Below are 115,343 nucleotides of genomic sequence, written 5' to 3'. Positions count from 1 at the left end.
GTAGAGGGCGAAGAACGAGTAGGTGTTCTGCAGCGTGCCGAAGAAACGGCGCTGCGTCTCCACCACCCCATCCGGGTTAAACTTCAGGTTATCCCAAGGCGGTGCGTTCGAGATCATGTACCAACGCACGGCATCCGGGCCGTACTGGCCGATCATCTCGAACGGGTCGATGGCGTTGCCCAGGCGCTTGCTCATCTTGTTGCCGTTCTTGTCGAGCACCAAGCCGTTGGCGATTACGTTCTTGTAGGCCACGCTGTCTTCCAGCATCACAGCCAGCGCGTGCAGGGTAAAGAACCACCCGCGTGTCTGGTCCACCCCCTCAGCAATGAAGTCTGCCGGGAAGTTCTGCTCGAAGATCTCCTTGTTCTCGATCGGGTAATGCCACTGTGCATAAGGCATGGCGCCGGAGTCGAACCACACGTCGATCAGGTCTGGCTCTCTGTACATTGGCTTACCGGAGTCACTTATCAAAATGATGTTGTCCACATATGGGCGGTGCAGCTCCTTCACGTCAAACGACTCATCCATCACACCGGCGCGCACGGCTTTCTCTATCTCCTCCGTCAGCTGGGCGATAGAGCCGATGCAGATTTCTTCCTCACCGCCCTCGGTTCTCCAGATGGGCAGCGGCGTGCCCCAGTAGCGGGAGCGCGACAGGTTCCAGTCCACCAGGTTCTCGAGCCAGTTGCCGAAACGGCCTGTACCCGTAGACTCCGGTTTCCAGTTGATGGTCTTGTTCAGCTCTATCAGCCTATCCTTAACAGCCGTGGTCTTGATGAACCAGCTATCCAGCGGGTAGTACAGCACCGGCATGTCAGTGCGCCAGCAGTGCGGATAGGTGTGCTCATACTTCTCTACCTTAAAGGCCTTGCCATCTTCCTTCAGCTTGATGGCGATCTTTACGTCGGTTGGCTTGTAATCGGCGGCAGACTCATCTTCCTTGGCGTAGTTCTTCACGTACATGCCGGCAAAGTCGGTTACCTCTTTCACGAAGCGGCCTTGCCTGTCCACGATCGGAGAGGGTTTGCCGTTCTCGTCCAGCACCAGCAGCGCCGGAATATCGTTCTGGGCGGCTACACGGGCGTCATCGGCACCAAAGGTTGGCGAGATATGCACCATACCGGTACCATCCTCTGTAGTCACATAGTCGCCGATGATCACGCGGAAGGCGGGCTTGTCCGGCTGCACGTACGGCATCAGCTGGTGGTACTCCACGCCGGCCAGGTCGGCGCCGGTGAACTCCTCTACCACTTTGTAGGGGATCAGCTTATCACCCGAGCTATAGTCTGTCAGGGCCAGGTCCGCGGCTTTCGGATTGAAGTAGCGGCTTACCAGGTCCTTGGCCAATATAACCGAGATCGGCTCGAACGTATACTGGTTATAGGTTTGTACTTTTACATATTTGATGTTCTTGCCCACGGCCAGCGCCGTATTGGCAGGGAGCGTCCAGGGCGTGGTGGTCCAGGCCAGGAAGTGTACACTCTCCTCCTCCCGCTCGAAGAGGAACATATTGCGGGTAATCTTCTTCACCTCGAACTGCGCCACAATGGTGGTGTCTTTTACCATTTTGTAGCAGCCCGGCTGGTTGAGCTCATGCGAGCTAAGGCCGGTGCCGGCAGCCGGGGAGAAGGGCTGTATCGTATAGCCTTTGTAGAGGTAGCCCTTGTCGTAGAGGCGCTTTAGCAAGGCCCAGCAAGACTCGATGTACTCATCCTCAAAGGTGATGTAAGGGTTGTTCAGGTCTACCCAGTAGCCCATCTGCTCGGTGAGCGTGTCCCACTGGTTCTTGAAGCGCATGACCGTTTCGCGGCAGCGCTGGTTATACTCCTCTACGGTTATTTTCTTGCCGATATCCTCTTTCGTGATACCCAGCTCTTTCTCTACCTGCAGCTCTACCGGAAGGCCGTGGGTGTCCCAGCCGCCTTTGCGGTTTACCTGAAAGCCTTTCAGGGTCTTGTAGCGACAGAAAATGTCTTTCACGGCACGGGCCATTACGTGGTGAATACCCGGCGTGCCATTGGCTGAGGGCGGTCCTTCGTAAAACACGAACGGGGTGTTGCCCTCACGGGTGGCTACCGACTTCTCAAAGATGTTGTGCTGCTTCCAGAAGGAGAGCACCTCCTCGCCTACTTTGGCGTAATTCAGATTTTTATACTCGTTGTACTTTACCATTTTCAGGTTTATTGTCTTCCTCAAGATTTACTTCTTCCTCTAATCTCAACTTTAGCTGGCTCAGGTCAAGCTCCTCGTCCTCGTGCTCCAGGTAGAACTCATCATAGTGCTCTATCAGGGCGTATGGATCACGCTTATACTTGCCGCTGTCGAAGCTCATCAGCAAAGTTGGCAATATAATCAGGTTTGTGAATAATGCAATCAGCAAACTCACCGACATCAGCACGCCCAGCGCCTTGGTGCCGCCGAACTCGGAGAAGGCAAAGATCACAAAGCCAAAGAACAGGATCACCGAGGTATAGATCATACTGGTGCCCGCTTCTGTTAAGCTGGTGGTAATGGCCCGGCTCACGTTAAACCCGTTCGACAGCAACTCACTCCTGTACTTGGCCAGGAAGTGGATGGAGTCGTCGATGGCGATGCCGAGGGCGATGCTGAAGATAAGGGCGGTACTCGGCTTCAGGGGGATGTTGAAAAACCCCATCAGGCCACCCGCGATCAGCAGCGGTATCATGTTCGGTATCAGCGAGCTTAACACTACCCTTACCGATTTAAACAACAGCGCGATCACAATAGTTACCAACACAAAGGCAAGTAGCAGGCTGGACTGCAGGTTGGCGATCAGGTACTCGTTTCCTTTGATGAAAAGCAGGGTGGTGCCGGTCAGGCTTACGGTTGTCTGGGCGCCGGAGTCATCGCGGGTAAAGGTCATGGTGTTGCCCTCCTCGGATACACTCACTCCTTCGCCACCGTAAATCTCGCGCAGCTCCGGTTTTATTTTCCTGATGATCAGCGTATCCAACTCCCGGGAGCCCGCATCCGCCACTTTCAGGGAGATACGCGCTTTCTGACCGGTGCTGTCTACAAAGGCGCGGAGCAGCTTCTGGTTGGCCCCGTCGTTCTGCCTGGCCAGGTAACTGAAGATGAAGTTGCGCTCCGTGTTGTCGGGCAGGCGATAGGAGTTCGGGTCGCCTTCATAAAAAGCCTGTGTAGCCGTTTTCACCAGTCCTACCACCGAGATAGGCGCGGAAAGGATAGGCTGCGTGCGCAGGAATCCCTCGAGCTGGTCCAGCTTCCTGAGGTTTGGCAGGCGCATCACGCCTTGCTTTATACCCGTGTCCACGATGATCTCCAGAGGCATCACCCCGCTGAAATGGTTCTCAAAAAAGGCCAGGTCGGCGTTCACACTGCTCTCCTCGGGCAGGTCATCCACCATGTAGGAAACCGTCTTCACCTTTGTGATGCCAAACAGCGATACCCCTACCGCCAGTATGGTAAAGAAGTAAACGAGGTGGCGCTTGCGGTGTACGATGTAATCGAAGAACTCGAGCAGCTTGTTCAGCGGACGCGCATCGAGGTGGCGCAGCTGCCGGCGGCTTGGCGGCGGCAGGTAAGAGAACACCACCGGTATCAGCACAATGCTGATAATGTAAGTTACAAAAATGTTGATGCCGGCCACCACACCGAACTCATAAAGTATGGCGACATGGGTAAAGGTAAACACGATGAAACCGATCGCTGTGGTCGTGTTCGTCACCAGGTTTACCACACCGATCTTGCTGATGACCCGGGCCAGGGCCATGATCTTATTGCCGTGCTTGCGGTAGTCGTAGTGGTAGCGCGTGAGCAGGTAGGTCGAGTTCGGGATGCCGATGACGACAAGTATAGCCGGGATCAGGCCTGTGAGCAACGAGATCTTAAAGCCCAGCAGCGAGAGCGTGCCCAGCACCCACACCACCACCATGCTGATCACCAGCAGCGGGAAGATAACGGCGTAGAAGGACCGGAAGAAGATGAACAGGGTAACGCCCGTTACCAGCAAGGCCAGGGCCAGGAACAGCTGCATCTCGGCGGCTACCTTGGTCGTCATCACGGCGCGCACAAAAGGTAGTCCGGCGTAATGCAGTTTTATACTTGTCTTTTTAGAAAAAGCTTCTGTGTGTGCTGTAATGTTATCCATCACCTCTACCCGGCGGGCCGAGTTGAGATACACCGGGTCTAAGGTAATAGCCAGCAATGTGGCGCCGGTTTTGTTGTTGATGATCTGCCCGTCGTAAAAGCCCTGGTTGCGCACCACCTGCAGCAGGCTATCCAGCTCTGGCTGCGTTTCGGGCGCGGCAGGGAAGATGGCAGCGGTGGTAAACCTGCGCTCGGCGGTGTCTTTTACCACCTGCACCAGGTTTGGCAGCGAGATCACGGCTTTTACGCCCTCCACCTGGCTCAGTTCGTCTGACAGCTTTTTCAGCTCCAGGAAGTTCTGCAGCCGGTATGCTTTGTTGTCCTGCATGCCGACAACCAATATGTTCCCGTCTTCGCCAAAGGTTTGCTTAAAGCGCTGGAAATACTGCATGTCCACGTCATCCTTGGAAACGACGTTGGCAAAATCGTACGACATTTCTGCGTTTCTGGCATGATAGGCCATAAAAGCAGTAAGCGCGGCTAAGACCACCATTAGTCTCAGCCTGTACTTGATAATAAAAATGGCAATCTTATTCCACATGGTCCGGCTACAATTCGGCAAAGGTAGGGATTTTTGCCTTTCCGCGCGGGCTGTTAGCTAGAAAGCTGCTGGAAAACAGCTACAACTAAGTGCCTTTATAGCAGCAGGCTATCCGCTCTGCTTCCTAAAGCTCTCCCTATACTCCACGTGGTGCCTTCCGCTGCTGTGGATAGTTTAGCAGTAAAAGCGCTTTTTTCTTCTTTAGGATCCTTTTTATACTTTCTTTCAACAGCTGAAGCGCCCTTATCCCTGCCTTTTATATGTATACTTCTATGCCGGCAACCCTTTGTTTATAACTCCCGCAGAAAATGCCCTTGGGCTTCAGGACCGGCTTTTTCTTCTAGGTATTGCACAGCCGGAGGAAGCACAATTATAATACCGATCTACAAGTATAGCCTTACACCTATTTTACATAAGTATTAAACTCAAAAACATTAAGCCTGCCCCTTTATACTTTCATAAAAGGTGAGAGAAGCTTTTTTACGTAGTGTCATGCAGCAAAAATGTAGCGCTCCCATAGAAAAGCCCCTTTCCTTAGGGAAAGGGGGCTTGAAAGGCAGGGTTTATACTACATGCGGTCTATCCACTCCTTTATCTCGTGCTTGGTCTTGCCTATTTTTTGCTGCATCCGGCCCAGCCACTCGTCCTGCCTGCCTTCTTCATACGTTAGGTCATCGTCGGTTAAGTCCCCATACTCCTGCTTCATTTTGCCCTTTAGCTCGTTCCAGTTGCCACGGGCTCTGTATTCTGTTTCTCTCATGGTTTTAATGCTTGATTTATACTTGCATAAACGAGATGCGGCATACAGGGGTTTATGTACGATACAGGCTGCATGAAAATAGAAAAGCCGAAGGCACTGCTGTACCTTCGGCTTCCTGAATGTTATACTTTATACTTATGCCAGCTTCTCGAAAATGCTCTTGTAGCTAACGGCTTTGCTAATGTAAGCCTGCAATTCGCTGATCGGCATACGCACCTGCTCGCGGCTGTCGCGGTCGCGCACGGTTACGGTGTCGTCCTCCAGGGTCTGGTGATCTACGGCGATACAGAACGGCGTTCCGATCAGGTCCTGCCGGGTGTAGCGTTTCCCGATGCTGTCGCGCTCCTCGTAGATCAGGTTGAAATCATACTTCAGGGCTTCGAAAATCTCCGTTGCCTTCTCCGGAAGACCGTCTTTTTTGGTCAGCGGAAGTATGGCGGCCTTCACCGGCGCCAGTGCCGGATGCAGCTTCAGGAAGGTGCGGTTCTTGGAGCTGTCGCCCTCGGTGATCTCCTCATCGGTATAAGCGCTGCACAGCACCATCAGGAACAGGCGGTCGGCGCCCACGGAGGTTTCGATCACGTAGGGCACGTAGTTGCCGTAGGGTTTGCCTTCCTCGTTCAGGTCGTTGTCGAAGTACTGCAGTTTTTTGCGGCTCAGCTCCTGGTGCTGCGTCAGGTCGAAGTCGGTGCGGGAGTGGATACCCTCCACCTCCTTGAAACCGAACGGGAACTCGAACTCGATGTCCAGAGCGGCATTGGCGTAGTGGGCCAGCTTCTCGTGGTTGTGGAAGCGCAGCTTGTCGGTTGGCACCCCGATGGCCTCGTGCCACTTGCGGCGGGTGTCTCTCCACTGCTCGTACCACTCCATCTCAGTGCCAGGGCGCACGAAGAACTGCATCTCCATCTGCTCAAACTCACGCATGCGGAAGATGAACTGACGCGCCACGATCTCGTTCCGGAAGGCCTTGCCGATCTGCGCAATACCGAAAGGCACCTTCATGCGGCCGGTCTTCTGCACGTTCAGGAAGTTCACAAAGATACCCTGGGCGGTTTCCGGGCGCAGGTAAATCGTCTGGGAATCCTCGGCGACAGATCCAACCTGGGTCGAGAACATCAGGTTAAACTGACGTACTTCCGTCCAGTTGGTGGTGCCGGAGACAGGGCATTTAATATCTTCTCGGATGATGAGCTCACGCACACCGTCCAGGTCCTCAGCACCCAGCAGCTTGCCCATTTCCACCAAAAGCTCGCTGGCTTTCTCGTAGTGGCCGTCTTTCTCGTACAGGGCAGCTTTCTCCTCTAGTAGCACATCGGCACGGTAGCGTTTCTTCGAGTCCTTGTTGTCGATCATCGGGTCGTTAAAGCTGTCTACGTGGCCGGAGGCCTTCCAGACCTGTGGGTGCATGAAGATGGCTGCGTCCAGACCTACCACGTTCTGGTTCAGCTGGGTCATGCTCTTCCACCACAGGTTCTTGATGTTATTCTTCAGCTCTACGCCCATCTGGCCGTAATCGTAAACGGCTTGCAGGCCATCATAAATCTCGCTGGACGGGAATATAAAGCCATACTCCTTCGCGTGCGAGATGATATCTTTTAACTGAGCGTTTTCTACAGGTGTTTTTTCTTGTGTCGCCATGCCGCAAATATAGCTTTTTAGTGTCTGATTATGTCCAAATGCTAAGTTATAGTTTTTCTTTGCTTCCAGCCCCATTTAAAGCTATACTCCTAGCTTACAATGTTTTTATGGCCTTTGGTTGGTTGGCTGCCGCTTCTTGCGTGTTAACAATTTCTTAACATCGGGCTACCAAGCGTAACATTTAATTAAAGTAACTTTGCGCCGAATTTATACTTCCGCTACAATTTAAACCAATGGCTAAAGTCAAAAAAGGAAAGAAACATGTTGTGGCTCCTGCAGCGCCCTATAAGTTCAGGAAGCGCTACAGTACCATCGACATCGTTATCCGCAAGGAGAAAAAATTCCTGTATTTCATTGCATTCGCCCTTATCCTGGCTGGTGTGGTTTACCCCTATGCTTCCATTGCCATGTGGGTGGGCTTTGCCTTTGCCGGCTACTCCGCCATCGCCAACGACAGTATCCAGACCATTGGTACGTTTATCGTTTCGAACGAGGATAAGAAGTGGTACTGGCAGTGGCTGTTTATGGGCTCTATCTTCCTGGCAACGGTGTTCTACAGCTGGTATGTGTTCGACGGCGACGTCACCTTCCAACGCCTTTCCTCCAAAGGTTTCGACCAGAACATCGATAGCTTTGTGTACTTGCAGTTGGCTGCTCCTATCATCCTGTTGCTGCTGACGCGCCTGCGCATCCCGGTGTCTACTACGTTCATGTTGCTGAGTGTGTTCACGGTTAGCTCCGGGGCCATCATCAGCATGGTCAGCAAAAGCCTGATGGGCTATGTGGCCGCCTTCGTAGCTGCTTTCATCATTTACCTGGTGCTCTCGAAGGTGATCAAGAGGCTCGTGAAAGGCGAGGCGCACGGAGCCTGGATCGTGGCACAGTGGATAATAAGCGGCTTTCTGTGGCATACCTGGCTGGCGCAGGATTTGGCTAACGTAGCTGTTTACCTGCCGCGCTCGCTGGGCTTTTGGGAGTTTGCAGCCTTTGCAGGCTTTATTTTCCTGGGCCTCGGCTTCCTCTTCTATAACAAAGGCGATAAGATTCAGGGCATCATCAATGAGAAGTCGGAGGTTCGGGATGTGCGCAGCGCCACGATCATCGACCTGGTTTATGCCATTATCCTGTACTTCTTTAAGGAGGTGAACAACATCCCGATGAGCACGACCTGGGTGTTTGTGGGCTTACTGGCCGGCCGCGAACTCGGGATGCGCCTGCGTGCCCATGACTCCCCGGTGAAGTTTGCCAAGACGTTCCGCCTCATCGGAAAAGATATCCTGTCAGTAGCCATTGGCCTAATCATCTCTATCATACTGGCAGTTGCCATTAACCCGGTAATCCAGCAAGAGTTGATGAACTTCTTCTTCGAATAACTTTCTTCGGTTTCTGACACCAAAAAAGCCCGGCAGCCATGTCGGGCTTTTTTGGTGGGTCGGGGGCTGTGGACAAACCGCTCTGGTAGAAAGTATAAAATCTGCCTTTCTGGCAAGTACAGCCATATTCAGCTACACTTTTCCACTTGGCGCGGCAGCTGTTTTATACTTCGTATCAGGCACAAAAAGGCCCCGGCTAACGTATAGCCGGGGCCTTTCATTTTTAATGTATCAACTGTTCAGCTTATTTTTCAGGCCAAACCACTTCCAGGTCGTCGTTAATGAATACCCCGAAGTTTACAGCGATCAGCTGGTCCTCGTCGAAGTACAGGTCGATCATCTCTTTCTCGAAGGAGATGCGTGTCTCGCCAGTCTCGGCCTCCTCTTCCTCCGGGTTGGTGATCTCTTGGTCGGCAAAAAGCTGCAGGATCTGCTCGCGGCTCATCTCGAAAACGCGCTCCCCGAAGATCTGTACCTCGCGGTTGGCTGTCTCGATGCAGCTCAGGCGGTAGTCGTCCTCTTTGTCGAAGTAGAGTGAGTAGCCCTCTTCCCAGTAGTTCCAGGCCTGATGCTCGAACTCATCTTCCTCATCAGACTCCTCTACCTCTTCAGGCTCCCCCAACAATTCTTCTACTTCGTCCATTGTCAGGCCAAACTTGATCTTACCAAGCCCTTTGCCCAACCTGATGTCTTTATTGATCATGTTCAATAGTGATTTTTTATATGTGCAAAGATACGTTTTTTACCTTTCGTTGGGTTTTCTTTTTATTCTGACCAGGCTATTCGTGCAGGCTTTTGAACTCTAGCATCAGCTGCCTATACTTCCCGTTCCCCTTCGCCAAATCCCACTTCTCCTTAAATATGGCCGCAGATTCGGCTTTCACCGGGTCTGGCTCCAGGGGGAGTTGCGGCCGGCCGTGGGCGCCGCTCTGCCCTTTTTTATCGTCCGGCACCGGGCCTTTATACTTCTGGCCGCTGCGGTGGTTGGCGTAGCGCCTGCTGCGGGTATAGCCCATCTGCAGGAACTTGCGGGCCATGTCTGCGCCTACGAAATCATTTTGCTGCAGGTACTCCAGAAACAACGTATATATCTTCTCCGACGACTCCCGCGCCACTTCCGGATTTTTAAAACGCCAGTGCGGCAGAATCTCGGACTTGTAGGGCTCCACCAGCAATACGCCCTGCTCTCCCTTTCCTACCCGGTATAGCTCCGGATGCTTCCTGAAATCTGTTTTATCGAAATCCAGGCTGTAGTTAAACGCTTTTCCCGTCTGGTTCTTCATAAGCCTGCGTCGTCTGCTTAACAGGTACAGTTTGGTGCTCTGAGTACTGCTCAGGGTATATCACGATAAAGCTGTTGTCTTTATAGTCTCTCGACAGCACGCGCGGAACGTAATCCATATTGCTGTTGTAGGAGATGGTTTTTTTTCTGGCTGAGATCACGACCACCATGTCGTCCTTCTGCAGCTCCGACTTCATACCGGCAATGTCTTTCATACTCGTGTACTCCTGGTAGCTTGCTTCCACGGCCGGCTTACTGCTGCTTACTGCTTTTTTAAGCTTGTTCAGCGTTCTTCTTCGGGACCGGAAGACGATGGGGGCTCCCAGTTGCGTCGACAGCAGTTTCACTGCTCTGATCCATCGTAGGAACCCTCTCTCCAATTCCGCATTTGTTGGCACGATCACCATCAGCCTTCCTGTAGTGTTCAGAGGCTGTATGATCTTGCAAACCAGGATCATCTCGTCTGTGTTCTCGAGGAGGTTATCCAGCACCGATCCAAAGATCCTATCGCGGGTTGTTATTTTGGCGTTCCATCCCAGCACCACCTCCGTTATCATGAGCTCCTTAATGGCCCGGAGTATACCGCTTGATACGTTTACATCTATCTTGGATACCAGCTGCACATCATTGTCTGTGGCCGAGGCATGTGTGATGGCCTCCTGCAGCATCTTGTTCTTCTTGAATATCTCTTCCTCGGCATGCTCGTTGTCTATCACCACAGCCAGCGGAAATATTGGGGCCTTATGCGCCGGATTCTTCAACATGATCGATAGGTCAATCAATTGCTCTATCGTTTTCGGATTTCCGATCGGCACCAGAATCCTATCGGGCTTCTGGCTGATGTCCGGCTTTCTTCTGCTCTCGAAAATGGCCAACTTCTTACCTACCTTTTCGGTCGTCAGGGAGCTCACCATACTTGACGTCAGGATCAAAACAACCGCGCCGTTCAGGGCACTCTCCCCAATCAAGCCTATCTCATAGCCTGCCAGTACTACGGCCAGTGTTGCTGCTGCGTGTGCACTGCTCAGGCCAAATATCAGGTTACGCTGTAGCACGCTGAACCCAAATATTTTTTGTGTCAAGAATGCAGCGGCATACTTGGTGAGCGGTGAGAGCACTACGATTGTCGCCGCTATCAGCATGGCGTTGGTATCCGTGAAGAGTACCTTCAGGTCTACCAGCATGCCGGTGCTGATCAGGAAGAACGGTACAAAGATGTTATTTCCTACAAACTCTACCCTGTTCATCAGGGGCGAGGTATGCGGTATAAGTGGATTGAGCGCCAGGCCTGCCAGGAACGCCCCAATGATGGCTTCCATACCTGCCAGTTCTGATAAGAAAGCCGCGGCGAAGATAACGGTAAGTACAAAGATGTACTGTGCTCCCTTTTCGCTCTCCAACTGCTTGAACATCCACTTGGCTATTTTGGGGAACACCCACAGCACCACAGCCACAAAGACCATCATTTTGATGACCATCCAAACCCAGAAGCCTACGTTGGTTTCGCCATGCGTTGAATTGATGATGATGGCCAGCACAAAGAGTACAGCTGTGTCTGTGATCAGTGTTCCGCCTATGGTGATCGTTACCGCCTCGTTTTTGCTAAGGCCCAGCCGGCTGATGATCGGGTATGCCAGCAGGGTGTGCGGTGCAAACATACTTGCCAGTAGTATGGCCGGTTTCATATCGTAATCGTGCAGGTATAGGAAAACGGCCGTACCGACAGAAATGGGTATCAGGAAGGTGAAGGTACCAAACACGATACTCCGTATTTTATACCTTTTGAAATCTATCATGTCTATTTCCAGGCCTGCCTGGAACATGATGTACAGTAAGCCTACCGTTCCGAATAAAACGATGCTTGCATCCCTCTCCAGTATATGAAATCCGTTTGGCCCCAGGATTACCCCTGCCAATATCAGTCCGACGATGCCTGGTATACTAAACTTCTTCAGCAGTATCGGCACCACCAATATGATCAGAAGCACCAGCGTGAATATGAGTATTGGCTCGTGGAACGGGAGTGAGAGGTCTACATTTAAAAGCATAGTGTATCTTGTTGCGTGTATTTTTCTGCTCTTCGAGTTTTAAATATACAGATTTTCTCTTTGTGTATTTCTCCTGTGTAAGCCGCCGGGTCTGTTTCACAGCCCCTTTTCCCGACCTTTCCACACTTTACGTTCCTTAATAATTTTTATAAGATGAATTTTTAAAAAGAATCTTCTTTCATTGTTAGGTCTGTTTATAAGTGGACAACTTTACCCAGCTTTGTGTACGTCCTATAACTTGTGTACAGCCTTGTAGTTTTTCACCAGAGCTCTTTCCGGGTTGTGAATTTTAGTTGCTTTTGTGCCAGCTGGTTAAGCCTGTTTTCCACTTTTTGCCCTTTTATGTGTATTTCTTTATAAACAGGAAACAGAAAGGTGGAAAAGGCGAATGTGTAAGGGAAATTATACACCTCTATCCACTTTTTACCCGCTGTGTAATCTGTTTTTGGGTGTGTAAGTTATGTGCGTGTAAGTTATCCCGTTTGTTACCCACGCTTTTCCACATGGTTTACCACAACTTTGTGGATTAGTGAAAAAAGTTTCCAGCCCCTCAGTTTTCCGTTCCATTTCTGTCTCTTTTCTCGTCCCCTCTCCCCTGCTCTTTATACTAGAGCGGTACCTGTTACCATGTCGGAAGCGCTTACACAAGTGTAGGTGCTTTTGGTTTTTACGCACAATGCGCTTTTGGGATTGGCAGAAGAAATAGGAATGCTTTCGTCTGAGAAGCAGCTGCAAAAGGAAAGAGGTATGGATGTGGGCCCGGAGGATCGTAATCTCAGGAGTTTACTTTCTAGGTAGTCCTGGTTCAAATGAACAGATGAGGCCTCAGCTGCGGAGAGTTTTTAGAGGGATCTATACTTGCTGTCCTCGGAGTTGGCTTATACTTTGTTAGCGATGTGAACTGCGAATCTGCGTATACTATAGTGCTTGGCAGGGGGAAGGGTGGTTGTCGAGCTTTTTCTTTCTCTTCTAACGTTTCCTTAATTCATACTTTCGTTTTCACTCCGTCGCATGTTTTTTTAGTGCTTCTGGTTCATCTATTCTGGTGTCCTGCCTTTCTCCTTTGTACAGCAGTAGCTTAGGCACAAGTTTTCATGTATGCTTTCTATATGAAACATCGAACAGTAGCAAAGACCTGTTACAGGCATAAAAAAAGGAGAGGCTTTCGCTTCTCCTTTTCCATTCTTACCCGTCTGTTTTAGAACTCCAGGTCCAGGTCTTCCACTTCCCAGTTTGCCCTTACCTCTATGGTGGCAGGGTGCATGTATACCGGTTCCGGCTGTACTTTAAATTCCGGGTCCGCCTTCTCCCACTTGCCGTTGTTGTTCTCGTCAATTAGCACGCGTATATAATAGGTGCCCGGTGCGATGTTCCTAAACCGGAAGGTCTTGCCTGCGCTGCGTTCCTCCACTACTTTATACTCCTTGTTTAGCAACTGCAGGGTATAGGAAGTATAATCCGTGTCGATGTTTCCGCTTAGGCTTCCCGTGGATCCTTTCCCTTCTGCTATGGCCAGTTGCAATGGTGGGAACGAGAGCGCCGTGCCCTCCAGCGGCTGTATGGCTGTGCTGTCAAGTACTACTGTCAGCTGCCTGATGTTGCTGCTGATGCTTGGCAGCGCGAAGCGCAGTTCTGTGTTTGTCCTGTCCAGGCTTACCTGCTCCGGATGTTGCAATTCCTCTACCACCACGCTATCGGCCATCAATTTTACCGGTGTTTTACCGGCAATGCGAACCGGCGTCTGCAGCTCTATTACTACCTGCTGCCCTACCCTGTAGCCGTTACTCCCGTTGTTCATAACTTTCAGCGCAGCCCCTTTTATGCGTGTGGATGGTTTCCCCTCAAACGCTATTTCCAGTGTGTCTGTGGCGATATTGCCCGCGGAATCAACAGCGGCAAGTATGGCTTTTCCACCCCCAAAACCTGTCGATTTAAACAACTCTATTGTCTTTCCATCCGGTAGCGCCTTGCTCACCAGCGTATCTTTACCTCCCACGGGTGTAGCGGTGAACTGCTGTATCCCCTCATTATAGCCTGCCACGAATCTATCGTTAAAGCGACCACGGCTCAGGAGTATAGGTTTTTTCGTATCGATTCGAACCGTCTGCAGTTTTACGGTATCCGTGTTGGGTGTGATGGTGATAGGCTGGGCCAGGTAGGCTATCCGCTCCTCTTCCGAGTCATAGTAGCTGTTGCTGTTCTTATCTATCAGTGCATACATACGGTAGCTGCCCTCCTTCACATTTTCCATTATGAAGTTGCCTTGGGCATCTGCCGATGTGAGGTAATAAGGCCTGTTCTTGCGCACGCTCATGGTATCTCCTGCCTGGTAGAGCAGCACGAGTGCCTCCTTCTCCGGCGTTTGCTTCATCAGGTCTACCACCGTTCCGCTCACGCGGCTGGAGTCTATGTATGAGCCGGTGCTGAAGGAGAGCCGCAGCCCCTGGGCCTTGTTCTTTTCCGTAATGTCCGTTATGCCCTCCCTGAAGTTAAAGGTATAGGTCGTGCTGTCCTCCAGCGGCTTCTCGAACTCCAGCGTCAACACGTTTCTGTTCGGGATCACCTTGTAGGGGTTGTTGACATTGGGGGTGATGAGGAGTTCCTTATTTAATGTATTTTGCTGAACCTCTTCGTCAAACTCCAGCGTGATGGTGCGGGTATCAACATTGAGTTGCTGGTCCTTCGGGTTGCTGCTTACTAGTTTCGGCGGTGTCTGGTCCCGTGGCCCCCCTTCCGGCGGGCTCTGTGTGGCGCAGGCGGCCATGCCTGTTGCCATGGCTGCTGCGATAAATGCTCTTAATAGCTTCATGGGCTGTGTGGTCATCAAATCAAAATAGGCAAACTTTCGCTTGCCTATCTTTCTTCCTGCGCAATTTGGCGCTCTTATTTTCTTTTTGCTATAAAAATCAGACTTGAGTAATCGTTGCCGTTTTTCTCGGCATAGCTGTTGGAGCGGTACCCATTCATCACGCTTGTCAGCATCTTCGTTTTGCCTTGCTTTTGCTTTTCACTTAGCATGCTCACGTAATAGGCGTCGAACTTCATGGGTAGCACCTCCTCCAGCTTCATTCTATGCTTTTTCAGGAAGCGCTTCATGGTGGGCTGCGTAAAGTGGTAGAGGTGGCGCGGCACGTCGTAGGCAGCCCAGTTCTCTTTGTACTCCTGCGCGTCATGTGAGTCCGCGTTCGGTACGGCTATGATCAGGGTTCCATCTTCCTGCAGGTGCTCCAGCAACTGCTCCATTGTCTCGTTCAGCGCATGGATATGCTCCAGCACATGCCACAGCGTGATCACCTCATATTTTTCCCCTTCTATATCTTCCAGAGTTTCGGCTATGATCTCCCCGGTTTGATCGGAGGCCTTCTTGCGCGCTTTGGCATTTGGCTCTATACCTCTGATCTCCCAGCCATCCTTTTTGCAGGCGCTCAGAAACACCCCGGTGCCGCAGCCATAGTCCAGTATGCTTCCTTTTACCGGAGCAAACCTGTTGATAAGCTCTACCTTCTGCTTGGTCGTAATAGAGCGCACTACATGATATGCCGTGTTGATAATCCCGGATGTGGTGTCAGAGTGCGAGATGTAATCATCTGACTCATAGTACTGGCCTATGCTCTGCGCGTCGGGCCTCGGGTTTGTGAATTTGAACGAGCAGTTCTCGCACTCCACAATCACAAAGCTTTCTTTCGATACAGCGTTGTCGTTTACTACTAAAAAGTTTTTAAAGGCTTCCTTGCCGCAGATCGGGCATTGCTCCAGTCTTTCGTAGCTCATTTATTTTCCCAGGTATACCATTAACACCGATATGTCAGCCGGCGACACGCCACTGATCCGGGAGGCCTGGCCTATGGTTTCCGGCTCCACTTTCAGTAGTTTCTCCTTTGCTTCTTTAGATAACGCAGGTATGTCGCGGTAGTTTATTTTGCCTTTGATATTATAGTTTTCAAGCTCTCCCATTTTGGCGGCCATCGCGTATTCTTTCTCGATGTAGGTTTCATACTTCACCTGAATGCCTGCCTGCTCCACGCTGTCGGGCTTAAACTTGCTCAGGTATTCGGCTACGGCGGGAACTGCTCTGGCGATGTCCTCTATCTCCACATTCGGGCGCTTGATGAGCTGGCCGGCGCGCTGCTTCTCTGCTATCGGCGCAGAGCCCAGTTCCTCCAGCAGCCTGTTGATATCTCCGGGCTCAATTGGCTTGTTATTCAAATAGGCGATGATTTCGGCTGTTTCCGTGATCTTCTTTTCCACAGCGTTCATGCGGCTTTCGTCTGCCAGTCCCAGCTCATATCCCATCTTCGTCAGGCGGATATCGGCATTGTCCTGGCGCAGCAGGATGCGGTGCTCGGCACGCGAGGTGAACATGCGGTACGGTTCGTCTGTGCCTTTGTTCACCAGGTCATCTATTAGCACGCCAATATAAGCCTCGGATCTCTTCAGTATAAACGGTTCTTTTTCGTTTATCTTGTTGTGCGCATTTATGGCAGCCATCAATCCCTGGCAGGCGGCTTCTTCATAACCTGTCGTACCGTTTATCTGGCCGGCAAAGTAAAGGTTCTGCACCAGCTTTGTCTCCAGTGTCAGGTTCAGTTGTGTGGGCGGGAAGAAGTCGTACTCGATGGCGTAGCCCGGGCGGAACATCTTTGCGTTTTCAAACCCTTCTATCTTGCGCAATGCCTCATACTGCACGTGCTCCGGCAAGGAGCTGGAGAATCCGTTCACGTAAACTTCCACGGTGTTCCACCCTTCCGGCTCTACAAAGATTTGATGGCGGTTACGGTCGGCAAAGCGGTTGATCTTGTCTTCTATACTGGGGCAGTAGCGCGGGCCCAGACCCTGGATGCGTCCCTGGAACATCGGCGATTTCTCAAAGCCGGTCTTCAGGATCTCGTGCACCTCCGGGTTAGTATAGGTGATGTAGCAGCTGCGTTGCTTGGACAGTGGCTGCGTATCGGTGTAAGAGAACTTGCTTGGGTTTTCGTCTCCGAACTGCTCCTCCATTTTGCTGTAGTCGAGCGAGCGCCCATCTACCCGTGGCGGTGTTCCGGTCTTCATGCGGCCAGCCTCAAAGCCTAATTCTTTCAGCTGCTCCGTGATACCCTTTGCTGCTTTTTCTGCTGAGCGGCCTCCCCCCATTTGCTTTTCGCCAATGTGGATAATGCCATTTAAAAACGTGCCGTTCGTTAAGACAACGGCCTTTCCGCGTATGGTTATCCCCAGACTAGTACGCACGCCTACCGCCCGTCCATCCTCTACTTCGATCCCTGTCACCATCTCCTGCCAGAAGTCTACGTTCTCTGTCTGTTCCAGGCTTAGGCGCCAAGCCTCAGCGAAACGCATACGGTCGCTTTGTGCACGTGGGCTCCACATGGCCGGTCCTTTCGACTTGTTGAGCATGCGGAACTGGATCATGGTCTGGTCGGTGATGATGCCGCTCATGCCGCCGAGCGCATCCACTTCCCGCACGATCTGCCCTTTGGCCACGCCACCCATAGCCGGGTTGCACGACATCTGCGCGATCGTGTTCATGTTCATGGTTGCCAGCAGCACCTTCGAACCCATCTTCGCTGCAGCCGCCGCGGCTTCACAGCCTGCGTGCCCAGCGCCAACAACTATAATATCGTATTCTGGAAACATGTATTCTGGTTTAAGAGATGTTTCACGTGAAACATCAGCAGGGGGTTGGTAATTCCGTTTGAGCTTAAAATTTCCGCAAAGATAACGAAGAATCTTCTTCTTTGCGCATAAGTACCTCTTGCTCTTCAGTCTTATCTTTAAAACCAAGTAGGTGCAGCACCCCGTGTATGATCACACGGTGCAGTTCGTCTTCAAAAGCAGTGCCGTGGTCCTGAGCATTGTCGTGCACACGGTCTATGCTAATAAAAACATCACCTTCAATAGTGCCTTCCTCGTCGGCATTATTGAAGGTGATGATGTCTGTTAGCGTATCGTGGTCGAGATAGGCTACGTTGATCTCGTGGAGGTACTCATCAGAGCAGAAGATGTAGGTGAGGTTGGTGAGCTCTCGTTCGTGGCGTTCAATGATGTCGGCAATCCACTCTGCTACCTGCTCTGGGTTGTTTAGCTCAAACTCTACATCCTCGCTAAAAAACTCAATTGGATGATCCATTCTCGGGAATAGGGATATTAAAGATTAGTTGTACTTTTTTTCCTTCGTCCAGAAAGTTAACCTCGTCGCACAGGTTACGCATCAGGAAGATGCCGCGGCCACCGGGGTTCTCCAGGTTCTCAGGGGCGGTGGGGTCCGGCAGGTGCTCGTAATCAAAGCCCGGGCCTTCATCGGCCACCTCAAAAAGTAGTTTGTTCTCCTCTACCTGTAACGTCAAGTATACATTCTTGTCTTTATCAAACTTATTGCCGTGGCGAATAGCGTTGTTTACAGATTCCGTTACAGCAACCATGATGTTGCCATAGATGTCATCTTCAAACTCAAACTCATCTTTAGAGTTATCGATAAAGCTTTCTATTACTCTGATGTTTTCGATTAGGGAAGGAATCTGAATTTTAACCTGATTCATATTAATCGTTAAGTGTAAAATAGGTGCTGGTTATTTGCTTATGTTTTTGAAGTACTCGTTTACCTTCTGCTTATAATACGGTGAAAGCGCAGGAGGTATGGTCTTGAGCAATTCTGTATGCTTCTCTTTTGCCTTTATATATCTCTCGAATGAAGGAGGAACATTGCGCGCGACTTCCTGAGCTGTCTTTGCTTCGCGTTTATTGTCCAATTCCCGTTCTCTCGCAGACTTCTCTGCCTCCAGCAAACGAGTCAGGATTTCGCGCTGCCGCTGAATGGTTTGCTCAGTCAAACGTTTATTAACGAGATCAGTTTCGCTTTGTTCCATCATCTTGCTAATATTTCCCAGCTTGCCATTTTGGCCCTTTTCACCCGGTTTTGCCCCCTGTTTCTCCAGTTCTTTCAAGGCATTTCGGAGAGCCTCCTGCTCCGCAGCCAATTTAGCTAATTCTTCAGAAAGTGCCTTGCCTGATTTGCCTCCTTTTTTCAGATCTTCGATTTTTTTGTTCAATTGTTGCTGCAATTCACCCATGTTGCCGGGCATCGGCTTATTGCTCTTCTGTTTTCCGGCCATGCCGCCCTGCATTTGCTGCATCGCCTGCTGCATCTGCTTCAGGGCGTCGTTGAGCATCAGGGCCAAGTTGTTCATGCTCGTCATAGCCAATTGCTGCTGTCCGGTGGCTTTGCCCAGGTTACGGTCGCGGAGCTCCTGCACGCTGTTGTCCATGCTCTGGTTCATGGCGGCTACCTCCCGTGTCACGAACGACTCGATCTGGAATACTTTTTTGGCTAGCGCAAACAGGCTATCCTCTATCACCTGGGCATTGTCGCGGATGTTTAGCTGCCGCTGCGACAGCTCCACCATGCGTGGATCGCTCTGGTTCACGCTGCGGAACTGCTTCATCAAGTCCTCCTGGTCGAAGGAGAGCGTGATCAGGTTCTCGAGGATGTCGCGGAGGTTGTCGAGGTTCTGCTGCATGCCGGCCATGCTCATGCTGCTCTTCATCTCCTCCATCTGCTGGGCCATCTGCTTCATTTGCTGCCCCGCCTTCTGCTGCGACTCGCTGGCCTTTTTGTTTTCGTTCTTCTGAAGCTGCTCCTGGCTTTGCTCCATCTGCTGCTCTATGCTTTGCTGGTCCTGCTGCTGTTGCTGCTCGTTTAGTTGGTTCGGGTTGTCCAGTTGCTTGTTCAGGTCCTTGAGTTCCTCCATCTGCTCTTTCACATTCTCAAAATCCTGCTGCAGCTCTTTCTGCTGCTCCTGTAAGGCTTGGTTGCTCTCTTGCTTCTGCTCGGTTTTCTGGGCCAACTGCTGCTCCTTCTCCCCCATCTCTTCCAGCTTGTTGGCGATGTTGTCGAGTTTTTGCTCAAACTGCAGCTGCTTGAACAGCTCCAGGGCCCGCTCCAGTTCACGCTCCAGGTTCTTCTCCCGGTTATCGAGTTTGCTCAGAAGCTGCTGCAGGTCCTGGTCGTTGGGCTGCTGTTGCTGCAGTAGCTTCTCCAGCTCTTCGTACAGCTTCTTTGTCTCGGGGTCCAGCAGGTCGTTCATGAGTTTCTGCAGTTCCTGCGCCTTCTCGGCCAGCTGCCTGCTTGGCTCGTTGAGCATGTTCTGCTTCTTGTTGAGTTCCTCAAAGAGCTCCTTCATGGAACGGATGTCCTGCTCCAGCTGCCGCTTTTTCGCTGCCAGGTCCTCCAGCTGCTTGCGGTCCTGCCAGTTCAGGTCGCGCTTGGTCTTCATCTTCTCCTCCGACTTAGATAGCTCTTGCTCCAGCTGATTTGCCCGCTCCAGCGTCTTGCTCATCTGGCTGGCCACCGACTGTGAGTTGCTGTCCAGCTCCTGCTGCAACTGGCGCTTGTCCGGAATCTTGAGCTCGAAGGTGCGGGTGCGGGTGCTTTTGGGGCCGCGGATGCCATCGTTGTCCCATACCTGCACAAAGTACTCCAGCTTATCGCCGGGCTGCAGGTTAAGGGCGGCCGTGTTCCACTGGTAGTAATAGGTCTGGCTGAGCTGCTGCTTGTTTAGCGGCAGGGCCTGGCTTTTGTATGTTGCCTGAGGGTTTTTGCCGTTGCTGATGCGGTAGGTCAGGGCCAGCCGCGTCAGCCCGTAGTCATCCGACACATCACCCCCCAACACCATAAAGGAGTACAGCGCCGTATCCTGGTACTGCTCCAGGCTGATCTGCGGGTTGCGGTCCGGAATGGTGGTGATCTGGTAGTTGATCTGCTCTTTGTTTGTCGTGTGCGCGTTGCGCAGGTTGATGCTGTAGTTCTGGCTCTGGCTAAAGGCCTTGCTGGCAGCAAACGTGCCGCCGTCTTTTTGGGCATTTATACTTTGGGCCGGCTCCTCAAAAGAGAGCTTTACGCTATCGGTCTCGGAGGTGGAGAAGTTCCAGGTGATGGTGCTGCCCTCGGGCACGGTGGCATTGCCGGTGTTCTGTATCTCCTCGGCTTTCCGGTTGAGGTATTTTGGGTATTGCACCAGCATCCGGAAGTCCTTCAGGTTCGGGCGAGAGAGCAGGTTTAACGTGTAATTGTTGGAGAAGAAACCGGAGCCCTCCAGCTGAAAATCCACAGGGCGCTGCAGCTGCTTGAACGTATAACTATAGCTGCCGTTGGCATTTTGGCTTAACCTTTGGCGGCGCCCGTTGTAGTTAATGTATACTTCGCTGGGCACGGTCTTGCCCTCCACTCCCACGTGAAGTATAAAATCCTCGCCGCGGAATGTCTGCAGCCCCTCGTTCTGCACCACAAAATTGAAAGGCGCCTGCGGCGTGTAATGCGTTTTGTAGTTGATGATGCGTTCGGTACCCTGCACGAAGATAGCCGGGTACACCAGCATGATCAGGAAAGCTACCAGGGCGGGTAGAGCGATGTACTTCAGCAGCGGCTTGTTCTCACGGTACGAAACGGCTTCCTTAAACTTGAAGGAAAGCAACTGCTGGCTGCGCTGGGCGATACTTGCCCGGATCAGCTCGTTGCTGCGGTCCTGCTGCTGCAGCTGGATGGCGTTAAGCAGCTTGTCGCGGACCTCGGGGAAGTAGGCGCCTACCTGCTGCGCCGCCTGCTCGTCGGAGAGCACCCGCCGCAGCTTTATTAGCGCAGCTGCTGGCAAGGCTATCCAGCGCACAAACACATAGATAACCGCCGCCACAAACGAGAAGAGCAGGAACGCCCGCACATACTCCGGGAAGTAGAACATGTACTCCAGCAGGCTGTACACGATGTAAACGGAAAGCAGGAGCCCAACCGCGAAAATCCCGCCCCGCAACAGCATGTTGAGGTAGAATTTCTGCTTGAACTCCTGCAATTGATGCAGCAACTGATCGAGTGCATCGGTATGTTTCATGTCTCGCTATTATAATGTTAAGGCATGGCGGCTATAGTTGTAAGTTAAGCATAAGTATCTAAAGCATTATGCAACAGGCGATAAAAAAGTAGGAATACCTATCATATAACTGTTTGCCGGCGCATTTTAGTATGCCTCCCCTACTCCAGTTCCAGTAGCACCGGGCAATGGTCCGAGTGCCTGGCTTCGGTAAGTATGGCGGAGCGCTTCAAACGGCTGCGCAGGTTTTCGGTGGCCATGTTATAATCAATACGCCAGCCCAGATTTTTGTTGCGTGCGCCGGCACGGTAACTCCACCAGGTATAGTTATGCGGCTCCTGGTTAAAGTGGCGGAACGTGTCGATGAAGCCGCTATCTACTATTTTGCACATCCATTCGCGCTCCTCCGGCAGAAAGCCCGAGCTCTTTGCGTTGGATTTCGGGTTATGGATGTCGATGGGCTTATGGCAGATGTTGTAGTCGCCGCTCACCACCAGCCCCGGCAGCGTCTGCTTCAGGTCGCCCATGTAACCATGGAAATCATCCATCCACTGGAACTTAAACTTCTGGCGCTCCTCACCACTGGAGCCCGAAGGCATGTATACGCTCATCACTGACACGTCGCCGTAATCGGCGCGCAGCACACGGCCTTCCATATCATAGCAGTCTATGCCACAGCCCACTTCTACGTGCTGCGGTTTATCCCTGGAAAGGATGGCTACGCCGCTGTAGCCCTTCTTTACGGCCGGATGCAGGTACACATGGTAGCCCATATCCTCAAACAGCGCCTTATCAAATTTAGATTCATCGGCCTTAATTTCCTGCAGGCACAGCACATCGGGGTTGGCGGCCTTCAGCCAGGTATCGAAGCCTTTGGTAAGAGCGGCACGAATGCCGTTTACGTTATAGGTTATAATTTTCATGGGTGAAATTTTTGCGACACACGTACTTCGTATCAGGTAGCACGATTTTTTTTCTTAGCGGTATCGCTGGTAAGCAGTAACAGCGATGAGACAAGTATAAGTTTCAGGATTTTATACTTCTTCATGGGCTTATACTTTGATTTTATACTTTGCCGGCTGTCGTACTACATGATACGAAATACGTGCTACGGATTAGGTTTACGGATTTCGTCGGCACGGTTGAAATACTCGATCACGTGCCATTTGAGCATTTTCTCCTGCTCTTTCAGGTTGGCAAAAGGGATGGACTTCACTGCCTTAAAGTGGGGCCAGCCCTCCTCGTCGCGACCGGTAAACTCGTAGTAGCCCGACTCGGCGAAGACGCGGCAGGTGGCGATGTGCATCAGGTCCTGCTTTTCTTCTTTGGTAAACTCCCGGATGCCCATGCCCAGTTCCTGAATCCCGATCAGGAACAGGATGGCGTTCATGTCCGGCTTTTTGCCGAAACGCTTCATCAGGTCAGCCCGCAGCTGCGTCCAGTTATGTTCCAGGTTATCGCTATCGTACATAGGTTGATTGTTAGTAGTTAACTGTTGATTGCTATACTTGAAAACAATCAGCAATTAACAATCAGCAATAATTTATTCGGCAGATCCCCGCTCCTTCAGTTCCTCCCAGTACTCCACGGCGCGGCGGAAGTGCGGGATCACGATAGAGCCGCCCACCAGGTTGGCGATGGAAGCTACTTCCATAAACTGCTCGTCTGTCACGCCTTCTTCGTAGCACTTGCCCACGTGATATTTAATGCAGTCGTCGCAGCGCAGCACCATGGAGGCTACCAGGCCCAGCATCTCCTTCGTTTTTACGTCCAGGGCACCGGCCATGTAGGTGTTGGTGTCGAGGTTAAAGAAACGCTTGATCACCTTATTGTCGTATGACATGATGCGCTCGTTCATGCGCGTGCGGTAGTCGTTGAATTCTTCTACTAAGCTCATTGTTAGGTTGTTCTTGATTAGGATGACTTTGTAATTAGTCCAAGTATAAAGTTACGGCAAAATCATCAGAATACCTTAAACCATACTTGCTAGCCCATGTTCGAAGACCTGCTGAGTCTGCTGTTCCCGCAAACCTGCTACGCCTGCAGGGGCGCCCTGGCGCGTGGCGAGGAGTACATCTGCACCGACTGCAGCGTGAAATTGACTTACACAGATTTCCATGTGCACGGGGCCACCGAGCTGAACCCACTGCAGCGCAGGTTCTGGGGCAAGGTGCCGGTGCGGTTTGCTTTCTCCTATTTATACTTTATGCCGAAGGGACGGGTACAGCGGTTGTTGCATCAGTTAAAGTATAAAGGCGCCAAAGAACTGGGCGAGCACCTGGGGCAGCGCTACGGTTCCCTCCTCTCCGATTACCACTACAGCAGCCATTTCGATGTGATCGTGCCCGTGCCGCTGCACACGTATAAACTGCGCCGCCGGGGCTACAACCAGGCCGAAAGCTTCGCCAGGGGGCTTTCCCAAAGTATGAAGCTGCCCTACAGCGGAAAGGCCATACGCCGTAACACCCCCACCAGCACCCAAACCCGCAAGAGCCGCCTCGACCGCTGGCAGAACGTGGAGCAGGTGTTTGAGGTGGCAAGGCCGGAAGAGGTGCAGGGCAGACACATCCTGCTGGTAGACGATGTGCTGACCACGGGTGCCACCTTGGAGGCCTGTGCCCGCGCTTTGCTGGCAGCCGGAGCCGCAGAGGTAAGTATAGCCACCATTGCGGCGGCATAGGTAAGGTTGATACTTTATGACGGCACGGCCCTGCCCCTCCTGCAGAAGATTTTCGCCATGCCCCTGCTTTTTTCCGTAGTCAGATTAACTGCTCTTGCGGCCGGTTTGGCGGCAGGCAGAAAATTTAAGGAGCAGAGAAACTAAGAAGATAAGCTATGAAGAATAATAACGAGGCAAAGGATATCAAAGGACCGGATGTTGTGCTGATCGGGGCAGGGATCATGAGTGCCACGCTGGGCATGCTGCTGAAGGAGCTGAACCCGGATCTGAAGATAGAGGTGCTGGAAAGGCTGGACGTGGCTGCCGCCGAAAGCTCGGATGCCTGGAACAACGCCGGTACCGGCCACTCCGCCTTCTGCGAACTTAACTACACTCCCGAAAGACCCGACGGCTCCATCGATACCTCCAAGGCCGTTCGCATTGCCGAGTCGTTCGAGATATCGAAGCAGTTCTGGGCCTACCTCATCAAGAACAGAATCATTGAGCTGCCTACCTCCTTTATCCGCAACATACCGCACATCAGCTTTGTGTGGGGCAGGGATAATGTGAATTTCCTGCGGAAGCGTTACGAGGCGATGGTGCAGTGCCACCTGTTCAAGGACATGGTTTATTCTGAAGACCACCGCGACCTGAAGGAATGGATACCCCTGGTGATGGAAGGCCGAGACAGCCAAGAGCCTGTGGCAGCCACACGTATGGATTTGGGAACGGACGTGAACTTCGGTGCCCTCACGCAGAGTATGTTCAAGCACTTGCAGGAGGAGAACAATGTGATCATGCACTTTACCCACGAAGTGCGGAAGCTGCGGCAGGTGGAGGACGGTCGCTGGCGCATCACGGTGAAGAACCTAAAGAACGGCGAGAAACGCAAGATTTACTCCCGCTACGTGTTTATCGGTGCCGGCGGTGGGGCGTTGCCGCTGCTGGAAAAATCGGACATACCCGAGGGCAAGGGCTACGGCGGTTTCCCGGTAAGCGGACAGTGGCTCAGGTGCACGAATCGCGACGTCATAGAGCGGCACGAGGCCAAAGTATACGGCAAGGCTGCCGTTGGCTCGCCGCCCATGTCAGTACCGCACCTGGACACGCGCTATATCAACGGCAAACGCGAGTTGCTGTTCGGCCCTTACGCGGGCTTCTCTACCAAATTCCTGAAGAAAGGTTCCTTTATGGATCTGCCCAAATCGATCAAGGCCGGTAACCTGCGGCCCATGCTGTCGGCCGGTTTGCGGAACATGGCGTTGACCCGCTACCTGATTGACCAGGTACGGCAAACGCCGGATGAGCGGGTGGAGGCCCTGAAGGACTACTTTCCGAATGCCAGGCCAGAGGACTGGGAACTGGCCGTGGCCGGCCAGCGGGTGCAGATCATAAAGAAAGACCCCGACAAGGGAGGCGTGCTGGAGTTTGGTACCGAGGTGGTGAGTGGTGCCAACTGTACGTTGGCTGCATTGCTTGGGGCCTCGCCCGGTGCCTCCACGGCGGTATCTATTATGCTGGGGCTACTGGAGCGCTGCTTTATGCACCGCATTAACACCGAGGAGTGGCAGGAAAAACTGAAAGAGATGATTCCTTCCTACGGACAATCCCTGAGTAGCGACCCGGCCTTGCTGGACCAGGTGAGAAACTATACCAGCGAGGTGCTGGGGCTGGTGCCGGCGGTGGAGAAGAAATAGAAAGAACAAACTGTATACATAGCATCGCGGCAGGAGATTCTGGAATGGATGCCCCTGCCGCGATGTTTTGTGTTGAGGTATACTTAACTGCTCGTCTGCTCGCGGTGCACGTCTGAGAGAGACGGCTCGGCATACTCTATTTCCCCATCGGCCTCCAAATCGTCCAGCAGCTCTTTTACTACGGCGTAGTTGATGGTCAGGGGCACCTCCAGCACAAAGAAATCCGCGTTTACCTCCACCGACACACAGCCAAGTTGCGCAAACTTTTTCCGGATATCGAGCAGCGGCGTGTCTTCGTTCTGGCGGATAACCTGTATGGTGGAGTTGCCCGAAGGCGTTACCGTTTCCTGGAAGAGGAGCCCCTCCTCCATCGAGTCATACTTGGCGCGCACGATATCATCGGTGGCGATAAGCGGCACATAGTAGGGGATGCTGTCGATTTTATAAAGGCCCTGATCGGCGTCCACCTCCTGTGCCCAGAGCGTCTCTACCATCTCGCGGTCAAAAACTTCGCTGTAGAAACGGAAAATGATCTTGTGGGCTTGCTTGTTCTCGCTCATGAAAAAAGTATAAAAGTAAAAAGCCCGAAGCGTGAGCCCGGGCTTTTCATATGAAAGTGATGTCTGTCTTACTTGTTAGAGCCAGCGTTGATCATGGCGCAACGGAAGCCGATAGTGGCTGTGGATGAATCCTGCGCCATGAAGCGGCGGGTACCCGGAGACAGCCAGTAAGCTACGTCTTTCCAGGAACCTCCTTTGTAAACACGTACCTCGTCGCTTACCAGGGAATGAAAACCTTCGCTGGAGTCGTAGTTAGTAGACTCGTCCAGGAAGCCATCACGACGGAACGGGTTCAGGTCTTCCACATCCTGGAAGGAAAGCGGACGATACACATCCTGCACCCACTCGTTCACATTACCGGCCATGTTGTAGAGGCCGAAATCGTTTGGAGGGTAAGCATAAATGTAGTCGGTGATCATGGCGCCGTCGTTCAGTGAGCCAGCGATACCAGCATAGTCACCACGGCCACGCTTAAAGTTAGCCAGGAACTTACCCATCTGCTTGCCATACGGGTTACGCACCTGGTGGCCGTCCCATGGGTACATGCGGCGGTTGTTCTGGTTTTCGTCTTCGGTATATTGCGTACCGATCATTGCCTGGGCAGCGTACTCCCACTCGGCCTCTGTTGGGAGGCGGTAGTTCGGCAGCACATAGCCCGACTCGATCGATGGTCTCTCGCCTTCTGCCGACTCGTCGCCACCACGACGACCAAATAAGCCTCTTCTGCCGCCGCCGTTAGCCTGCTGGGCAAGAATGTTATTTACCTTGTTGGTGCGCCAAACAGTAAAGTCGTTGGCCTGCAGCCAGCTTACGCCTACCACCGGGAAGAAGCGGAAGCCTGGGTAGCGCAGGTAATACGTTACGTAAGGGTCGTTGAAAGACAGTTGCTGAGACCACACGGTGGTATCAGGCAGGGCCGCCGCGTAAACTTCCGGCAGCGAATCGCGCTTCAAATCGTGCAGGTACTCCAGCCAGTGGATGTTGGCCACCTCTGTTTCGTCCATATAAAAAGAGGCCACAGTCACGGTACGCTCCACGTTGTCGCGGGTCATGGCGATGTCCTCTTCCATAGAGCCAAGCACGGTACGGCCACCCTCAATAAAGATCAGGCCCGGGCCCTGCGGGAACTCAGCGTAGTCGGCAACATCAAAAGCATCTTCATCTTCGCCGTACTCAGCACCAGTGGCAGAGCTGTAAGCACCTGGGTTTGTGCTGGTTGGCTGGCCGCCCTTAGAGCAGGCCGTCAACAGGAACCCTCCCAAAACCGCAGCCGATAAATACTTGATTAACTTCATAAAATAGTACCTAATTAAGATAAGGTTCTTGTAACGTAGATTAATGTGCAATTATAAATAATATTAGAATGCCGGACAAACAATGCTTCTGTTAATTTTACTCTTTAAGCGGCTTCTAAACAAATTGTTAATGTCGGCACGTTCAAAAACAAGCGAAACTTCGTTGGTGCCGCCCACTTCCCTGCTCATTCCCCGCAGGCCCACATCGTGGCTAAAGCCAACTCTGAACTGCTTCAGTTGGAGCCCTGCAATTACGGACAAGGATTGGTCCTGGTTAGTTCCACCAACAACGGGTACTCCTTTATATATTATCCCTAACGAAACAGGAGTGTATTTAGTGTACAGGCCTACATCTAATCTTTTAGAACTTTGCTGATGTATAAACGTGGCCGCCGGCGTAAAGCTCAGTTCGAACAGTTGCCCCTGGTCCTCGTAAGAGCGGGCGTAGAATTTGTACCCGGCCACGGCCGTGAAGCGCAGCGGCAACTCAGTTTCCCGTCCCAGCTCATAAGTTGGCTGGTTGAGGTGGGCCACCGTTAGCCCCACCCATGCCTGCTCAGCATATAGCAGCCCCCCTACTGTAAAGTCAATGTAAGTGTTTGGGTTGAATTCGATTACCTCCGCCGATCTTACCGCCACCATGCCGTTGTCAGAGAGTTGATCCCCGAAAACCAGGTTGTCGTAATCCAGGCTGAGGCGGGCTATACTTGCCTGCAGCCCCGCCGACATGGCCCAGCTGTCACTGATGTTGGTGTGGTAGGCATAGCCCAGCCCGGCCTGCAGTTTCTTAAGGCCGCCCACGCCGGCACGGTCCTGTTGCAGAAAAAGGCCGATTGCACTTTTCGAATCGGGGATGCGCAGGTCGGCGGCAAGCGAGTTGGTGATAAAGGAGCCGTTGAGTGAAGGCCATTGCTTGCGGTGCGAGAGCCCTACGCTCCAACTGTGGCCGAGGCCGGCAAAGGCGGGGTTCAGGTACAGGCGGTTGGCATACTGCTGCGTGTGCTGCACATCCTGGGCCACGGCAAGAGTGGCGCACAGGCAGGCCATGCACAGCAGCAATATCTTTTTTAAACCTGAACCCATACTTCGCAATTTAATCTGAAAGCTACTGTTTAATTGGTGGTGTGCGCGCCTGCCGCAAATCCAAAGTATAAAGTAGCACGATTTTAGCTATAATTTCTATAGCTTAGCTTTTACATCCGTAATACACCAAAACTACTATAACTCATGAAAAAAGTAGCCATTGGCTTTTTTATCTTTCTGGCCCTGCTGCTTGTTGCTGCGGTGCTGGTGCCTGTTATTTTCAAGGATAAGATTAAACTCGCCCTCGACCAGCAAATCTCCGAAAGTATAAATGCACAAGTCCTTTACGAGACCGATGACGTGAGCCTGTCGCTGCTGCGCGATTTCCCGAATCTCTCGCTGGGCGTGGAGAACCTCACCGTGGTAGGCGTAGACTCCTTCGCCACCGATACCCTGGCCCGCATCCCCTCCTTCCAGATGGGCCTGAACCTGCTGAGCGCCTTTGGTGATGAACTGAAGGTGAACTCCATTACCCTGGAAGAGCCCGTGATACGCCTGCTGGTGCTCAAGAGCGGCAAAGCCAACTGGGACATCATGAAGGAAGATACGACGGCTGCCGCAGAAACAGATACCACTGCCTCGGACTTTAACATGGCCATAAAAGGCTGGCAAGTGAACAACGGCACCATCTACTACGACGACCTGAGCATTCCGTTTGGCTTTGCGGCCTACAACGTGCAGCACAGCGGCAGCGGTGATTTCGAGAAAGACGTGTTCGATATGAAGTCAAACACCACGGCAGAGCGCTTTGTGATGACCTATGACGGCACCAACTACCTGGAGAACGCCCGCCTGGACGCCGACGTGACCATGGCCATGGACCTGAACCAGTCGCTGTATACGTTCAAGGACAACAACATCCGCATAAACGAGTTTCCGTTCAAGTTCGATGGCACTATTCTGATGCCTGACGAGGCCATAGACTTTGACCTGACCTTCAGCGCGACCGGAACTGACTTCCGCAACGTGCTGTCGGTGGTGCCGGGCATGTATACGGAGGAGTTTGAGAACATCAAAACAGAGGGCAAGCTGAGCTTCGACGGTTACTTCAAGGGCCGCATGATCGATACGCTGATGCCGGGTTATGGCGTGGACCTGAAGGTGATGGAAGGCTTCTTTAAGTACCCGGACCTGCCGGAGGCCGCCCGCAACATTAACGTGGACATGAGCGTGGCCAGCGAGGATGGCACGCCGCAGAACACCAACATCAACATACGCCAGTTTCACATGGACCTGGGTAAAAACCCGATTGACGCCCGCGTAGTGATAAACGGCCTGGAGACGATGCAGGTGGACGGCAACGTGAAGGCGAACGTAGACCTGGCTGAGCTGACCAAAGTATATCCGGTGGAGGGTATGACGCTGCGCGGCCTGCTGAAAGTGGATGCTGATGCCAAGGGTACCTACTCCGAAACTAGCATGCCGGTGATAGACGCCGATCTGAACCTGACCAATGGCTATATCAAATCCAAAGACTTCCCGGCGCCGATCCAGAACCTGAACATGGTGACCAACGTGCGCAACACCACCGGCAATACTGACGACACCCGCATCAACATAGAGCGCTTTAACATGAGCCTGGACGGGGAGCCGCTGGAGGGTCGTATGTTGATTACAGGCATAGACAAACCCGCTTTTGACGGTCGCATCAAGGGTATACTGGATCTGACGAAACTAACGAAGATCTTCCCGCAGGAAGGTATGACGGTGGCAGGTCGCATCAACGCGGATGTAACGGCCAAAGGAAAGCTGAGCGATATCGAGGCCGAGAAGTATAACAACGTGACGGCAAACGGAACCATGGCCATCCATAACCTGAGCTATGTGAGTACCGATATGCCGCAGGGCATCAAGATCGCCAAGGCCAATGCTACCTTTAACAACGAGCGTGTGAACCTGCAGAACATGAGCGGGCACCTGGGCAAGAGCGATTTCCAGGCAAGTGGCACGGTGTCGAACTACATCGGCTATGCCCTGGCCGATGATCAGCCGCTGCGCGGAAGCTTTAACCTGAACTCTAACGTCTTTGATGTGAATGAGTGGATGGTGGATGATGAGGGTGCGCCTGCAGATGAGTCTACTGAGGGCGTGGTGGAAGTGCCGGCCAACCTGGACCTGGCGCTGAACATAGACGCCAAGCAGGTGCTGTATTCTAACCTGAAACTGAGTAACGTGAATGGACAGGTGCAGGTGAAAGACCAGGTAGCGAAGCTGAATAAAGTGACTTTTAACACCTTGGGCGGCACCTTTGCCACCAGCGGAAGCTACAGCACGCAGAACCTGCAGAAGCCCCTGTTCGACATGAAACTCGATATCCAGAACCTGGGCTTTAAGGAAGCTTTCAACTCCTTTAACACAGTACAAGCCTTTGCGCCGATCGCAGCACTGCTGGATGGGAAGTTTAGCACCAACTTTGCTTTTGCCGGAGAACTTGGCCAGGATATGGTGCCGGTTTTCCAGACGCTGGATGGCAAAGGCGTGATAAAGGTGCTGCGTGCCGCCGTGCGTGATGTGCCGGTAGTGGAGAAGATCAGCAACCTGACAAACCTGCAGGAGCTGCAAAGCTTTGTGATTGAGAACAAGATGATTGATGCGCAGATTGTGGATGGCAAGCTGGTCGTGAAGCCTTTTAACCTCAGCATCGGCGACATCAACATGTCGGTGGGGGGCAGCACAGCCGCAAGCGGCAACATGGACTTCACCACCGCCCTGAACGTGCCAACCGGGAAAGTGGGGCAGCAACTCGGCTCCAGGCTTGCGGGCATACTAGGCGAGAATCAGAACCTGGTGAACACGGAGCGCGTGACGCTGAACCTGAGCGTGGGCGGCACCTTTAAGGACCCTAAAGTAGCGCTGGCCGGTGGTTCTGTAAAAGAGAAAGCCGCCGATGTGGTAGAGAGTGTAGTGCAGGAGAAGCTGAACGTGGTGAAGCAACAGGCCGATGCGCGCAAGCAGCAACTGCAGGATAGCGTAAACGCCGAGGTAGACCGCAGAAAGCAGGAACTGGAGCGCAAAGCGCAGGAGGAACTACAGAAGAAGCGGCAGGAGGCGGAGCAGCAGATACAGAAGCAGGCTACCGATAAGGTAGGTGGTTTCCTGAAGCAGATCACCAAGCCGAAGACGACCACACCGCCCGATACAACGAAGAATCAGCAGTAATTTTTTAAAGTATAGAATCGCTGGAGAACCAGCGGATTAGCATAAATCCAGCAGAAGAAGATGCTTCTGCTGGATTTTATTTTTTAAGCACTATATATTAGAGTGCAACTTTCCGCCGTTATGGTGTGTAAAAGGAGCTTTCCGGAAAGCATAATGCTTAAACCAATGCAATTCTAAACGATGAAAAAAAGATTTTTTCTCCCTTTACTGCTGAGCGGGCTGATAGGATTCAGCTCATGCGATAGCGACAATGATGGAAACGGCACAGGCCGCATGGAAGTACGCATGACCGATGCGCCTGGCGATTATGACGAGGTGAATGTCGAGATCAAGTCGGTGCAGATACACAGGGAAGACGGTGATGGCGAGGATGGCTGGATAACGTTGGATAAGATCCATCCGGGCGTTTACAACCTGCTGGACTTTGCGAATGGCAAGGATACGCTGCTGGCCAGCGCAGAACTGCCGGTGGGGCATATCTCTCAGCTCAGGCTTGTGCTGGGCGATAATAACTCGGTGAAGCTGAAGAACGGGGATGTGATCGACCTGAAAACCCCAAGCGGCCAGACATCCGGCGTTAAACTGAAGATCGATGCTCATCTGGAGGACGACGTGACCTACATGGTGCTGCTCGACTTCGACGCAGCCCGGTCGGTAGTGCCAAAGGGCAACGGCGGCTATAACCTGAAGCCAGTGATTCGCACCATTACCCAGGCGATTGCCGGCGGTATTAAAGGTTCGGTTACGCCAGCAGAGTATAAGCCGGGTATTTACGTTATCTCAGCAGAGAATGACACGATCGGTGGTTTTGCCAGCGACAATGGCGATTTCCTGATCAAAGGCGTTCCGGCAGGTACTTACCGCGTTGAGTTCATCACGGAGTATGGCCAGCACAATAAAACCATAGAAAACGTAAGCGTATCGCAGAACCAGATCAAAGACCTGGGCGTGGTAATGCTGCCGCAGGAGTAATCTTTTTGACACAAAGGATTCTTTGACAAAAGACAAAGGACTTTGATCCTTTAGAACTTTAAATCTGCCACAAAAACAAAAGAGGGCGCTTCTCCATGAAGCGCCCTCTTTTGTTTTTGGTCTTTTGTCCTTTGTCAAAAGCCTAATACACTTGGCCCATCAGCTCGCGCACGTAGGTTACGTAGTCGGTGTTGGGCGGGGTGTGGCCGTTTTTGCGCAGGTCGGTGGCCACCTGGGCGCGGTGGTAGGTGGCGTGGTTAAAGGCGTGCGTCAGGATGTCAAGGACGCGGGTGCTATACTTTTGGCCCAGGCTGTTGGTATAGTCGATCAGGCGGTTAAACTCGGCTTCATCTGAACTAGCTACCAACTCAGCAATTTTATAAGAAGCATACTCGTGCAGCTTCTTCAGCTCCTCCAGCGTGTGCTCCTGCCATACTTTAACAGGGCTCTCGGTGCCGGTGATGCGGGCGATCCAGATAGCCTGTGCGTTGAGGGCGTGGCTGAACAGGCGGGCTGCATTGGCTGGTACTTCGGGCAGGCTGCTGAATACATCGAGCATGGTTTTGTTTGCCCAGATATTATACTCCGATAGGTTTTTTAGTACGTCGTTTCCGGTCATGGTTATTAGCTTTCTCGTTTATCTTCCCAAATTATAGTTTCATCCTGGCGCTGATCAAAAAAATGAGCAGCGGCCTGTAAGCAGGCATACTTCCTGCCCCAGGCAAGTATAACGGCACATGCTGGCAGGCGCTCCTCGCCTATTACCCTTTCAGCTATTAGGTTGCCAGCAACCCAATAGCCGTGCCTTACAAGTGCTCTGCGCCGACTTGGCCTGGTTAAGCAGGCAATTTAAGCAATTTTTTGAATGTCGCGACATTGAAAGAAGGCGCAAAGCGGCGGTTTATACGTACGGATGCATCACTAAAAGTATACTTTGGCAAAAGCCAGCAGGTAGGGCAGGAAGATGATGGTGCCGATAAGGGCTGCTGTGAAGGCTGCCACCAGCACGGCACCAGCGGCCAGATCCTTTGCCCGGCCTGCCAACTGGTTAAAATCCGGCGACACGAGGTTCACCACCGTCTCAATGGCGGTGTTGATGATCTCCGCCGTTACCACCAGCCCTATACTTCCCACCAGCAGGCACCATTCCGTTTTAGACACACCAAAGGCAAAGCCCAGGGCCAGCACCGCGAAGGCCGACAGCACGTGCAGGCGCATGTGTGGCTCCGATCTTACGGCAGCGTTAATCCCCCTGAAGGCGAACCGGAAGCTGTTGTAGCGTTTTTTGAGATAGGCGCGCAAGTATGAAAGGGTTTATGGCGAAGTATAAATTCAGAAGCTTGTACGGTTTATACTTTAGAGAGTATGCAGTAGTCCGCTTTCACGGCTGCCGTTGCTCCGGACCAAAGGTAATAGAATTGGCGTTAACGCAATAGCGCACCTTAGTTGGCGTGCGGGCATCCTCGAACAGGTGGCCCAGGTGCTGCCCGCACCGCTGGCAGAGCAACTGTATGCGTTGCCGGCCATAGGTATCGAGGGGGCGATGCCGCACATGCTCCCCTACCTGCGCCCAAAAACTAGGGAAACCGGAACCGACTTCGAACTTCTTACTGGCCTCAAAAAGTATGAGCCCGCAGGCAGCGCAAGTATACACTCCGCTGTCCTGGGCATGTGGGCTCGGGTCTATTTTCTGATTGCGAACAAATTTCATTTCAGGACCGGGCAGGCAAATTTGTCATCCCCCATCCTCTGGAAGGTGGTAGGGGATGATCTATTAAGAGGAAAGTCTAGCAATTACTTTTCCAGGTCCTCCACCGGCACAAACTTCATGGAGAGGGAGTTTACGCAGTGGCGGATGTTCTTTGGAGTCAGGTACTCCCCCTCGAACACGTGGCCCAGGTGCGCATCGCAGTTGGCGCATACAATCTCAGTGCGGTGGCCATCGGCATCCGGCACACGCTTTACGGCCCCGGTTATCTCGTCATCAAAGCTCGGCCAGCCACAGCTCGACTCAAACTTATACTCCGAGGTATAAAGCGGCGCGTTGCAACGGCGACACAAGTACACGCCTTCTGCCTTATGGGTATAGTACTCGCCGGTTCCCGGGTACTCGGTTCCTTTGTTCACGATAATGCGTGCTTCTTCCGGGGTAAGCTTGTTATACTCTGATGGGTCTTTCGCTATCTTCATAGGGTTATACTTTGTGATAAGGTAATTTATACTTGTGTAAACAAACAACGCGCCGCAAGGTTTGGGTCGGTCTTTGGGCTTGCTTATACTTTATACCTCAAGGTTGCGATTAACCCACCACTGAGAGCTGCGCTCGCTAGCTCAAAACTCGCGTTTTGGCTAGTCCAGAGGAGGGGAATTTTGCAAAAGAGTAGGTGATTCCCCTCCTCGGAGGGGTTAGGGGTGGGTTTACACCTGCACATCATGAGTAGATCGCAACTTGGGTTTTATACTTTGCCTACGCCCCCTGCCCCACATGCTGCGATAAACCGCCATCCATAAAGTAGCTCGAGCCGGTGACGTAGTCAGCGTCTGGGGAGGCCAGGAACAAAGCCACCTTGGCGATCTCTTCGGGCTTGCCGGCGCGCCTCATGGGGATGTTCTGCTCGCTCTCTTTACGGGCTTCTTTATCATCTATGGCCTTCTGGTTCATCGGTGTCAGGATCATGCCGGGGCAAATGTTGTTTACGTTGATACCGTCCTCGGCCAGTTCCAGCGCCAGGGTGCGGGTAAGGTTGCGCACAGCGGCCTTGGAGGCGCAGTAGTCTGCCGTGCCCGCCGAGACAATCTCCTCATGCACCGAGGATACGTTGATGATCTTGCCCTTGCCGCCCTCCTGTTTGCGGTGCCGGATAAAGGCACGGGAGCAGAAGAAGGTGCCGTAGAGGTTGGTGCGGATGGTGCGGTCGAAAACCTCGGTGTCCATGTCGGCCACGTGGATGCCGGAGCCATTCACGGCAGCGTTGTTTACGAGTATGTCTATACTCCCGAACTCCTGCAGGGCTTGCCTAAACAGCTGCTCCACGCGCTGCTCATCGCTGATATCGACCTGAAGAACAAGGCCTTTCCTGTTCTGCTTTTCAACTTCCTGTAGTGTTTCCTCAGCGCCTTTTTTATCGGAGTGGTAGCAGATAACTACGTCTGCGCCTTCTCTGGCGAACTCTATGGCTGTTGCCCTGCCTATGCCTGAGTCCGAGCCTGTGATCAAGGCAACCTTGCTTTTAAGTCTGTCCATAAGCCTTTGTTGGGTAGAGTGGTCACCTCCTGTAAAAACCAGAAGGCTTTAGGTACACATACTGCCTGTACGGCTTATTGGTTTGAAACAGGAGGCAAGAGCAGGGTGCTTTTCTGAAATTATAATTACCAAATAATATTTTGGTGTTTAAGAAGAACAAGAGTAGGGGGAGCCTCGTTTTATAGTACAAGCAATAAATCAATATAGATAAGTTGATGGATGAGACGGGCAGTCGGGCGACTGCCTGAGAGGGATGAACCTTTATATTATTTATTCATATCTAAAGTTAAATGCTATGAGTTCTTACACTTCCTTTTTTAACAATTTATTTGGCTTCAAGGATCAACCTTCAGGAGCCAAAGAACCACGACAGGTAGTAGTTACCTCTTCTTCACAGCCAGAGGTTCTGCAGAAAGTGATGCGGGAAGAACACTTATCTCATGGGGAGACAGTGATGGCAAACTTATCCCCTGTGCGCCTCGAGAAAAGCCGGGGTAAAATGGTGCTGTATTTCTGCCCGATGAAGTCTATGGAGGTGCTCGATAAACTCTCTGCCGGTGACGGAGGAGGCATCCCCGGCCAGGTTACGGTAGAAGGCCTGTCTATACCCAGGGAGCTGAAGGAAGGGCTGTATACGCTTAAGAACGTGACAGTGACCTCCAATGGTACCATGCAGGTAAGAGCGACAGATAAAACTGAATGGAAGGCAACCTATTCCGACCTTTACAGCTGGTAAGTCTATCAGATTGAGGACCAGAAAGTAGTATATAACACAGGAAGAGCCTGCTTAGAACGATTTAAAAATAACTAACTAAATAAAAAAGCAGCCCCGAGCGGGGCTGCTTTTCCTGCTATGCGGTGAAATGGCTCTAACTACCACTCAAGCTGTAAAGGGTAATCGCTGCATCTGGCCTCCACTACCCTAAAGCTGCCATATTGTTTTTTCAGAGAAGCTGTACGGTCCGGGTTAACGGGGATGGTTTGCTTCTCTTTTCGGTTCGTTTCAATTTCCAGCGCCTCGCCCAGCGGTATCATTCTGTCTGCGGAGGCAAGCTTAAACATGGTGCCGGGTTTCATGCCTTTTGCTGAGAAAATCTGTTTGCCCGACGCACCTTCTTTGGCGGTAATGGTCACGTTGGCTGGTTGGCTGCCTGTGTACTCCAGCCACAGCGTATGGACACCGTTGTAACGCGCCTCATCGTAGCGCCCCTGGCCTTCCACACAAAGCTGCAGACGCGCAATAGCGCCTGAGCCAACATTTTGGCGCTCGGCACCGAACGTCACCACTGCTTTCACTACACCGGGAATGTTGTCAAAGGAAACAAAGATGGATTCATTCTTGCCCACTACCGGTATCTCCTTCTGTTCCAGCAGTTGCCCGGAAGCGCTGTAGAGCTCCACCTTAGAGCCCGCGTCTTCTTCCGCGATATCGGTAAACAGCATGGTTTTCATCGTAACGGAGCCTACCGGCGAGAAATCCAGCGTCACGCGCCCGCCTGCCCGGTTGGCCTTGGTGCCCGTTTCGTCCGGCACGGTCAGGATTCCGCCAAACATGCCCAGCATCTGCCTGTCAAATGGGTTGGTGAGGTCTGTAGCCGGGTCGTACGGGTCGAGCAGTAACCCCTCGGTCTCCTCCAGGTACTTGCCGTTGTGCCCTCTTCGCTGGGCCTTTACGGTCATCATGGCACGATCCTCTTCTATCATGTTCACGTGGCGCGGAAGCTCTCCGGAGCCGAACGTCTGCACCAGGTTACAGGTGGTAGGGTTGTAGCCCACGAGCTCAGCTTCCTGCGATACCTTCATGGGCTCTACTAACTCCTGCTCATCGTCGCGGTCACAGGCAAATAGAAAAACAGATGCTATAGCAACTGCGATCATTTTTGTACTAATTGTTTTCATATAGTGTTTATTAAGAGGTAAAGTGAAATCTTTCTTCCGGCCAAACTATTGGTATATTACTTATAAGACAAGGTTGTTGTGTCCAAGCAATAATAGTATTGTGGCTCATAAAATGTGCTGCTATAATCAATTTAGCCGCTTATGGCAGTGTAATTGACAGGGAATTGTTTATAATCGGAATTATGAAATTAGATAGGTGGATGCTGTTGGTTTGTAGGTACGTAGGATACTTTTTATAAGTTTAAAATTTGCACTAAAAATAAATATATTTCAAAATTCGAGTGAAATGGCCCTGGAAGCGCACTTCCAGAGTCGGGCAGGAAAGAGTAGAAAACAAGAAAGCAGCCCCTGCCGGAGCTGCTTTCTTGTTTTCTCTCCAAGTATAAAGGCTCCCTCGTTGCTTAAAGGACTAAGCTTTATACTTTGCAGGCCTTACGATGAAGAGCCGGGGTAGGCTTTGGCTCTACCTGGTAGCAGGCGCCAAGGCCTGCACTGATGGCAGTTAAGGATTCCCATACATATTTGACTCGCCCCCGTCGATGGCGATGGTTTGGCCATTCACATAGGAAGCAGCCTCACTCAACAGGAAGGCCACCACCCTGGCCACCTCTTCCGGCAGGCCCAGGCGCCTTGTGGGGTTTCGTTGGGCGTATTCGCTTTCTGCAGCTTTGGGGTCATCCGGGTTAACTTCTCTAAAGGCCTCGGCCACCATGGGGGTAAGTATGGCTCCCGGCGCAATGGCATTGGTTATGATGCCATCCTTGCCGTATTCCAGGGCGGCGTTTTTTGTCATGCCGGAAACGGCGTGTTTGCTTGCCACGTAGGCCACCTGGTTCAGCACACCCCGTATGCCGCCCACAGAGGCCACATTCACAATGCGTCCATACTTCTGCTTTTGCATGACCGGAATCACATAGCGCATGCCGTAGTAAACACCCATCAGGTTAATGTCGATCACCTTTCTAAAAACCTTGATGTCATACTCGGTCATAGGTGCCTGGCGGCCCTCGATCCCGGCGTTGTTATACAGCCCGTCGATGCGGCCAAATGCCTTTTCCGTTTCAGAAACATACCTTTTGACGTCTTCCTCGCTTGATGCGTCGCCCACAACAGTGATGATCTTTGCAGCCGGAAACGCTTGGGTTAGGTCTTTGGCTGCATCAGAAAGCTCGGCTTCATTGAAATCCATCAATGTAAGATTTGCCCCCTGACCTGCCAACTCTTTCGCCGCCGCCAGCCCCAGGCCCATGGCAGCCCCCGTGATAATGATGGATTTTTGATCAAATGCGCTCATAATATATTATTTAGGGTAGAACTCAAGATTACAGGAGGCTCGTAACATGGTATAACCTGCCTTTCAAAGGCTCGGTGTGGAAGCCCCGGCAAAAGTTAGGAGGGTGATGGGGAGAGGGTGAGCCCGGAGGTATAAAAACTACTTGGTTATACGAGGGAGGCCGAATTTGCGGTAAAGCCAACAGCAGTTGTGCCTTAAGGGAGTAGCGGAATGCAAGTATAAAATGAGCGCCGGGATGACTGTAAACTACTATAAAACAGAAAAGGGAGTACGAGCTACAAGCTCGCACCGGCTGGTTACTACAAGTATAGCTTTTGGCTTCTTCTCCTTACTTCCACCTCGTTGCTACCCAGTTTTTCTGCTGTTCAGGAGTAAGGAACGTCCAGGCAACGATGCGGCTTATTTTGTTGCCTTGGCCCATCGGAATGGTTTTTATCTCTGACGCACCGGCTGCTTTTATAGCATACAGCACACTTTTCAGGTTCGATTCTTTAGAGAGCAGGGTTGTAAACCAAAAGCAGGAAGTGGCGAATTGCTTACTCTCTGAAACCATGTTTTCTACGAACTTCCGCTCCCCTCCTTGGCACCACAGTTCTGCATTTTGTCCGCCAAAGTTTAAGGTTGGTTTCGTAATGCGCTTTTGCTGCAGGTTTTTCAGCTTACGCATGGTGCCTGCCTGGGCTTCTGCCAGGGAACTGTGGAAAGGCGGGTTGCAAATGGTCAGGTCAAAGCATTCGGCTTTCCGGATGATACCGTGGAAGATATGTTTGGAATCAGGCTGCAGCCGTAGCTCCACATTGCCCTGCAAAGATGGGTTTGCCTGAACGATGTTGTTTGAGGAATGGATGGAAACAGGGTCGATGTCTGCCCCAATAAACGACCAGCCATACTCCTTGTTCCCAATGATGGGGTAAATGCAGCTGGCGCCTACCCCAACGTCGAGGCACTTGATCTTCTTTCCTGTCGGGATTTTCCCTTGGTTGGTGGCGCCTAACAGATCAGCCACATGATGTATGTAATCTGCCCGTCCGGGTATGGGTGGGGTTAAGTAGTTGTTCGGAATGTCCCAGTGCTTAATACCATAAAAATGCGCCAGAAGGGCTTTGTTCAGCGCTTTTACCGCCTTCGGGTCGAAGAAATCCACAGACTCGTCCTGGTATTCGTTCAGCTTTACAAACGGCTTTAAATCGGGGCAACTCGCAACCAACTGTTCGAAATTGTAGCGCTCCCGGTGTTTACTGCGTGGGTGTAAAGCGGATTTTACTTTTGGATGTACTTTCTTTTTGGGAAGCATTATACTTCTTGTATTGAATTGGTAATACGTAAAATTTGAGAAGATTTTGATAAAGCCATAGTTAATTCAGCTATTTATCCCGCAAGTTTGAGCGCAGCGGTAATGTGTGGGGAAGTATGGCAGCGGGTTTGTAACTGGCGAAAGTATAGTTGCGATAATCGCCAGTTACAAACTGGCCTCAAAGTAAAACCACAAGTTGTGCTGTCGCTAAACTTGCGGGATGGGAGCAACATACTTAAATTGAGAATTGCACCTATAGGTACTCTCCTTGATGATCTGGTCTAGATATTTAATATATGCACGGTTAAATGGAAGTGAAGTTCGAGCCATATTTACTTTTTCTGCAAAATCAAGAATACTTAATAGCTTAGCTCTAAACTCTAAAGTGAACTTTGGATCTACTTGTAGTAGGGCTAAGTATGTCCAATCTTGGAACTCTTTAAATAAAGGAAAGTGAGACTCGATAATGTCAATTATATAAATTTTTGCATCCGATGAGCTAAGGAAATCTTTAGATAAACCAGACCACTTATCAGAATTGAGCAAATCCTCCTTCAATAAATATACTCTTCTCTCTACTTCATTAGCATGGCTTTTAGATTTAAGCTCAGTTGCTACTCTTAAATATGAATTATGGCTAGTGTAATTTCTTAAGCCTTGGATAAACTTGTGTTGTGGATTTTTATCGAAATAAGCTTCTGCACTTAATTTGAGATTATTAGCTACCTCTGGATTCAGAGCTATGTATTTTTTTAATTGACTTCTTGAATAGTCTACTGTTGCAAAAACACTAGTTAGGTAGTTAAAGAGTTGGCTTGTAATTATCCTTTGCTGCCTCCACCTATATTTAGAGTTTATCTCGTTCCAAACTTTCGATTGGTTCTCAGGTAAATTGTGGTAATTAACTGATTTGATAAGCTGATTGTAATTGTATTTAAGAATAGATACTACTTGCCGATTTGCTTTAAGGAACAGGTAGAATTTGTAGAATTCTCCATCCTTAAAGTTTTCTAGTTCCTTGAGATATGTGAAAGTGCCTTTACTTTTTACTTCCTTATAAAGGTCTATTATATTTTTATTTTCGTTTTCATCCATAGTACAATATAAACAAAAAAGCAGCCCCTGCCGGAGCTGCTTTTCCTTTGTCTATAACACAAGTACAAAATCGTGTGTCGAAGTACGAGATACGTGAAAGGCTACTTTTTCAAGCTGCCGATCATGTCCTCCGGCTTCACCCACTCGTCGTACTGCTCGTTGGTGAGCAGGCCAAGGGCGATGGCTGCCTGGCGAAGCGTGGTGCCTTCCTTGTGCGCCTTCTTTGCGATCTTGGCGGCGTTGTCGTAGCCGATGTGCGGGTTCAGGGCCGTTACCAGCATCAGTGAGTTCTCCAGGTTCTCTTTGATGCGGGCCGTGTTCGGCTCAATACCTACGGCGCAGTGCTTGTCGAACGAGTCGCAGGCGTCGCCGATCAGCTGGGCGCTCATCAGCAGGTTAAAGATCATCACCGGCTTAAACACGTTCAACTCAAAATGGCCGTTCATGCCACCCACCGAGATCGCCACGTCGTTTCCGATCACCTGCGCGCAAACCATCGTCATGGCCTCCGCCTGTGTTGGGTTTACTTTACCTGGCATGATAGAAGAACCGGGCTCGTTTTCCGGGATCAGGATCTCAGCAATACCTGAACGCGGGCCGGAAGCCAGCAGACGGATATCGTTGGCGATCTTCATCAGCGATACAGCCAGTTGCTTCAGTGCGCCGGAGGTTTCCACCATGGCATCGTGTGCGGCCAGCGCCTCGAATTTGTTAGGAGCCGTACGGAAGTCGTGGCCCGCGTACTTGGAGATCTTCTCAGCCACCAGTTCCGCGTAGCCAGCCGGTGTGTTCAGGCCGGTACCTACGGCAGAGCCGCCCAGCGCCAGGTCCTTCAGGTGGTCGAGCGTGTTTTCCAGTGCCTTCATGCCGTACTCCAGCTGCTTCACGTAGCCAGACAGTTCCTGGCCCAATGTCAGCGGCGTGGCATCCATCAGGTGCGTACGGCCAATCTTCACCACATTCATAAACTCCTCTGACTTGGCCTTCAGCGTGTCGTGCAGCTTCTTCACCATTGGTAGCGTGTGCTCCACCACTTTCTTGTAAGCAGCAATGTGCATGGCTGTCGGGAAAGTATCGTTTGAGGATTGCGACTTGTTCACATCGTCGTTCGGGTGGATCTTCTTTTTCTCGTCCAGCAGGTTGCCGCCCAGCAGCACGTGCGCACGGTTGGCCACCACCTCGTTCACGTTCATGTTCGACTGCGTGCCTGAGCCGGTCTGCCACACCACCAGCGGGAACTGGTCATTCAGCTTGCCCTCCAGTATCTCATCGCATACGGTAGAGATGATATCTGCTTTCTCCTGCGCCAGCACACCCAGCTCGGCGTTAGCCTGTGCCGCCGATTTCTTAAGTATAGCGAAGGCCTCGATCACCTCCTGCGGCATCTGCTGCCCGCCGATGGTAAAGTTTTGCTTAGAGCGCTGTGTCTGGGCGCCCCAGTATTTGTCTGCAGGCACCTCCACAGGGCCCATCGTGTCTTTCTCTACGCGAACTTGCATATCGTTTATACTTAGGTTTAAAGGATTATCTGTACGTAGCAAAACTACAAAAAAATACACTTGAGTGCAGGGATGTGCTTATTTTGTTGCGAGTGGAGGTGTTCAGGCAAAATCAGCAAAGTTTCCTTCAGTTACCGGGATAAGATGCCCCCGCTGCCCGGACAGGTCGCAACCTGTCCCTACAAAGTATAAATCCACTCCCGAGAGCAGCGACTTACTTATGGCGCAGGCGTCCGCTTGTGCCTTACCCACCCCTGGCCCCTCCGAGGAGGGGAATTCAGCCCTCCCCTAAGAACAGGGGAGGAATCTATCTGGAATTCTAAAGAGATCTCTCCCACAGGTCGAGATGACAAACTGCCGCAGCTATCGAATCTGATCCCAGTCTTTGGGTTGAGCGCCTATGCGAGTTTTTCCGGTGACGAACGTAAGTGAGGCAGCCCGAGGTACGAGGGCAGGAAAAGCTCCCAGCGCGATGCCCGAAGACGAGCCCTCTCGGGCTGGAGAGCACCACAATCGGAAATGAAACAATGCAGGTTGTAAGGCTGTGGATGAACGGCAGTTAGCAAGTATAGCTTGTATCAAGCTGAAGGAAGCAGCGGCTATGCAAGTATAAATAGGAACTGTTGTTCAGAAGGCAACCTGAAAGGAAACGCTTATAGCAGCTTGCCCACAAGATCCTTTCAGGATGACAAAAGAGGGACGGTGTTGTCGCTGTAATTGGCAAGTATAGCAGCAAGTATAAATAGAGTAGAAAGTATAAACAGAGTAGAAAGTATAGCCCAAGTATAAAGCACGGCTCTGCGAGCCAGCCAGGTTGCAAACCCAACGAATATAAAGACACGGGCTGCAAGCCCGCGCCAGCGAGAGAAGGCACAAGCGGACGCTTGCGCCAGAGAAAGTATAAGATATGGCCGAAGTATAAAATATGGCTTACACGGACGTGGAGATCCGCAGCAGATGGGGGTAGGGCCCCTCTTTAAGGTTCCGGACACGGTTGTACGGAACAGCAATGGAAGGGCAACGGCTAAGGAACTATAAGTATAGCTGAAGTTTAAATATGGCTGCCCCCTTACCTAATCACCCGGTGCCCCGATTCCTCGGCCAGCAGCGCGATCATCTCCAGCTGCACCGGCTTCAAGTAAGTCGTGTTGAAGTTGGTCTTGTCGGTAAAGGATACCAGGTACTCTCCCTCTGCGCCCAGGTAATGTATACTTTCGATCTCCTGCATGGTGTAAGAGCGGTGCTCCAGCAGCAGGTTCGTTATCTCGATCCTGTTCTCGTCTATGTCTACGTGCCAGCGCATGGCATGCCACGCAATCACCCCGGACACCAGCAGCATTACCGCTAGCAGCATGTTATACATACGGTTGGAGTTTCTGCCTTCCAGGCGGTTCATATACCTCCTGTACAGCTCCTGCTCCTGACCCAGCAGCGTGCCCTGCACCAGGCGCAGCGGTATAATGGCCAGCGTGAGGCCCAGCAGCAGGCCCGGCGCAAAAAGCGCCCTGAAGTTGGGCGTAAGCACATGCAGGTGCTCCTTGGAGGCATGGATGATGCTGGATAAGATGGCCAGCAGACCAGCACTGAACACGGACAGCACACAGGCGAAAAAGAAGTAGACGATGGTCAGCTTCAACTCTTTTTTCTGCATGTACTTCACCTCCTCCGCCGTCAAGGCGTCCTCCTCCCCCACCGGAGAAAGGCGGCGCAGCGCGTAACGTACAACCGGCAGCAGCACGGCTACGGCAAAAAAGGCAATCAACAGGCTTTTGAGTATCTCAAGCATAGGGTAAGCAATTAGGACCCAAAGTTAACACCCTATCCTCAAATTCCGATACATATTAACCTTGCAGCCATACCTGCCGCCGTAGCGCCATCCGTCTTCCTTATACGCCAATGAAGTATGGGCACCCAACCAGGTAGCAAAAGAATTGCGGCATAACCCTCGTTTCTAAAGTATGGCACAGCCAAAATGCAGCAGTGGCGAACAACAGGACAGGCTTATTGTTATCCCCCTTAGGCTGTTTGGAGCATGGTTTAAGGCCTCTTTATTACCTGAAGTATATCAAAATAATAATAAAAATACGGGTTAGGGAATGAGGTGGGATTATACTTATTCTTTGTACCTTCTGGCTGCCTTTTGCTATCTATTATTGAACTTTTTGTGTTGGCAGATGACTTTGTTTTTTATACATTTGAAGAAGATCATACGTTACCGGGCTTGTATGAATAGCGATGGCCTTGCCAGCCGTCTCCCGGTTTTAACTCACAACACATGAAACTTGCCAAGCTGGCTTCTTTTGTAAGGGATTACTTCATAGCGATTTTCTCTTTTCTGCTCATCTTCCTGCTTACGCTTTTCACTTACACAGAAACCAAGAAGAAGTCAGACGAGCGAAGCGCTAAACTGTTCTCTATGCGCACCGAGCAGGTGACAGAGGCCATCGACAAGCGCATGCGCGATTACATCCAGATTCTGCTTGGGGGCAAGGCCCTGTTCATCTCCTCCGATACCGTGACGCGTGAGAACTGGAAAAGCTACTACGAAACCCTGAGGCTGGACGAAAGCTACCCTGGCCTGCAGGGCTTTGGGTATACCCACGTGGTAAGGCCAGCGGAAGTGGAGCAGCACGTGAGCCAGATCCGCCGCGAAGGTTTCGAGAACTACCGCATCACGCCCGAGGGCAAGCGCGATCTTTACACCGCCATTGTTTTCCTGGAGCCCTTTACCGACCGTAACCTGCGTGCCTTCGGGTATGATATGTACAGTGAGCCGGTGCGCCAGTCGGCCATGCGCATTGCCCGCGACACAAGGCAGCCCACGCTGTCGGGGAAGGTGCGGCTGGTGCAGGAAACGGGCCAGGACGAGCAGGCCGGCTTCCTGATTTACCTGCCCGTGTACCAGAACAATGCGGAGCCGGAGTCTATTAAAGAGCGGCAGCGACTAATAAAGGGTTTCGTGTACAGCCCCTTCCGGGCCAAAGACCTGATGACCTCGGTACTTACCCACAGCTTTGATGACATCGATGTGGAAGTATACGACGGCAGCGAGCCCTCTAAGGCCAACCTGCTTTTTGCCACAGGCTCCCAGCTATACTATGGCAGCAACGATCGGGAGCACAGCAACCTGAGCACCATCACCATCGGCAACCATACCTGGCGGCTGTACGTCTCGGCAAAAGATAGTTTTGGGCGCACCGCGGAGTCGGATTTGCCCTACTTTATACTTTTGGGCGGCATCATCATCAGCTTGCTCATGTTCTTCATCATCTGGTCGCTTTCCAACACGCGCCGCTCCAACAGCCTGAAGCAGACTATTACCGACAACGCCACGGCGGCCCTGTTTATACTCGACTCGAAGGGGTACTGCACGTTCATGAACCCGGCCGCAGAGGAAATGACCGGCTATACGTTGGAGGATATGCGGAAGAAGACACTGCACGAGATGATGCACTACAAGCACCCGGACGGCTCGCCTTTCCCAGCGGAAGAGTGCCTGATGCACAGTTCCCTGATCAACGTAACGCCATTGAGGGGCTATGAGGATATGTTCATTCGCAAAGATGGCACTTTCTTTAACGTGTCGTGCTCAGTGCAGCCAATGGGAGAGAGCGGCAGCGAGAGCTTTGCCATTATTGAGGTGCGGGACATTACCGACGAGAAGCATGCCCAGCAGGCTATTGTCGAGAGTGAGGCCCGCTTCCGCACCATGGCCGACAACGCCCCGGTAATGATCAAGATCATGGACGATGCCACCAACTTCATGTACGTGAACAAGCAGTGGCTCGACTTTACGGGCTACAGCTTTGAGGACACGATCAACATGAGCTGGAAAGAGGTGGTTCATCCCGATGATGTGGAGCGGAAGGAAGCCGTGACCCTGCAGGCGATAAAAGACCACCGCCCTTTCAGGATAGAGTTCAGGATGCGCCGCTTTGACGGGGAGTACCGTTGGATGGTGGCAACGAATACCCCGCGTTTCGGCGCCAACGATGAGTTCCAGGGGTTCATTGGCTCTGTGATCGATATCACGGAGATAAAAGAGGCCGAGCGTAAGGTGAAGCAGAACGCAGAACTGCTGCAGAAGCTGTTCCTGGAGGTGCCGGCGGTGGTAGGCCTGGTGCGGGCCCAGGATTTCCAGTACGTGCTGGCCAACCCGGAGTACCGCAAATTGTACGGCAACCGTCCGTTGGTGGGCAAAACCATTTACGAGGCCCACTCCGAGGAGGAGGGGCGCGGCTTCTTCAACCGCCTGGAGCAGGTCTTCGAGACGGGTGTACCCTTTGTCGGAAACGAGGTGTCTACCGCCATCGACTTTAGGAACAACGGCGAGCTGGTGTACGGCTACTTTAACCTGGTGTACCAGCCGCTGGTGGACGAGAACGGCAAAATAGAGGCCGTGCTGCTGTTTGCCGTGGAGGTGACGGAGCTGGTGAATGCCCGGAAGGCACTCGTGCTCACCAACGATGAGCTGAGCGGTAAGAACAACGAGCTGCTGCGCATCAACAACGACCTTGACAACTTTGTCTACACTGCCTCCCACGACCTGAAGTCGCCGATCGCCAATATGGAGGGGCTGGTTACGCTGCTGCGCGACATCCTGCAAGGCAAGCTGCACGGCGAGGACATGCAGGTGCTGGACATGGTGCAGAGCTCGATCAACAAGCTGAAGGGCACTATCGCCGACCTGGCCGAGATCACCAAGGTGCAGAAGGAGCTGCAGTCTGCCATGGAGCCGCTCCTGTTCGAGCACATGCTGCAGGACATCACCTCCGACCTCGGCACAGTAATGGAAGAGCATGGGGCGGTGCTGCACACAGACCTGCAGGTGAAGAACATCCTCTACGCCCGCAAGAACCTGCGCAGTATCATCTACAACCTGGTCAGCAACGCCATTAAGTATAAATCCCCGGACCGCAAACCGGAGATCAACCTCAGAACGTATGAGCAGGGCGATTACGTGGTGCTGGAGGTGCAGGACAACGGCCTGGGCATTAAAAAGGAGCAGCAGCACAAGCTCTTTACCATGTTCAAGCGCCTGCACACGCACGTGGAGGGCACCGGCATCGGCCTCTACATCGTGAAGCGCATTATAGAGAACAACGGCGGCAAAATAGAAGTAGAAAGCGAGCATGGCAAGGGTACTACCTTCAGGGTATACTTCAGGCAGGTGCCCGTAGAGCAGGAAGTATAGGTTGATGATTTGAAGCTCTGGAAATTATCCCCCTGTTTACCTATTGGCTCATTCACTCATTCAGAATTAACTAAATGGCTAAGATAAAGACATCCTACTTCTGCCAGAACTGCGGCGCCCAGTCGGCCAAGTGGATCGGCAAGTGCCCGGCCTGCGGCGAGTGGAACACTTACGTGGAAGAGGTGGTGCAGCGCGAGGAGGTAACGCCCACCACCGCCTGGAAGGTGGGCAGCAGCACGGCGCAGGTATCCAACAAGCCCAAGCCCATTGCCGACATCAGCTACCAGGAGCAGCAGCGTGTCGTGACGCAGGACCAGGAGCTGAACCGGGTGCTGGGCGGCGGCATTGTGCCGGGCTCTATGGTGCTGATTGGCGGCGAGCCGGGCATCGGTAAAAGTACGCTGATGCTGCAGATCGCCCTGAGCCTGCAGGGGCTGAAGGTGCTCTACGTGAGCGGCGAGGAGAGCGAGCAGCAGATAAAAATGCGCGCCGAGCGCCTCATGGCCCAAACCTCCGACTGCTTTATCCTGACCGAGACCGGCACGCAGAACATCTTTAAGCAAGTGGAACTGGTGCGGCCGCAGGTGCTCATCATCGACTCTATCCAGACCCTCCACTCCTCTTTTATAGAGGCTGGCGCGGGCAGCGTGAGCCAGGTGCGCGAGTGTACCGCCGAGCTGCTGAAGTTCGCCAAAGAGAGCGGCACGCCCGTTTTCCTGATCGGCCACATCACCAAAGAGGGCAACCTGGCGGGGCCAAAGATACTGGAGCACATGGTAGACACGGTGCTGCAGTTCGAAGGCGACCGCCACATGACCTACCGCATCCTGCGCACTACAAAAAATCGCTTTGGCTCCACCTCGGAGCTGGGCATCTATGAGATGATGGGCTCCGGGCTGCGGGAGGTGAGCAACCCGTCAGAGATCCTGATCTCGCAGCGCGAGGACGCTTTTAGCGGCATCAGTATAGGCGCCACGCTGGAGGGCAACCGCCCGCTGCTGATAGAGGTGCAAAGCCTGGTGAGCCCTGCTACCTATGGCACGCCGCAGCGCACCAGCACCGGCTTCGATGCCAAGCGCCTGAACATGCTGCTGGCCGTGCTGGAGAAGCGCGGCGGCTACCGCCTCGGCGCCCAGGACGTGTTCCTGAACATTGCCGGCGGCCTGAAAGTGGAAGACCCCGCGCTGGATTTAGCCGTGTGCGCCTCCATCCTCTCCTCTTTCGAGGACATGCCGATCTCCAACACCGCCTGCTTTGCCGCAGAGGTAGGCTTGGGCGGCGAGGTGCGCGCCGTAAACCGCGTGGAGAACCGCATCACGGAGGCCGAAAAGCTGGGCTTTACCGATATCTACATCTCCAAGTATAACAAGAAAGGCGTGGACCTGAGTAAGTTCTCCATCAACGTGCATGCGTATGGGCGACTGGAGGAGGTGTTCGCAAGCTTGTTCGGCTAAGCGCTCCTGTAAAGTATGAATTTGACTATTTCTCAGCCACAGGTATGAAGGAACGCAGGTATAGCAGCCTGCGTTTTTTTTGTACTGTTCTTGGTTAGTGTCTGTTCTGCCGCCAAGTATAAAGCTTGATAGAGTACAAGTGTCTTTATGTAGAGGAGTGATTAACCTGTATACTTTAATTTGCCTTTACCTGTGCTTTGGTTTGTCCTTTGGCTATTATTAAAGTATAAGTTAGTAATCAAAGCAGTTGCTGGCCATATGTTTAACAAAGCTTTTCTTATTAACTTCCTGTAAAACTATAAATTTAACCTTGCATCGGAATTTTGTTGTTGGTTGATGTTGTTCAAAGTTATATTATTACTGCTGCGGATGCTCTGTGTAGTATAGTAATGGTATAATTCCTTTAGCCAAAGAAAAACAATATCTCCTGATGAAACAGATTTACATGCTGCTGTCAGCCTTTCTGCTGCTGGCTACCAACCAGCTCCTCGCCCAGAACACAGCCATCATCAGTGGCAAAATCTCCAGCCCCCTCTCCGATCAGGTAGAGCTCATCATCTATCCCAACCCGCTGCTGCCGGAGGAGGTGAAGACGGAGGTAAAGCTCGACAGGAATTCCTTTTGGCTGGAGGTGCCGGTGCAGAAGCCTCTGGTAGCCGAGCTGGTGCATGGCGATGAAGTGGCGCAGGTATACCTGGAGCCTGGCTACGAGCTACAACTGAGCTCCAACGGCAAGAGCTTCCTAAAGTCGCTGATCTATAGAGGCAAAGGTGCTAATGAGAATAACTACCTGGCAAAGTATACCTATCGTTTCGAGGAAGAGGAAGAGTACCAGGTGCTGCCGGATAACATCAAGCTACAGGAAAAGGAGTTCACGCAGTTCTTAAATTACCGCCGCGAGGACCAGCTGGGTAGTTTTGAGAAGTATAGCGGTAAAATGGAGGTCTCAGAGGAGTTCAGAGCGTTTCTGCTGGCCGAGATCGACTTTAGCTATGCCATAGACAAGCTGGGTTACCACCCGCTGCGCCAGCAGATAATGCAAGTATCGCTCACCAGGCCATCGGCGGCGTTTTATGATTACCTGCACCACCTGGACCTGCAGAAGCCTACTAACCTGCTAAGCCCGTCTTTCCAGAATTTCCTGCGCAGCTACACGGCATACTTTGCGAAGGAGGCTGGCTATACGGAGAAGGATCCGCTGTATTACAAAGCCCGTTATGATGTGGCGGAGCAGAAGCTGCAGGGGCAGGTAAAGCTGCTGGCGCAGGCGCAGGTGCTCAAGCAGTCGGTGCAACAGGGGCATTTGAAGTATACCGAACTGATGCTTCGGGACTTTAACGCCAAAAACCGGGAGGAAGCTGTGAGCGCTTACCTTGCCGGTCTGCTCAGCGAGAACAGCACGTTGGTCGCCGGCGGGCAAGCGCCTGATTTTAAGCTCAACGACATCAACGGCGACACCATTTCGCTCAGCGATTTTAAAGGAAGTTTGGTTTATCTGAACTTTTGGCGTAGCGATTGTGGTTTGTGCCACGTGGAACTGCCGCACCTGCAGCGCCTCACCGGTAAAATGGGTAACCACAAGATCGTTTTCCTGAATGTGGCCATAGGCGACAACGAGGAGCAGTGGCGGAAGCTGGTGGAGAAAAAGGAGCTGCAGGGCGAGCACGTGCTGGCAAAGGGTGCAGCTGCCGAACTGGCAAAACGCTATGGCCTGAAAGACGTGCCCGCCTACTTCCTGCTGGATGAGGAAGGCCGGTTTATCTCCCTGAAAGCCCGCCGCCCCAGCGACTATGAGGCGGCTAACGATATCTTGCGGCATCTGGAGGTGCGGCAGGCCTCACTTAAATAGACATTTCGTTCACAGTTTATACCCAGCCCGGCTTCCCGACAGGAGCCGGGCTTTTTTTTTGCTCGTCACTGTAGTGCCGGGTCCAACCACCTCTACCCATCATCACCTCACCCCAGCCCTCTCCTTTTCTCGAGAGCCCCTACTCCAAAACAGGAGAGGGAGTTTCTGATACCGGGTCCAACCACCCCTGCCCCTCCTTGTCCAAGGAGGGGAGCTTGTAATTGCTTTGTCTAAAGTATGAACTCCGATTCTGTTGGTATTGCGCGGACAGGTCGCGACCTGTCCCTACAAAGTATGGAACCCACCCCGGAAGGGAATCCTGCTCTTTCGGATTTGCAATCCGGAAATATAATAGCCGTGGATTTGTAATTTGCCATAGCAAAGGCAGTAGCTACGGACAGAAAAGCGGATTGCAAATCCGCAGGTAACAGCGTCCCGGATTGCAAATCCGGAACAGCAGGACAACAAAGTATAAACCCACCCCTAACCCCTCCGAGGAGGGGAATTCTGTAGCACCAAGCCCTGTCATCCCGAATAAAATGAGGGATTTACCGGGAATTCTAAAGAGATCTCTTATTTCATTCGAGATGACAGTAAGGCCGTAGCTATCGAAAACTGATCCCAGTCCTTGGGTTGAGCGCCTATGCGAGTTTTTCCGGTGCCGCAGGCAGCCCGAGGTACGAGGGCAGGAAAAGCTCCCAGTGCGATGCCAAAGGACGAGCCCTCTCGGGCTGGAGAGCACCAAAGCAGGAAATGCAACTGTAGGTTGGTAAGTCTGGAGGATGAACGGCAGCTAGCAAGGATAGCTTGTGTCAAAAAGAGGGAAGCAGCGGCTAGGAAAGTATAGCCCAAATATGAAGTATGGCTCTGCGACCTAGCCGGGTTGCAAACCTGACATCATAGCAGGACACGAGTTGCAAACGCGCGCCAGCGAAGAATGCAGCCCAGGTAAAGGCACAAGCAAACGCTTGCACCAGTAAAGCGGCTATGATAGTATAGCAGACACAAGAATAGAAGTATAGCCAAAGTATAAAGTATGGCTCTCCAAGCCAATCGAGTTGCAAACACAACACCACAGTAGGACACGGGTCTGAAGGATTGCGCCAGAGAGTTATAAAAGTATATAGCCTGCTTCAACCGCTGCGCCAGCAAATGCAAACTCCCTCAAAATAACCGTTGAATGTTTTGCTGCGTACTTAAACCCTACACCTCCGCATGGTTCGGGGTGCTATGAAAGCAAATTTGAAGTAATAAATACCCTACTTTTTAACCCCAAATAATATGGCATTAATCAATAAGAGTGACATTGAGAAGCTGCTGAATGTGCAGAACAACACACAGAATGCTTTGTGTATCTCTCTTTACATCCCCACGCATCGTGCCGGGCACGAAACCCTCAATGGTCAGGACCATATCTTATTCAAGAACAAACTTAGAGAGGCACGTGCCCTGCTGCAAAGGCACGATGTGCCCGAAGCCGAGATTGAGCAGTACCTGAAGCCAGCCGAAGAGCTCCTGAACGACAACAGTTTCTGGCGTCACCAGGCAGAGGGGCTCGCCGTTTTCCTTACCAAAGGCTTTTCGGCCCATTATACCCTCCCCTTCACTATGCCAGAGGTAGTGTATGTGCTCGACCAGTTTTACCTGACACCGATGTTGCCGATCCTGAGTCAGAACGGCCGCTTCTTCATACTTAGCCTGTATCGCGAGAAAGTAGCCTTCTTCGAGGCAACCATCGAGCGGATCAGGCAGATAGATATTAGCTCCTTTGTGCCGGAGACGATGAACAAGGCCCTGAAGTTCGACGTGAAAGGCAACGACCAGGACTTTACCCACTCCACCACTACCGTAAACGGCTCTAATATTGTGCACGGCCCGGGCAGCACGAAAGGCGATGAAGAACACGAGCGTGTGCGTGAGTTTGTGATAGAGATAGACAACAGCATGCAAAAGATACTGCATGATGCGCACGAGCCCCTCGTGCTGGCCGGTGTAGACCACTACTGCAGCCTCTACAAGCAACACAGCAAGTATAAGCATATCGTGCCTCAGAACATCAACGTGAACGAGGGCATTGATACCATGAACTCACTACATGAGAAAGCGCTGGCTATCATGAAGCCGATGATGCAGCAGGGCCACAACGACTCGCTGACCCGATACCAGAACGTAGCCGGAACAGGCGCCACCTCCGAGGATGTTGCCACAGTGGCGGCAGAGGCCGTGCATGGCCGCGTGGATACACTATTCATCACTCCGAGCCAACCTGTTTGGGGGAAGTATGACGCTAAAAGCGCTACTGCCGAGATACACAACGAGTATAAGCGCGGCGATGACGACCTGATAAACCTGGCAGCCATTAAAACACTGGCACAGGGCGGCAAAGTGTTCGTGAGCAGCTATAACGGGCTAACAGAGTCTGCCGATGGAAGTGCCAGCGTAAAGGCGCTTTTCAGGTACTAAATGGCCACTCTTTTGGCTGTTAGCGGCAAAAAGTATAATTTAGTGGGGCAGCCAGAGCGGCTGCCCCTTTATTTTGGCAGAAAGCAGTACCTCTAGCTGCTGCCATAGCACCTGTATACTTCTATGGCACTTCATTTAGCCGATGGGTTTAACTTTTTATCAAAACTGACGCCGCTGCGCGCGCTGAATGCGCTGCAGGTGGTAGGCAGTTACCTATACTCCAAGCTCACCGGCAAGGCAACGCACTGGGGCTACCCGCTCAGCATCTCGCTGGAGCCCACTACCTCCTGCAACCTGCGTTGCCCGGAGTGCCCCAGCGGCCTGCGCTCCTTCTCCCGCCCCACCGGCATGCTGCAGAACGAGCTCTTTAAAGACACCATAGACCAGCTGCACCGTCGGCTGATGTACCTGATCTTCTATTTCCAGGGCGAGCCCTACCTGCATAAGAGCTTTCTGGAGCTGGTAAAGTATGCCTCGGACCGTGGCATCTACACGGCCACCTCCACCAACGCGCACTTCCTCGACGACGCCACCGCCCGGAAAACCGTGGAGTCGGGGCTGGACAGGCTCATCGTGTCGATAGACGGCACCACGCAGGAAACGTACGCTGCCTACCGTGTGGGGGGCAAGCTGGAGAAAGTGCTTGAGGGCACGCGCAACGTGGTGAAGTGGAAGAAGGAGCTGAAGTCGAAGACGCCGCACATCATGTTCCAGTTTCTGGTGGTGCGCCCCAACGAGCATCAGCTGGAGGACGTGAAAGAGCTGGCAAAGGAGCTGGGTGTGGATGAGGTGGTGTTCAAGACGGCGCAGATATACGACTATGAGAACGGCTCTCCGCTTATCCCGACAATAGATTATTACTCCAGGTACAGCAACAACGGCAACGGCAGCTACAGCATCAAAAACAAGCTGCTCAACCACTGCTGGAAGATGTGGCACTCCTGCGTGATCACCTGGGACGGCTTGGTGGTGCCCTGCTGCTTTGACAAGGACGCCGAGTACCGCCAGGGCGACCTGCAGCGGCAGAGCTTTGCCCAGGTGTGGCGCGGCGAGAAGTATAATTCGTTCAGGCAGCAGGTGCTGCGCTCCCGCAGCGAGGTGGAGATGTGCCGCAACTGCACCGAGGGCACGAAGGTATGGGCTTAGACTTTTGGATCGATATCAACTTGAACACACTTTATGAAAGACATTAACGATGCCCTGGAGCTGCTGTTGAGTAAGCTGGAGGCCTGGGGCAAGCATGCCGTGCTGCTGCTGCCGAACATCCTCGTGGCCCTGCTGGTGCTGGTCCTGACCTTCTTTCTGGCCAGAGTCATCCGCAACTCGCTGGGAAAAATCATAGGACGCTTCTCACATAGTACAGCCCTGAACAATCTGGCCCTCACGATCATCTACATCATCATGCTTAGCATTGGGTTCTTCATGGCGCTCAATGTGGTGGGGTTGGATAAGCTGGTTGTCTCGCTGCTGGCAGGTGTGGGTATTATAGGACTGGCGCTGGGCTTTGCCTTCCAGGATATTGCCGCCAACTTTATAGCAGGGATTATTATTGCCATACGCAAGCCATTCAGGGTGGGCGACTTCATCGAAACCAACGACTACACCGGCACGATAGAGCGTATCACGCTGCGCACCATCGACATACGGCAGGTAACAGGCGAGATGGTTTGGCTGCCAAACAAAATGGTGTTCGAGAACCCGGTTACCAATTTCTCTGTGCGCGGCACCCGGCGGGTAGACCTGGAGGTGGGGGTGTCGTATGGGGAAGACCTGGAACGGGTGCAGCAGGTGGTGATAGAGGCGCTGCAGGAGGTGAAAAACCGTGTGAAGGGCAAGGAGATCCAGGTGATGTATGACGCCTTCGGCGACAGTTCCATCAACTTTAAGGCCCGTTTCTGGATTCACTACAAAAAGCAGCTGGACTACATAGCAGCCAAGAGCGATGCCATCATCAAGATCAAAAAGGCCTTTGATGAAAATGAGATCCTGATCCCGTTCCCGATCCGTACGCTGGATTTTGCTATAAAGGGAGGCGATAAGCTAAGTGAGGAGCTAAAGGCGGCCATGAGTGCCTCCGTTAAAAACGGGCAGCAACTTGGCGGAAGCAACCCCTAGGTGGCTTTGGCTTTATGCTTTAGCAGCAACAGGAAGGGCCGGTATTGCACCGGCCCTTCCTGTTTTACTTGTCATTCTTATCCAGGTTTTTGCCTAGATCCTCCACCTGCTTCAGGAACGTGTCCACATTCTCGTCGGCGTAAGGGCCGTACGAGTTGGAGATAGTTCCTTTCAGGCCGCTAGCAGTTTCCAGCGCGTAAAGTATAGACATGTCGTCCGGGTTGCTCTCGCCCTCAAAGCGATAGTGGTCCACGATACGCACCTGGTCTGGGGCAAAAGACTCCTTCTCTTCCATGGTACAGAGCTTTCCATCCCGCCCTACCTTAAAATCATACTTGTAGCCATCCTTGCGAAGGCGGTTCAGCACATTCACCAAAGATCTCTCTTCAACTTTATCTTGCATGGTATATCGTTTTAAGTGGTTCTACTCTTAAGTATAGAACTATACGCAAAAACAAAGTTTAGATACGGAGTTTGGTCACGAATAGTGCGTAGGGAGTGATGAATGGTGCTGCGTACCGGTGGCTGGCCAGGCCAAACCATTCATTGCTCATTGTTTATTGATCGCTGATTTCTCCAGGTCCTGCTGTATCTTCTTAAAGTCGATGGAGGAGCAGGCGCCGCAGCTCTTGGCGCAGCCGCTCTTGGCCGAGAACACCTGGTACACCATGCGCAGCATGTAGGCTACCGCCGCCAGAAAAATAAGCAGAATGAGGACTTGCTGGATCATACTTTAGAAACCTTTAAGAAGTATAAAAAGTTTAGGCCACGGGCTTTTTCCAGAACTCGCCGATGGTCTGCAGCATCTCCGGGTGCACGTTGCCGTTGCTGGCCACGATCTCCCGTCCAAAGACAACATCGCCATCCCCGGTAAATTTGCTGAGCCTTCCGCCGGCCTCCTGCACAATAATAACGCCTGCTGCCACGTCCCAGGCATTCAGGTTGTACTCGAAGAAGCCCTCGAAACGGCCGCAGGCCACGTATACCAGGTCCAGCGCAGCCGAGCCTATGCGCCGTATCCCATGCGACCGAGACATAAAAGCGCCCAGCACCTGCAGGTACTGCTGCGTCAGGCCAAAATCATAATAAGGAAAGCCGGTGGCGATAAGGCCATCCTGCAGGGCCGGGGCATCAGAAACCTTTATCGGTGTATCGTTGCAGAAGGCGCCGCCGCCTTTGTAGGCCCAGAAACACTCGTCGCGGTTCGGGTCGAACACGGTGCCCAGCACTACCTCCTCGCCGTCCATCAGGCCCACGCTCACGCAGTAGGCTGGCAGGCCGTGTATAAAGTTGGTGGTGCCGTCCAGGGGGTCGATTACCCAGTTAAGACGCTCGCCCCGGGTGGTGTCGGTGCCTTCCTCAGTAATGAAGCCGGCCTCGGGGAGCAGCTTGCGCAGGCCTTCCACCAGTTTCTGCTCCGCCTCCTTGTCCACATAAGAAACCAGGTCGTTAAAGCCCTTCTGCTCGATGCTGGAGCGCTCAAAGCCTTCTCCTTCCTTCTGTATAAAAGCGCCGACGCTGCGGCAAAGTATGTTCAGGTTGTTAGCCAGTTGGTTCAGGTTCATATCTTTTGTGCTATACTTTGTGGATGTGCCAGGGCTTGTGCCTTTTTAGAGAACCATACGGCGTAGGCGCCTCTAAGTACGGCGGCCACCATAATGGGCAGGAAAGCGGCATGGTACATTTGCGGCCACAGCGGCCAGCCGATAAGCGCCACGGTCGTGATGATGGCGGTAACCAGCATGTACTTGCGCACCCACTCCACAAGTATGATTTGGCCCAGGAAAAAGGCAACCACGGCATGTGTGGGGATGGCCCAGAGCAGGTTGAAGTTGTAGGCAGTGGCCTGGTGGTCGGTGGCAAACCAGAGCAGCAGCACCACAATGCCCAGCACGCCCAGCATAAAGAAGAACGCCATATCGAATACGCGGCTGCGGCGGCGTTTGATAAAATCCATCACCGTAAGGGCAACCACGATCAGCAGGAAAGTCCAGAACAACAGCTGTGGCGTAAACCAGCCGGCCTCTAGCGGCTGGGAAGGGTCGCGTTCAAAGATCACCTTCTGCTCCAGTGTCAGTGGCGCAGTCTTGCCATTCTGGGAGATGGTGGCGCTGCCTAAGCCTTTCGCCAAATAATCCGGCAGGAACATGTACTGGTAAGGCGTTGCCTCCTGATCGATGCGGGCACCCAGGGCTATGTCGATGCCGAAATCGCCCCACGGCTGCGGACCTAAGTATAAATCGATGAGGTTGCGGAAGCTGTAGCCTTTATCGAAGTGGCTGATGTTGAAGGCCAGTTGGTTGGGGAAGGTCGCTTCTATGCCGTCGCGGATGCGGGTGGCGCAGTTATCAAAGAAAAAATCGTAGAGGTAGAAGCGGTTCTCGGGCAGGTAGTTGTGCGTCAGGAAATTCCAGTACTGCTGCTTCTGCGCCTCGGTAAAATTGAACTCCTGCTCATACACCGAGCGGTTGTCCATGGTATAGCTGTACACGAAGTCGCGGAAGTGCGCTGCAGACAGCTTGTAGCGGAGCTTGCCCTGCGCGAACTTAAGGTAGAAGTTGGGCTCGTCGAAATCAAACGTGCCGTAGTTAAAGACCACGTCCATGCCGGTGGCCGGGTCGTTTACGCGCACGGCGCTGTGCCCGAAGATGGCGTACAGGTCAGGCCCCGGCGAGCAGGTGATGAGGCTGATCTTTGCCTCCGGCGAGAGCGCCATATCTTCAAACTGCGCCCAGGTTGGCAGGGTGAACATGCTGAGCAACAACGCCAGCGAGATCTTTTTCAGGTAATTCTTCATCTTATTCTTTATCGGCTTTGCCTCCTTTGGCGGCTCCGGACACCACTAGCACAAATTCCCCTTTGATGGCTTTGTTGGAGAAAGTATGAATCAGCTCCTCCAGGGTGCCGTTGATGGTCTCCTCAAACATTTTGGAGATTTCACGTGAAACAGAGGCTTCGCGCTCCCCTCCGAAATACTCCTTAAACTGCGCGAGCGTTTTGAGCAGGCGGTGCGGCGACTCATAGAAGATCATGGTGCGCTCCTCCTCGGCCAGGCTCTGCAGGCGCGTCTGGCGCCCTTTCTTTATGGGCAGGAATCCTTCAAAGGTAAAGCGGTCGGTGCTGAAGCCGGACTTTACCAGCGCCGGCACAAAGGCCGTGGCTCCCGGCAGGCATTCTACCTTGATGTCGTTTTTGAGGCACTCGCGCACCAGGTAGAAGCCGGGGTCCGAGATGCCGGGCGTGCCCGCGTCTGAGATCAGGGCCATCACCTCCCCTGCCTTCAGGCGGTCTACTAAATGGGCGGTGGCTTTGTGCTCGTTGTGCAGGTGGTGGCTGTGCATGCGCTTCTCAATGCCCAGGTGCTGCAGCAGCTTGCCGCTGGTGCGTGTGTCCTCGGCCAGTATAACGTCCACCTCCTTCAGTATCCTGATGGCCCGCAGCGTGATATCCTCCAGGTTGCCGATGGGTGTCGGCACCAGGTATAAACTTGTCTTTTCCGGTTCCTGCATGGCGTAAAGATACGACTTAATTGTTGGTTGATAATTGCTGGTTGTTTGGTTTATAGGGTAACGTATAGGAGCCGGATGCAACACAGCAAAAGCTTTTAAGCTGAGAACAACAGCAATTAACAATTACCAATCAGCAATTAGTTGCCAGCCATCATGCGGTCATAAATCTCGTCAATACGCCGGGCCAGCGCCAGGTCTTTCTCCGTGACGGTGTTGCCGGCATCGTGGGTGGTGAGCTCTATGGCTACCTTATTATACACATTGCTCCACCAGGGATGGTGGTTCATCTCCTCGGCCACCTCGCCTACCGCGTTCATAAAGGCTAGCGCCTGCTTAAAGTCTTTGAACGTGAGGCTGCGTTTCAGGCTGTTTTCTTCTTCTCTCCACATAAGGTATAATTTAAAGTATAAACGGCTGCTGCAAGTATAAGATTACGAGCCGGGATAACCAGCCTAAAAACGCAGGCGTATAGTATGGAACTGCCCTGAGTGGCAGCCTCACATAAAACTATGAAAACTATGGCAAACAAACCAACCAAGTTGCCTGCGCAGAAGCAGGAGCAGCAGCCTGGCAAAGAACATAAAATGACCCCGCAGCCCGAGTACATCCGGGACAGCTATAAAGGCAGCGACAAGCTGAAAGGCAAAAAAGCCCTGATAACCGGCGGCGACAGCGGCATTGGCCGCGCCGTGGCTGTGCACTTCGCCCGCGAGGGGGCCGATGTGGCCATTGTGTATTTAAACGAAGACAAAGACGCCAAAGACACCCTGCAACTGATTGAGCAGGAAGGACGCAAAGGCCTCATCATCTCCGGTGACATTGGCGATGAAAAATTCTGCAGAAATGCCGTGCAGCAGGTGGTAAAGGAGCTGGGGGGGCTGGATATACTTGTCAACAACGCCGCCGAGCAGCACGAGCAAAACGACCTGAGGGACATTTCGAAAGACCAGCTCCAGCGTACGTTCCAGACCAACATCTTCTCGATGTTTTATATGACCAAGGCCGCTCTGGAGCACATGAAGGAAGGCAGCGCCATTGTGAACTCTACCTCCGTTACCTCCTACCGCGGCAGCCATCACCTCATGGACTACGCCTCCACTAAGGGCGCCATTACCTCCTTTACCCGGTCGCTTTCCTCTAACCTGGCGGAGAAAAAAATTCGGGTTAATGCCGTGGCCCCCGGCCCTATCTGGACCCCGCTCATACCCGCCTCCTTTGATGAGAAAAAAGTGAAGGAGTTTGGGCAGGATGTGCCGCTTAAACGCCCCGGGCAGCCATCGGAGGTCGCGCCCGCCTACGTGTTCCTCGCCTCCGAGGACGGTTCTTTTATTACCGGTCAGGTCATCCACGTAAATGGCGGCGAATTGGTCGGTAGCTAAACCTAAGCGGCCTAAACAGAGTAAAACCAGGTAGAAGCGCCTTGGCAACAGGGCGCGATGTAAATTAAAAGAATACAATTATGGCTGAAGATAAAGAGGACAAGAACAAACTGCAGAACCAGCTGCCTAACAAGCGCGGCTTCCGCGAGTTAGAGGCAGACACAGGTGACGAGGAAATGCGTGCCGGCCACATTATTCCGGGCGCTGATCCGCCGAAGAACGAGCACCAGCGCGGTGGCTTCGGTAACCGCGACGGCAAAGAGGGCTACGGCAGCGACACCGCCTCCGAGGGGCCGAGTGCCACTGGCGTAAACGACTTTGCCGACGACGGCATTCCGCCGCCAGACAACATGCGCACCGAGGAGGAAGGCCGCGGCACCTAAGCATAAAGTATAAAATTGATTTAAAGTATGGCCGGCAAGTATAAATCTTGTCTGTCGTGAAGTTGAATTAAAAAAGGAGGATATCATGCCATCATATAAGCACACACAGCCCGGCGGTGAAAACAAAGGAAAGCCGACCGGACGAGGACAGGACAAGGCCGCAGGCGGAAAGCCTGTTGACCCGAACCAGACCCGCGCGGAGCACGAAGAGCTGAAGAAGAAGCACACTGACGGGCCTGACAAGGCGGCCGGGAAAAACACGCAGACGAACAACCCGAACCGTAACACCAACAAGCCTGAAATTGATAACAACAAGTATAATTAGAATACCTAACATTGCTTAACTGGAAATAGCACCTGTACCACGGGTGCTATTTCTGTGTTATCTTTACGGTGCTGCCCTGGCTGCGAAAATAGAGACATATGCCCCGTTACGCCCTCACAGACATACACGGCTGCGCCCGCACATTCAAAGCCATGGTGCACAACCAACTCCAGCTCTCCCGCAACGATGAATTGTACCTGCTTGGCGATTTCGTGAACAAGGGCCCCGACTCCAGGGGAGTGGTTGATTTTATACTTCATCTCCAGAAGCAGGGCTACCAGGTGCACTGCCTGCGTGGCAACCACGACCAAATGCTGCTGAAGTCGGTAGAGAAAGGCAAAAAAGCGCTCACCCTGACGCCAACAGAACAGGAGCTGGTGCTGCAGAGCTTCGGTATCAATGGGTTTGAGCACTTGCCAGAGAAATATGTCAATTTTCTCGATACCCTTCCCTACTACCTTGAGCTTCCCGATTACTTTCTGGTGCACGCGGGCTTCGACTTCAGGCAACCAGATATCTTCTCCGATAAAGAGGCCATGCTCAACATCCGGGGCTACACCCCCGACTGGAAACGCCTGGGCAACAAGAGGCTGCTACATGGCCACACCCCCACCTCGCTCCACGCCATCAAAAAAGCTGCCTCGCACAAAGACCAGCGGCTAAACCTGGACGCGGGCTGCGTGTACTATAAAAACGCTGCCTACGGAAACCTCGCTGCGCTTGATATGGACACGCAGGAGCTCTTCATACAGCCCAACATAGACCGGCCCTACCCGGTGGCACGCAAAGGGTAAGTACTATTTTGGTCCTGGCTCTCTTATCGATGTGTATTTGTTTAAACATTTGTGCTGCCAAGTTGTACTACTTTATATCTATTTTCTGCTATATACGTAAGATGTTGGACTTCAGTTTTTTGGATTCTGCCTGATGATGTTATAGATTGCCTTTTTAAGAGAATAGGACTACTTTAAGGAACGTCAGAGTACACTTAATTCTGCTTTATAGATAGTATTAGGATAAAAGCTGTATTTTATTTAGCCAGTAGGTGTAACCCTCCTGTCAAATGCCAGCTACATGTAAAAATCCTGTTATATCCTTTTATAAGTATTTTATTAGAATTATATAAAAAAATAGAACAGGATGTTGCTTAAATGATAGATAAATTATCTTATTTTGTGGCAATTATACTTTCTTTAAAATAGCACAGGAAATTTTTTTACATACTTATAGTTCAGCTATGGCACAACTCTACAATCTCCCTATTACACGACTCCTCAGATCACTGCTCCTGCAGTGCGTTTTCCTGCTCGGAATAGTCGCCGTTGGTGTGGCGCAAAGCACCGTTACATACCAAGGTCCATGGCGAACACCAACCTCTGACAATGTAAAGAGCAGTGGCTTGGTTGCGGATGGTGCTAATATTGCGCCAAGTACTACCGGTGGTTCAGCCCAGTTCAGAACCACCTCTGCTTATGTCGACATTAAACTCCAGAATGGTGAACTAACAGGCTATAAGCTGAGCTACAGTCTGGTGGCTACTACACCTGGGGGAGGCTCTGCTAGCATGACAGTGAGCTACAGCACCGACGGCGGTCAGAGCTTTGGAAATGGTGCTGTCACTAGTGCTGTGACAACAGAAGTTTCCCGCGAAGAGTTATACTTGCCAGCTACTGCAACAGATGTAAGGTTCCAGTTGGCGGATATATCAAATGCCTATGTGTTTCTGGATGCGGTAACAGTTTCGCAGCAACCTGAATTTGAAAGTTTCTCTCCTGCAGAGGGAGTGCCGGGTACACAGGTTACAATTACAGGAAAGCACTTAAATGAGACTTCTGCAGTATTTTTCGGTACAGTGCCAGTGCCAGTTGAAAATATAGCGGTGAATCCTGAAGGTACAGTACTTACCACAGCAGTGCCAACAGGTGCGTCAAGTAATTTTATTAGAGTAGTAACACCATACGGAGAGGTCATAAGTGCCACAAAGTTTGTAGTGCCAGACCCTGTGTTTGCTGCTGATGTTCAATTCAGCCCAAGCGCCGCAGGTGCAGGAGAGACAATAACACTGTATGGCCAGTATTTCACTGGTGTAAATGAAGTCTTATTTAACGGAGCGGCCGCAGCCCCTGCAACTATTGAAGTTAAAAGTGATACTGAAATTGAAGTAGTAGTGCCGAAAGGGGCTACTACCGGCTCTATAACGGCTACTAGCCCGGCGGGTAGCGGAGTAAGCAAGGACTTTACGGTGTACGGCCCGCAGATCATAGCCCAGGCAGAAGGGGAAACAAATGCAGGCTTGGAGTTCTCTCCAACAGAAGGCCCTGCGCTTACGACCGAGGTAACCATTTACGGCAAGTATTTTACAGCTGTAAATGAGGTGCTTTTTAACGGGGTGAAAGCTACATCATTTGCGGTATCGAACGATAGTGTGATAACAGCAACAGTGCCACTTGGTGCCGGTACAGGCCTGATCACGGTGAAGAGCCCGGCGGGCGAGGCGGTAAGTACAACTGTTTTCAATGTGCCGGCTCCTCAGTTTGCCGCGTATGACGGAGTTGATTCTCAGTTTAAGCCAACATCGGCAGGCCCTAACATGCAGATAACGCTGTATGGCGTGAACCTAGCCAGCGTGAGCAGCGTGGTGTTCCTGGGAGCAGACGGTGACGAAACAGATAATGTAGAGGCTACTTTTGCTGCCCCTATTAGTGATACTGAATTGGTGGTAACAGTGCCAGTTGACGCCAAGACAGGAAAAATACAGCTGCTCGCTCCTGGAGAAAAAGTAGCCACCAGCGAGCAGACCTTTACGTTTGTTCCTGCCCCAGTTATTGCCAGCGTAGCAAATACAACAGCAGGAGATGACAGAACTTACGGTATAGTAGGTGACCAAATCACCATTACTGGCCAGAATTTCGGAACAGCGTACGAAGTGACGCTCGGAAGTGCAATCCTAACTCCGACTACCGAAACCAACACAGCTGGCTTTGTAGTGAATGCGGAGGGTACAGCTATCACGTTCAACATTCCATACGGAGCGGAATCAGGTAGCGTAACTGTAAGTACGCAAGGTGGAGAAGCTACCTGGCAGGGCCCGTTTGACGTAGTTTATGCCCCAATCATTGCAAGCTTCAGCCCAACAAAAGGACCGATCGGTCAGGAAATCACTATCACAGGCCAATACCTAAAGTATGTTTCTGAGGTGGTGTTCCTGGGCGATGAGTCCGCTGTTGACGAAGTGTCTGTAACAGAGTTTGTAAGTGCAACAGATACGGAGCTGAAACTAACAGTGCCACAAGGTGCCGAGACGGGCTTGTTGAGTATTACCAACCCGGCAAACACAACTACTTCTACAGGTCAGTTCGAAGTAGTACGTACGCCGGTTATACTGTCTTTTACGCCCGCCCAAGGTGTAGTAGGTACAGTAGTAGCTATTGAAGGCTATAACTTCACCAAAGAGGGTGAGCTAACGGCTGTATCATTTGCTAGTGCAGACGGAACTGTAGCTGCTGAGTATACTATAACAAGCGACACGACCTTAACCGCAACAGTGCCAGCAGGCGCCATTACCGGCCGTATTACTGTTTCAAACGCAAACGGACCTGGTGAAAGCCCATCAAACTTCACCATCACTCAGAAACCAACCATTACAGGTATTTCGCCTCTTAAAGGTGTAGAAGGCTCAACTGTGGTGATTGAGGGTACTGAGTTTGTTGGCGATAACATTACAGTAACTTTCCTGGGAGAAGGTGCAGTAGTAGTCGCTACAAGTATAACTGTTGACTCTCCAACTAAAATCACTGCCACTGTACCTGCAGGTGCCGTAACAGGCAAGCTGATGGTAACAAATGCAGCCGGAGACAGTGAGCCAAGTGCAGGCACGTACACAGTTGTAACAAGCCCCGAGATTATCAGCTTTAACCCAATTGAAGGTAAAGCGGGTGATGAAGTAACTATTAAAGGATGGTTACTGGAGTCAGTAGCTGCAGTAGGATTTAACGGAGACGTACAGGCTACGCCTAATTATAATGCGGCTGATAGCACTATCACAGTAACAGTGCCAACAGGTGCTACGACTGGTTATCTTACCTTAATTGTGGGCGAGGAAGTAGTTTTCACAAGTGCAGATGTTTTCACGGTTTTCCCTGCCCCAACGATTGTTTCTTTTGACCCTATACAAGGCGAAGCAGGAACAGCGGTGACAATCAGAGGTACCAACTTCGAAGGTCTATCAGAGGTTGTGTTCAATGAGGCTAAAGTGGAGGATCTGACAGGAGTAACAATTTCCACAGTTGAAGATGGCGGTGTTACTTACCAGGAATTTACGGTTGCGGTACCAGATAGCGCAACTACTGGCCCTATAACAGTAACAGCAGATGGTGGTACAGCTAATAGCGGGGAGAACGTGTTTACAGTTCCAGTGCCAGCAAATATTGCCTTCACTCCAACTACTAGCTATGCTAACCAGCAAGTGGTTATTACTGGTGATTACTTTAAGAACATAACCAAAGTAACCTTCAATGGCGAAGAGGCAGAGGTAGTAAGCAAGGATGAAGAAGCAGGCACAATTACTGTAAAAGCTCCATTTGATGCGGGTACAGGCCCTGTTGCTGTTACTACACTGGCAGGTACTGGTACAAGCGCTGATAACTATACTGTAATTGAGCCAATTATAGAAAATCTTAGCGCGGAGGATGGCACAGCCAAAGGTTATGCCGACAGAACGCTTTTAACTATTACAGGCCAGAACTTCAGCGCTTACTACAACGAAGCGACAGGCGCTGTGGAGCACAAAGCTCCTGAGGTAGTATTTAATGGAGCTCGGGTTACAGCAACGACCTATACCAACGAATCTATTGAGGTCCTGGTGCCGACTAGCGCGCGCACAGGAAATGTGACGGTAATATCTGGAAGTGGTGAGAGTGAGCCTATGTACTTTGAGGTAATGGCTCCAATCATTTCAGCCGTAAATCCAACAGCAGTATACGCTGGTCAATCTGTAACTGTAACAGGCAGCAACTTCATAGATGTACAGTCGGTAAGTTACGGGGGTATCCAAATTCCTAAAAGCAATTATTTTGTTAGTTCTGAAACGGAACTAGTGTTCAGTGCTCCGGTAATGACTGCAAATTCAAGTAATACACTAAGTATTACTTCTAAAAGTGGTACAGGTACATCAACACTATTAACTGTACATAAGCCGATTATCACTAGTGTGTCTAGGACTAGAGTATATGCTGGGGTAAGTACGCTTAAAATCTCAGGTACTAGATTTGATGAATATTATAATACCATTACTAGGGATGTTCAACGGTCCGCACCGACAGTAAGCTTTGCGGGAGCAGCTGGCGCAAGAGTAAATGCTACAATACAATCAACTGCTTCTGTCTATAGTACAACAGAGGAGGGTATAGATGAGGTTGTAGTAACTGTTCCAAGCACGGCCACGACAGGAAGAATCAGAGTAGCAAGCGAAAGTGGTACGGGTGAATGGAGCCAGAATATAACCATCATTGGAGCGCCAACTATTACAAGCTTCTCTGCTAACTCAGGATTAGTGGGTTCTACATTCACAATCACTGGTACCAACTTTGATGAAGCAACTGAGGTAACTTTCTTGGGAACCGATGCAGCCGGCGACGAGGTAGCTTTGACAACAGGTTATACAATCAATGCAGCAGGTACACAGATCACCTTGACTGTTCCTGCAGGAGCTATAACTGGTAAGATTGCTGTAACAACACCTTACAATGGAGGAACAACAGTAACAAGCACAGATATCTTACGTGTAGTATACGCGCCGACAATTACAGAATTTACACCTACTTCAGGGGCGTCCGGTGAAACGATAAAGATTACCGGTACAAACCTTTGGGACCTATTCGGTACAGGCAGCGTGCCAGACGGTGCCATAGAAGTATACTTCAACAGACACGACGGCTTTGATATTCCTTCAGTAGGCGTGATAGACTTGAGAGCAGCTGTGACAGCCTACGATCAAGTAGGTGGGAACTGGGTAGAGGTGAAAATTCCTGATAATGCTATCTCGGGTAACATTACTGTAGTAAACAGAGCCGGCAACGCAACTTCAACAAGTGAGTTCGAAGTTACCAGCCCTGTTCTTGTAAGATTTGAACACAATAATGAAGAACAAAGCGTTATCAGCAGCACAAGCCCAGCTCGAATCAATGAGCGAATCCTGCTGAGAGGCTATAACCTCGAGGGAATCGGAACTGTTAAGATCGGAAGTGTGTACGCTACAAACTTCTACGAGCCTGGAGATGATACAAGGTTAGAAGTGGTAGTGCCAAGCGGAGCCAGAACAAGCGCAGTTTCGATAACGGCAGCCGGGGGCGATGATACGAGTGAGCCGCTAGAGTTACAAATTGCCGTTCCGACTATTACAGCAACGCCTGCACTTCTGAGCTTTAAAGTAGAAGCTGGACAGTCCTCGCAGCAGACTTATACGGTTAGTGCTCGAAGCCTGGCTGTTGGAGAGACCCTGAAGTTTACATTAACAACAACGGACAACTTCCTGATGTCGATGGACGGAAGCAACTGGAGCAGAACGCTGCCAAACCTTACAGCTGATGATTTTGGTAATATTGCAGAAACTACCATTCATGTGAAAAACGAGCCAGGTGAGGATGCTAATCCTGAGCAGACAGGGACCATCTCTCACTCATCTCTTGACGCAACAACTCGTGTGGTTACACTGGAATCGGAAATTCTTCCCCTCCCAGTAGAACTCATGGCCTTCAACGCGGCGCTGCAGAATAACAACGTGCTGCTGACGTGGGCAACTGCCTCTGAGCAGAACAACTCACACTTCGAGGTAGAGATGTCGAGAGAGCCGAAGAAGGGCTTTGAGAAGGTAGGCCGTGTGGACAGCAAGGGCTCTAACAGCTCGGTAAGGCTAGACTACCAGTACGCACACAAACTGGGCAACGAGACAGGAACAATCTACTTCCGCCTGAAGCAGGTTGACCTAGATGGTACCACAGACTACAGCAAAGTAGTAGCCGTAAACGTGAAGGCCCGCGAAGTGATGCAGCAACTGCTGGTGGCTCCGAACCCGATCAACTACAACTCTAAGCTGTACTTTACAGCTGAAGTAAGCGGCAAGGCCACACTGGTACTGCACAACATGACCGGTAAAAAAGTATACACTAAAGTGGTAGAGGTGCAGGACGGCCCGAACGAAGTGCAGCTGCCGGTATACGATAAACTGTCGAAAGGCATGTATGTGCTGCGTGTGGAGCTGAACGGCCAGGTAAGCCAGATAAAAGTGATGAAAGAATAGCAACAAAAGATTAAGCTATACCATAAAGGCCCGGTGCAAAAGCGCCGGGCCTTTATTTTTGCCTCCTGCAAATGGAGTTACGCATTTGATATCAGGGGGAACCACGTATATAAACTTCTGAAACATTGGTTTATTCGGGCGCATACTTTAATTTTGGGAGCTTAACATTACGAAGACTGATGCAAAGAGATACCGCTATATTCGACCTGATAAACAAGGAAAAAGCACGCCAGACGCATGGCATAGAACTGATCGCCTCTGAGAACTTTGTTTCGGAGCAGGTGATGCAGGCCATGGGCAGCGTGATGACGAACAAGTATGCCGAGGGCCTGCCAGGCAAGCGCTACTATGGCGGCTGCGAGATTGTTGACCAATCGGAGCAGTTAGCCATCGACCGTGCCAAGGAACTGTTTGGCGTGGAGTGGGTAAACGTGCAGCCGCACTCAGGCGCGCAGGCGAACTCGGCTGTCATGCTGGCGGTGCTACAGCCGGGAGACAAAATCCTGGGCTTCGACCTCTCCCACGGTGGCCACTTGACGCATGGCTCCCCTGTAAACTTCTCTGGAAAGCTATATAACCCGTCTTTCTACGGTGTAGAGAAGGAAACCGGACTTATCGACTTTGATAAAGTGGTAGAGACAGCCCGCCGTGAACAACCGAAGCTCATCATTTGCGGCGCCTCAGCCTACAGCCGCGACTGGGACTACAAGAAACTGCGCCAGGCAGCTGACGAGGTGGGCGCCCTGCTGCTGGCCGATATCTCCCACCCTTCCGGGCTCATCGCACGCGGCTTGCTGAACAATCCGTTTGAGCACTGCCACATCGTAACCACCACTACCCACAAGACATTGCGCGGCCCCCGTGGCGGCATGATCATGATGGGCAAAGACTTCGAGAACCCGTTCGGCCTGAAGACACCAAAGGGCGAGACACGCATGATGTCGTCTGTTTTGGACGGCGCGGTATTCCCAGGAACGCAGGGCGGGCCGCTGGAGCACGTGATCGCGGCGAAGGCAGTAGCATACTTTGAGGCGCTTTCGGATGATTACCTGAGCTATGTAAAGCAGGTGCAGCAAAACGCGCAGGCCATGGCCAAAGCGTTCGTGGCGCGCGGCTATGACATCATCTCGGGAGGCACGGAAAACCACATGATGCTGATCGACCTGCGCTCTAAAGGTATAACCGGTAAACTTGCCGAGAATACGCTGGTAAAGGCGGATATCACCATCAACAAGAACATGGTGCCGTTTGATGACAAGTCGCCGTTCGTTACCTCGGGTATGCGTGTGGGGACGGCCGCCATTACGACGCGTGGCCTGAAAGAGCAGGACATGGAGCGCATCGTGGAGTACATCGACCAGGTGCTGACCAACCACGACAACGAGAGCAGGCTCAGCAGCGTGCGCAGCGATATCAATAACTGGATGCAGGAGTATCCGCTTTTCGCGTATTAACAGTAACAGAAAGAATAGAAGGAGGACCCGCTTTTGATGGATCAACCATTTGTGGAGGAAGAAGAACCGCAGGAGATGTCCTTTGTGGACCATCTGGAGGAGTTAAGATGGCACATCATCAGGGCGCTGGGCTCTATCTTCGTGTTTGCGACCATTGCTTTTCTGGCGAAGGGCTTTGTGTTTCATGATATTATACTTGCCCCTTCGCGCACCGATTTCCTAAGCTACCGGGTCATGTGCCAGGTGGGGCAGTACTTCGGTTCAGGCGCGCTCTGCTTTGACGACATGGGCTTTACCATCCAGAGCAGGCAGATGAGCGGGCAGTTTACGATGCACCTGATGGTTTCAGCGGTGCTGGGGCTGGCCTGTGCCTTCCCGTACGCATTCTGGGAGATCTGGCGTTTCGTAAGCCCGGGGCTATATCCGCAGGAGCGTAAAAACTCCCAGGGAGCTGTATTCTTCGTGTCGGTGCTGTTTATGCTGGGCCTGCTGTTCGGGTACTATGTGGTATCGCCCATCTCGATCAACTTCCTGGCAGGGTATCAGGTAGACCCAAGCATCCTGAATGAGTTCGACCTGTCGTCCTACATTTCCACGCTCACCACGCTTTGCCTGGCCTGCGCCATCATGTTTGAGATGCCCGTGATCGTGTTCTTCCTGACGAAGGCGGGGCTGATAACGCCGGAAACGATGAAGCTTTACCGGCGCCATGCCCTGGTGGTTATACTGGTGGTAGGTGCCATTATTACGCCTCCGGATATCGTGAGCCAGATGCTGATCTCGTTGCCGCTGATGCTCCTCTACGAGGTAAGTATCCATATTTCGCATAACATTCGTAAAAAAGACCTGAAGCGACTTAACGAACAAAACACACAATCCTAATGGGACTTAATATTGCAATTGGCGGCGACCATGCCGGCTATACTTATAAAAGCATGCTGAAGGGGCTGCTAGCGGAGCTTGGCCACCAGGTGCAGGATTTCGGTCCTGACTCTGATGCCTCTGTAGATTACCCGGACCACGTGCACCCGCTAGCAAAGGCTGTGGCAAGCAAAGAGGCTGATTTCGGCATCCTGATCTGCGGAAGCGGCAATGGTGTGGCCATCACAGCAAACAAGTACCAGGAAATACGCGCGGCGCTCTGCTGGTTGCCTGAGCTGGCGAAGCTGGCGCGGGAGCACAACAACGCTAACGTCCTGTGCATACCGGCCCGGTTTGTGTCGGAGGAGGTGGCCAGGGAAATGGTAAAGACTTTCCTGAGCACTGCCTTTGAGGGCGGGCGCCACCTGAACAGGGTAAATAAGATTGCCGCCTGCTAAACCGAACAGGTTAAGATAAGATCAAGCTAAAATAAGAACAGCCACCCTGGAAAGAGTGGCTGTTCTTATTTTAGCTTGTAGACCCCGGCCTCACCTGTCGCCTCATACTTGCCGAAGGTGTCGGGCAATTTGTAAGAGAGCTCTGGCATCAGCCCGGTTTTATCCACCAGGTACTGCGGCATCTCATGCCTGAAGTTCTCGTGCAACTGGAACACGGCCTGGTATTCGTTTAATCTGCTGAAGTGGCGCTGCGCCAGGTTCCAGTTTAGGTATGGCGTCACCGGCTTGTTCTGCATATAGTAGCTGATGTCGCTGCCCAGCACAAGCACCGTGCTGCTTTGCATAGGCACCGGGCTCTGCTCCGGCAGCAGCAACGGCGATTCGTCCATCTGCATAAACTGGTTAATGCCCAGCACGAGCCGGTAGCGCAGCAGCAGCGCTACCGCCAGCATCACCAGGAACACGGTGTTCAGGATCCAGCCTTTGCGGTTGGAGGTGAAAAAGAACTGCCCGAAGTAGGCCACCGGCGGAAGTATAATCACGAAGGTGGCCACCGAGATCTCATCCCTTGTAAAAATGACCAACAGGCTCGTTAGCAGCCACACCCACATCAGTTGCTGAAACTTAACCTGGAACACGAGGCGCTGCGGCAAGGAAGCGGCGCTGAGTAAGGAGAGTATCAGTACAAACCCCGGGATCATCATGAGCTTGGCCACATCGGAAGGAGGACGTAGAAAGGCCACCTGCAGGTGCCAGGGACGCAGCAGATGCAGCTCCAGAAACTCCTGGGCAGTGTTGGTGTACATGTAGTAGGTCATCAGCACCGCATACGGGAAAAGGAAGCCGCATAGCATGAGCATGGTGCTACGGAAGGTGTTGGAGGCAAAGAAGATAACGGCAAAAACGCCCACCAGCAGGAACACCGCCAGCGGCAGGTAACTCATGGCCGCCAGGCCCAGCATAAAACCACCCACAAAAAGACGGTTGTTATCAAACCCCTCGCGGTTAAGCGTGATGATGTAGGGCAGCGAAAGTATAAGAAACGTGTTGCCGATGAGCAGTGGCGTGAGCATGTTAAACTCAAACGAGAGGCTACCCAGGACCAGGTACAGCAGCGCCGGCAGATAGTTTTTGGTGGCATACACGTTGTGGCGGTTCAGGGTGCTGTTTAGGAGTAGCGCCTGCAGGAGTATAAGCCCCATGGCCGTAAGCCGGTACGCCAGAAAAGAGCGCCCTGCCACCACATCCAGCAGCCAGAAAACTAGGGCCGAAAGGGGTGCTGTGTTATCGTAAATATCACGGTACATGTTGTAGCCGTCGGCCAGGCGCTCCCCCACCAGCATGTGCAGCAGCTCAGGAGCAGTTGGCCGGATGCCGAGCAGCACCAGCGGTAGCTGTATCCCTATAAACAGCAAAATCAACAGGAAAAGGCGTGAAGGCAGTATGCTACGGAAGTAACTTATCAAGGAAAGACAGAGTTAGAAAAACGGTATTAAAGTATAAAAAGCACGCGGGCAAGTATAAAAGCTGTCTTACGTTACCCCAGCAAGGGATAGTTAGGGATAAAACAGCAAAAGCCCTTGCCCCAGCTTGCCTAAGTATGGTGCCCTCCCCGAAATGAATAGGGCGCTTTTGGGGTAAAAATGCGAAATTAATATGATATTTGCATCTTCGTATGGAAAGTAAAAGACAACAGAAATTCTCGCGCCTGATTCAAAAAGAGCTGGCAGACATCTTTCAAAGAGAGGTGCCGCACCTGTTTGGAGGCGCTTATATATCGGTGAGTGTGGTACGCGTGTCGCCGGATCTGGGTGTGGCCAAAATATACCTGAGCATCATGATGGCCCAGAACAACGAGGCTGTGCTACAGGAGGTGCGTGTAAACGCCAAAACTATCCGCCACCAGCTGGCGCAGCGCATCAAGAACCAGGTGCGCATCATCCCGGAACTCATCTTCTACCTGGATGATACGGCTGAGTATGCCGCCAAAATCGACAAGCTGTTCGAGAACATAGACATCCCGCCACCCCGCGAGGAGGACGAGGACGACGAAACATACCCTAACAAGTAGGCCCAGGCCGCACACCACCCTTATGCAGTACGACCCTATAAAGCGCGTGCTTGGCGATGTGTTCAACAAGACACCGTTCCTGCGCCGTGTATTTTACAACCTGCTGGACCTGCTGTTGCTGCGCGCCTGGCACGTGCACAAAGAGCTGAACGAGTGGGCTGCTCATCGCCGCGGCAGCGAGCAGCACATCCTGGATGCCGGCTCCGGCTTCGGGCAGTATACCTACAAGCTCTCGGGCATGAGCAGCAAGTGGCGCATACTTGCCGTAGATGTGAAGGAGGAGCAGGTCTCGGACTGTAACCGCTTTATGCGCAACATCGGCCGCCATAACGTGCTGTTCAAAATTGCCGACCTGGTGAAGTTCCGCGAGCCTGAGAGCTACGACCTTATCCTTTCGGTGGATGTGATGGAGCACATTCTGGAGGATGTGGAGGTGTTCCGTAACTTCCAGGCCTCACTGCGTCCCGGGGGCATGCTGCTCATTTCCACACCCTCAGACCAGGGCGGCTCGGATGTGCACGGCGACGACGAGACTTCATTTATCGAGGAGCACGTGCGCGACGGCTACAACATCAGGGAGATAGAGGACAAGCTGAGGCTGGCCGGCTTTAGCAAAGTGCAGGCGCGCTACTCCTACGGCAAACCCGGGCAGGTGTCATGGCGTTTGTCCATGAAATACCCGCTACTGATGCTGAACGCCTCTAAAATTTTCTTCGTGCTGTTGCCGTTCTACTACCTGGTTACCTTCCCGGTGAGCCTGGTGCTGAACTGGCTGGACGTGAATGGCAGGCACCCTTCAGGCACCGGCCTGATCGTAAAGGCATGGAAATAGTTTAATTGCTGTTTGTTAAATTGTTAATTGTTTGTTCTCCAGAATGCTTAACGATATTACCTTTTAACAATCAGCAAGCAACAATAAACAATTAAGATGAACGTACCTTTTCTCATAGCGAAGCGATATTTTTTCTCTAGGAAGAAGAGGAACATCATCAGCATTATCTCCAATATTGCCATGATCGGGGTGGCCGTGGGCTCGGCGGCGCTCATCATCGTGCTGTCGGTGTTCAACGGCCTGGAAGACCTGATCCGTGAGATCTACTCCAGCTTCGACCCGGATCTGAAGATTACGGCCGCAGAGGGCAAGTCCTTTGAGACGGATACCGAGTTCATGAACCGCATCCGCAACACGCCGGGCGTGGCCGTGGTATCGGAGGTGATAGAGGATAATGCCCTGCTCCGTTACAACGAGCGCCAGATGGTGGTGAAGGTGAAGGGCGTGAGCGAAAACTTCTTTGAGCAGAACGAGATCGGTGCCTCGGTAGTGGAAGGCTCCAGCGACCTGTACTTTAACAAGACCTACCGGGCCCTGGTGGGGCGTGGTGTGCAGTACCAGCTCTCTATCCGGCCAGGCAACCAGTTTGTGCCGATGCAGTTCCTCTACCCGCGCAACGTAAAGTTCAACCCGCTTAACCCCGAGGGCTCCTTTAACAGCCTCAACATTCTGCCGGGCGGCATTTTTGCCATAGAACGCCAGTACGACGATGCCTACGTATTTGTGCCTCTCAACTTTGCCGAGGAGTTGCTGGAGTATGGCCGCCGCCGTACTGCCCTGGAGATAAAGGTGGACGAAAGTGCCCGTATAGACCAGGTGAAGCGCGAACTGCAGCAAATACTGGGCGAGGGCTTTAAAGTGCAGAACTCTGATGAGCAGCACACCAGCCTGCTGCGCGCCGTGAAGGTGGAGAAGCTGTTCGTGTTCATCACCTTCGCGTTTATACTTGGCATCGCCTCCCTTAACATCTTCTTTTCCCTCTCCATGCTCGTTATCGATAAGAAGAAGGACATTGCCATACTTGCCTCCATGGGCGCCACAGCCAAGACCATCCGCAACATCTTTCTGCTGGAGGGAGCGTTGGTGGCTTTCATCGGGGCTGCCTACGGCCTTTCCATCGGCATGCTGATCGGCAACCTGCAGCAAACATTCGGCCTGGTCAGCATGGGTATGGCCACCTCGGTGGTGGAGGCGTACCCGGTAAAGATGGAGGTGGCGGACTTTGTTTTTACAGGTCTGGCGATCATCGTCATCACGCTGCTGGTATCTATCCGGCCGGCCAATAAGGCCGCGGCCATGTCTGTTACCGAGAACATCTAGGTTCTTCCCTGCCACAGTACAATTTCTCGACTTTAGAAACATCTGAGGCGCGTGTCTGTTTCAGCATAAAAAGTTAGCTAGTCTTACAAAAGTGCAAGTCAAAGGGCATGTTTTAGATAGGAAATGAGCGGCTTTTTAAGTAAATTTGAAGTCCTAAAATGTCTTTGGCATGAATGTTTATACCACGCAGCCTTTTCAGGTAGTCTATTCGCTCTTCGAGCACGAATACCTGGGTTACCTGTTTGAGTCATATGTGGTACAGGTAAACACCAAAGGGCAACTTACCCTGCAACACCAGAACATCTCGGCGAAAAATGCCGATGAGTTTAAGGCGCGCCTTGACGCCGATGATTTTAAGCTTATCGCCCTGATGGACCAGATACAGCAGGACGCTGTGCTGAGAAAGTTCTCTCCCAAGAAGAAGCTCTCCGCAGCCGATTTCTTCCTGAAAGTATACGACTCCGAAAGAGGCGACAAGGCGCTGCAGGAGGCTATCAGCAAGCACATGCAGACCCAGATGGGTAAGATACTGGAGCTGCTGCGCAACGGCAAGATGACCTTTATCATGGGCAAGGACGGAGACCCAGCCTGGCGCCAGATCCATATTGCCCGGGAGCGGGCCACGGTGCTGTTTCATTTCAGGCGCAACGACGATAACACCCACTATTTCCCGACGGTGAAGTATGCCGGGCAGAAGCTCGAGTTCCAGTATAAGAACGCGGCCCTGATCTGCCACACCCCCGCCTGGCTGTTGCTGAACGACAAAGTATACAGCTTTGAGAAGAACGTGGACGGCAAAAAGCTGCAGCCCTTCCTGAACAAGAAGTTCATTGTGGTGCCCCGCTCGGTAGAAGAGAACTACTACAGCAAGTTTGTGGCGCCGCTGGTGGAGCAGTTTGACGTACATGCCAAAGGCTTCGACATCCGGGACGAGAAGTATGTGCCGAGCCCGTATCTTACTTTTTCGGAGATAGCTGCCACCGAGGCGCCCGTCGTGATGGCCGGCAGAGAGGAAACCGTTGATCAGGAAAAGAGCAGGATTCTCTTCGATCTTTCGTTCAAGTATGGCGATTACATGGTGGAGACACGGGAGGCCAAGCGCGTCAGCGTGAGCATGGAGAAAACCCCGGATTCCTATGTTTTCCACAAGCTGATACGGGACGTGAGCACCGAGAAGAAGTTTTTGAAGGAATTGAGCAAGCGCTCCCTGGAGGTAAAGGATGGCCATGCGGTGTTGGAGAAGAGCGCAGCTTTCTCGTGGCTTAACAGTAACCTGCAGGGGCTGGAGGAAATAGGCTTTACCGTGCAGCAGAGCCAGCGAAACGGGAAGAACTACTTTATCGGCGACATTACGCTGGATGTAGGCATCACGGAGAAAAACGATTGGTTTGATATCTACGGCACCGTGCGCTTCGGCGAGTTCGAGATTCCGTTTATCAGGCTCAGGAACAACATCCTTACCAAGAATAACGAGTTTATGCTTCCTAACGGGCAGGTGGCTATTATTCCGGAGGAGTGGTTTACGCAATATATAGAGCTGTTTGCCTTTGCCGAGGGGGAGGAGCACCTGACGCTGCGCAGGCACCACATGGCGCTGGTGAACGACCTGCAGAACGGCAACCTGGCCACAGTAACCATGAGCCGCAGGCTGGAAAAACTGCGCGAGTTCGAAACCATAGAAGACCAGCCCATGCCGGCCGGCTTTAGGGGAGAACTGCGCCCTTACCAGAAGGCAGGCTATAACTGGCTGCACTTTGTGCAGAACTATAAGTTCGGCGGCTGCCTGGCCGATGACATGGGCCTGGGTAAAACCGTGCAGACGCTGGCCATGCTGCAGCACCGCAAAGAAAACGGGGCAGAAAGCGCCACGCTGCTAGTGATGCCCACCTCGCTGGTTTACAACTGGATGAACGAGGCGCAGAAGTTCACGCCGAACCTGCGCATACTTAATTACACCGGCACTTACCGCGAGAAGAATGTGGAGCTGTTCTCGGAGTACGATGTGGTCCTGACCTCCTACGGCATTGTGCGTCTGGATGCGGAGCTGCTTAAAACTTACTACTTCGATTATATCATACTGGATGAGTCGCAGGCGATCAAAAACCCCGACTCCAACACCTCGCGCTCGGTCAGGGAACTGAAGTCGCGGCACCGGCTCATACTTACGGGCACGCCAGTGGAGAACAGCACCATGGATCTGTGGGCGCAGATGTCGTTCATTAACCCGGGCCTGCTGGGCTCACAGCACTTCTTCCGAAACGAATTCCTCAAACCGATCGAGAAGGAGAAGGACGAGCAGAAAACGCGCCGTTTGCACGCGCTCATCAAGCCGTTTATACTTCGCAGGCACAAGTCGCAGGTGGCCCGGGAGCTGCCCGAAAAGATAGAGAGTACCACCTTCTGCAAGATGACGGAGGAGCAGGAGCACGCCTATGAGGAAACGAAGTCCTTTTACCGCAACAAGATCCTGACGAACCTGGAGGAGAACGGCCCGGGGAACACCCAGTTCATGCTCTTGCAGGGCCTCACCAAACTGCGCCAGATCGCCAACCACCCCCTGATGACCGATCCGGGCTACGAAGGAAGCTCAGGCAAGCTGAAGGAAGTGGTCCATAAAACCATGGATGTGGTAAGTAAGGGGCATAAAGTTTTGATATTCAGTCAGTTCGTGAAGCACCTCGAGATCATTAAGAGGTCCTTGGATAAGCGGGAGATAACGTATACCTACCTGGACGGCAACACCAAGAACCGCCACGAGCAGGTAGAGCGTTTCCAGAAAGACGAAAGTATACAGGTGTTCCTGATCTCGCTGAAGGCCGGTGGCGTGGGCCTGAACCTGACTGCTGCCGACTATGTGTTTATACTTGACCCCTGGTGGAACCCGGCCGTAGAGGCGCAGGCCATAGACCGCGCGCACCGCATCGGGCAGCAGAACACGGTGTTCACCTATAAGTTCATCACCAAGGACACGGTGGAGGAAAAGATACTGGCGCTGCAAAACCGCAAGATACGGCTCGTTACCGACCTCATCAGCACTGACGAAACCGTGATCAAGAGCCTCACCAAAGAGGATATTGACAACCTGCTGAGTTAAGGCTTGATTGTTGGTTGTTGATTGATAATTGTTTTTCAGTAGAAAGTATAAAAACGCCGCCGCAAGTATACATGCAGCGGCGTTTCTTTTTTTATGGGAGTATAACTTTAAGGCCCGGAGGTGGTTGAAAGGAGTAAGTAAGAACTCCCCTCCTTGGTTAAGGAGGAGTAGGGGTGGTTTGACCCGGCACTGCAAAACCAGCAATCACACAATTCATCAATTACAAAATGCAGCTCCACCTCAGCACATACGTCAGCCAGGACTACCTCAGCGTATTCAACGCCTTTGATGAGCAGCTGTTCGGGAAGCTCTCCCCGCCCTACCCCAGGCTAAAGCTGCTGCGCTTCGATGGCTCCGGGCCCGGCGATGTGGTGGCGGTAGAGCTGCAGACCGGCATCAAATCCTTCCGCTGGACCAGCCTGATCACCGAGAGAAGTATAACCGGCACCGAGGCGTACTTTGTAGACCAGGGCCAGGAACTGCCGCCGCCGCTAAAAGTATGGCATCACAAGCACCTGGTTTCCAAAAATGGCAGCGGCGCCGTGATTCATGATATCATCACGTACAGCACCGGCTTTAAACCGCTGGATTTGCTGCTCTACCCGCTCATGAAGGTGCAGTTCGGCATGCGGAAGCCGGTTTACCAGCGGGAGTTCGGGAAAGTATAAAAACCTTTCCCCCACCCCATCAGTTTACTGCACAAAAAGTATAATGCCGTATAGGAAAGTATGAGGAAGGCAGCCATCATCGGGGCGGGTATAGGAGGCATTGCCACAGCCGTGCGCCTGGCCGTGAAAGGCTATGAGGTCACGGTGCTGGAGGCCAACCCTACTTTTGGCGGCAAGATGCAGGAGTTCTGGCTGGGCAAGTATAGATTCGATGCCGGCCCCTCGCTGTTCACGCTGCCGCACCTGGTGGATGAGCTGTTCACGCTGGCTGGCCGTACCCCCTCCGACTACTTCCGCTACACCCGCCTCGACCCGATCACGCACTACTTCTGGCCCGACGGCAGCCACGTAAAGGCCTGGGCCGACGCCGGAAAGTTTGCCGGGGAGGCCGAGCAGCAGCTGGGGGTGCCAGGGCAGGCGGTGCGGGAGGCGTTGCGGAAAAGCGCGCGGCTCTACCAGGGCACCGCCGGCACGTTCCTGCAGAAGTCGCTGCACCGGCTCGATACTTACCTGAGCCCCGACGTGCTGAAGGCATTGGGCTGCCTCTCCGATCTCGGCCTGACCACCACCATGCACCAGGCCAACGCCAGCCAGTTCTCCGATCCGCGTATGGTGCAGCTGCTCGACAGGTTTGCTACCTACAACGGCTCCGACCCGTACCAGGCGCCCGGCACGCTCAACATCATTCCGCACCTGGAGCACAACGTCGGCGCCTTCTATCCGGAGGGCGGCATGTATGCCATCGCGGCTAGCCTGGTACAACTGGCGGAGGAACTGGGCGTGGCATTTAAGTATAACGAACCCGTAAAGCAGATTTTAACCTCAGGTAAAAGTATAACCGGCGTAGAAACCAGCCACGCAACGTATACAGCCAATGTGGTGGTCAGCAATATGGATGTGGTGCCCACGTACCGCAAGCTCCTGCCCAACCAAAAAGCGCCGGAGCAAACGCTGCAGCAGCCGCGCTCCAGTTCGGCGCTTATCTTCTACTGGGGTATCAGGCACGAATTCCCACAGCTGCACGTGCACAACATCTTCTTCAGCCAGGACTATAAAGATGAGTTTGAGCACATCTTCAAGTATAAAACCGTCAGCCCCGACCCTACCGTGTACATCAACATCACTTCCAAAACTGACCCGCAGGACGCGCCTGCAGGCGGGGAGAACTGGTTTGTGATGGTAAACGTGCCGCACAACCAGGGGCAGGACTGGCAGCAGCTAACCACAGCCACCCGGCAGGCGGTGCTGCAGAAGCTGAGCAAAATGCTGGGCACCGATATTTCGCCGCTCATTGAGGAAGAGCAGTTGCTGGACCCGCTGCTGATCGAAAGCCGCACCTCTTCGTTTGGCGGGGCCCTGTACGGCAGCAGCTCCAACAACCGCATGGCCGCTTTTTTGCGCCACCCCAACTTCAGCTCCAGGTTAAAAGGCTTATACTTCTGCGGCGGCAGCGTACACCCCGGCGGGGGCATTCCGCTGTGCCTGCTCTCGGCCAAAATCGTGAGCGAGCTGGTGCCTGCCGTTGCCCCCTCACCCGCTAAATCCCCAAAACACCATGCCTGACACCACGACCGCACCTGCCCTAGCACCCGTTGCCGCCAAGTATAAAAAGTATGCGCTGCCGCTGGCCGTGGCTATACTTGTTATCTTCCATGCGGTTGGGTTTTGGGGCTTGATGTTCAGCGGCAGGCCGGAGTATTTCCAGAACCTCACCCCCATGAACCTGCTGCTCACCAACACGCTACTCTTTGCCTTCCACCGCTGCTGGAACGCGGCGTTTATACTTTTTGCGGTGGTGGTGTGGGCCGTGGGTTTTTTCTCGGAGGTGCTGGGCGTGCATACCGGCCTGCTGTTCGGGGAGTATGCCTACGGCGCGGCGCTGGGCGTGAAAGTATGGGAGGTGCCCCTGCTGATCGGCCTGAACTGGCTGATGCTGGTCTACAGCACCGGCCACATCAGCAACTATGCGCGCCTGCCCTGGTGGGCAAAAGCCATAGTTGGCACGCTGCTCATGCTGCTGCTCGATTTTTTCATAGAGCCGGTGGCCATGCGGTTCGACTTCTGGGACTGGCAGGGCGGGCAGATACCGCTTAGCAACTTTGCGGGCTGGTTTTTGGTGGCGCTGGGGCTGCAGGTGTACTTCCAGCGGGCATCCATCTATAAAAAAAACCGGTTGGCCCCTTTCGTTTACCTGGTGCAGCTGCTCTTTTTCGTGGGTATTTTCGGGCTGCTATAATTTTCTGTTTTCCATGATAGAAAAAAAAATATGTACCTTTGGAAAAAGGTAACCTGTGTTTAAGACCCCTTTACCAAAAGAAAAGGTCATCAGAAAGCAGGCTATGCTGTTGCTGCGGGATAAGGTATTTTTACATACATGGTTTTACCAGAAATAATTTTAGGTCAGCTACTTCAGGTATTCAAGAGTGAGGGGATAGAGCGCCATACGGAAGAGGAGCTAATGGAGCGGTTGGGAATACAGCAGAGCGACTACAACGCCTTGTTCTCCAGCAAAGCCGACATGGTGCGGCAGGTGGTGCAACACGATTTGTACCTGGGGGAGCAGCGCGACCAGGAGCTGCTGCAGAGTGCCAGAAACCCGGTGGAGGAGATTATCCTGCTGCTGCTGCACGGCATCAGGGAACTGCAGGCAATCAGCCCGGTCTATATCTATGACATGCAACAGTTTTATCCGCAGGTATGGCAGTTGTGCCTGGACCACCTCAACACCTATAACCACGACCTGAATTTCGGAGTGATAAACAAAGGAGTGGTGCAGGGCTATTTCCGGAAGGACATCAACCTGCAGCTGGTTACCAAGATCATCCTGGAGCAGTTTAACCTCATCATTAACCCGCACGTTTTCCCGCCAGACCGCTACGAGATGGGCGAGGTTTTCCGGAGCATCTACCTATACTATGTGCGCGGCCTCTGCACCGACAAAGGCAGCAAGCTGGCAGAAGACTACTTCTCGAAGAGCAACATTTAGGAAACCTTTACTTTACAAGGGATAGGCTCTACAACGTATAAAGCGCTGCGGCCAACGTATTTTACGTTGGCCGCAGCGCTTTATAGGATATTTCAGGTAGCTTTTAGCTGATGGAAACACGCACCTTCTGCGTATAGGAACGCAGGGCGGTTTTAAAGTCGGTACCATTGTCTTCCATGTCATTCAGTATCCAGACGGCGGCCAGCACGTGCGTCAGCTGCTCGCCCTCGTCGTCGCCCCCCACCTCAATGGCAGGCTGCTGTTCATCCACAATAGCGGCCTCTGCGGCCATTAACTCGTCCAGGTTATAATTCTCAACCAGTTTCTTTATAGCAGGTATCTTCATAGTATGCTTAGGCGTCTAGTTTATGGATCAGTTCACGAACGGCTTCCTCTTTGCTGGCAGCCACGGAATCTACCAGCTGGCCGTTTTTGAAGATGGCGAAAGTTGGCAGGTTCGTTACGTTAGCCAATTTGCGCGCCTCCGGGCTGGTCTCGGCGTTCACATCCACGAAAGCCACGTTGGCAAAAGCCTCGTCGTCGGACAAACGCTTGAACTTAGGCGAGAACAGGCGGCAGCTGCCACACCAGTCGGCATAGTATTTCACCACCACTTTCTGGTTTGCGTTCAGTACTTCGTTAAAATCGTTGTCAGTTGCTACTATAACAGCCATATTTCTTCTTTTTGTGATTTACGTAAATTCGTTCTATCCCTATATAACCAAAGTCAAAAGTAAATGTTTCAGTCGGAAGTAAGGCAATAGTTTAGATAGATTTAATTTATCCCTTTATAGATATGGTCTATATCGTAATTTCCGGCGCATCCTCCCCTCTCTCCTGAAACTATACCCGCAGCTTTAAAGTTATAGCTTAGAATAAATTAAGGCGACAAAATTATACTTAAAGCGGTTAAGGAGGATAATAAAACCTATAGCCCAATTTTGTATCTTTGCAGCCTAAAACCAGGAAAGCACGATGTTAGATAAGTTAGAAGCCATCAATCAGCGTTTTGAAGAGGTAAGCCAGTTGCTTATCCAGCCGGATGTGGCCAGCGACATGAAGAAATTTAAGGCGCTGAACAAAGAGTATAAAGACCTCGACAAGATCGTCGTTGAATATAAGAAGTACCTGAACATCCTGAGCAACATCGACAACGCCAAGCAGGTGATAGCTACGGAGAAGGACGAGGATTTCAGGGAGATGGCCAAGGAGGAACTGGACGAGCTGCTGCCGCAGCGCGAAGCCATGGAGGACACCCTGAAGGAGCTGCTGATCCCTAAAGACCCGAACGACAGCAAGGACATCATTATGGAGATCCGTGCCGGGGCGGGCGGCGACGAGGCCTCCATCTTTGCCGGCGACCTGTACCGCATGTACAGCCGCTTCGCGGAGAAGCATGGCTGGAAAATGGAGCTGATGGATGCTACCGAAGGCACCTCCGGAGGGTACAAAGAGATTATCGTAGGCATATCCGGGGAGGACGTGTACGGCAAGCTGAAGTTTGAGTCGGGAGTACACCGCGTGCAGCGCGTGCCGGCCACCGAAACGCAGGGCCGTATCCATACTTCCGTGGCGTCGGTAGTGGTGCTGCCGGAGGCCGAGGAGTTCGACGTGGAGATCGACATGAACGACATCCGCAAAGACCTTTTCTGTTCTTCCGGCCCGGGTGGTCAGTCGGTAAACACCACGTACTCTGCCGTGCGCCTGACGCACATCCCAACGGGTATCGTGGCCCAGTGCCAGGACCAGAAATCACAGCTCAAGAACTACGATAAGGCGCTGGCAGTACTCCGCTCGCGTATCTTTGAAGTGGAGCTGGCCAAGAAGAACGAGGCCGAGGGTGCCCAGCGCAAGAGCATGGTAGGCGGCGGCGACCGCTCCGACAAGATCCGTACCTACAACTACCCGCAGGGCCGCGTAACCGATCACCGCATCGGCTACACCGTGTATAACCTGCCCAACGTGATGGACGGCGGCATTGACGACTTTGTAGAGGAGCTTCGTATTGCCGAGAACGCAGAAAGACTGAAAGAAGGCGCCACAGCGGAATAAGCAACAGGCGCTAAAAAATAAATGAAAGGGATGTAGTGCAGCATTATGGCGGCGCTGCATCCTTTTTCTTTTTAATTGCTAAATTGTTGCAAGGTTAAATTGTTACGTAACCTACTTCATGCATATCCATACTTTCCAATAACGAACAACTAACAACGAATAACTATACTTGAAGTTCCTGCTCACGATACTGCCCCTGTTCCTGCTGCTGTCGGTGTTCGGCTGTGAGCCCAAGGAGGAGGTGATTACCACCGACCCTGGGGCGCTGCTGGCTTTCTCGGCAGACACCGTACTGTTTGATACCGTTTTCGTGAGCCGTGGCAGCATCACCAAGCGCCTGAAAGTGTACAACCGTAACGAGAAGGCCGTGCGCATCAGCGAGATCACATTGGCAGGTGCCGCTTCCTCTCCTTACCAGCTCACGATTAATGGTGTGCAGGCGCCGCTGGCAAACAACCTCGAGCTGCGCGGCGGCGACAGCCTGTACGTGCTCGTAAAGGCCAACATCAACCCCTCAGACCAGAACCAGCCTTTCCTGGCGGCAGACTCCATCCTTTTTACCACCAATGGGCAGCAGCAAAACGTGAAGCTGGTGGCCTACGGCCAAAACGCCTACTTTCACCGCAAAGGCAGCATTGGCACCACCACCTGGCCCGCCGATAAACCACACGTGCTGCTGGATTCGGTGCTGGTGCCTGAGGGGGGCATCCTCACCATCGAGAAAGGAGCCCGCATTTACGGCTACAACAAATCGGTACTGCTGGTGGCGGGGCAGTTGCAGGTGCAGGGTACGCCGCAGGAGCGGGTGAGCTTTAGCGGTTACCGCCGCGAAGAGGATTACCGCACAGCGCCTGGCCAGTGGGAAGGCATCCGGATTCTGGCAACCAGCGGGGGCAGTAGTATAAAGTATGCGGATGTGAAGAACACTGTCTACGGCGTGCGCATAGACAATCCGGGAAAGGCAGGCACGTTGATAGAGGGAAGCATCGTGGCGCATGCCATGCTCGGTGGCGTGGTGGCCTTTACCTCGGAGGTGCGGCTGGTGAATACGCTCATCTATAATTGCGGGCAGTATGGCTTCGGGGGCTTGGGCGGCGGCAAGTATGAGTTGCTCTATACTACCATTGCCAGCTACCAGAACCCGTTGCAGCGCGAAACGCCGCTGCTGGCCGTAGTCGATTTTATACCTGAAACGGAGATTGTGGACCAGCCTACTTCGCTGCGGCTGGTGAACTCGATTGTGTACTCGGATGGCTACAGCACCTCGGATGAGGTAGTGGTAGAGCCGGCCACCGCCGCCACGGAGGTAACCAGCAACCTGCTACGCACCGAAAGGCATAAAGCACAATTCTCCGAAAACAATATTCTGAACACCGAGCCAAAGTTTAAGGCGCCTCCCAAGTATGATTTCAGCCTCGATACCCTCTCCCCTGCCAGCGGCGCAGCCAAAGTACTGCCAGCCATACGTCAGGACATAAAAGGCGCCACCCGCAGCAGTACCCAACCCGACGCAGGCGCGTATGAACGTACGATAGATTAAAATCAATGCTGAATGAGTGGTTGAGTGAATGTGTGAATAAAAGTTGCTATAAATTCTGTGGCTATACTTATACTTGCGCATACAGGCTTTAACCAGATAAAGAGTCTGTCTTGATCCCTTAAAAAGATCATGCACTCATTCACACATCCACTCATTCAAAATTATACTTTATGTGGTTTCAGAAAGAGATAAGGCTTCCGGCCGTTAAGCGCGGATTTCATTTGATAACAGACTTGCTGGAGGCGCAGCTGCCTGAACTTGAAGGTATAAACGTTGGCTTGGCACACATCTTCATCAAGCACACCTCCGCCAGCCTGACCATAAACGAGAACGCTGACCCCACCGTGCGGCAGGATTTCGAGCGCCACTTTAACCATATGGTGCCCGAGAACCAGCCTTACTACCGCCATACGCTGGAGGGCTCCGATGACATGCCGGCTCACCTGAAGGCTGCCATGCTCGGTACATCCGTTACCATACCCATCCGCGACGGGCAGTTTAACCTGGGCACCTGGCAGGGCATCTACCTCTGCGAGCACCGCGACCACGCCTCCAAGCGTACGGTGGTGGTAACGCTGCAGGGAGATTAGTTATTGGTTGTTAGTTATCGGTTATTAGACTGTTGAACAAGTATAATGGTGCACTGGGATGCGCCTTTTATACTTTGAGGTATTCCCCAAACAACCAGTAAATAACAACTAAAAAACCAAGCTGCGATTACCAAACCCCTACCCGGGAAGGCTATCAGGGGTTTTGGACGAAAGATTATTTGCCAAATGACAAAGTATAAAACCACTTATACTTCTCATACTTATACTAGTGACATCGCTGAAGTTGCGGACAGGTCGTGCCTGTTCCTACAAGTATAAACCCACCCCTGGCCCCTCCGAGGAGGGGAATTATCAGCAGGCGATTGTCATCCCCCTGCCCCTTTCGAAGGGGACTACCCCATCCCTCCCCTAAAAACAGGGGAGGAAGCTCGGTTCAAGCTCTGTCAGCTGTGGCTATCGATTCTGTTCCCAGTCCTTGGGTTGAGCGCCTTCTATTGATGCAGTGCTGAGCTTGCTCAGCAGCCCGGAGCGGCAGCGAGGAGCAGCTTCAATAGACAGCGCGATGCCCGAGGACGAGCCCTCTCGGGCTGGAGAGCAGAAAGTGTACTATGAAACAAGTTGGTTGTATAGTCGTGGATCAGCAGCAGCTAACAAGAATAGCTTGTGTCAAGTTGCGGGAAGCGGAAGCTAGGAAAGTATAGCCCAAGTATAAGTATGGCTCTCCGAGCCAGTCGGGTTGCAAACCCGACGCCATTGTAGGATACAAGTCTGAAGACTTGCACCATGAAAGGGGTATTAGGTATTAGGAAAGCGAGCGAGATGTAGAGCCATACTTTAAATCTCTTTACCTGACATCTAATAACCAATAACGAACAGCTAATAACTAACTCCTACCTTACGATGCTGATCCGCCTGATCTCGGTGCCGTTGGTGCTGGTAAGGCGAAGGAAGTATACGCCGGATGGCAGGTGCTGCACATCCAGTTGCAGAGTGCGGTGGCGGGTCTCGGCGGTGAGCACGGTCTTGCCCAAGCTGTTGATAAGCTCCACGTGCCGCACACGTATGCGCGCGGGCTGCTCTATATATAGATAATCAGAAGTTGGGTTCGGGAATACCGTCAGGTCGCTTACGGTTACGTGCACGAAACCCTCCTTCACTTCCGTATCGCTGGTGCTGCCGTTGCGCACCGTCAGCTTCACGCTATACTTCCCGGGGCGAGGGTAAGTAACCACCGGATTTTCCTGCGTGGAGGTGGTCGGCACGCCCCCCTCAAACTCCCAAAGCCATTCTGTTGCCCGAACGCCTTCCGATGCCGCGGCAAACTGTATGCTTTCCCCGGCCACCACCAGGCTGTCGGCCTCCCGGACCATCCCGAAATCGGAGCGGATGGAGGCGGAGCAGGCCAGTGAGGACAGCAGGCCGCTGCGGCTGGTGCTGATGACGGCGTTCATGTAAGCGGCCTGGCCGTGGGTGAACAGATTCATGCAGGCATCAAAGCTATAATCCATGTAGTTCTGGTACATGTCACCATAGGGGCCGTTGTCGCAGGATATCCGAATACCGCCTTCGCAGTCAGTGGTGTAGTACTTCTGGTTAGGAGTGTCGCTGATGCCGTCGGAGTCGGAGCAACTGGCATCGTCGTCTCCCCAGATGTGGCTCAGCCCGAGCCAATGGCCCACCTCATGGGTGGCGGTACGGCCCAGGTTATACTCCGAGCCGAACTTGTTGGCAGGTGCGGCACCCACGGCTGTATAATGCAGCACCACCCCATCCAGGCGGGGCAAAGTGGTGCCAGGCATGGAGGCATAGCCCAATACTTTGTCTTTTACGTTCCCTACCCAGATATTCAGGTAGCGGTTGGTGTCCCAGGCGTTCGTGCCGCCATTCTCCGCTTTCTTGATGTAGTCATAGGCATAATCGAACTCGGTGCGGTAGGTTTGGGTGCGGGTGATGCCGGTGGTTGGGTCGCCGTTGGGGTCAATGATGGCCAGGCAAAACTCGATGCGGGTGTCGGCGGCGTAGGGCGCAAAGTGGGCGGGGGTGTTCCCGGCATCCGCGTTGCGCCTCCTGAAGTCAGCGTTCAGCACCTCCAGCTGCGAGAGAATCTGCTCGTCCGAAATGTTCTCGGCCTCATCGCTGTAAAGCACGTGAAACACCACCGGGATGGTGATGGTGGTGGCGACGCGCAGGTTTTGCCACTGCCGCTGCTGCTGTAGTTTCTGCTGCACGGCCTGCTGCACCCGCTGCTGCTCCTGCCCCAGCGACGGATGCTGTGCCTGCATGGCCTCCACGTATGTGTTGGTGGCGCAGCTGCGGTTGCCCATTAGCTGCTGGGCCAGGCCGGGAAAGGCCAGGCCAAGGCAAAGAACAGCCGAAAGGGCAAGCGTACGCATGAGGTAAAGGGTTAGCAGGTTTACGGGCATCCCATGTGCCTGTAGCTATGCAAGATAAGGAAATTCAGGAAAGGGAAAAGCTTTTATGAGCACCCGCTAGAGGTTCGCCTTTACCTCGTAGCGCAGCGTATCCCCGAAGATCATTTTCTGCACGCCCTCTACCTGGTAGCTGGAGATGTCGCCGGTTCTGGGATCGGTGCTGAGCTCTATGGCACGGTTCGAGAAAAAGATGATGTTCTTGTCCTGCAGGCGCGCGCTAAGTTGTTTTAGCTTTCCGTCGGGCGTCATAACCAGGCGCAGGTAGTGCACCAGGGTGGCGGCATCCTCTAGCTTTATGAACTCTATGGCCACAGCGCCATCCTCCAGCACCTGCTCCCGCCGGGTATAAAACTCCTGCAGCGAGGGGCGGCTCAGGTCAGCCTGCTCAAAAATGGCCAGCTCATCCTCCCAGTCAATCTCTGGCGTCTCCACCACCTCCGGCTCCCGGCCCTGCGCAGCCACGGATTTCAGCACCATGGGCTGTTTCGCCTCCAGCTTCTGCCGCTGCTCGTGCAGGTAGGTCGTCAGGTTAAAAGCGGCCTGCCCAGCCTCGTCAGTAGCAGGCGGGGCAGGCCGTTCACAGGCAACAGTGGCCAGTAAAAGGCCCATCCACAAGAGAGGTTTATACTTGGCCACAGCGGTAGGGTTAGTGGTTTATCAAAGATTCGCCGGTCATTTCCTCCGGCTGCTGCAGGTGCATTAGCTCCAGAATAGTGGGGGCGATATCACCCAGCTTGCCCGGGTGCAGCATGCCTTTAAAATCATCGCTCACCAGCACGCACGGCACCAGGTTGGTGGTGTGGGCCGTATTGGGCGTACCGTCCGGGTTAATCATCATATCCGCGTTGCCGTGGTCGGCGATCACGATGGTGTCGTAGCCATTTTCCAGGGCCGTGGTGATAACCTTGGCGGCGCACTCGTCCACTACCTCGCAGGCTTTTACGGCGGCCTCAAACACACCGGTGTGGCCTACCATGTCCGGGTTAGCGAAATTCAGGCAGATAAAGTCGGCGCTTTTCTTCTCCAGTTCCGGCACAATGGCGTCGCGTATATCATAGGCGCTCATCTCGGGCATCAGGTCATAGGTAGCTACCTTGGGCGAGGGGCACATCAGGCGGCTTTCGCCCTCAAACTGTGTCTCGCGCCCTCCCGAGAAGAAGAACGTTACGTGCGGGTACTTCTCTGTTTCCGCAATGCGGATTTGCTTTTTGCCGGCCTTGGCCAGCACCTCTCCCAGCGTGTTGTTCAGATTGTCCTTCTCGAAGATGGCCTCGGTGTTCAGGAAGCTGTCGTCGTAGTTGGTCATCATCACGTAGCGCAGGTCCAGTTTGTGCATGTCCTGCTCGGGGAAGTCTCGCTGCGTCAGGGCCTGGGTAATCTCGCGGCCGCGGTCGGTGCGGAAGTTGAAGCAGATTACCACGTCACCGTTCTTAATGGTGGCGATGGGTTCCTGGCGGTCGTTCACCTTCACGATCGGCTTGATGAACTCATCCGTTACGCCGGCATTATAGGAGTCGAGCATGGACTTAATCAGGTTCTGCGATGGCTCGCCCTCTCCTTTCACCATCAGGTCGTAGGCCAGCTTTACGCGCTCCCAGCGGTTGTCGCGGTCCATGGCGTAATAGCGGCCCACAATGGAAGCGATGGTGCCGGTGGTGTTCTCCAGGTGCTCCTCCAGCTCGTTGATATACTTTACACCGCCCTTCGGGTCGGTGTCGCGGCCGTCGGTAAAGGCATGGATGTATACATCGTGCAATTCCTGGTCGTAAGCCACCGTGCAGAGGGCCTTCAGGTGGTCTATGTGCGAGTGCACGCCGCCATCAGACACAAGCCCGATGAGGTGGACAGGCCGCTTGTTTTCTTTGGCATAGGAGAAAGCGTTGGCCAGTGCCGGCATGGCCGCCAGCTTCCGCTCGGCAATGGCTTTATTGATGCGCACCAGGTCCTGGTACACCACGCGGCCTGCGCCTATGTTCATGTGTCCTACCTCCGAATTGCCCATCTGCCCCTCCGGCAGGCCAACGGCCTCGCCCGAGGCCTGCAGCGTGGTGGTGGGGTATTTCTCGAAGATCGCATCGATGAAAGGAGTGTTGGCTTTATGAATGGCCGAAGCCGCCAGGTCGGTGGCAATGCCCCACCCGTCTAAAATCACTAAGAGTACCTTCTTATCCATGCCGCAAATATAACTATAATCTTTGAAGCTGCAGGCGCTAATTGGGCCGCCGCTGCGGCGCGCAGGGGGCTAGTGCTCAGCCTGGCAGCTATAAAAGTATACGTGCGGCCAGGTGTGGGTGCTTTCTTTATCAGTATAATCGTGTTATATTAGAGACGCGGAATCTCCTCCATTACTTGGCATAGTTTTGGCTCATGAGAGAGCAAGTATTACAAACAGCATTTATGAAAAACTTTAAACACTTTGCAGTTGCCTTCTCGATGTTACTAGTGGCCGTTTTACTGACGGCAGGTCCGGCTGTGGCGCAGGGCGATGCGATGAACAACGTGAAGCAGGCGATGAGGGCCGGTTCGGCCAAAGACCTTTCCAGGAATTTTGGCAGCATGGTGGAGATTACGCTGGACGGGGCTGAGGCGACCAGCTACAGCAGCACGCAGGCGGAGTTCGTGATGAAGAACTTCTTTTCCAAGAACGCCCCCGTGGACTTTAGCGTGAACCACAACGGCACCTCCGACAAGGGCCAGTTGTACGCCATCGGTACCTATGCTTCCAAGGGTGGTTCCTATACAGTGCTGATCCGGATGAAGTCCTCGGGAGGGAAATACCTCATCCATTCGATGAACTTTATAAAAGATTAAGACAATACTACTGAGATTTTTACAAAGGCCCGGGTTTATACCGGGCCTTTTTTTATTTTTGCACCGTGAAACCGACATACCTGACCGAAGAAAGTATAAAGGCGTTTATCGCCGCGGCGCTGGCCGAGGACGTAGGCGATGGAGACCACTCCTCGCTGGCGGCCATTCCTGCCGATGTGCAGAACCGGGCGCGCCTGCTGGTGAAGGGCGATGGTGTGCTGGCTGGCGTAGAGCTGGCCGGCTATATCTTCAACGCCGTGGACCCTGGCCTGCAGTTGGATGTGCTGATGCGCGACGGCGACCGGATGAAGCAGGGTGACGTGGCCTTTACCGTGCAGGGCAAGGCCCAGAGTATCCTCACCGCCGAGCGCCTGGTGCTAAACTGCATGCAGCGCATGAGCGGCATTGCCACGTATACCAACCATATGGCGAGCCTCATAGAGGGGACCGGCGCCAAGCTGCTGGACACCCGCAAAACCACGCCCAACTTCCGGATCATGGAGAAATGGGCCGTGGTGATAGGCGGGGGCCACAACCACCGCTTCGGACTGTACGACATGGTGATGCTGAAGGATAACCACGTGGATTATGCCGGCGGCGTGCGCGAGGCGATCACCGCCACCCAGCGATACCTGCAGGAGAAAGGCAGGCGCCTGAAGATAGAGGTAGAGACACGCAACCTGCAGGAAGTACAGGAGGCGCTGGAGACAGGCGGCATCCACCGCATCATGCTCGACAACATGAGCACCGATATGATGCGTGAGGCGGTGGCCATGATCGGGGGCAGGTATGAGGTAGAGGCGTCAGGCGGTATTACGGAGGAAACCATTCGTGCCGTGGCCGAGTGCGGCGTGGACTTTATCTCGGTAGGCGCGCTGACGCACTCCAACAGAAGCATAGACCTGAGCCTGAAGGCTTTTTAAAGACGCGTTGCCCTTTGTAACAGAGGGGTTTTATACTTGATACTCGCTCTGCAGGCCTGGCCGGAGGGGCTGGGAAAGAAGAAGACAGAGATTTTATACTTATACTATTTATGCAGCAACCAAACCAAAGAGGTCGCCGGATGGCGCAGGGGGCAAACCCGCTCGCTATCCGTACCAAGAAGTACCAGCTAGACAAGAACGATTATACCCGCATGGCCCTGGGCCAGGTGTGGAGCAAAAGCTGGTGGCAGGCGCTTATTCCGCTGGCGCTGTTCCTGCTGCCGGCTGTGTTCAGCTTTTCATGGTGGTGGGTGGCCGGGGCCATTATCGTAACGCTGCTGTTCGTGCTGCTGCGCTCCGCGCAGGTGATGAGCGTAACGCAGGTGGAGCAGGGAAGCCCGCTGTTCGAGAAACTGACCTATGAGGTAGACCAGCGGCAAATCCTGCTCAAGCGTAACGAGCGCGAGGGCATGGCCCTGACCTGGGACATGATCGGGCGCGCGCAGAAGAAAGAACAGGGCTACATGCTGTGGCTGCAGCCCCCGACAAAGGAGCAGCTGCCTGGCGGTTGGAAAGGCTGGCTGGCCCGCACCTTCCAGGTGCCGGTGTTCATCTTCATGCCGTTCCGCATCTTTAACAGCCCCAACGACCTGAAGCTGATGGAGAGCTACCTGCGCCGCAAAAGCCTGATAGCTTAGCAGTACCACAACCCGGTTTGGGTTTTTTATCGTAAAATTTTAACAATTAAGGCTTTGCTGGCCCCGTTGCTGGCAAATCCTTTAAAGGGAAAGTATAAAAACGTACAAAAATGAATAAGAACGTAACAGCACTCTTTGCCGCCGCATGCGGTTTGTTTATGGCTTCCTGCGGTACGCCATCAGATCTGAGGCCTAATGAGAAAGTATCTACAGACTTTGTAGAGCCGGGAACGCGCAAGACTTTCAATGTGTCTGATGCCGGCACTATGGAGGCTACAGCTGGCGCTGTGCAGGGCAATGAAGATCACGAACAGGTAATGCCCGACAGTGACCTTGGCGGTAACACCCTTCAGCCGGGCGATAGTGTTATCGAAGCGGTAAAGACCAATACTGAAGCGGGCGCTACAAAAGAGTAGTTCTGCCACAGAGCAAAGCCTGCCGCTGCTGATGTAACAGCAGCGGCAGGCTTTTTTTATCCCCATGGGATTTAGCTTGCCCTTCTACCGGGGTTAAGATTATTTCCTCTATATTTGCAACACTATTGCTTTTAGCCCCCTTCCATGGCAGCACAACAGGACGCAGCATCGTGGTTTAGTACCTGGTTCGACTCGCCGTACTACCACATCCTTTACCAGCACCGCGATATGCAGGAGGCGCAGCATTTTATGGACAGGCTGCTGGCTCACCTGCACCCCAAGCCGAACGACAGGATACTGGACCTGGCCTGCGGAAAGGGCCGCTACTCGCGCTACCTAAGCCAGAAAGGCTATGATGTAACTGGCATTGATCTCTCGGAGCGAAGCATAAGCTACGCCAAAAAATACGAGGGTGAGCAGCTGCACTTTGAGCGTCACGACATGCGCGAAGTGTACAGGCCCGGCTATTTCGACTTCATCCTGAACCTGTTCACCAGCTTCGGGTACTTCGACAACGAGACCGAGAACGTGGTAGCCCTCCGTGCCACTGCCGAGAGCCTGAAGCATGGCGGCAAGCTGGTGATCGACTTCATGAACACCGATAAGGTAATCGACGAGTTGGTGGCCGAGGAGGAGAAGCAGGTGCAGGGAATAAACTTTAAGATAACGCGTGGCGTAGAGAATGGCTTTATCGTGAAAAGCATCCGCTTCCGTAGCGATGGTAAGGAGCACAGCTTTGTGGAGCGGGTGCGGGCGCTACGGGAGGAGGATTTCCTGGAGTACTTCGGCATGACGCAACTGCGCCTGGTCGATACCTTCGGCGATTACGCGCTGAACCCGTACCATCAGGCCTCCAGCGACCGGATGATATTTGTGCTAAAAAAATAACGGCCCTGCATGATCATAGCTATACTTGCGCTTTTCTTTACGGTAGTGCTCTCTGGCTTTTTGGTGAAGGTTTTCCCGCCTAACAAAACCAAGTGGCTGAAAATGGCTTTGGCCTTTAGCGGGTCTTACCTGTTCACCATCACCATCATCCACCTGCTCCCCGATGTGCTGCTGAACAGCCATGCCAGCCCTTACCGTGTGGGTTACTGGGTGCTGACGGGCTTTTTCCTGCAGCTGGTGCTGGAGCTGTTTTCGCATGGCGTGGAGCATGGGCATATCCATCACCATCAGGGGCGTGTCGGTTCCATGCCGTTCCTGCTGCTGGGCTCTTTGTTTGTGCACTCTTTTCTGGAGGGGAGTATACTTGTGGAGCAGGGGCACGCGCATGGGCACGGCGGTGGCCACGCACACGGGTCTGATAACTTCTACGTGGTGCTGCTGGGCATTGCGCTGCACCACATACCGGCCGCTTTTGCGCTGATGTCGGTGCTGATGTCGCGGCTGGAGAACTTCAGGAAAGCTTTTCTGTGGTTGCTAATCTTCGCGGTGGGCTCACCGCTGGGCATTATTGTAAGCAACACGGTGCTGTCGGAGGCGGCCCCTGATGGGCTGCTCTTTACGGCGCTGACGGGGCTGGTGGCCGGCAACTTCCTGCACATCTCCACCACCATCCTCTTCGAGACAAGCCCCGACCATCATTTTAACCGAAACAAACTGGTTGCCACGCTGCTAGGGCTTGTGCTGGCCCTGCTGAGCGATTTTGTGTAGGCGGGAGTAGGCCATAAAAAGAATGGCCGGGGTAGAAACCCGGCCAAACTCACCTCAAAACACATGCAGCATCTCTGCTGCACAAAGTGTAATAGTCTTCTCAAGGAAATAGACTGTGGGCTAAGGCAAAGGTTTAAAGCAAAGTATAAATATTTTCCTTCTGCTCCCAAGTTAATGTATCCCTAGCCCCCTTTGAAGGCAGGGCCAGTTCTATGGCTTCTGTCATCCTGTAAGTTTGGGATCCTGGACTTGTTTCGGGGTGTCTTGTGGGCAGGCTGCAGAAGCTTTAACTTGCTTTATACTTTCCCGCTCTTTCGGACTTGCCATTCGTAGGTACGGCTTATTCGGACTCCCTCATCCTCGTATGCTGTACTTTATACTTGAGCTAGACTTTATACTTCTCTGGCGCAAGCGTCCGCTTGTGCCTCTCTTAGCCCTTGCTTCCCGCAACCTGACACAAGCTATCCTTGCTAGCCGCTGTTCATCCACGGCTGACGAAGCTTGAACAGAGCTCCCCTCCTTGGCTAAGGAGGGGTAGGGGTGGTTGGACCAGGTAGAGCAGAAACTCCCTCTCCTGTTTTGGAGTAGGGGACCTCGAGAAAAGGAGAGGGCTGGGATGAGGTGAAATTCCCCTCCTCGGAGGGGCCAGGGGTGGGTTTCATGCTTGTAGGGACAGGTCGCGACCTGTCCGCGCGATACCAGTAGCTATGAAACTTATACCTTAAAGCAATTTCAGGCTCCCCTCCTGGGGGTAGGGGCCCTCGAAAAAGCCAAGGAGGGGCAGGGGTGGTTGGGCCCGGTCCTGCAGAACGCGGATTAGTACTTTTGCAACAGCAGGAGCTGGAATAATTCCGCCTCGTAGAGGCTAGGGGTGAGTTGAGGAGAAGAAGCTACGTGGTTGCGTACAGCACACCCAATAATGGTATAAATCAGAGTATTCCGGAGCAAAGGGCAAGCAAACGCAGCGGTTTATACTTGCTGCGCCGAAGAGCTGTTGCTGGCAGTTGCCGCACCAAGCCGGAGCGGTGCTATAGGCTTACCCATCTCTTGTCCCGGGCGTTTCAATGGTAGGGATGATGCCTACGGGCCTAAAAACGGAGGAGCAGGAGCTGTTAGTAAGTATAGATGGATAAGTGAATCAGAGCCGCGCCAGTAGATAGCAAGGCCAAAGTATACAGCAAAGTAGCCCTAGCCTGTTATGAGCTAAGGCAGGTATAAGCTAGAAAAGTGGAGTTAAATAACCGTAGAAAGCAGGGTGGCAATAAGGGCCTTTAAGGTAACCACTACGGCGTTAGAGCCTGCGGCTGTGTCAGACTCTTCTCCTTCTGAGGAAAAAGCATCACGGAAGTAAGCTAACGGGCTCTCCAGAACCTCGGCATCCAGAACCGACCGCTCGCGGGGTTTAGTGGAGGCCACCTTCGGCTTTGCCTTATCGGGAGTGGTGTCGGTGTCCTTCGCAGTAACTGCCTGGCGGGCCGCCGCATCCTGCGAAACCTGCTGGGCAGGGGCGGAAGTATCGTTGTTGGCTTCTGCGTAGGCTTGGGTAGTGGGCATAAGAATCATGCACAGCAGCAGGATAGCTACCATCGGCAATACATCACGCATTTTTCCCCAAGTTTTAGTCATGCACAAATTTATACATAAAATAGATAAAAGCCAAGAACTGGTGCTGGTGATTTAGAGAAAATCCGATAATATAGGGTGAACGTATGTTGTTGAAGCCGTGGAATTTAAAATAAGCGAGGCAGGTCCTGTTTATTTGCCTTTGATTGGCCTTACAACCTCCAGCCGAACGGGCACCACGCCCCTCTTGACCATGCCCACGCGCTTTGCCGCAGCCTCCGACAAATCCACGATGCGACCACGGACAAAGGGGCCACGGTCGGTAATCTCCACCCTCACCGATTTGTTGTTTTGCAGGTTCGTTACCTCTACCTGGGTGCCGAAGGGAAGCTTTCTGTGCGCGGCAGTTAGCTTACTGCGTTTGTAGCGCTCGCCGTTCGCCATTTTACGGCCCTGAAACTTGCGGCCATAGTAGGAGGCTTTTCCTTCCTCGGTATAGCCTTTCTCCCCGAAGCTGGGGGCGGTGGTGGCGCAGGAGCTGAGGCAAATAGCCACTGCGGCGGCAGCCAGCGTACTCTTAGCGGCTCTGGAAAGTATGGAAATGGGTGATGCGGGTAAAAAAGGAAACATAAATTAAGCTGTAACTGATGGTTTAACGGCCAACCTGACCGATGAATTGCCTGATGCAGTGGCTTAAATCCTGCACCGGAAGCGTTTCGAGCGGATGGCGGGTGTTGGGCAGCACCTGCAGGCGCGCGTTTGGCAGCAGCCTGCAGGCCCACAGCGTCTCCTCCACCGTCACCATGTTGTCGCGGTCGCCGACGGCTACCTGAACGGGTAGCTGCAGCTGGGGCAGAGTGTCGGGGGTAAGGATGGGGCTTTGGCCGAGCCAGCGCATCATACCCGCCGTTTGGCGCATTACGTGCTTCCAGTCCTGCGGGGCGTGGCGCCGGGCAAGTGTGGCGGCAAAGGCCGGCACCTTCTCCTCCACCCTCTCCGGGTTCAGCAGCTTTGTCTCCTGCTCCGCCGCCTCCGCCGACCAGGCAAACTTGGTGGCCAGCGTGTAAATGCTGCGGATGCGCTGCGGGTGTTGGAGGGCAAGGCTCAGGGCCGCGTAGCCGCCCATGCTATATCCGAAGACATGTGTGCTGTCTAGCTGTTGCTGTTCCAGGAAATCAAGTATATCCTGCACAAACAGCTGCATCGTGAATGGCTCCTGCGGCAGCGGCTTGCCCCCGTGGCCCGAAAAATCCAGCGTGTGGACCCGGTAAGAATCCTGCAGCGCCTGCTTTAGCGGCTCCAGCATAGTGGCAGCGCCCAGGGCGCCATGCAGCAGCAGTAAGTTTTCCATCGGCAGGGGTGTCTGGTTAAAGTATGGAAGGTGCTCCGGCCAAATCTACGAAAAACACCTCAACCATACCGCCTAAAAGTATAAATTGCTAGCCACAAGTATAAACAGCGCAAACCTATGACGATTGAAGACCTGCAGGAACTGTGCCGGCAGCTGCCCGGCGTTACCGAAAGTATAAAATGGGAGCACGACCTGTGCTTTTGCGTGGCCGATAAGATGTTTCTGGTGGTGGGGCTGGATAAGGCCCCGGTCTCGGCCTCGTTTAAAGTGGCCGCAGAGGAGTTTGAGGAAATGAGCAGCCGGACCGGCTTTAGTCCCGCGCCTTACCTGGCCAGGTATAAATGGGTGGCGCTGGATGATATAAGCCGACTGGCGCCGCAGGAGTGGGAGCAGCGCGTGCGGGCGTCGTATGCGTTGGTGGCTGGCAAGCTGCCGAAGAAGGTGCGGCAAGGGCTGGGGCTGGAGGCCTGAAAAAGCCGGAGCTGTGGGCCCCGGCTTCTGTTGCTATCGCTGCAGCTGGTAGTTATACACCTCCATGGCCTGCGTCAGCTTGTCCTTCTGGAACAGGTTTATCACCAGTTGGGCGCCCAGCACACCAGCGCCGGCGTACATCAGCGGGTTTATTCTCAGGTTGGTGTTGCCGTTTACCTCCTGCGAACTGTTGATGGACTTAACGGCACCCACCGCTAGTAAACCAACCCCCACGATCGAAACCCCCGTATTGATCAGCTTGTCGCGCTTGTAGCGTTGCAGCAGCCCCATACTGGAGGCGTTGTCGGCCAGGGCTGTCTCCAGGTTATCGAAGTTCATCACGTACAGCGGCCCATTATCCTTGGAGAAAAAATAAATGCGCTTGCGGCTGGTGCGCGGCATGCCGTAGCCACCATATCCGTACCCGTACGGAGAGTAGCCGTAGCCGCCATCGTAGTAGGTGCGGGTGGTGTAGAACTTATCGATGCGGGGGCCGTCGGTGAGTCGCTTGGCGAAGGCGTTGTAGCTGTTGCCAGACTCCACGCGCGCAAAAAAGCCATCCTCGCTCTGGAACACGTTCACCATGCTCGGGTTGAACTTGAGGGAGTCGTCGAGCAGGAAGTGGTTGGATTTGAAGATGGGCGACTTATACTGCAGCTTGTTGGCATAATAAACCTGGCCGTCCTGCAGTTGTATAAAGTAGCGGCCTTGCCCGGTGCCCACCTGCCCAAAGGCGGTATAGCCAAGCAGGAGGCAAAGTATCAGCGGTAGTAGGTTCTTTGTCGTCATCATACTTAAGAATATAGGATCCGGTGTTTTAGGTTAATACAGGAAAAAGAGCATCACAAACATCCCCAGCAGGGCCAGGTATACCCAACGCATGAGCTGGGGACGGTGCTTGCCCGGCACGGTGCTGCTCACCACCAGCACGGCAGCCAGTAGGCAAAGCAAGTATAAAAGTATAAACGTAACCGCCTTTACCCAGTTCGGCACAATCGTGTTTTCAGGTTGGAGCTGGTTGCTCATGCCAATGCCCGACAGCAGCCACTGCAGCCCGAAAAACACCGCCAGCTCAAAAACAACAAAGTATAGAAGCCAGTTCAGCCAGGTGTTTTTGCCGCTGCTCATGGGTGTGTGCTTTAAAAATGGTATCCCTTGTTCTAAAAGTTCCGGCGTAAAAAAGCTGCGTGCGGCACTAAGGATAACGTACGCTACCGGCATTATGGTATAACAGCTTGCCTGCGCCCCGCCTACCGTAAAGGCAAGCACCTCCTGGCCTGCCGCTGCAGCACCCGGTCGCTAGTTAAAATCCACCTAAACCTACGCATTTTTCTGATTCTTCGAAAGCACCTGCCCGGCACTCTTTACGGTGCAGCATCAGGTGAGGCGGCTACTCTTCCGGGTTCGGGTGAGGGGATACAAGATACGGCACCTTGCGCAGGTTAAACGGCTTATACTGAGGGTGTAATGGATCTTTGTGAAGTGCCGATATAGAAGTATAGCAGTATGAAAGTATTATGGCTTGTTTTTTGTACTGTTAATGATAGGAAACTTCAGGGGCCGTTTACCGGCAGCTAGGCGCTTTCTGCGCTAAATGGAGGCTATATATAGGTAAACGGCTGTTTATCAGGTGTATGAATTTCTGAAGAATCTAGTTGTACTATTATTTTTTTTGAAACAAAATCCGGGGGAAGTACCGTTAAAATACCAGGAGAATGTAGGGCTATGAAGTTAATTCGAAATATAACGTTAGATAAATATAAATTTTACACTGGTGAGGAGGCGAGGAAGATATTCAGCATAGCTTACGAGGACCTCACCACCGTAATCTATTATCAAGACGAAAACAACGATTTTAAGTTAGTAGTGGCGAAGGAGGATGACCCTCCTATCATTGTAGAGAAAGGAATAACAAGGGCCGAGGCCTTCCGCTTAATGAACACCCGTCCGTAACCCGGACGGGTTTTTTGTTGCCTAGTATACTTCTCTGCCTTTACGTTGTTTCACACACTCTCCCGTTTACCTTATCTATGAGCCTCAAAAACAAATACTATAAGATTGCCGTGTATGGCTTCGTGCTGAGCCTGTTACTGCAGCTGGTGCTGTTCTTCGCCGTGGACCCTTATATCGCTTCCGTCATTTCTCCATTTTACCCTGTCTGGTTCATTCTGTTTGTGGTGGGCTGGCGCAAAGAGCACCCGCGCCGTTAGCCAGGGCCTGGTTTATACTTTAGCCATGTTGTACTGAGCCTTGAGCAGGTAGTGGTAAAATAAAGAAAATGCCCTGCTAGGGCGTGGATGCGGCAAAACGGGCACTTTTTATGTCGTTTTATACTTATAGGGTATAGCCAAAGACGACAGTATGGATAAGACGCAAGAGAGAATTATGGCCGACGAGAACCATGTGCAGCATATGTTTTTGCTGGTGGAGAACGCTGAAATGGTGTGCGTACTAAACATTGCCGGCCACCCTTACCGCCTGCGCGAGCTGATTTTTATGATGATTGAGAATGGCTGCAGCGTGGTGCAGACTACATCTGATGGGTTCAACACCTTTGAGTACGACCAGGAAACAGTGGAGGTGCACGATTTCCTAACCTCCATCATCAAGGCACGGTTTATACAGTAAGCAGGCAGGCTGCTCCTGAAAACAAAAAGGCTACCGTTGCGGCAGCCTTTTTTATGCTTTTAGAGTTGCTTTATTTCAATTTCGCGGGGCTTGTTGGTGCCCTCAAAGTATGGCAGCCTTACCTGCAGCTGTCCATCCTCGTGCACAGCCTCAATGCGACCCAGGTCTACCTGCGGGGGCAACTGGAACACCCTGTTAAACAGCGGGGCAGCCATCTCCGGGTTCTCTTCGTCATGCAGGATCGAGAACAGGGTGAGGCGGTTGTTGTGCAGTACTACCTTAAACGATTCCGGGCTTACGCCGGCGGCCCAGACATTAATCACAGCGCCTTTCTTATACTTCTCTACCTGTACGTACGTCTCACTTACGCCTCCGCCGATGGTGTTCAGCAGGTTTATCTGATGGGCGATATTCTTTAAAAACTCTTTATCCTTTATCAATTTCATCTCTTTCTCCTTCTTAGTTCTTATAGCTTCCACAATGCAAACGCGGTGCCAAAGACTTCACTATATCGCTCAGGTTTGGGTGCGTTGATTTGAGTGTCAAAATGGCTATAATCAGGCCATTGGCCTGTAAGAAAAGTGCCAAGGTGTCATTCCTGCGGTGCACGAAACAAGGGTATTTCACGAGGAGGGGCAGCATTGTCTTAGCTCCTTTAAGATCGTATTGACTCTGACTATTTTTCCTAATTTGGGAATAGAATAGCGTGGATATGAGGTGTTTTCCATTGTTGGGAAAATCTTGGTTCGAATAGCACAAATATTGGAAGAGAATGAATATTTTTTATTTCCTATACTGATTTAAAGTTGTAACAGTAATGCTTTGTGGTGCAGGGAGTTATAGGCTTGGAGTGAGCAGGTATATAACTAATATTATATGGTATTGTTTAGGCGAAGTATAAGGAATTGCGGTCTGGCATGTTTCTTTCTTTATAATGATCGAACGAAACAAAGTATAGTACCATGAAATTGATCTTTACCCTCGCCGCAGCTCTTTTCCTTTTTGCTTTTACCACGCAGGCACAGGAGGTAGTTGTATATGAGCAGAATTTCGCAGCAGCCCCTTCTAATATAAGTACTTCAACCTGGACTATAGACAATAAGTACCCTAACGGCACGACCGGAGGATCCTACTACAGAACAAGGATTGCCTCCAGTACAGGTACCGTAAAGCAGTTTACCCTAAGCAAACCAATCTCTACGATGGGCATGTTAGGCCTGATGGTAACCTGGCAGGAGTATAGAACACAACACTGGCGCCACAATGACAACTCGCAAACTATCCTGAAGCAGCAGCAGAACAGTAATTCTACTAAAGTCGATAATACTAATCCAATAGTGTTGGAGTATAGCCTGGATGGTGTGAACTACTCCTCTAAGGGTGTCAGCTTTACGCAGAACACAAATAGCTTTTATACATGGGCCCCCATCAATGGAGGCAACCCTGTATTTCTTCCCGCTGATGTCCTGAACCAGGAGAAGGTATACCTGCGCTGGACAATTACAGTGAACGCCGTCAATGAAGATTTCTATGCAATGGATGATTTAAGGATTGTTGGCGAGGAAGAGCAAGTGGTGGCGCCCCTTCCGGTAGAGCTAATGTATTTCAAGGGTGCCGTGCAGGGCGCTAACGCCAGCTTAACCTGGGCCACAGCGCAGGAGATAAACAATGAGAAGTTTATAGTGGAGCGCAGCCAGGACGGCAGAAGCTTCAGTAAGATTGGGGAGGTACAGGGCCATGGCAACAGCAGCACGCTCGTTAGCTATACTTTCACCGACACCAGCCCGGCACAAGGAACCAACTATTACCGCTTGCGCCAGGTAGACTTTGGCGGAGCAGAGGAAGCTTCCAACCTGGTGGCCCTGCAGTTTAAAGGCATGCAGCACGTGCTGAACGGCAACATCGCCAAAGTATACCCAACCATCGCAGCCACTGAGGTAAGCGTAAGTCTGACCCTGGGCAACGCGCAGGTTACGGTGCTGAACGCCAGTGGTCTTCAGGTAGCGCAGTACAGCAATGCCAGCCAGCACCTGGTGCTGCCGGTAAGCCACCTGCAGCCGGGCGTATACTTTGTGAAGGTATCTGACGGCACGCAGCAGCAGACACAGCGTTTCGTGAAAAGATAAGTGAGTATAGGATCTTTTTCTTGAGCTTTTACGAGCCCCGGACCTTTCCCAGGATCCGGGGCTTTGCTTTTGCACGACGGCCAGGCGGGCTGTCGCCTCCATCCTTAGGGCCTGGTATACTTTCTAACTCAAGTTGGGATCAATACATGAACTGAAAGTCTTACCCCACCCCTGCCTCCTGGGAGGGTCAGGTTAAGCGCATCTTGAGTTTTATACTTGCCCTTTCAAACTTCTCGCTGTCCCCAATTCTTTTTTGCATTCCTGAAAAGATCTGGAGGCTGGGCACAACTATCCTTCCTGCTACGCGTAGCTTTAGGACAAATTAATGATAATGTTTACTATGAAAAAGAACTGGATTGTGATGCTTTGTGGAATAGGCTTGCTTAGCGCCTGCAACAGCCCTGAAGGCGGCGTTGACAGAGACACCATGGAGGAGGCTACAGCTGATTCTGCCGTTGCTTATGAAGATGAGCGTGGGCGGATAGAGGCAGATGGTGCCGAGGTGATAACTGTGGAAGAGACCTACTGGGCTAACATAGACTGGGATGCCCCTGAAACGGGTAATGCGGAGATGAAGGAAGCAGAGATAGAAGCGCGCGCCACAAACGAGTACAACATTTATACTTTGGATGACCGTGTGCTGTTCGATACCGACAAGGCGGAGATCCGGCCCGAGGGGGAGGAGAAGCTGCAGCAGATAGCCAAGGCACTGAACAACCTGCCTCCTAATGCCGTAATCCGGGTGTTCGGACACGCCGATGCCCGGGCCGGGGCAGCGTATAACAAGCAGCTCTCCGAGGAGCGCGCCAATGCCGTGAAAAACTGGCTGCAGGAGGAGGGTGACGTCGACGCCAACCGCCTGTCTATAGGCGCAATGGGCGAGCAGGCTCCCCGGGCCACAAACAAGACACCCGAGGGCCGGCAGCTTAACCGCCGTGTATCCATTGTGGCGGTTACCCGCCAGCCACAGTCCTAAATGCCTATTCGTTTAAGAAGCCGCTGGCCAGTACCAGCGGCTTTCTTTATGAACGTGTACAGCTGTCCGCAGCCGCAGGTATTTTAGCCGTGGGCTCTGGTTCATGCCTTTTATTTAAGCCGTACTTTCTATACCTTTTGCCATACTCATTCTCACCCGGTTTATGTTCGACCTATACTTCAAGAATAACTTTGTGAGTATTTATTTTGATAAGGAACGGCGGCTGGGGAAGGCTGTCTGGAACGGTCATTTAAGCGGGGCAGAGTACAGGGAGTTGGTGCTGCTGTGTCTCGACCTGACTGACAGGCACGAACTGCTGGGCTGGCTCGGGGATAACCGCAAGATGCAGACCATTGAGCCCGCCGACCTGCAATGGAGCCTGGAGGTGTTCGTGCCGCAGATTGTAACAGGGCCACTGCTGCGCATGGCTAATCTTCCCTCCGAGTATGAGGAGAACCGGCAAGCAATGGAAATAATGCTCGAGAAAAAGAGCAAACTGGATCAGAAACTGGTCATCCGCGACTTCGACAGCGAAGAGGAGGCCCTGGCCTGGCTGCTGGAGTTAACGGAGTAGCGATGTATACTTTCTGCGAGGAAAGCTCCTAAGCAACACCCTATTATGCCCGTACAAGTATAAATGCTGGCTGTAAGCTCGCTGGAGCCGGGGGAGTGCAAGCATACCTGCACCACAGCCTGATAACCGGCCCCCGCAGGATGCCGCACCCACGCCCAGCCTATACTTTCAGCAGCAAAAACAGCCCTCCCGCCATGCGCCTGAAACGTTCGGAACCCTCGGCTCACGGGAAAGCCGGGCGCCACCAGGTCTTAGTTGCTCTTTTGGGCAGCGATACAGGCCTCCTGCAGATTTATCACTGTCCAATCGGTCATGCACTGTTGATGGAATCATAGGAAGGAACAGTATGCGCCAAGGGGGAAACTCACGCAGGATTCTTTCCGCTTGCCGTCACTTCCCGTGTTCTCAAGATCTTCTGCTCTGCTTCAGGTTATCTGCGCCTTGCCTTATTTAAAAGAAGAAACGTAACAGTATATAAAAGCTCTGCTAAGTAATTACTGTAGCAAAAACCCATTATGGAAGTAGTATTCTTCAGCTCCAAGGCATACGATCAGCAGTTTTTCTCCAAAGCGAATGAGGAGTATAAGCATCACCTCAAATTCCTGGAGACCCACCTAAACGAGGGTACAGCCGTGTTGGCAAACGGGTACGGGGCAATTTGCATCTTCGTAAATGACATAGTCAATAAAGAGGCACTACAGGTTCTGGCAGAACAAGGCATAAAGCTTGTCGCGCTCCGTTGTGCAGGCTTCAATAATGTGGACCTGGGTGCGGCAGAGGAACTGGGGATAAACATTGTGCGTGTACCGGCCTATTCGCCTTATTCGGTGGCCGAGCACACCGTAGCGCTATACTTACCCTTAACCGTAAGACCCACCGGGCCTATAACCGTGTTAAAGAGGGCAATTTCGCCTTAAACGGACTAATGGGCTTTGACCTGCATGGCAGGACCACGGGCATCATAGGCCTAGGAAAAATCGGCCTGGTAACGGCTCAGATCCTGAAGGGCTTTGGGTGCCGTGTGCTGGGCTACGATGTGGTGAAGCGCGGTGAGGAAGAGGAGGCAGGTATAGCGTTCACCGACCTCGATACGCTCTACAGAGAGTCGGATATCATCTCGCTGCACTGTCCGCTTACCCCGCAGACGTACCACATGATCAACGAGGCGTCGATTGGCAAGATGAAGGATGGCGTAATGATCATCAACACCAGCCGGGGCGCTACTATCGATACACGGGCCGTTATCAGGGGGTTGAAGAGCGAGAAAATTGCCCACCTCGGGCTGGATGTGTATGAGGAGGAAGCGGATCTTTTTTTTGAGGATCTTTCTGACAAAGTGATCAAAGATGACGTGTTCATGCGGCTGCTCTCCTTTAACAACGTACTCATTACAGGGCATCAGGCCTTTTTCACGACAGACGCGATGCAGGCCATTGCCCGTGTTACCCTTCAGAGCATCACGGATTTTGAGCAGCAGAAGCCACTGGAAAATGAAGTAAAGCCCTAGGTATGCCTCCCATTCTAAGAAAAGAGGCAAGGGCCTGTAACCAATTACATGTACAACCATGAAAACAAGTATTAAATCCTTCTTCTGCTTTGCCTTGGCGGTGCTTAGCTTTGGCTGCAACGATGATGGCGGAACAGCCACACCAGTAGACTCCTTCAGCTATACTTTTGAGGAAAGCGCTGAGGGCTGGGAAGGCGGCGTGGCTGATTACCCAGCCGATTGGGACACAAGCCGGCTGGAGTTCAGGTTTGCCCGCACCGACTTGCCTGCTTCGGTTAACAAGGACGGTATGGCGATGCGCATTTCCGGAAGGAACTTCAGCGACGACCTGTTCATGTTCATGAAGAAGCAAGTAACCGGGTTGGAGCCAAACCAGACTTATAGCGTTACCTTCCGGATAGAACTGGCCTCTCAGTACCCGGAGGAGTCAGTAGGAATAGGCGGCAGCCCCGGGGCGAGTGTTTACCTGAAGGCGGGAGGATCAACCATAGAACCAATGGCGGTGGTAGAAGGAGACTACATCCGGCTCAACATTGACAAGGGCAACCAGGCCCAGGGCGGCGAGGATATGGTGGTACTAGGTAATGTGGGTATACCTGGCGAGGATTTTACTTATCAGCTTATCCAGCGCGACAACGAGCAGCAACCGGTAGAGGTAACCACCGACAGCAACGGCAGCCTTTGGCTCATCATCGGTACAGACTCCGGCTTTGAAGGCACCACCACGCTATATTATAACACCGTGGAGGTGATGCTGGAGTAGCCAGAGCCAACAACTGTTGCTCCTCCGTGGCCCCAGACACTGCAGGGGCTTTGTAGTGGCTACAGTTCCTCTTCCTCTATATGCGGGGCAATGCTGGTGAAGTCGGCGGCGTTTTCCTGATGAAACCATTTATACTTGCCCCAGCCCCCAAACCACCCTAGTACATCCTCCCCTGCAAAGCCGTGTTGCCTTTCGATAAGAGGCTGTGGTAGGAGGAATAAGGCCAATCGCTGAAATCAGGTATAAGGCCGTGGTACTGCGGGTTAAAATTTAAAAAATTAGCCTGGTAAAGTATACCTCTGAGGTCACCTCTTTTCTCCCGAAGCGGTGCTGGAGCAGGCGGCCAGTGCGGTCATACTTCAGGTTGATGGCCTTGGCGTAGGCGTTGAGCAGGTGCCCGGGCTGCCAGTTTATACTTATGAGCTTCGTCTCATTCTCTGTTACCCATTGCGGCTTCAGGGCATCTTCGTCTTTTATTTGCACCAGGAAATGCACATGGTTGGGCAGCAGGCAGTAAGCAAAGGTATCAACGTAAGGTGCTACATACTTCCGATAGAGCTGCAGAAAGTAGTGGTAATTGTCGTGGTGCCGGAAGAGTGTTTCTTGTTATTGCCGCGGGTATAAAGATGGTATAACTTCCCCGGCTCCAGTTGTATCATCTTTTGCATCTATACTTCTACGAACCAGCAGCAACGTTGGATCAAAAAGACCTGGCGGCTCAGAAATACCTCGTGGTGTCCGGAGGGCCCGCGGGTGTCTGGTGGAAAGGCTGTTGCTTGGCTTTGTAGCTGAGGGCGCTAGAGGGGTTAGACGCTCGCGGGTCGTAAAGACGCCGCGAGGTCTGGATCTCACTCAGTAACATTATAAATAAAAAAGGAGCAAGTTTGCTTGCTCCTTTTTTATTTATAATGTTTGAAGTTACTTAAAAAGCTTATGCTTGTCATTGTAAGTAACAACAGGTAAGCTTAGTCTATCCCTATCCCTTTCCCTTGGCCGTTGTGTTCGCCTTACAACTTTTAGCAGCTTCACAATATCTTCTACAGCATTTTCAATCTTTACCATGATACCATTCTCACTTGCTTTCTTCTGCTCTTTTACAAATTGATATGCAAATGAGCGAGAAATAAACTCAACTTTTTCAAAGTCAATGTATATATCGTCTATTGTTGAATGTTTCTCGAAAACTAGTGTAGCAGCCTCTCCAGAGTTTTGCCAAAGTAATCAATAAGCTTGATCCTTATGCTCATTTTAGTAGTTTCTTTCAAGCTTACCTTGCTCGTTTACTTTGGATAGACAAGCGTTATCTATTAGGTCTAATATCTCGGTGTCAATAGAATAATCAAACTTTCTGGCATATAAAGCATTTGAGATTACGAGGTCTTTATAATTTTCATTAGTAAGTATTTCTGGGTGTTGTGTTCGATCTTTAAAAATCATATATCTCTTGTTATTATTTATAATGCTTCTTAAAAGCTTCTCATCTTTAGTATTCAAAAGTATAGTCTGGAAAAAGATCTCGTCCGGTGCAAAGGTAGCTTTATGAAAAGATACGTATGCCGGGTTCTTTTCGACATAATCTAGAATATATTCCAATGCATATATATCAATCGTCCACCATTGGGACCCACCATACGGAACTAAGTTATTAGGCAGCCTTCTCGTTAGAAATGGAAAAAAGTTAGCTAAAAAATTAAGTGCTTTAGCAGTGAACCTTTGATGAAATTTAAACCCAAAGAAGTACTTGTCAAGGCGAAATGCGCCTCCCCTGTTTTGCCACCTCTTATAGTTAGGGATAGGGAAATATTCTATGAAGACACTATACTTAGAAGTGTGAAAATAGTCATTTATAATCTCATTACTCTTTATTGGATAGTCTTGCCCGCTTAGTAAAACGATAGTGTCGAATTGTTGCTTTGACGCTTTAATGGCATTCAAGGCGTTTAATGTTGCTTCAACCAGTTCGAAGCTAGCCCAACTTGACTTTACTCTTTTGACATAATTAATCTTATTGCCAAAATCTGATAAGCTAGAAAAATCATGTAAAGAGACTTGTTTATCGATATGTACAAAAAATGTGGATGCATTATCATCTAGCCTACTTAACAAACGGTAAAGTTGTGAAGGGTTCTTGTGGGCCAAAATTATATAAGCCTTTTCCATCATGGGGAACATGTAATATCAATCTATCTTTAGATATAATCTAAAATTTATATAACGGATTTACGAGAGGTTTGGGTGATTTTTGTTGACTCAGAAGAAGAATAATTCCCCTTTGTTTTTGGTGTTTTCACCAAAAACAAAGGGGAATCAATCAATAGTAGTAGCCTGTATTCCTTTGTAGCTTTGGCTATGAGGTATGATAAATTATTTCCGCCTTCGTTGTTGTTGGTGAAAACTCCAACAACAACGAAGGCGGAGCATGGGGTGAAGAATTGGTAGGAAAAAGAAGAAGGAGGACCATCGGCCCTCCTTCTCTAGTTATTTACGATCCGCAAGCTTCGCAAGCGTCTGGGTTATCCAGCGAGCAGCTCATGTCGCTGCGGTTCTGGTCCTGGTTGCTGTAAACCGGCGAAAGGGTTTCGGCGGCTTGCTTCTCTACGGTAAACTTAATAGCGTCTACAGCAGACTTGGTGCGCAGGTAATACATACCGGTCTTCAAGCCGCGCTTCCAGGCGTGGAAGTGCATCGAGGTCAGTTTGCCGAAGTTCACGTTCTGCACGTGCAGGTTCAACGACTGGCTCTGGCAAATAAACGCGCCACGGTCGGCACTCATGTCAATCACAGCACGCTGGCTAATCTCCCATACTGTTTTGTACAGGTCCTTGATGTGCTGCGGGATGTTCGGAATATCCTGCACAGAGCCATTGGCCGCGATAATATCGTTCTTCATCTTGTCGTTCCAGATACCCAGCGCGATCAGGTCCTTGAGCAGGTGCTTGTTCACCACCATAAACTCGCCGGAAAGCACGCGGCGCAGGTAAATGTTGGAAGTATAAGGCTCGAACGACTCGTTGTTACCCAAAATCTGCGCAGTAGAGGCAGTAGGCATAGGTGCTACCAGCAGCGAGTTACGCACACCGTGCTTCACCACGTCCTGGCGCAGGCTTTCCCAATCCCAGCGGCCGCTCTCTGGCGTTACGCCCCACAGGTCGAACTGGAACTTGCCTTCGGATAGTGGAGAACCTTTAAACGTCTCGTATGCTCCCTGCTTCTTGGCCAGGTCCTTAGAGGCCGTCATGGCAGCGAAGTAGATCGTCTCGAAAATGTCTTTGTTCAACCCTTTGGCCTCGTCGCTCTCGAATGGCATGCGCAGGTGAATAAAGGTATCGGCCAAGCCCTGTACGCCTAATCCAATAGGGCGGTGGCGCAGGTTCGAGTTCTGTGCCTCTGGCACTGGGTAATAGTTTATGTCGATAACCTTGTTCAGGTTAACGGTGGCATGGTAGGTTACATCAAACAGCTTCTGATGATCAAAGGTCTTGTTGCCGTTGTCGTCCTCCTTCACAAAGCGCGGCAGCGCCAGAGAGGCCAGGTTGCAAACTGCTATCTCATTCTCATCCGTGTACTCCATGATCTCGGTGCACAGGTTCGAGCTCTTAATAGTGCCCAGGTTCTGCTGGTTCGATTTGCGGTTCGCATGGTCCTTATACAGCATGTACGGGGTGCCCGTCTCTATCTGCGACTCCAGGATATGGAACCACAGGTCCTGCGCTTTTACGGTTTTGCGGGCGCGGCCTTCGCGCTCATACTTCTCGTAGAGGCGCTCAAAGTCCTTGCCCCAGCACTCGCCCAGGCCGGGAGCCTCGTTCGGGCAGAACAGGCTCCAGTCGCCGTTCTCCTCCACGCGCCGCATGAACAGATCCGGCGTCCAGAGGGCGTAGAACAGGTCGCGGGCGCGGTTCTCTTCCTTGCCGTGGTTCTTCTTCAGCTCCAGGAAATCGAAAATATCGGCATGCCATGGCTCCAGGTAAATGGCGAAGGCGCCTTTGCGCTTGCCTCCGCCCTGATCTACGTAGCGGGCCGTGTCGTTAAACACCTTCAGCATCGGGATGATACCGTTAGAGGTGCCGTTGGTGCCTTTGATGTAAGAGCCCGTAGCGCGCACGTTATGGATGCTCAGGCCGATGCCGCCGGCGCTCTGGGAGATCTGCGCACACTGCTTCAGTGTGTCGTAGATACCCGGAATGCTGTCGTCCTTCATGGTCAGCAGGAAGCACGAAGACAGCTGCGGCTTTGGTGTGCCGGCGTTGAATAATGTTGGGGTGGCGTGCGTAAACCACTTCTCGGACATGAGGTTATAAGTCTCAATGGCAGATTCGATGTCCTCCTTGTGGATACCCACGGCCACACGCATCAACATATGCTGCGGGCGCTCCACGATCTTGCCGTCCAGGCGAAGCAGGTAAGAGCGCTCCAGTGTCTTATAACCGAAGTAGTCGTAGTTGTAGTCGCGGTCGTAGATGATGGTGGAGTCGAGCAGGGCGGCATGCTTGCGCACGATCTCGTACACATCCTTGGCGATCAGCGAAGCGTTCTCCCCTGTTTTCGGATCCTCGTAAGTATAGAGGCGCTTCATGGTGTTGGAGAACGACTTGCTCGTAACCTTGTGCAGGTTAGAGATGGCCACCCGTGCCGCCAGCACGGCGTAATCCGGGTGTTTGGTGGTAAGCGAGGCAGCTGTCTCGGCAGCCAGGTTGTCCAGTTCCACGGTGGTCACGCCATCGTAAATACCGTCAATCACCTTTTTGGCCACCTCAATCGGCGACACATAGTCCATGTGCAAACCATAGCACAACTTCTCGATGCGTGCGGTAATCTTGTCGAATTTGACGGACTCGCGTCGGCCGTCTCGTTTAACTACTAACATAGCGTATACAATTAGCGGGTGTCAAGGGCCCGGGTGGTTAATGAAATAAACAGGTGTATGTAATAAGCCGCTGCCATTCCGGCAGTCGGGTATACTTTAATATAGCTATACAATCAGCCCATACGCAGATATAAGTATAAGCCGTTGCAGTACAAGTGATTATGCTTAAAGCCAAATGCTTTTGCTGTAGCGCAGGGGTGAGATGCCCTGCGGGCGGCGATGATGCCGGCTGTTGTCCCGGAGCGGCTTGCGGTCGCCTCTGTTGCTGCTACTGCCGTCCGGTACCTTGGTAATAAGAGTAAGTCCAGGAGGGGGAAGGGATGTGCTTCCCTCCTGGCCCTTGAACTTACAAAGGAAAATCTAATCTTAAAAGTCTTCGTCCAGGCTGAACATCTTTTTATCCTTATCGCCCAGCACACCGGCCTTCTGGTACTCGCCCACGCGCTTCTCGAAGAAGTTTGTCTTACCCTGCAGCGAGATCATCTCCATAAAGTCAAACGGGTTAGTAGAGCCGTAAATCTTCTTATAGCCCAGCTCGCCCAGCAGGCGGTCGGCCACAAACTCAATGTACTGGCTCATCAGCTTGGCGTTCATGCCGATCAGGTCCACAGGCAGCGCGTCGGTCACGAACTCCTGCTCTATGGTTACCGCATCTTTTATAATCTCGTGCACGCGCTCCTCCGGCAGTTTGTTCACCAGCATACGGTACAGCAGGCAGGCGAAATCGCAGTGCAGGCCTTCGTCTCTGGAGATGAGCTCGTTGGAGAAGGTAAGGCCTGGCATCAGGCCGCGCTTCTTCATCCAGAAGATAGAGCAGAAGGAACCTGAGAAGAAAATGCCCTCCACAGCCGCGAAAGCGATCAGACGCTCGGTAAAGTTCTCGCTTTCAATCCAGCGTAGCGCCCACTCGCCTTTCTTTTTCACGGCAGGCACGGTCTCCAGGGCGTTGAACAGGAAGTCTTTCTCCGACTGCTTCTTTACATAGGTATCTATAAGGAGCGAATAAGTTTCGGCGTGAATGTTCTCCATCATGATCTGAAAGCCATAGAAGCAGCGCGCCTCCGGGATCTGCACCTCGTTCATGAAGTTCACAGCCAAGTTCTCGTTCACGATGCCGTCTGAAGCAGCGAAGAAGGCCAGCACATGGCTGATGAAGTGGCGCTCGCCATCGTTCAGGTTCTCCCAGTCCTTCAGGTCCTGGCCCAGATCAATTTCCTCGGCTGTCCAGAAACTGGCTTCTGCCTTTTTATACATCTGCCATACCTCATCATGCTGTATCGGGAACAGTACAAAGCGGTTTGGGTTTTCTTGCAGTATTGGCTCCATAATCTTTTAAAATAAGCGTTTTATTGGTTGAAGGGGTAAGCTGATTAGCTTAGAAAACACCCCGTTTAAGTTTTGGTTCGGGTAGATGTCTGAATGCCATCCACCAATATCCTGACTTCAAATATATAGAAATGAACTCGATTTCCGGGGCGAAAGTTGTTCAATTTATGCACATGCCCCTACAGTTGAATCTGGGCCGATTTTAGCTGCAACTAACATGGTTATCCACATCTTGATTTACATATATATAATGTGCTAAATATTGTAATAAGTCTGTTTGCTAGTGGCTTAATTCAATGTGGGTGCTTTTTGGAGGCTGCAGCTGTGTAGACAAGGTGTAGGAAATGTGCATCAAGTGCGCCAGTTTATACATCTAAATGAAGTATAGCCAATGGAGCTAAAGTGTAGGTGCTGGCCTTTGTGGAAAAACGGCAGAGGAAAGTGATTTGTTAACTTGCTGTTGCAAAACCGCTTATGCGATTTATCGACAAAAATTAAAAACGCCTATGTGGATATGCACATACTTTTCCACATATGTGTATAGGTAAAGTATAGGCGGCGAACAATTTGTTATACAAGCCGTTGCAAATATCGAAACGAAGCCGTACTTTTGCGGACTAAATCTTTTTAAACATACATTGAAGCTGATGTACGCAATTGTAGAAATCGCAGGTCAACAGACCAAAGTAGAGAGCGGTAAGTTCATCTACGCTAACAAGCTTTCCGGCAATGAAGGTGACGCCGTTGAGTTCGCCAATGTTCTTCTAACTGATGACAACGGTACTATTACTGTTGGCGCTCCTTTCGTGGATGGTATCAAAGTAACTGGTAAGATCCTGGGTGAGGTAAGAGCTGACAAAGTGCTTATCTTTAAGAAGAAGAGAAGAAAAGGGTATAAGAAGTCGAGAGGTCATCGTCAGAACTATACCAAAGTTCTTATCGAAAGCATTGGTTAAGCAGTAAGAGGAAATTAATCGTAGAACCTTTTGGGCTGGCTTGGCTAACCCAACTAAATAGTAA

General features: G+C 52.2%; 103 protein-coding genes (1 of these 103 running past the window's edge). 49 read left to right on the top strand and 54 right to left on the bottom strand.

What is annotated here, in order from left to right; genetic code table 11:
* The 4 genes from ileS to OH144_RS17785 form a co-directional block, all read right to left on the bottom strand.
* Nucleotides 1–2,172, bottom strand: the 5' portion of a protein-coding gene (gene ileS, locus OH144_RS17800; protein WP_266206355.1) for an isoleucine--tRNA ligase. It extends 1,185 nt beyond the left edge of the window; only the first 2,172 of its 3,357 coding nucleotides appear in the window; its start codon is at nucleotides 2,170–2,172; its stop codon lies off the left edge, out of view.
* Nucleotides 2,150–4,672 carry an efflux RND transporter permease subunit gene (locus OH144_RS17795; RefSeq protein WP_266203625.1) on the bottom strand — a complete coding sequence of 841 codons (2,523 nt, stop codon included), beginning with the start codon at nucleotides 4,670–4,672 and terminating at the stop codon, nucleotides 2,150–2,152. Before OH144_RS17795 ends, ileS begins: the two co-directional genes overlap by 23 nt.
* Before the next feature lie 568 nt (nucleotides 4,673–5,240).
* Entirely contained in the window at nucleotides 5,241–5,432 is a 192-nt protein-coding gene (locus tag OH144_RS17790) for a CsbD family protein (protein WP_266052622.1), read from the bottom strand.
* A gap of 135 nt (nucleotides 5,433–5,567) precedes the next feature.
* Entirely contained in the window at nucleotides 5,568–7,070 is a 1,503-nt protein-coding gene (locus OH144_RS17785) for a glycine--tRNA ligase (RefSeq protein ID WP_266203624.1), read from the bottom strand.
* Between the two features lie 233 nt (nucleotides 7,071–7,303).
* Between OH144_RS17785 and OH144_RS17780 the strand changes: the two genes are divergently transcribed.
* A complete protein-coding gene (locus OH144_RS17780) occupies nucleotides 7,304–8,443 on the top strand; it encodes a hypothetical protein (protein ID WP_266203623.1) in 1,140 nt (379 codons plus the stop codon).
* Nucleotides 8,444–8,687: 244 nt separating this feature from the next.
* Here OH144_RS17780 and OH144_RS17775 read toward each other — a convergent pair whose 3' ends face one another.
* The 12 genes from OH144_RS17775 to OH144_RS17720 form a co-directional block, all read right to left on the bottom strand.
* Entirely contained in the window at nucleotides 8,688–9,146 is a 459-nt protein-coding gene (locus OH144_RS17775) for a hypothetical protein (protein WP_266203622.1), read from the bottom strand.
* Nucleotides 9,147–9,222: 76 nt separating this feature from the next.
* A complete protein-coding gene (locus OH144_RS17770; protein ID WP_266203621.1) occupies nucleotides 9,223–9,726 on the bottom strand; it encodes a DUF4385 domain-containing protein in 504 nt (167 codons plus the stop codon).
* Entirely contained in the window at nucleotides 9,698–11,773 is a 2,076-nt protein-coding gene (locus tag OH144_RS17765) for a cation:proton antiporter (protein ID WP_266203620.1), read from the bottom strand. Before OH144_RS17765 ends, OH144_RS17770 begins: the two co-directional genes overlap by 29 nt.
* Nucleotides 11,774–12,971: 1,198 nt before the next feature.
* Complete coding sequence (locus OH144_RS17760) at nucleotides 12,972–14,582, bottom strand: Ig-like domain-containing domain (protein ID WP_266203619.1); 1,611 nt, start codon at nucleotides 14,580–14,582, stop codon at nucleotides 12,972–12,974.
* A 74-nt stretch (nucleotides 14,583–14,656) separates the two neighbouring features.
* Nucleotides 14,657–15,544, bottom strand: a complete 888-nt coding sequence (locus OH144_RS17755; RefSeq protein WP_266203618.1) for a class I SAM-dependent methyltransferase — start codon at nucleotides 15,542–15,544, stop codon at nucleotides 14,657–14,659.
* Complete coding sequence (gene mnmG, locus OH144_RS17750; RefSeq protein ID WP_266203617.1) at nucleotides 15,545–17,407, bottom strand: tRNA uridine-5-carboxymethylaminomethyl(34) synthesis enzyme MnmG; 1,863 nt, start codon at nucleotides 17,405–17,407, stop codon at nucleotides 15,545–15,547. It lies immediately after the preceding gene.
* Nucleotides 17,408–17,471: 64 nt separating this feature from the next.
* Nucleotides 17,472–17,900, bottom strand: a complete 429-nt coding sequence (ybeY, locus tag OH144_RS17745) for an rRNA maturation RNase YbeY (RefSeq protein ID WP_266203616.1) — start codon at nucleotides 17,898–17,900, stop codon at nucleotides 17,472–17,474.
* On the bottom strand, nucleotides 17,884–18,309 hold the full coding sequence (locus OH144_RS17740; RefSeq protein WP_266203615.1) for an ATP-binding protein: 426 nt from the start codon (nucleotides 18,307–18,309) through the stop codon (nucleotides 17,884–17,886). The genes ybeY and OH144_RS17740 overlap by 17 nt, the downstream gene beginning before the upstream one ends.
* 30 nt (nucleotides 18,310–18,339) lie before the next feature.
* Entirely contained in the window at nucleotides 18,340–21,651 is a 3,312-nt protein-coding gene (locus OH144_RS17735) for a DUF4175 family protein (protein ID WP_266203614.1), read from the bottom strand.
* Between the two features lie 140 nt (nucleotides 21,652–21,791).
* Nucleotides 21,792–22,553: an exodeoxyribonuclease III gene (locus OH144_RS17730; protein ID WP_266203613.1), complete on the bottom strand. Its 762-nt coding sequence runs from the start codon at nucleotides 22,551–22,553 to the stop codon at nucleotides 21,792–21,794.
* A gap of 185 nt (nucleotides 22,554–22,738) precedes the next feature.
* Nucleotides 22,739–23,101 (bottom strand): hypothetical protein, encoded by a 363-nt coding sequence (locus OH144_RS17725; RefSeq protein WP_266203612.1) that lies wholly within the window; start codon nucleotides 23,099–23,101, stop codon nucleotides 22,739–22,741.
* A gap of 72 nt (nucleotides 23,102–23,173) precedes the next feature.
* The gene (locus OH144_RS17720) at nucleotides 23,174–23,527 is read right to left on the bottom strand and encodes a carboxymuconolactone decarboxylase family protein (protein ID WP_266203611.1); all 354 of its coding nucleotides are present in this window, start codon (nucleotides 23,525–23,527) and stop codon (nucleotides 23,174–23,176) included.
* A 96-nt stretch (nucleotides 23,528–23,623) separates the two neighbouring features.
* Here OH144_RS17720 and OH144_RS17715 point away from each other — a divergent pair, with 96 nt between their 5' ends.
* Nucleotides 23,624–24,310 (top strand): ComF family protein, encoded by a 687-nt coding sequence (locus OH144_RS17715; protein ID WP_266203610.1) that lies wholly within the window; start codon nucleotides 23,624–23,626, stop codon nucleotides 24,308–24,310.
* A gap of 155 nt (nucleotides 24,311–24,465) precedes the next feature.
* Nucleotides 24,466–25,986 carry a malate:quinone oxidoreductase gene (locus OH144_RS17710; protein ID WP_266203609.1) on the top strand — a complete coding sequence of 507 codons (1,521 nt, stop codon included), beginning with the start codon at nucleotides 24,466–24,468 and terminating at the stop codon, nucleotides 25,984–25,986.
* Nucleotides 25,987–26,069: 83 nt separating this feature from the next.
* On the opposite strand, the gene OH144_RS17705 is transcribed toward OH144_RS17710, so the two are convergent.
* The 3 genes from OH144_RS17705 to OH144_RS17695 form a co-directional block, all read right to left on the bottom strand.
* Entirely contained in the window at nucleotides 26,070–26,546 is a 477-nt protein-coding gene (locus tag OH144_RS17705) for a DUF4265 domain-containing protein (RefSeq protein WP_266203608.1), read from the bottom strand.
* 68 nt (nucleotides 26,547–26,614) lie between these two features.
* Nucleotides 26,615–27,841: a gliding motility lipoprotein GldJ gene (gene gldJ, locus OH144_RS17700; RefSeq protein ID WP_266203607.1), complete on the bottom strand. Its 1,227-nt coding sequence runs from the start codon at nucleotides 27,839–27,841 to the stop codon at nucleotides 26,615–26,617.
* Between the two features lie 63 nt (nucleotides 27,842–27,904).
* Nucleotides 27,905–28,924 (bottom strand): PorP/SprF family type IX secretion system membrane protein, encoded by a 1,020-nt coding sequence (locus OH144_RS17695; protein WP_266203606.1) that lies wholly within the window; start codon nucleotides 28,922–28,924, stop codon nucleotides 27,905–27,907.
* A gap of 144 nt (nucleotides 28,925–29,068) precedes the next feature.
* Here OH144_RS17695 and OH144_RS17690 point away from each other — a divergent pair, with 144 nt between their 5' ends.
* Complete coding sequence (locus OH144_RS17690) at nucleotides 29,069–32,083, top strand: AsmA family protein (protein WP_266203605.1); 3,015 nt, start codon at nucleotides 29,069–29,071, stop codon at nucleotides 32,081–32,083.
* Between the two features lie 180 nt (nucleotides 32,084–32,263).
* Complete coding sequence (locus OH144_RS17685; protein WP_266203604.1) at nucleotides 32,264–33,055, top strand: DUF4382 domain-containing protein; 792 nt, start codon at nucleotides 32,264–32,266, stop codon at nucleotides 33,053–33,055.
* A gap of 142 nt (nucleotides 33,056–33,197) precedes the next feature.
* Here the strand turns inward: OH144_RS17685 and OH144_RS17680 are convergent, their stop codons facing one another.
* From OH144_RS17680 to OH144_RS17660, 5 genes are all read right to left on the bottom strand, one after another.
* Nucleotides 33,198–33,674 carry a DinB family protein gene (locus tag OH144_RS17680; protein WP_266203603.1) on the bottom strand — a complete coding sequence of 159 codons (477 nt, stop codon included), beginning with the start codon at nucleotides 33,672–33,674 and terminating at the stop codon, nucleotides 33,198–33,200.
* Nucleotides 33,675–33,976: 302 nt separating this feature from the next.
* A complete protein-coding gene (locus OH144_RS17675) occupies nucleotides 33,977–34,357 on the bottom strand; it encodes a diacylglycerol kinase (protein WP_266203602.1) in 381 nt (126 codons plus the stop codon).
* Nucleotides 34,358–34,436: 79 nt separating this feature from the next.
* Complete coding sequence (locus tag OH144_RS17670; RefSeq protein ID WP_266203601.1) at nucleotides 34,437–34,766, bottom strand: peptide-methionine (R)-S-oxide reductase; 330 nt, start codon at nucleotides 34,764–34,766, stop codon at nucleotides 34,437–34,439.
* 83 nt (nucleotides 34,767–34,849) lie between these two features.
* A complete protein-coding gene (locus OH144_RS17665) occupies nucleotides 34,850–35,245 on the bottom strand; it encodes a methionine-R-sulfoxide reductase (protein WP_266203600.1) in 396 nt (131 codons plus the stop codon).
* A 277-nt stretch (nucleotides 35,246–35,522) separates the two neighbouring features.
* Complete coding sequence (locus OH144_RS17660; protein WP_266203599.1) at nucleotides 35,523–36,299, bottom strand: SDR family NAD(P)-dependent oxidoreductase; 777 nt, start codon at nucleotides 36,297–36,299, stop codon at nucleotides 35,523–35,525.
* A gap of 454 nt (nucleotides 36,300–36,753) precedes the next feature.
* On the opposite strand from OH144_RS17660, the gene OH144_RS17655 reads away from it, so the two are divergent.
* On the top strand, nucleotides 36,754–37,035 hold the full coding sequence (locus OH144_RS17655; protein WP_266203598.1) for a hypothetical protein: 282 nt from the start codon (nucleotides 36,754–36,756) through the stop codon (nucleotides 37,033–37,035).
* Nucleotides 37,036–37,172: 137 nt separating this feature from the next.
* On the opposite strand, the gene OH144_RS17650 is transcribed toward OH144_RS17655, so the two are convergent.
* The 6 genes from OH144_RS17650 to OH144_RS17625 all read right to left on the bottom strand — a co-directional run bounded on the left by OH144_RS17650 (nucleotide 37,173) and on the right by OH144_RS17625 (nucleotide 45,166).
* Nucleotides 37,173–38,198, bottom strand: coding sequence for a hypothetical protein (locus OH144_RS17650; protein ID WP_266203597.1), 1,026 nt, complete (start codon nucleotides 38,196–38,198; stop codon nucleotides 37,173–37,175).
* Between the two features lie 502 nt (nucleotides 38,199–38,700).
* Nucleotides 38,701–39,492 (bottom strand): glucose 1-dehydrogenase, encoded by a 792-nt coding sequence (locus OH144_RS17645; protein WP_266203596.1) that lies wholly within the window; start codon nucleotides 39,490–39,492, stop codon nucleotides 38,701–38,703.
* A gap of 328 nt (nucleotides 39,493–39,820) precedes the next feature.
* Nucleotides 39,821–40,786 (bottom strand): 23S rRNA (adenine(1618)-N(6))-methyltransferase RlmF, encoded by a 966-nt coding sequence (gene rlmF / locus OH144_RS17640; protein WP_266203595.1) that lies wholly within the window; start codon nucleotides 40,784–40,786, stop codon nucleotides 39,821–39,823.
* Between the two features lie 207 nt (nucleotides 40,787–40,993).
* The gene (locus OH144_RS17635) at nucleotides 40,994–41,881 is read right to left on the bottom strand and encodes a hypothetical protein (RefSeq protein WP_266203594.1); all 888 of its coding nucleotides are present in this window, start codon (nucleotides 41,879–41,881) and stop codon (nucleotides 40,994–40,996) included.
* Nucleotides 41,882–41,982: 101 nt separating this feature from the next.
* Nucleotides 41,983–43,380 (bottom strand): class II fumarate hydratase, encoded by a 1,398-nt coding sequence (fumC, locus tag OH144_RS17630; protein ID WP_266203593.1) that lies wholly within the window; start codon nucleotides 43,378–43,380, stop codon nucleotides 41,983–41,985.
* Nucleotides 43,381–44,449: 1,069 nt separating this feature from the next.
* A complete protein-coding gene (locus OH144_RS17625) occupies nucleotides 44,450–45,166 on the bottom strand; it encodes a hypothetical protein (RefSeq protein WP_266203592.1) in 717 nt (238 codons plus the stop codon).
* Between the two features lie 172 nt (nucleotides 45,167–45,338).
* Between OH144_RS17625 and OH144_RS17620 the strand changes: the two genes are divergently transcribed.
* From OH144_RS17620 to OH144_RS17590, 7 genes are all read left to right on the top strand, one after another.
* The gene (locus OH144_RS17620) at nucleotides 45,339–45,473 is read left to right on the top strand and encodes a hypothetical protein (protein WP_266203591.1); all 135 of its coding nucleotides are present in this window, start codon (nucleotides 45,339–45,341) and stop codon (nucleotides 45,471–45,473) included.
* A gap of 182 nt (nucleotides 45,474–45,655) precedes the next feature.
* Nucleotides 45,656–48,574 (top strand): CHASE domain-containing protein, encoded by a 2,919-nt coding sequence (locus OH144_RS17615; protein WP_266203590.1) that lies wholly within the window; start codon nucleotides 45,656–45,658, stop codon nucleotides 48,572–48,574.
* A gap of 74 nt (nucleotides 48,575–48,648) precedes the next feature.
* Nucleotides 48,649–50,028 carry a DNA repair protein RadA gene (gene radA / locus OH144_RS17610; RefSeq protein ID WP_266203589.1) on the top strand — a complete coding sequence of 460 codons (1,380 nt, stop codon included), beginning with the start codon at nucleotides 48,649–48,651 and terminating at the stop codon, nucleotides 50,026–50,028.
* 430 nt (nucleotides 50,029–50,458) lie between these two features.
* Nucleotides 50,459–51,877 carry a TlpA family protein disulfide reductase gene (locus OH144_RS17605; RefSeq protein WP_266203588.1) on the top strand — a complete coding sequence of 473 codons (1,419 nt, stop codon included), beginning with the start codon at nucleotides 50,459–50,461 and terminating at the stop codon, nucleotides 51,875–51,877.
* Between the two features lie 1,281 nt (nucleotides 51,878–53,158).
* On the top strand, nucleotides 53,159–54,340 hold the full coding sequence (locus tag OH144_RS17600) for a baeRF3 domain-containing protein (RefSeq protein ID WP_266203587.1): 1,182 nt from the start codon (nucleotides 53,159–53,161) through the stop codon (nucleotides 54,338–54,340).
* A 123-nt stretch (nucleotides 54,341–54,463) separates the two neighbouring features.
* Nucleotides 54,464–55,486: an SPASM domain-containing protein gene (locus OH144_RS17595; protein WP_266203586.1), complete on the top strand. Its 1,023-nt coding sequence runs from the start codon at nucleotides 54,464–54,466 to the stop codon at nucleotides 55,484–55,486.
* A gap of 33 nt (nucleotides 55,487–55,519) precedes the next feature.
* Nucleotides 55,520–56,455 carry a mechanosensitive ion channel family protein gene (locus tag OH144_RS17590; protein ID WP_266203585.1) on the top strand — a complete coding sequence of 312 codons (936 nt, stop codon included), beginning with the start codon at nucleotides 55,520–55,522 and terminating at the stop codon, nucleotides 56,453–56,455.
* 64 nt (nucleotides 56,456–56,519) lie between these two features.
* Here OH144_RS17590 and OH144_RS17585 read toward each other — a convergent pair whose 3' ends face one another.
* From OH144_RS17585 to OH144_RS17560, 6 genes are all read right to left on the bottom strand, one after another.
* Nucleotides 56,520–56,858 (bottom strand): hypothetical protein, encoded by a 339-nt coding sequence (locus OH144_RS17585; protein WP_266203584.1) that lies wholly within the window; start codon nucleotides 56,856–56,858, stop codon nucleotides 56,520–56,522.
* A gap of 147 nt (nucleotides 56,859–57,005) precedes the next feature.
* On the bottom strand, nucleotides 57,006–57,185 hold the full coding sequence (locus OH144_RS17580) for a FeoB-associated Cys-rich membrane protein (RefSeq protein WP_266203583.1): 180 nt from the start codon (nucleotides 57,183–57,185) through the stop codon (nucleotides 57,006–57,008).
* Nucleotides 57,186–57,216: 31 nt separating this feature from the next.
* Nucleotides 57,217–58,020 (bottom strand): inositol monophosphatase family protein, encoded by an 804-nt coding sequence (locus OH144_RS17575; RefSeq protein WP_266203582.1) that lies wholly within the window; start codon nucleotides 58,018–58,020, stop codon nucleotides 57,217–57,219.
* Nucleotides 58,017–59,252, bottom strand: coding sequence for an Lnb N-terminal periplasmic domain-containing protein (locus tag OH144_RS17570; protein WP_266203581.1), 1,236 nt, complete (start codon nucleotides 59,250–59,252; stop codon nucleotides 58,017–58,019). Before OH144_RS17570 ends, OH144_RS17575 begins: the two co-directional genes overlap by 4 nt.
* 1 nt (nucleotide 59,253) lies before the next feature.
* On the bottom strand, nucleotides 59,254–59,964 hold the full coding sequence (gene rsmI, locus OH144_RS17565) for a 16S rRNA (cytidine(1402)-2'-O)-methyltransferase (protein WP_266203580.1): 711 nt from the start codon (nucleotides 59,962–59,964) through the stop codon (nucleotides 59,254–59,256).
* 137 nt (nucleotides 59,965–60,101) lie between these two features.
* Nucleotides 60,102–60,353: a 4a-hydroxytetrahydrobiopterin dehydratase gene (locus OH144_RS17560; protein WP_266203579.1), complete on the bottom strand. Its 252-nt coding sequence runs from the start codon at nucleotides 60,351–60,353 to the stop codon at nucleotides 60,102–60,104.
* Nucleotides 60,354–60,473: 120 nt separating this feature from the next.
* On the opposite strand from OH144_RS17560, the gene OH144_RS17555 reads away from it, so the two are divergent.
* From OH144_RS17555 to rpiB, 8 genes are all read left to right on the top strand, one after another.
* Nucleotides 60,474–61,343: an SDR family oxidoreductase gene (locus OH144_RS17555; protein ID WP_266203578.1), complete on the top strand. Its 870-nt coding sequence runs from the start codon at nucleotides 60,474–60,476 to the stop codon at nucleotides 61,341–61,343.
* 80 nt (nucleotides 61,344–61,423) lie between these two features.
* Nucleotides 61,424–61,726, top strand: a complete 303-nt coding sequence (locus tag OH144_RS17550) for a hypothetical protein (RefSeq protein WP_266203577.1) — start codon at nucleotides 61,424–61,426, stop codon at nucleotides 61,724–61,726.
* 85 nt (nucleotides 61,727–61,811) lie between these two features.
* On the top strand, nucleotides 61,812–62,051 hold the full coding sequence (locus tag OH144_RS17545) for a hypothetical protein (protein WP_266203576.1): 240 nt from the start codon (nucleotides 61,812–61,814) through the stop codon (nucleotides 62,049–62,051).
* A gap of 98 nt (nucleotides 62,052–62,149) precedes the next feature.
* Nucleotides 62,150–62,845, top strand: coding sequence for a metallophosphoesterase family protein (locus tag OH144_RS17540; RefSeq protein WP_266203575.1), 696 nt, complete (start codon nucleotides 62,150–62,152; stop codon nucleotides 62,843–62,845).
* 770 nt (nucleotides 62,846–63,615) lie between these two features.
* On the top strand, nucleotides 63,616–69,348 hold the full coding sequence (locus tag OH144_RS17535) for an IPT/TIG domain-containing protein (protein ID WP_266203574.1): 5,733 nt from the start codon (nucleotides 63,616–63,618) through the stop codon (nucleotides 69,346–69,348).
* 179 nt (nucleotides 69,349–69,527) lie between these two features.
* The gene (gene glyA, locus OH144_RS17530; protein WP_266203573.1) at nucleotides 69,528–70,802 is read left to right on the top strand and encodes a serine hydroxymethyltransferase; all 1,275 of its coding nucleotides are present in this window, start codon (nucleotides 69,528–69,530) and stop codon (nucleotides 70,800–70,802) included.
* A 36-nt stretch (nucleotides 70,803–70,838) separates the two neighbouring features.
* Nucleotides 70,839–71,684: a twin-arginine translocase subunit TatC gene (tatC, locus tag OH144_RS17525; RefSeq protein ID WP_266203572.1), complete on the top strand. Its 846-nt coding sequence runs from the start codon at nucleotides 70,839–70,841 to the stop codon at nucleotides 71,682–71,684.
* Entirely contained in the window at nucleotides 71,684–72,121 is a 438-nt protein-coding gene (gene rpiB, locus OH144_RS17520) for a ribose 5-phosphate isomerase B (protein ID WP_266203571.1), read from the top strand. Before tatC ends, rpiB begins: the two co-directional genes overlap by 1 nt.
* A 65-nt stretch (nucleotides 72,122–72,186) precedes the next feature.
* Here the strand turns inward: rpiB and OH144_RS17515 are convergent, their stop codons facing one another.
* Entirely contained in the window at nucleotides 72,187–73,542 is a 1,356-nt protein-coding gene (locus OH144_RS17515; RefSeq protein ID WP_266203570.1) for a hypothetical protein, read from the bottom strand.
* A 254-nt stretch (nucleotides 73,543–73,796) separates the two neighbouring features.
* Between OH144_RS17515 and rbfA the strand changes: the two genes are divergently transcribed.
* From rbfA to OH144_RS17475, 8 genes are all read left to right on the top strand, one after another.
* On the top strand, nucleotides 73,797–74,192 hold the full coding sequence (gene rbfA, locus OH144_RS17510) for a 30S ribosome-binding factor RbfA (RefSeq protein ID WP_266203569.1): 396 nt from the start codon (nucleotides 73,797–73,799) through the stop codon (nucleotides 74,190–74,192).
* 22 nt (nucleotides 74,193–74,214) lie between these two features.
* A complete protein-coding gene (locus OH144_RS17505; RefSeq protein ID WP_266203568.1) occupies nucleotides 74,215–75,024 on the top strand; it encodes a class I SAM-dependent methyltransferase in 810 nt (269 codons plus the stop codon).
* Between the two features lie 96 nt (nucleotides 75,025–75,120).
* Nucleotides 75,121–76,344 (top strand): ABC transporter permease, encoded by a 1,224-nt coding sequence (locus OH144_RS17500; protein ID WP_266203567.1) that lies wholly within the window; start codon nucleotides 75,121–75,123, stop codon nucleotides 76,342–76,344.
* A 169-nt stretch (nucleotides 76,345–76,513) separates the two neighbouring features.
* On the top strand, nucleotides 76,514–79,438 hold the full coding sequence (locus OH144_RS17495) for a DEAD/DEAH box helicase (RefSeq protein WP_266203566.1): 2,925 nt from the start codon (nucleotides 76,514–76,516) through the stop codon (nucleotides 79,436–79,438).
* Nucleotides 79,439–79,665: 227 nt separating this feature from the next.
* Nucleotides 79,666–80,106, top strand: a complete 441-nt coding sequence (locus tag OH144_RS17490) for an SRPBCC family protein (protein ID WP_266203565.1) — start codon at nucleotides 79,666–79,668, stop codon at nucleotides 80,104–80,106.
* A 60-nt stretch (nucleotides 80,107–80,166) separates the two neighbouring features.
* The gene (gene crtD / locus OH144_RS17485; RefSeq protein ID WP_266203564.1) at nucleotides 80,167–81,669 is read left to right on the top strand and encodes a 1-hydroxycarotenoid 3,4-desaturase CrtD; all 1,503 of its coding nucleotides are present in this window, start codon (nucleotides 80,167–80,169) and stop codon (nucleotides 81,667–81,669) included.
* On the top strand, nucleotides 81,662–82,342 hold the full coding sequence (locus tag OH144_RS17480; protein WP_266203563.1) for a carotenoid biosynthesis protein: 681 nt from the start codon (nucleotides 81,662–81,664) through the stop codon (nucleotides 82,340–82,342). Before crtD ends, OH144_RS17480 begins: the two co-directional genes overlap by 8 nt.
* Before the next feature lie 138 nt (nucleotides 82,343–82,480).
* On the top strand, nucleotides 82,481–83,092 hold the full coding sequence (locus OH144_RS17475; protein ID WP_266203562.1) for a TetR/AcrR family transcriptional regulator: 612 nt from the start codon (nucleotides 82,481–82,483) through the stop codon (nucleotides 83,090–83,092).
* Between the two features lie 103 nt (nucleotides 83,093–83,195).
* Here OH144_RS17475 and OH144_RS17470 read toward each other — a convergent pair whose 3' ends face one another.
* Nucleotides 83,196–83,438: a DUF6952 family protein gene (locus OH144_RS17470; RefSeq protein ID WP_266203561.1), complete on the bottom strand. Its 243-nt coding sequence runs from the start codon at nucleotides 83,436–83,438 to the stop codon at nucleotides 83,196–83,198.
* A 7-nt stretch (nucleotides 83,439–83,445) separates the two neighbouring features.
* Complete coding sequence (locus tag OH144_RS17465; RefSeq protein WP_266203560.1) at nucleotides 83,446–83,766, bottom strand: thioredoxin family protein; 321 nt, start codon at nucleotides 83,764–83,766, stop codon at nucleotides 83,446–83,448.
* Nucleotides 83,767–84,067: 301 nt separating this feature from the next.
* On the opposite strand from OH144_RS17465, the gene prfA reads away from it, so the two are divergent.
* The 3 genes from prfA (at nucleotide 84,068) to OH144_RS17450 (ending at nucleotide 87,274) form a co-directional block, all read left to right on the top strand.
* Nucleotides 84,068–85,144, top strand: a complete 1,077-nt coding sequence (prfA, locus tag OH144_RS17460) for a peptide chain release factor 1 (RefSeq protein ID WP_266203559.1) — start codon at nucleotides 84,068–84,070, stop codon at nucleotides 85,142–85,144.
* 169 nt (nucleotides 85,145–85,313) lie between these two features.
* Nucleotides 85,314–86,684 (top strand): hypothetical protein, encoded by a 1,371-nt coding sequence (locus OH144_RS17455; RefSeq protein WP_266203558.1) that lies wholly within the window; start codon nucleotides 85,314–85,316, stop codon nucleotides 86,682–86,684.
* A gap of 170 nt (nucleotides 86,685–86,854) precedes the next feature.
* Nucleotides 86,855–87,274: a secondary thiamine-phosphate synthase enzyme YjbQ gene (locus tag OH144_RS17450; protein WP_266203557.1), complete on the top strand. Its 420-nt coding sequence runs from the start codon at nucleotides 86,855–86,857 to the stop codon at nucleotides 87,272–87,274.
* 851 nt (nucleotides 87,275–88,125) lie between these two features.
* Here the strand turns inward: OH144_RS17450 and OH144_RS17445 are convergent.
* The 3 genes from OH144_RS17445 to gpmI all read right to left on the bottom strand — a co-directional run bounded on the left by OH144_RS17445 (nucleotide 88,126) and on the right by gpmI (nucleotide 91,840).
* A complete protein-coding gene (locus OH144_RS17445) occupies nucleotides 88,126–89,628 on the bottom strand; it encodes a M43 family zinc metalloprotease (RefSeq protein WP_266203556.1) in 1,503 nt (500 codons plus the stop codon).
* Between the two features lie 96 nt (nucleotides 89,629–89,724).
* The gene (locus OH144_RS17440) at nucleotides 89,725–90,276 is read right to left on the bottom strand and encodes a hypothetical protein (RefSeq protein ID WP_266203555.1); all 552 of its coding nucleotides are present in this window, start codon (nucleotides 90,274–90,276) and stop codon (nucleotides 89,725–89,727) included.
* Nucleotides 90,277–90,313: 37 nt separating this feature from the next.
* Nucleotides 90,314–91,840 carry a 2,3-bisphosphoglycerate-independent phosphoglycerate mutase gene (gene gpmI / locus OH144_RS17435; protein ID WP_266203554.1) on the bottom strand — a complete coding sequence of 509 codons (1,527 nt, stop codon included), beginning with the start codon at nucleotides 91,838–91,840 and terminating at the stop codon, nucleotides 90,314–90,316.
* Between the two features lie 224 nt (nucleotides 91,841–92,064).
* On the opposite strand from gpmI, the gene OH144_RS17430 reads away from it, so the two are divergent.
* From OH144_RS17430 to OH144_RS17405, 6 genes are all read left to right on the top strand, one after another.
* Complete coding sequence (locus tag OH144_RS17430) at nucleotides 92,065–92,478, top strand: DUF4783 domain-containing protein (protein ID WP_266203553.1); 414 nt, start codon at nucleotides 92,065–92,067, stop codon at nucleotides 92,476–92,478.
* A 65-nt stretch (nucleotides 92,479–92,543) separates the two neighbouring features.
* A complete protein-coding gene (nadC, locus tag OH144_RS17425; protein ID WP_266203552.1) occupies nucleotides 92,544–93,401 on the top strand; it encodes a carboxylating nicotinate-nucleotide diphosphorylase in 858 nt (285 codons plus the stop codon).
* A 110-nt stretch (nucleotides 93,402–93,511) separates the two neighbouring features.
* On the top strand, nucleotides 93,512–94,099 hold the full coding sequence (locus OH144_RS17420; protein ID WP_266203551.1) for a hypothetical protein: 588 nt from the start codon (nucleotides 93,512–93,514) through the stop codon (nucleotides 94,097–94,099).
* 110 nt (nucleotides 94,100–94,209) lie between these two features.
* A complete protein-coding gene (locus OH144_RS17415) occupies nucleotides 94,210–94,515 on the top strand; it encodes a hypothetical protein (RefSeq protein WP_266203550.1) in 306 nt (101 codons plus the stop codon).
* A gap of 144 nt (nucleotides 94,516–94,659) precedes the next feature.
* The gene (locus OH144_RS17410) at nucleotides 94,660–95,403 is read left to right on the top strand and encodes a class I SAM-dependent methyltransferase (RefSeq protein WP_266203549.1); all 744 of its coding nucleotides are present in this window, start codon (nucleotides 94,660–94,662) and stop codon (nucleotides 95,401–95,403) included.
* A gap of 9 nt (nucleotides 95,404–95,412) precedes the next feature.
* Nucleotides 95,413–96,171 carry a ZIP family metal transporter gene (locus OH144_RS17405; RefSeq protein ID WP_266203548.1) on the top strand — a complete coding sequence of 253 codons (759 nt, stop codon included), beginning with the start codon at nucleotides 95,413–95,415 and terminating at the stop codon, nucleotides 96,169–96,171.
* 1,233 nt (nucleotides 96,172–97,404) lie between these two features.
* Here the strand turns inward: OH144_RS17405 and OH144_RS17400 are convergent.
* From OH144_RS17400 to OH144_RS17390, 3 genes are all read right to left on the bottom strand, one after another.
* Nucleotides 97,405–97,776: a hypothetical protein gene (locus tag OH144_RS17400; RefSeq protein WP_266203547.1), complete on the bottom strand. Its 372-nt coding sequence runs from the start codon at nucleotides 97,774–97,776 to the stop codon at nucleotides 97,405–97,407.
* Nucleotides 97,777–97,926: 150 nt separating this feature from the next.
* Entirely contained in the window at nucleotides 97,927–98,364 is a 438-nt protein-coding gene (locus tag OH144_RS17395) for a septal ring lytic transglycosylase RlpA family protein (RefSeq protein ID WP_266203546.1), read from the bottom strand.
* A 22-nt stretch (nucleotides 98,365–98,386) separates the two neighbouring features.
* The gene (locus OH144_RS17390; protein ID WP_266203545.1) at nucleotides 98,387–99,085 is read right to left on the bottom strand and encodes an alpha/beta fold hydrolase; all 699 of its coding nucleotides are present in this window, start codon (nucleotides 99,083–99,085) and stop codon (nucleotides 98,387–98,389) included.
* Nucleotides 99,086–99,202: 117 nt separating this feature from the next.
* On the opposite strand from OH144_RS17390, the gene OH144_RS17385 reads away from it, so the two are divergent.
* Nucleotides 99,203–99,556, top strand: a complete 354-nt coding sequence (locus OH144_RS17385) for an MmcQ/YjbR family DNA-binding protein (RefSeq protein ID WP_266203544.1) — start codon at nucleotides 99,203–99,205, stop codon at nucleotides 99,554–99,556.
* 33 nt (nucleotides 99,557–99,589) lie between these two features.
* Here OH144_RS17385 and OH144_RS17380 read toward each other — a convergent pair whose 3' ends face one another.
* A complete protein-coding gene (locus tag OH144_RS17380) occupies nucleotides 99,590–100,348 on the bottom strand; it encodes a hypothetical protein (protein WP_266203543.1) in 759 nt (252 codons plus the stop codon).
* 30 nt (nucleotides 100,349–100,378) lie between these two features.
* Nucleotides 100,379–100,684: a hypothetical protein gene (locus OH144_RS17375; protein ID WP_266203542.1), complete on the bottom strand. Its 306-nt coding sequence runs from the start codon at nucleotides 100,682–100,684 to the stop codon at nucleotides 100,379–100,381.
* 597 nt (nucleotides 100,685–101,281) lie between these two features.
* Between OH144_RS17375 and OH144_RS17370 the strand changes: the two genes are divergently transcribed.
* From OH144_RS17370 to OH144_RS17360, 3 genes are all read left to right on the top strand, one after another.
* Nucleotides 101,282–101,509, top strand: a complete 228-nt coding sequence (locus OH144_RS17370; protein ID WP_266203541.1) for a hypothetical protein — start codon at nucleotides 101,282–101,284, stop codon at nucleotides 101,507–101,509.
* Between the two features lie 77 nt (nucleotides 101,510–101,586).
* Complete coding sequence (locus OH144_RS17365) at nucleotides 101,587–101,766, top strand: hypothetical protein (protein ID WP_266203540.1); 180 nt, start codon at nucleotides 101,587–101,589, stop codon at nucleotides 101,764–101,766.
* Nucleotides 101,767–101,917: 151 nt separating this feature from the next.
* Nucleotides 101,918–102,184 (top strand): hypothetical protein, encoded by a 267-nt coding sequence (locus OH144_RS17360; protein ID WP_266203539.1) that lies wholly within the window; start codon nucleotides 101,918–101,920, stop codon nucleotides 102,182–102,184.
* Between the two features lie 59 nt (nucleotides 102,185–102,243).
* Here the strand turns inward: OH144_RS17360 and OH144_RS17355 are convergent, their stop codons facing one another.
* Nucleotides 102,244–102,630 (bottom strand): Hsp20/alpha crystallin family protein, encoded by a 387-nt coding sequence (locus OH144_RS17355; protein WP_266203538.1) that lies wholly within the window; start codon nucleotides 102,628–102,630, stop codon nucleotides 102,244–102,246.
* A 516-nt stretch (nucleotides 102,631–103,146) separates the two neighbouring features.
* Here OH144_RS17355 and OH144_RS17350 point away from each other — a divergent pair.
* The 6 genes from OH144_RS17350 to OH144_RS17330 all read left to right on the top strand — a co-directional run bounded on the left by OH144_RS17350 (nucleotide 103,147) and on the right by OH144_RS17330 (nucleotide 108,130).
* Entirely contained in the window at nucleotides 103,147–104,310 is a 1,164-nt protein-coding gene (locus tag OH144_RS17350; RefSeq protein WP_266203537.1) for a T9SS type A sorting domain-containing protein, read from the top strand.
* Between the two features lie 340 nt (nucleotides 104,311–104,650).
* Nucleotides 104,651–105,286 carry an OmpA family protein gene (locus tag OH144_RS17345; protein ID WP_266203536.1) on the top strand — a complete coding sequence of 212 codons (636 nt, stop codon included), beginning with the start codon at nucleotides 104,651–104,653 and terminating at the stop codon, nucleotides 105,284–105,286.
* Nucleotides 105,287–105,479: 193 nt separating this feature from the next.
* Complete coding sequence (locus tag OH144_RS17340; RefSeq protein WP_266203535.1) at nucleotides 105,480–105,860, top strand: hypothetical protein; 381 nt, start codon at nucleotides 105,480–105,482, stop codon at nucleotides 105,858–105,860.
* A 515-nt stretch (nucleotides 105,861–106,375) separates the two neighbouring features.
* Complete coding sequence (locus OH144_RS21545) at nucleotides 106,376–106,777, top strand: Rossmann-fold NAD(P)-binding domain-containing protein (RefSeq protein WP_323134742.1); 402 nt, start codon at nucleotides 106,376–106,378, stop codon at nucleotides 106,775–106,777.
* A complete protein-coding gene (locus OH144_RS17335) occupies nucleotides 106,711–107,367 on the top strand; it encodes an NAD(P)-dependent oxidoreductase (protein ID WP_323134798.1) in 657 nt (218 codons plus the stop codon). The genes OH144_RS21545 and OH144_RS17335 overlap by 67 nt, the downstream gene beginning before the upstream one ends.
* A 58-nt stretch (nucleotides 107,368–107,425) precedes the next feature.
* Nucleotides 107,426–108,130: a hypothetical protein gene (locus OH144_RS17330; RefSeq protein ID WP_266203534.1), complete on the top strand. Its 705-nt coding sequence runs from the start codon at nucleotides 107,426–107,428 to the stop codon at nucleotides 108,128–108,130.
* Between the two features lie 59 nt (nucleotides 108,131–108,189).
* On the opposite strand, the gene OH144_RS17325 is transcribed toward OH144_RS17330, so the two are convergent.
* From OH144_RS17325 to OH144_RS17300, 6 genes are all read right to left on the bottom strand, one after another.
* A complete protein-coding gene (locus OH144_RS17325) occupies nucleotides 108,190–108,357 on the bottom strand; it encodes a hypothetical protein (RefSeq protein ID WP_266203533.1) in 168 nt (55 codons plus the stop codon).
* A gap of 43 nt (nucleotides 108,358–108,400) precedes the next feature.
* Nucleotides 108,401–108,613 carry a hypothetical protein gene (locus OH144_RS17320; RefSeq protein WP_266203532.1) on the bottom strand — a complete coding sequence of 71 codons (213 nt, stop codon included), beginning with the start codon at nucleotides 108,611–108,613 and terminating at the stop codon, nucleotides 108,401–108,403.
* 56 nt (nucleotides 108,614–108,669) lie between these two features.
* Complete coding sequence (locus OH144_RS17315) at nucleotides 108,670–108,798, bottom strand: hypothetical protein (RefSeq protein ID WP_266203531.1); 129 nt, start codon at nucleotides 108,796–108,798, stop codon at nucleotides 108,670–108,672.
* A 580-nt stretch (nucleotides 108,799–109,378) separates the two neighbouring features.
* Nucleotides 109,379–110,293, bottom strand: a complete 915-nt coding sequence (locus OH144_RS17310) for a beta-1,6-N-acetylglucosaminyltransferase (protein ID WP_266203530.1) — start codon at nucleotides 110,291–110,293, stop codon at nucleotides 109,379–109,381.
* Between the two features lie 319 nt (nucleotides 110,294–110,612).
* A complete protein-coding gene (locus tag OH144_RS17305; protein ID WP_266203529.1) occupies nucleotides 110,613–112,997 on the bottom strand; it encodes a ribonucleoside-diphosphate reductase subunit alpha in 2,385 nt (794 codons plus the stop codon).
* Nucleotides 112,998–113,363: 366 nt separating this feature from the next.
* On the bottom strand, nucleotides 113,364–114,323 hold the full coding sequence (locus tag OH144_RS17300) for a ribonucleoside-diphosphate reductase small subunit (RefSeq protein ID WP_266203528.1): 960 nt from the start codon (nucleotides 114,321–114,323) through the stop codon (nucleotides 113,364–113,366).
* Between the two features lie 647 nt (nucleotides 114,324–114,970).
* On the opposite strand from OH144_RS17300, the gene rplU reads away from it, so the two are divergent.
* Nucleotides 114,971–115,279 (top strand): 50S ribosomal protein L21, encoded by a 309-nt coding sequence (gene rplU / locus OH144_RS17295; protein WP_266203527.1) that lies wholly within the window; start codon nucleotides 114,971–114,973, stop codon nucleotides 115,277–115,279.
* Nucleotides 115,280–115,343: the final 64 nt, after the last annotated feature.

Source organism: Pontibacter kalidii (assembly GCF_026278245.1).
Classification (GTDB): Bacteria; Bacteroidota; Bacteroidia; order Cytophagales; family Hymenobacteraceae; genus Pontibacter; species Pontibacter kalidii.
Note: the sequence above shows the minus strand (reverse complement) of the source record. Positions and strands in the feature narration are given on the sequence as shown.

Coding starts and splice junctions, on each gene's coding strand:
- OH144_RS17795 (WP_266203625.1), bottom strand. CDS start 4,672: ATGTGGAATAAGATTGCCATTTTTATTATCAAGTACAGGCTGAGACTA.
- OH144_RS17790 (WP_266052622.1), bottom strand. CDS start 5,432: ATGAGAGAAACAGAATACAGAGCCCGTGGCAACTGGAACGAGCTAAAG.
- OH144_RS17785 (WP_266203624.1), bottom strand. CDS start 7,070: ATGGCGACACAAGAAAAAACACCTGTAGAAAACGCTCAGTTAAAAGAT.
- OH144_RS17780 (WP_266203623.1), top strand. CDS start 7,304: ATGGCTAAAGTCAAAAAAGGAAAGAAACATGTTGTGGCTCCTGCAGCG.
- OH144_RS17775 (WP_266203622.1), bottom strand. CDS start 9,146: ATGATCAATAAAGACATCAGGTTGGGCAAAGGGCTTGGTAAGATCAAG.
- OH144_RS17770 (WP_266203621.1), bottom strand. CDS start 9,726: ATGAAGAACCAGACGGGAAAAGCGTTTAACTACAGCCTGGATTTCGAT.
- OH144_RS17765 (WP_266203620.1), bottom strand. CDS start 11,773: ATGCTTTTAAATGTAGACCTCTCACTCCCGTTCCACGAGCCAATACTC.
- OH144_RS17760 (WP_266203619.1), bottom strand. CDS start 14,582: ATGAAGCTATTAAGAGCATTTATCGCAGCAGCCATGGCAACAGGCATG.
- OH144_RS17755 (WP_266203618.1), bottom strand. CDS start 15,544: ATGAGCTACGAAAGACTGGAGCAATGCCCGATCTGCGGCAAGGAAGCC.
- mnmG (WP_266203617.1), bottom strand. CDS start 17,407: ATGTTTCCAGAATACGATATTATAGTTGTTGGCGCTGGGCACGCAGGC.
- ybeY (WP_266203616.1), bottom strand. CDS start 17,900: ATGGATCATCCAATTGAGTTTTTTAGCGAGGATGTAGAGTTTGAGCTA.
- OH144_RS17740 (WP_266203615.1), bottom strand. CDS start 18,309: ATGAATCAGGTTAAAATTCAGATTCCTTCCCTAATCGAAAACATCAGA.
- OH144_RS17735 (WP_266203614.1), bottom strand. CDS start 21,651: ATGAAACATACCGATGCACTCGATCAGTTGCTGCATCAATTGCAGGAG.
- OH144_RS17730 (WP_266203613.1), bottom strand. CDS start 22,553: ATGAAAATTATAACCTATAACGTAAACGGCATTCGTGCCGCTCTTACC.
- OH144_RS17725 (WP_266203612.1), bottom strand. CDS start 23,101: ATGTACGATAGCGATAACCTGGAACATAACTGGACGCAGCTGCGGGCT.
- OH144_RS17720 (WP_266203611.1), bottom strand. CDS start 23,527: ATGAGCTTAGTAGAAGAATTCAACGACTACCGCACGCGCATGAACGAG.
- OH144_RS17715 (WP_266203610.1), top strand. CDS start 23,624: ATGTTCGAAGACCTGCTGAGTCTGCTGTTCCCGCAAACCTGCTACGCC.
- OH144_RS17710 (WP_266203609.1), top strand. CDS start 24,466: ATGAAGAATAATAACGAGGCAAAGGATATCAAAGGACCGGATGTTGTG.
- OH144_RS17705 (WP_266203608.1), bottom strand. CDS start 26,546: ATGAGCGAGAACAAGCAAGCCCACAAGATCATTTTCCGTTTCTACAGC.
- gldJ (WP_266203607.1), bottom strand. CDS start 27,841: ATGAAGTTAATCAAGTATTTATCGGCTGCGGTTTTGGGAGGGTTCCTG.
- OH144_RS17695 (WP_266203606.1), bottom strand. CDS start 28,924: ATGGGTTCAGGTTTAAAAAAGATATTGCTGCTGTGCATGGCCTGCCTG.
- OH144_RS17690 (WP_266203605.1), top strand. CDS start 29,069: ATGAAAAAAGTAGCCATTGGCTTTTTTATCTTTCTGGCCCTGCTGCTT.
- OH144_RS17685 (WP_266203604.1), top strand. CDS start 32,264: ATGAAAAAAAGATTTTTTCTCCCTTTACTGCTGAGCGGGCTGATAGGA.
- OH144_RS17680 (WP_266203603.1), bottom strand. CDS start 33,674: ATGACCGGAAACGACGTACTAAAAAACCTATCGGAGTATAATATCTGG.
- OH144_RS17670 (WP_266203601.1), bottom strand. CDS start 34,766: ATGAAATTTGTTCGCAATCAGAAAATAGACCCGAGCCCACATGCCCAG.
- OH144_RS17665 (WP_266203600.1), bottom strand. CDS start 35,245: ATGAAGATAGCGAAAGACCCATCAGAGTATAACAAGCTTACCCCGGAA.
- OH144_RS17660 (WP_266203599.1), bottom strand. CDS start 36,299: ATGGACAGACTTAAAAGCAAGGTTGCCTTGATCACAGGCTCGGACTCA.
- OH144_RS17655 (WP_266203598.1), top strand. CDS start 36,754: ATGGCAAACTTATCCCCTGTGCGCCTCGAGAAAAGCCGGGGTAAAATG.
- OH144_RS17650 (WP_266203597.1), bottom strand. CDS start 38,198: ATGAAAACAATTAGTACAAAAATGATCGCAGTTGCTATAGCATCTGTT.
- OH144_RS17645 (WP_266203596.1), bottom strand. CDS start 39,492: ATGAGCGCATTTGATCAAAAATCCATCATTATCACGGGGGCTGCCATG.
- rlmF (WP_266203595.1), bottom strand. CDS start 40,786: ATGCTTCCCAAAAAGAAAGTACATCCAAAAGTAAAATCCGCTTTACAC.
- OH144_RS17635 (WP_266203594.1), bottom strand. CDS start 41,881: ATGGATGAAAACGAAAATAAAAATATAATAGACCTTTATAAGGAAGTA.
- fumC (WP_266203593.1), bottom strand. CDS start 43,380: ATGCAAGTTCGCGTAGAGAAAGACACGATGGGCCCTGTGGAGGTGCCT.
- OH144_RS17625 (WP_266203592.1), bottom strand. CDS start 45,166: ATGCTTGAGATACTCAAAAGCCTGTTGATTGCCTTTTTTGCCGTAGCC.
- OH144_RS17620 (WP_266203591.1), top strand. CDS start 45,339: ATGGCACAGCCAAAATGCAGCAGTGGCGAACAACAGGACAGGCTTATT.
- OH144_RS17615 (WP_266203590.1), top strand. CDS start 45,656: ATGAAACTTGCCAAGCTGGCTTCTTTTGTAAGGGATTACTTCATAGCG.
- radA (WP_266203589.1), top strand. CDS start 48,649: ATGGCTAAGATAAAGACATCCTACTTCTGCCAGAACTGCGGCGCCCAG.
- OH144_RS17605 (WP_266203588.1), top strand. CDS start 50,459: ATGAAACAGATTTACATGCTGCTGTCAGCCTTTCTGCTGCTGGCTACC.
- OH144_RS17600 (WP_266203587.1), top strand. CDS start 53,159: ATGGCATTAATCAATAAGAGTGACATTGAGAAGCTGCTGAATGTGCAG.
- OH144_RS17595 (WP_266203586.1), top strand. CDS start 54,464: ATGGCACTTCATTTAGCCGATGGGTTTAACTTTTTATCAAAACTGACG.
- OH144_RS17590 (WP_266203585.1), top strand. CDS start 55,520: ATGAAAGACATTAACGATGCCCTGGAGCTGCTGTTGAGTAAGCTGGAG.
- OH144_RS17585 (WP_266203584.1), bottom strand. CDS start 56,858: ATGCAAGATAAAGTTGAAGAGAGATCTTTGGTGAATGTGCTGAACCGC.
- OH144_RS17580 (WP_266203583.1), bottom strand. CDS start 57,185: ATGATCCAGCAAGTCCTCATTCTGCTTATTTTTCTGGCGGCGGTAGCC.
- OH144_RS17575 (WP_266203582.1), bottom strand. CDS start 58,020: ATGAACCTGAACCAACTGGCTAACAACCTGAACATACTTTGCCGCAGC.
- OH144_RS17570 (WP_266203581.1), bottom strand. CDS start 59,252: ATGAAGAATTACCTGAAAAAGATCTCGCTGGCGTTGTTGCTCAGCATG.
- rsmI (WP_266203580.1), bottom strand. CDS start 59,964: ATGCAGGAACCGGAAAAGACAAGTTTATACCTGGTGCCGACACCCATC.
- OH144_RS17560 (WP_266203579.1), bottom strand. CDS start 60,353: ATGTGGAGAGAAGAAGAAAACAGCCTGAAACGCAGCCTCACGTTCAAA.
- OH144_RS17555 (WP_266203578.1), top strand. CDS start 60,474: ATGAAAACTATGGCAAACAAACCAACCAAGTTGCCTGCGCAGAAGCAG.
- OH144_RS17550 (WP_266203577.1), top strand. CDS start 61,424: ATGGCTGAAGATAAAGAGGACAAGAACAAACTGCAGAACCAGCTGCCT.
- OH144_RS17545 (WP_266203576.1), top strand. CDS start 61,812: ATGCCATCATATAAGCACACACAGCCCGGCGGTGAAAACAAAGGAAAG.
- OH144_RS17540 (WP_266203575.1), top strand. CDS start 62,150: ATGCCCCGTTACGCCCTCACAGACATACACGGCTGCGCCCGCACATTC.
- OH144_RS17535 (WP_266203574.1), top strand. CDS start 63,616: ATGACAGTGAGCTACAGCACCGACGGCGGTCAGAGCTTTGGAAATGGT.
- glyA (WP_266203573.1), top strand. CDS start 69,528: ATGCAAAGAGATACCGCTATATTCGACCTGATAAACAAGGAAAAAGCA.
- tatC (WP_266203572.1), top strand. CDS start 70,839: ATGGATCAACCATTTGTGGAGGAAGAAGAACCGCAGGAGATGTCCTTT.
- rpiB (WP_266203571.1), top strand. CDS start 71,684: ATGGGACTTAATATTGCAATTGGCGGCGACCATGCCGGCTATACTTAT.
- rbfA (WP_266203569.1), top strand. CDS start 73,797: ATGGAAAGTAAAAGACAACAGAAATTCTCGCGCCTGATTCAAAAAGAG.
- OH144_RS17505 (WP_266203568.1), top strand. CDS start 74,215: ATGCAGTACGACCCTATAAAGCGCGTGCTTGGCGATGTGTTCAACAAG.
- OH144_RS17500 (WP_266203567.1), top strand. CDS start 75,121: ATGAACGTACCTTTTCTCATAGCGAAGCGATATTTTTTCTCTAGGAAG.
- OH144_RS17495 (WP_266203566.1), top strand. CDS start 76,514: ATGAATGTTTATACCACGCAGCCTTTTCAGGTAGTCTATTCGCTCTTC.
- OH144_RS17490 (WP_266203565.1), top strand. CDS start 79,666: ATGCAGCTCCACCTCAGCACATACGTCAGCCAGGACTACCTCAGCGTA.
- crtD (WP_266203564.1), top strand. CDS start 80,167: ATGAGGAAGGCAGCCATCATCGGGGCGGGTATAGGAGGCATTGCCACA.
- OH144_RS17480 (WP_266203563.1), top strand. CDS start 81,662: ATGCCTGACACCACGACCGCACCTGCCCTAGCACCCGTTGCCGCCAAG.
- OH144_RS17475 (WP_266203562.1), top strand. CDS start 82,481: ATGGTTTTACCAGAAATAATTTTAGGTCAGCTACTTCAGGTATTCAAG.
- OH144_RS17470 (WP_266203561.1), bottom strand. CDS start 83,438: ATGAAGATACCTGCTATAAAGAAACTGGTTGAGAATTATAACCTGGAC.
- OH144_RS17465 (WP_266203560.1), bottom strand. CDS start 83,766: ATGGCTGTTATAGTAGCAACTGACAACGATTTTAACGAAGTACTGAAC.
- prfA (WP_266203559.1), top strand. CDS start 84,068: ATGTTAGATAAGTTAGAAGCCATCAATCAGCGTTTTGAAGAGGTAAGC.
- OH144_RS17450 (WP_266203557.1), top strand. CDS start 86,855: ATGTGGTTTCAGAAAGAGATAAGGCTTCCGGCCGTTAAGCGCGGATTT.
- OH144_RS17445 (WP_266203556.1), bottom strand. CDS start 89,628: ATGCGTACGCTTGCCCTTTCGGCTGTTCTTTGCCTTGGCCTGGCCTTT.
- OH144_RS17440 (WP_266203555.1), bottom strand. CDS start 90,276: ATGGGCCTTTTACTGGCCACTGTTGCCTGTGAACGGCCTGCCCCGCCT.
- gpmI (WP_266203554.1), bottom strand. CDS start 91,840: ATGGATAAGAAGGTACTCTTAGTGATTTTAGACGGGTGGGGCATTGCC.
- OH144_RS17430 (WP_266203553.1), top strand. CDS start 92,065: ATGAAAAACTTTAAACACTTTGCAGTTGCCTTCTCGATGTTACTAGTG.
- OH144_RS17420 (WP_266203551.1), top strand. CDS start 93,512: ATGCAGCAACCAAACCAAAGAGGTCGCCGGATGGCGCAGGGGGCAAAC.
- OH144_RS17415 (WP_266203550.1), top strand. CDS start 94,210: ATGAATAAGAACGTAACAGCACTCTTTGCCGCCGCATGCGGTTTGTTT.
- OH144_RS17410 (WP_266203549.1), top strand. CDS start 94,660: ATGGCAGCACAACAGGACGCAGCATCGTGGTTTAGTACCTGGTTCGAC.
- OH144_RS17405 (WP_266203548.1), top strand. CDS start 95,413: ATGATCATAGCTATACTTGCGCTTTTCTTTACGGTAGTGCTCTCTGGC.
- OH144_RS17400 (WP_266203547.1), bottom strand. CDS start 97,776: ATGCGTGATGTATTGCCGATGGTAGCTATCCTGCTGCTGTGCATGATT.
- OH144_RS17395 (WP_266203546.1), bottom strand. CDS start 98,364: ATGTTTCCTTTTTTACCCGCATCACCCATTTCCATACTTTCCAGAGCC.
- OH144_RS17390 (WP_266203545.1), bottom strand. CDS start 99,085: ATGGAAAACTTACTGCTGCTGCATGGCGCCCTGGGCGCTGCCACTATG.
- OH144_RS17385 (WP_266203544.1), top strand. CDS start 99,203: ATGACGATTGAAGACCTGCAGGAACTGTGCCGGCAGCTGCCCGGCGTT.
- OH144_RS17380 (WP_266203543.1), bottom strand. CDS start 100,348: ATGATGACGACAAAGAACCTACTACCGCTGATACTTTGCCTCCTGCTT.
- OH144_RS17375 (WP_266203542.1), bottom strand. CDS start 100,684: ATGAGCAGCGGCAAAAACACCTGGCTGAACTGGCTTCTATACTTTGTT.
- OH144_RS17370 (WP_266203541.1), top strand. CDS start 101,282: ATGAAGTTAATTCGAAATATAACGTTAGATAAATATAAATTTTACACT.
- OH144_RS17365 (WP_266203540.1), top strand. CDS start 101,587: ATGAGCCTCAAAAACAAATACTATAAGATTGCCGTGTATGGCTTCGTG.
- OH144_RS17360 (WP_266203539.1), top strand. CDS start 101,918: ATGGATAAGACGCAAGAGAGAATTATGGCCGACGAGAACCATGTGCAG.
- OH144_RS17355 (WP_266203538.1), bottom strand. CDS start 102,630: ATGAAATTGATAAAGGATAAAGAGTTTTTAAAGAATATCGCCCATCAG.
- OH144_RS17350 (WP_266203537.1), top strand. CDS start 103,147: ATGAAATTGATCTTTACCCTCGCCGCAGCTCTTTTCCTTTTTGCTTTT.
- OH144_RS17345 (WP_266203536.1), top strand. CDS start 104,651: ATGAAAAAGAACTGGATTGTGATGCTTTGTGGAATAGGCTTGCTTAGC.
- OH144_RS21545 (WP_323134742.1), top strand. CDS start 106,376: ATGGAAGTAGTATTCTTCAGCTCCAAGGCATACGATCAGCAGTTTTTC.
- OH144_RS17330 (WP_266203534.1), top strand. CDS start 107,426: ATGAAAACAAGTATTAAATCCTTCTTCTGCTTTGCCTTGGCGGTGCTT.
- OH144_RS17315 (WP_266203531.1), bottom strand. CDS start 108,798: ATGCAAAAGATGATACAACTGGAGCCGGGGAAGTTATACCATCTTTAT.
- OH144_RS17310 (WP_266203530.1), bottom strand. CDS start 110,293: ATGATGGAAAAGGCTTATATAATTTTGGCCCACAAGAACCCTTCACAA.
- OH144_RS17305 (WP_266203529.1), bottom strand. CDS start 112,997: ATGTTAGTAGTTAAACGAGACGGCCGACGCGAGTCCGTCAAATTCGAC.
- OH144_RS17300 (WP_266203528.1), bottom strand. CDS start 114,323: ATGGAGCCAATACTGCAAGAAAACCCAAACCGCTTTGTACTGTTCCCG.
- rplU (WP_266203527.1), top strand. CDS start 114,971: ATGTACGCAATTGTAGAAATCGCAGGTCAACAGACCAAAGTAGAGAGC.